110 protein-coding genes, 1 tRNA gene and 2 pseudogenes (1 of these 113 only partly in view) are annotated in these 112,475 nt (G+C 63.3%); 79 read left to right on the plus strand and 34 right to left on the minus strand.

Features of this window, described 5'->3' with window-relative positions; all coding sequences use genetic code 11:
- Positions 1 to 212 precede the first annotated feature (212 nt).
- The 4 genes from ACZ5BO_RS20775 to ACZ5BO_RS20790 all read left to right on the plus strand — a co-directional run bounded on the left by ACZ5BO_RS20775 (position 213) and on the right by ACZ5BO_RS20790 (position 3,824).
- Positions 213 to 1,925, plus strand: a complete 1,713-nt coding sequence (locus ACZ5BO_RS20775; RefSeq protein ID WP_464696353.1) for a Shedu anti-phage system protein SduA domain-containing protein — start codon at positions 213 to 215, stop codon at positions 1,923 to 1,925.
- 67 nt (positions 1,926 to 1,992) lie between these two features.
- Positions 1,993 to 2,739 carry a sulfite exporter TauE/SafE family protein gene (locus ACZ5BO_RS20780; RefSeq protein WP_464696354.1) on the plus strand — a complete coding sequence of 249 codons (747 nt, stop codon included), beginning with the start codon at positions 1,993 to 1,995 and terminating at the stop codon, positions 2,737 to 2,739.
- Between the two features lie 98 nt (positions 2,740 to 2,837).
- The gene (locus ACZ5BO_RS20785; RefSeq protein ID WP_464696355.1) at positions 2,838 to 3,242 is read left to right on the plus strand and encodes a hypothetical protein; all 405 of its coding nucleotides are present in this window, start codon (positions 2,838 to 2,840) and stop codon (positions 3,240 to 3,242) included.
- A gap of 60 nt (positions 3,243 to 3,302) precedes the next feature.
- Positions 3,303 to 3,824, plus strand: a complete 522-nt coding sequence (locus ACZ5BO_RS20790) for a DUF4265 domain-containing protein (RefSeq protein WP_464696357.1) — start codon at positions 3,303 to 3,305, stop codon at positions 3,822 to 3,824.
- Between the two features lie 145 nt (positions 3,825 to 3,969).
- Here the strand turns inward: ACZ5BO_RS20790 and ACZ5BO_RS20795 are convergent, their stop codons facing one another.
- The 4 genes from ACZ5BO_RS20795 to ACZ5BO_RS20810 all read right to left on the minus strand — a co-directional run bounded on the left by ACZ5BO_RS20795 (position 3,970) and on the right by ACZ5BO_RS20810 (position 6,885).
- On the minus strand, positions 3,970 to 4,425 hold the full coding sequence (locus ACZ5BO_RS20795) for a VOC family protein (protein WP_464696358.1): 456 nt from the start codon (positions 4,423 to 4,425) through the stop codon (positions 3,970 to 3,972).
- Positions 4,426 to 5,048: 623 nt separating this feature from the next.
- Positions 5,049 to 6,167 (minus strand): CaiB/BaiF CoA transferase family protein, encoded by a 1,119-nt coding sequence (locus tag ACZ5BO_RS20800; protein ID WP_464696359.1) that lies wholly within the window; start codon positions 6,165 to 6,167, stop codon positions 5,049 to 5,051.
- A gap of 11 nt (positions 6,168 to 6,178) precedes the next feature.
- Entirely contained in the window at positions 6,179 to 6,508 is a 330-nt protein-coding gene (locus ACZ5BO_RS20805; protein WP_464696360.1) for a DUF202 domain-containing protein, read from the minus strand.
- Positions 6,505 to 6,885 carry a YidH family protein gene (locus ACZ5BO_RS20810; protein WP_464696361.1) on the minus strand — a complete coding sequence of 127 codons (381 nt, stop codon included), beginning with the start codon at positions 6,883 to 6,885 and terminating at the stop codon, positions 6,505 to 6,507. The genes ACZ5BO_RS20805 and ACZ5BO_RS20810 overlap by 4 nt, the downstream gene beginning before the upstream one ends.
- A 194-nt stretch (positions 6,886 to 7,079) precedes the next feature.
- Here ACZ5BO_RS20810 and ACZ5BO_RS20815 point away from each other — a divergent pair, with 194 nt between their 5' ends.
- Positions 7,080 to 8,012 (plus strand): LysR family transcriptional regulator, encoded by a 933-nt coding sequence (locus ACZ5BO_RS20815; protein WP_464696362.1) that lies wholly within the window; start codon positions 7,080 to 7,082, stop codon positions 8,010 to 8,012.
- Between the two features lie 5 nt (positions 8,013 to 8,017).
- Here the strand turns inward: ACZ5BO_RS20815 and ACZ5BO_RS20820 are convergent, their stop codons facing one another.
- The 4 genes from ACZ5BO_RS20820 to ACZ5BO_RS20835 all read right to left on the minus strand — a co-directional run bounded on the left by ACZ5BO_RS20820 (position 8,018) and on the right by ACZ5BO_RS20835 (position 13,140).
- The gene (locus ACZ5BO_RS20820; protein WP_464696363.1) at positions 8,018 to 9,319 is read right to left on the minus strand and encodes an MFS transporter; all 1,302 of its coding nucleotides are present in this window, start codon (positions 9,317 to 9,319) and stop codon (positions 8,018 to 8,020) included.
- Between the two features lie 68 nt (positions 9,320 to 9,387).
- Positions 9,388 to 10,551 carry an acyl-CoA dehydrogenase family protein gene (locus ACZ5BO_RS20825; RefSeq protein ID WP_464696364.1) on the minus strand — a complete coding sequence of 388 codons (1,164 nt, stop codon included), beginning with the start codon at positions 10,549 to 10,551 and terminating at the stop codon, positions 9,388 to 9,390.
- Between the two features lie 18 nt (positions 10,552 to 10,569).
- Positions 10,570 to 12,117 (minus strand): class I adenylate-forming enzyme family protein, encoded by a 1,548-nt coding sequence (locus ACZ5BO_RS20830; protein WP_464696365.1) that lies wholly within the window; start codon positions 12,115 to 12,117, stop codon positions 10,570 to 10,572.
- 111 nt (positions 12,118 to 12,228) lie between these two features.
- Complete coding sequence (locus tag ACZ5BO_RS20835) at positions 12,229 to 13,140, minus strand: LysR family transcriptional regulator (RefSeq protein ID WP_464696367.1); 912 nt, start codon at positions 13,138 to 13,140, stop codon at positions 12,229 to 12,231.
- Between the two features lie 151 nt (positions 13,141 to 13,291).
- On the opposite strand from ACZ5BO_RS20835, the gene ACZ5BO_RS20840 reads away from it, so the two are divergent.
- The 5 genes from ACZ5BO_RS20840 to ACZ5BO_RS20860 all read left to right on the plus strand — a co-directional run bounded on the left by ACZ5BO_RS20840 (position 13,292) and on the right by ACZ5BO_RS20860 (position 21,560).
- Complete coding sequence (locus tag ACZ5BO_RS20840) at positions 13,292 to 14,647, plus strand: serine hydrolase domain-containing protein (protein ID WP_464696368.1); 1,356 nt, start codon at positions 13,292 to 13,294, stop codon at positions 14,645 to 14,647.
- A 122-nt stretch (positions 14,648 to 14,769) separates the two neighbouring features.
- Complete coding sequence (locus ACZ5BO_RS20845; protein WP_464696369.1) at positions 14,770 to 16,641, plus strand: DUF1302 domain-containing protein; 1,872 nt, start codon at positions 14,770 to 14,772, stop codon at positions 16,639 to 16,641.
- A gap of 14 nt (positions 16,642 to 16,655) precedes the next feature.
- Positions 16,656 to 18,005, plus strand: coding sequence for a DUF1329 domain-containing protein (locus ACZ5BO_RS20850; RefSeq protein WP_464696370.1), 1,350 nt, complete (start codon positions 16,656 to 16,658; stop codon positions 18,003 to 18,005).
- Between the two features lie 64 nt (positions 18,006 to 18,069).
- On the plus strand, positions 18,070 to 19,176 hold the full coding sequence (locus tag ACZ5BO_RS20855) for a WD40/YVTN/BNR-like repeat-containing protein (RefSeq protein ID WP_464696371.1): 1,107 nt from the start codon (positions 18,070 to 18,072) through the stop codon (positions 19,174 to 19,176).
- Entirely contained in the window at positions 19,173 to 21,560 is a 2,388-nt protein-coding gene (locus ACZ5BO_RS20860; protein WP_464696372.1) for an efflux RND transporter permease subunit, read from the plus strand. The genes ACZ5BO_RS20855 and ACZ5BO_RS20860 overlap by 4 nt, the downstream gene beginning before the upstream one ends.
- On the opposite strand, the gene ACZ5BO_RS20865 is transcribed toward ACZ5BO_RS20860, so the two are convergent.
- Entirely contained in the window at positions 21,547 to 21,837 is a 291-nt protein-coding gene (locus ACZ5BO_RS20865) for a phage integrase central domain-containing protein (protein ID WP_464701331.1), read from the minus strand. The genes ACZ5BO_RS20860 and ACZ5BO_RS20865 overlap by 14 nt on opposite strands.
- A 1,243-nt stretch (positions 21,838 to 23,080) precedes the next feature.
- Between ACZ5BO_RS20865 and ACZ5BO_RS20870 the strand changes: the two genes are divergently transcribed.
- From ACZ5BO_RS20870 to ACZ5BO_RS21145, 56 genes and pseudogenes are all read left to right on the plus strand, one after another.
- A complete protein-coding gene (locus ACZ5BO_RS20870) occupies positions 23,081 to 23,833 on the plus strand; it encodes a hypothetical protein (RefSeq protein WP_023093477.1) in 753 nt (250 codons plus the stop codon).
- Between the two features lie 118 nt (positions 23,834 to 23,951).
- The gene (locus ACZ5BO_RS20875) at positions 23,952 to 24,164 is read left to right on the plus strand and encodes an AlpA family transcriptional regulator (RefSeq protein ID WP_009459729.1); all 213 of its coding nucleotides are present in this window, start codon (positions 23,952 to 23,954) and stop codon (positions 24,162 to 24,164) included.
- A 42-nt stretch (positions 24,165 to 24,206) separates the two neighbouring features.
- Positions 24,207 to 25,082: a ParA family protein gene (locus tag ACZ5BO_RS20880; RefSeq protein ID WP_023093476.1), complete on the plus strand. Its 876-nt coding sequence runs from the start codon at positions 24,207 to 24,209 to the stop codon at positions 25,080 to 25,082.
- Positions 25,066 to 25,314, plus strand: a complete 249-nt coding sequence (locus ACZ5BO_RS20885) for a hypothetical protein (RefSeq protein WP_019726333.1) — start codon at positions 25,066 to 25,068, stop codon at positions 25,312 to 25,314. Before ACZ5BO_RS20880 ends, ACZ5BO_RS20885 begins: the two co-directional genes overlap by 17 nt.
- Positions 25,307 to 26,965, plus strand: coding sequence for a ParB family protein (locus ACZ5BO_RS20890; protein WP_023093475.1), 1,659 nt, complete (start codon positions 25,307 to 25,309; stop codon positions 26,963 to 26,965). The genes ACZ5BO_RS20885 and ACZ5BO_RS20890 overlap by 8 nt, the downstream gene beginning before the upstream one ends.
- A 15-nt stretch (positions 26,966 to 26,980) precedes the next feature.
- Positions 26,981 to 27,541, plus strand: coding sequence for a DUF2857 domain-containing protein (locus ACZ5BO_RS20895; protein WP_023093474.1), 561 nt, complete (start codon positions 26,981 to 26,983; stop codon positions 27,539 to 27,541).
- Between the two features lie 3 nt (positions 27,542 to 27,544).
- Positions 27,545 to 28,777, plus strand: a complete 1,233-nt coding sequence (locus ACZ5BO_RS20900; RefSeq protein ID WP_023093473.1) for an STY4528 family pathogenicity island replication protein — start codon at positions 27,545 to 27,547, stop codon at positions 28,775 to 28,777.
- A 318-nt stretch (positions 28,778 to 29,095) separates the two neighbouring features.
- The gene (locus ACZ5BO_RS20905) at positions 29,096 to 29,875 is read left to right on the plus strand and encodes a PFL_4669 family integrating conjugative element protein (protein ID WP_023093472.1); all 780 of its coding nucleotides are present in this window, start codon (positions 29,096 to 29,098) and stop codon (positions 29,873 to 29,875) included.
- Complete coding sequence (locus tag ACZ5BO_RS20910; RefSeq protein WP_034084952.1) at positions 29,872 to 30,399, plus strand: DUF3158 family protein; 528 nt, start codon at positions 29,872 to 29,874, stop codon at positions 30,397 to 30,399. The genes ACZ5BO_RS20905 and ACZ5BO_RS20910 overlap by 4 nt, the downstream gene beginning before the upstream one ends.
- Positions 30,400 to 30,470: 71 nt before the next feature.
- Positions 30,471 to 30,911 carry a single-stranded DNA-binding protein gene (locus ACZ5BO_RS20915; RefSeq protein ID WP_031684101.1) on the plus strand — a complete coding sequence of 147 codons (441 nt, stop codon included), beginning with the start codon at positions 30,471 to 30,473 and terminating at the stop codon, positions 30,909 to 30,911.
- 279 nt (positions 30,912 to 31,190) lie between these two features.
- On the plus strand, positions 31,191 to 33,203 hold the full coding sequence (locus ACZ5BO_RS20920) for a DNA topoisomerase III (protein WP_023093469.1): 2,013 nt from the start codon (positions 31,191 to 31,193) through the stop codon (positions 33,201 to 33,203).
- A 517-nt stretch (positions 33,204 to 33,720) separates the two neighbouring features.
- Positions 33,721 to 35,328, plus strand: a complete 1,608-nt coding sequence (locus ACZ5BO_RS20925; RefSeq protein WP_023093468.1) for a DNA cytosine methyltransferase — start codon at positions 33,721 to 33,723, stop codon at positions 35,326 to 35,328.
- A 243-nt stretch (positions 35,329 to 35,571) separates the two neighbouring features.
- Complete coding sequence (locus ACZ5BO_RS20930) at positions 35,572 to 36,129, plus strand: hypothetical protein (protein ID WP_034084950.1); 558 nt, start codon at positions 35,572 to 35,574, stop codon at positions 36,127 to 36,129.
- A gap of 329 nt (positions 36,130 to 36,458) precedes the next feature.
- Entirely contained in the window at positions 36,459 to 36,671 is a 213-nt protein-coding gene (locus ACZ5BO_RS20935) for a hypothetical protein (RefSeq protein WP_023093466.1), read from the plus strand.
- 21 nt (positions 36,672 to 36,692) lie between these two features.
- Positions 36,693 to 37,085, plus strand: coding sequence for a hypothetical protein (locus tag ACZ5BO_RS20940; RefSeq protein WP_023093465.1), 393 nt, complete (start codon positions 36,693 to 36,695; stop codon positions 37,083 to 37,085).
- A 174-nt stretch (positions 37,086 to 37,259) separates the two neighbouring features.
- The gene (locus ACZ5BO_RS20945) at positions 37,260 to 37,946 is read left to right on the plus strand and encodes a hypothetical protein (protein WP_023093464.1); all 687 of its coding nucleotides are present in this window, start codon (positions 37,260 to 37,262) and stop codon (positions 37,944 to 37,946) included.
- Between the two features lie 80 nt (positions 37,947 to 38,026).
- Entirely contained in the window at positions 38,027 to 38,764 is a 738-nt protein-coding gene (locus ACZ5BO_RS20950; protein WP_023093463.1) for a DUF5983 family protein, read from the plus strand.
- A 96-nt stretch (positions 38,765 to 38,860) separates the two neighbouring features.
- Positions 38,861 to 39,139 (plus strand): hypothetical protein, encoded by a 279-nt coding sequence (locus tag ACZ5BO_RS20955; RefSeq protein ID WP_023093462.1) that lies wholly within the window; start codon positions 38,861 to 38,863, stop codon positions 39,137 to 39,139.
- 283 nt (positions 39,140 to 39,422) lie between these two features.
- A complete protein-coding gene (locus ACZ5BO_RS20960; RefSeq protein ID WP_023093461.1) occupies positions 39,423 to 40,235 on the plus strand; it encodes a hypothetical protein in 813 nt (270 codons plus the stop codon).
- A gap of 123 nt (positions 40,236 to 40,358) precedes the next feature.
- Positions 40,359 to 40,712: a DUF3085 domain-containing protein gene (locus ACZ5BO_RS20965; RefSeq protein ID WP_023093460.1), complete on the plus strand. Its 354-nt coding sequence runs from the start codon at positions 40,359 to 40,361 to the stop codon at positions 40,710 to 40,712.
- Between the two features lie 366 nt (positions 40,713 to 41,078).
- On the plus strand, positions 41,079 to 41,996 hold the full coding sequence (locus ACZ5BO_RS20970) for a DUF3577 domain-containing protein (protein WP_023093459.1): 918 nt from the start codon (positions 41,079 to 41,081) through the stop codon (positions 41,994 to 41,996).
- A 57-nt stretch (positions 41,997 to 42,053) separates the two neighbouring features.
- On the plus strand, positions 42,054 to 42,746 hold the full coding sequence (locus tag ACZ5BO_RS20975) for a DUF3275 family protein (protein ID WP_023093458.1): 693 nt from the start codon (positions 42,054 to 42,056) through the stop codon (positions 42,744 to 42,746).
- A 94-nt stretch (positions 42,747 to 42,840) separates the two neighbouring features.
- Positions 42,841 to 43,167: a hypothetical protein gene (locus ACZ5BO_RS20980; RefSeq protein ID WP_023093457.1), complete on the plus strand. Its 327-nt coding sequence runs from the start codon at positions 42,841 to 42,843 to the stop codon at positions 43,165 to 43,167.
- A gap of 101 nt (positions 43,168 to 43,268) precedes the next feature.
- Positions 43,269 to 43,676 (plus strand): hypothetical protein, encoded by a 408-nt coding sequence (locus tag ACZ5BO_RS20985; protein WP_023093456.1) that lies wholly within the window; start codon positions 43,269 to 43,271, stop codon positions 43,674 to 43,676.
- A 16-nt stretch (positions 43,677 to 43,692) separates the two neighbouring features.
- The gene (locus ACZ5BO_RS20990; RefSeq protein ID WP_003050326.1) at positions 43,693 to 43,953 is read left to right on the plus strand and encodes a hypothetical protein; all 261 of its coding nucleotides are present in this window, start codon (positions 43,693 to 43,695) and stop codon (positions 43,951 to 43,953) included.
- A gap of 73 nt (positions 43,954 to 44,026) precedes the next feature.
- On the plus strand, positions 44,027 to 44,674 hold the full coding sequence (locus tag ACZ5BO_RS20995; RefSeq protein WP_023093455.1) for a hypothetical protein: 648 nt from the start codon (positions 44,027 to 44,029) through the stop codon (positions 44,672 to 44,674).
- Positions 44,675 to 44,738: 64 nt separating this feature from the next.
- The gene (locus ACZ5BO_RS21000) at positions 44,739 to 45,848 is read left to right on the plus strand and encodes a DUF6094 domain-containing protein (protein WP_023093454.1); all 1,110 of its coding nucleotides are present in this window, start codon (positions 44,739 to 44,741) and stop codon (positions 45,846 to 45,848) included.
- Positions 45,849 to 45,898: 50 nt separating this feature from the next.
- A complete protein-coding gene (locus ACZ5BO_RS21005; protein ID WP_023093453.1) occupies positions 45,899 to 46,219 on the plus strand; it encodes a hypothetical protein in 321 nt (106 codons plus the stop codon).
- Positions 46,220 to 46,309: 90 nt separating this feature from the next.
- On the plus strand, positions 46,310 to 46,615 hold the full coding sequence (locus ACZ5BO_RS21010; RefSeq protein ID WP_023093452.1) for a hypothetical protein: 306 nt from the start codon (positions 46,310 to 46,312) through the stop codon (positions 46,613 to 46,615).
- 135 nt (positions 46,616 to 46,750) lie between these two features.
- Positions 46,751 to 47,785: pseudogene (locus ACZ5BO_RS21015) on the plus strand (DEAD/DEAH box helicase); the annotation flags it as partial.
- 617 nt (positions 47,786 to 48,402) lie between these two features.
- Positions 48,403 to 50,121: a group II intron reverse transcriptase/maturase gene (gene ltrA, locus ACZ5BO_RS21020; protein WP_464696373.1), complete on the plus strand. Its 1,719-nt coding sequence runs from the start codon at positions 48,403 to 48,405 to the stop codon at positions 50,119 to 50,121.
- A gap of 82 nt (positions 50,122 to 50,203) precedes the next feature.
- A pseudogene (locus ACZ5BO_RS21025) lies at positions 50,204 to 51,448 on the plus strand (helicase-related protein); the annotation flags it as partial.
- Positions 51,449 to 51,560: 112 nt separating this feature from the next.
- The gene (locus ACZ5BO_RS21030; protein ID WP_023093446.1) at positions 51,561 to 52,043 is read left to right on the plus strand and encodes a hypothetical protein; all 483 of its coding nucleotides are present in this window, start codon (positions 51,561 to 51,563) and stop codon (positions 52,041 to 52,043) included.
- Positions 52,044 to 52,203: 160 nt separating this feature from the next.
- Positions 52,204 to 52,803 (plus strand): PFGI-1 class ICE element type IV pilus protein PilL2, encoded by a 600-nt coding sequence (gene pilL2 / locus ACZ5BO_RS21035; RefSeq protein ID WP_023093445.1) that lies wholly within the window; start codon positions 52,204 to 52,206, stop codon positions 52,801 to 52,803.
- A complete protein-coding gene (locus ACZ5BO_RS21040; protein WP_023093444.1) occupies positions 52,800 to 53,441 on the plus strand; it encodes a hypothetical protein in 642 nt (213 codons plus the stop codon). The genes pilL2 and ACZ5BO_RS21040 overlap by 4 nt, the downstream gene beginning before the upstream one ends.
- A gap of 14 nt (positions 53,442 to 53,455) precedes the next feature.
- Positions 53,456 to 54,181, plus strand: coding sequence for a TIGR03759 family integrating conjugative element protein (locus ACZ5BO_RS21045; protein WP_023093443.1), 726 nt, complete (start codon positions 53,456 to 53,458; stop codon positions 54,179 to 54,181).
- Positions 54,163 to 54,768, plus strand: a complete 606-nt coding sequence (locus ACZ5BO_RS21050) for a transglycosylase SLT domain-containing protein (RefSeq protein ID WP_023093442.1) — start codon at positions 54,163 to 54,165, stop codon at positions 54,766 to 54,768. The genes ACZ5BO_RS21045 and ACZ5BO_RS21050 overlap by 19 nt, the downstream gene beginning before the upstream one ends.
- Positions 54,765 to 55,304 carry an integrating conjugative element protein gene (locus ACZ5BO_RS21055; RefSeq protein ID WP_023093441.1) on the plus strand — a complete coding sequence of 180 codons (540 nt, stop codon included), beginning with the start codon at positions 54,765 to 54,767 and terminating at the stop codon, positions 55,302 to 55,304. Before ACZ5BO_RS21050 ends, ACZ5BO_RS21055 begins: the two co-directional genes overlap by 4 nt.
- A gap of 4 nt (positions 55,305 to 55,308) precedes the next feature.
- Positions 55,309 to 57,498: a type IV conjugative transfer system coupling protein TraD gene (gene traD / locus ACZ5BO_RS21060; RefSeq protein WP_023093440.1), complete on the plus strand. Its 2,190-nt coding sequence runs from the start codon at positions 55,309 to 55,311 to the stop codon at positions 57,496 to 57,498.
- Complete coding sequence (locus tag ACZ5BO_RS21065; protein WP_023093439.1) at positions 57,495 to 58,244, plus strand: TIGR03747 family integrating conjugative element membrane protein; 750 nt, start codon at positions 57,495 to 57,497, stop codon at positions 58,242 to 58,244. The genes traD and ACZ5BO_RS21065 overlap by 4 nt, the downstream gene beginning before the upstream one ends.
- 98 nt (positions 58,245 to 58,342) lie before the next feature.
- On the plus strand, positions 58,343 to 58,726 hold the full coding sequence (locus ACZ5BO_RS21070; RefSeq protein ID WP_023093438.1) for an integrative conjugative element protein, RAQPRD family: 384 nt from the start codon (positions 58,343 to 58,345) through the stop codon (positions 58,724 to 58,726).
- Entirely contained in the window at positions 58,723 to 58,956 is a 234-nt protein-coding gene (locus ACZ5BO_RS21075; RefSeq protein WP_009459672.1) for a TIGR03758 family integrating conjugative element protein, read from the plus strand. The genes ACZ5BO_RS21070 and ACZ5BO_RS21075 overlap by 4 nt, the downstream gene beginning before the upstream one ends.
- A gap of 16 nt (positions 58,957 to 58,972) precedes the next feature.
- Entirely contained in the window at positions 58,973 to 59,332 is a 360-nt protein-coding gene (locus tag ACZ5BO_RS21080) for a TIGR03745 family integrating conjugative element membrane protein (protein ID WP_023093437.1), read from the plus strand.
- An 11-nt stretch (positions 59,333 to 59,343) separates the two neighbouring features.
- Positions 59,344 to 59,742, plus strand: coding sequence for a TIGR03750 family conjugal transfer protein (locus ACZ5BO_RS21085; protein ID WP_023093436.1), 399 nt, complete (start codon positions 59,344 to 59,346; stop codon positions 59,740 to 59,742).
- Positions 59,739 to 60,428: a PFL_4703 family integrating conjugative element protein gene (locus tag ACZ5BO_RS21090; RefSeq protein WP_023093435.1), complete on the plus strand. Its 690-nt coding sequence runs from the start codon at positions 59,739 to 59,741 to the stop codon at positions 60,426 to 60,428. Before ACZ5BO_RS21085 ends, ACZ5BO_RS21090 begins: the two co-directional genes overlap by 4 nt.
- Positions 60,425 to 61,351: a TIGR03749 family integrating conjugative element protein gene (locus ACZ5BO_RS21095; RefSeq protein ID WP_023093434.1), complete on the plus strand. Its 927-nt coding sequence runs from the start codon at positions 60,425 to 60,427 to the stop codon at positions 61,349 to 61,351. The genes ACZ5BO_RS21090 and ACZ5BO_RS21095 overlap by 4 nt, the downstream gene beginning before the upstream one ends.
- Positions 61,341 to 62,771: a TIGR03752 family integrating conjugative element protein gene (locus ACZ5BO_RS21100; RefSeq protein ID WP_023657222.1), complete on the plus strand. Its 1,431-nt coding sequence runs from the start codon at positions 61,341 to 61,343 to the stop codon at positions 62,769 to 62,771. The genes ACZ5BO_RS21095 and ACZ5BO_RS21100 overlap by 11 nt, the downstream gene beginning before the upstream one ends.
- Positions 62,752 to 63,192: a TIGR03751 family conjugal transfer lipoprotein gene (locus ACZ5BO_RS21105; RefSeq protein WP_009459662.1), complete on the plus strand. Its 441-nt coding sequence runs from the start codon at positions 62,752 to 62,754 to the stop codon at positions 63,190 to 63,192. The genes ACZ5BO_RS21100 and ACZ5BO_RS21105 overlap by 20 nt, the downstream gene beginning before the upstream one ends.
- A complete protein-coding gene (locus ACZ5BO_RS21110; protein WP_023093432.1) occupies positions 63,192 to 66,059 on the plus strand; it encodes a conjugative transfer ATPase in 2,868 nt (955 codons plus the stop codon). The genes ACZ5BO_RS21105 and ACZ5BO_RS21110 overlap by 1 nt, the downstream gene beginning before the upstream one ends.
- A gap of 13 nt (positions 66,060 to 66,072) precedes the next feature.
- Positions 66,073 to 66,837, plus strand: a complete 765-nt coding sequence (locus ACZ5BO_RS21115; protein ID WP_023093431.1) for a DsbA family protein — start codon at positions 66,073 to 66,075, stop codon at positions 66,835 to 66,837.
- 175 nt (positions 66,838 to 67,012) lie between these two features.
- Positions 67,013 to 67,507 carry a JAB domain-containing protein gene (locus ACZ5BO_RS21120; protein ID WP_023093430.1) on the plus strand — a complete coding sequence of 165 codons (495 nt, stop codon included), beginning with the start codon at positions 67,013 to 67,015 and terminating at the stop codon, positions 67,505 to 67,507.
- A 162-nt stretch (positions 67,508 to 67,669) separates the two neighbouring features.
- Entirely contained in the window at positions 67,670 to 68,116 is a 447-nt protein-coding gene (locus ACZ5BO_RS21125; protein WP_023093429.1) for a TIGR03757 family integrating conjugative element protein, read from the plus strand.
- On the plus strand, positions 68,113 to 69,060 hold the full coding sequence (locus ACZ5BO_RS21130) for a TIGR03756 family integrating conjugative element protein (protein ID WP_023093428.1): 948 nt from the start codon (positions 68,113 to 68,115) through the stop codon (positions 69,058 to 69,060). The genes ACZ5BO_RS21125 and ACZ5BO_RS21130 overlap by 4 nt, the downstream gene beginning before the upstream one ends.
- Positions 69,061 to 69,069: 9 nt before the next feature.
- Positions 69,070 to 70,464 carry an integrating conjugative element protein gene (locus tag ACZ5BO_RS21135; RefSeq protein ID WP_023093427.1) on the plus strand — a complete coding sequence of 465 codons (1,395 nt, stop codon included), beginning with the start codon at positions 69,070 to 69,072 and terminating at the stop codon, positions 70,462 to 70,464.
- Positions 70,461 to 70,817 carry a hypothetical protein gene (locus ACZ5BO_RS21140; RefSeq protein WP_023093426.1) on the plus strand — a complete coding sequence of 119 codons (357 nt, stop codon included), beginning with the start codon at positions 70,461 to 70,463 and terminating at the stop codon, positions 70,815 to 70,817. Before ACZ5BO_RS21135 ends, ACZ5BO_RS21140 begins: the two co-directional genes overlap by 4 nt.
- A gap of 15 nt (positions 70,818 to 70,832) precedes the next feature.
- The gene (locus ACZ5BO_RS21145; protein WP_023093425.1) at positions 70,833 to 72,353 is read left to right on the plus strand and encodes a conjugal transfer protein TraG N-terminal domain-containing protein; all 1,521 of its coding nucleotides are present in this window, start codon (positions 70,833 to 70,835) and stop codon (positions 72,351 to 72,353) included.
- Between the two features lie 11 nt (positions 72,354 to 72,364).
- Here the strand turns inward: ACZ5BO_RS21145 and ACZ5BO_RS21150 are convergent, their stop codons facing one another.
- The 3 genes from ACZ5BO_RS21150 to ACZ5BO_RS21160 form a co-directional block, all read right to left on the minus strand.
- Complete coding sequence (locus ACZ5BO_RS21150) at positions 72,365 to 72,730, minus strand: DUF3742 family protein (RefSeq protein ID WP_023093424.1); 366 nt, start codon at positions 72,728 to 72,730, stop codon at positions 72,365 to 72,367.
- 85 nt (positions 72,731 to 72,815) lie between these two features.
- Positions 72,816 to 73,448, minus strand: a complete 633-nt coding sequence (locus ACZ5BO_RS21155) for an RES family NAD+ phosphorylase (RefSeq protein WP_023093423.1) — start codon at positions 73,446 to 73,448, stop codon at positions 72,816 to 72,818.
- Positions 73,449 to 73,460: 12 nt separating this feature from the next.
- The gene (locus ACZ5BO_RS21160) at positions 73,461 to 74,087 is read right to left on the minus strand and encodes a hypothetical protein (protein ID WP_023093422.1); all 627 of its coding nucleotides are present in this window, start codon (positions 74,085 to 74,087) and stop codon (positions 73,461 to 73,463) included.
- A 317-nt stretch (positions 74,088 to 74,404) separates the two neighbouring features.
- On the opposite strand from ACZ5BO_RS21160, the gene mobH reads away from it, so the two are divergent.
- Entirely contained in the window at positions 74,405 to 76,243 is a 1,839-nt protein-coding gene (mobH, locus tag ACZ5BO_RS21165) for a MobH family relaxase (protein WP_023093421.1), read from the plus strand.
- 80 nt (positions 76,244 to 76,323) lie between these two features.
- On the opposite strand, the gene ACZ5BO_RS21170 is transcribed toward mobH, so the two are convergent.
- From ACZ5BO_RS21170 to ACZ5BO_RS21225, 12 genes are all read right to left on the minus strand, one after another.
- The gene (locus tag ACZ5BO_RS21170; RefSeq protein WP_023093420.1) at positions 76,324 to 78,975 is read right to left on the minus strand and encodes an excinuclease ABC subunit UvrA; all 2,652 of its coding nucleotides are present in this window, start codon (positions 78,973 to 78,975) and stop codon (positions 76,324 to 76,326) included.
- A 25-nt stretch (positions 78,976 to 79,000) separates the two neighbouring features.
- Positions 79,001 to 80,866: a Na+/H+ antiporter NhaA gene (gene nhaA, locus ACZ5BO_RS21175; RefSeq protein ID WP_023093419.1), complete on the minus strand. Its 1,866-nt coding sequence runs from the start codon at positions 80,864 to 80,866 to the stop codon at positions 79,001 to 79,003.
- A 60-nt stretch (positions 80,867 to 80,926) separates the two neighbouring features.
- A complete protein-coding gene (locus tag ACZ5BO_RS21180; RefSeq protein ID WP_023093418.1) occupies positions 80,927 to 82,240 on the minus strand; it encodes a replication-associated recombination protein A in 1,314 nt (437 codons plus the stop codon).
- A gap of 51 nt (positions 82,241 to 82,291) precedes the next feature.
- Entirely contained in the window at positions 82,292 to 83,599 is a 1,308-nt protein-coding gene (locus ACZ5BO_RS21185; RefSeq protein ID WP_023093417.1) for an NAD(P)/FAD-dependent oxidoreductase, read from the minus strand.
- An 18-nt stretch (positions 83,600 to 83,617) separates the two neighbouring features.
- Entirely contained in the window at positions 83,618 to 84,448 is an 831-nt protein-coding gene (fghA, locus tag ACZ5BO_RS21190; protein ID WP_023093416.1) for an S-formylglutathione hydrolase, read from the minus strand.
- A gap of 58 nt (positions 84,449 to 84,506) precedes the next feature.
- Complete coding sequence (locus ACZ5BO_RS21195; protein ID WP_023093415.1) at positions 84,507 to 85,841, minus strand: DUF3422 family protein; 1,335 nt, start codon at positions 85,839 to 85,841, stop codon at positions 84,507 to 84,509.
- Positions 85,842 to 86,023: 182 nt separating this feature from the next.
- A complete protein-coding gene (locus ACZ5BO_RS21200; RefSeq protein ID WP_023093414.1) occupies positions 86,024 to 86,422 on the minus strand; it encodes a VOC family protein in 399 nt (132 codons plus the stop codon).
- Between the two features lie 43 nt (positions 86,423 to 86,465).
- Positions 86,466 to 87,575: an S-(hydroxymethyl)glutathione dehydrogenase/class III alcohol dehydrogenase gene (locus tag ACZ5BO_RS21205; protein ID WP_011871467.1), complete on the minus strand. Its 1,110-nt coding sequence runs from the start codon at positions 87,573 to 87,575 to the stop codon at positions 86,466 to 86,468.
- A 59-nt stretch (positions 87,576 to 87,634) separates the two neighbouring features.
- Positions 87,635 to 87,910 carry a formaldehyde-responsive transcriptional repressor FrmR gene (gene frmR / locus ACZ5BO_RS21210; protein WP_023093413.1) on the minus strand — a complete coding sequence of 92 codons (276 nt, stop codon included), beginning with the start codon at positions 87,908 to 87,910 and terminating at the stop codon, positions 87,635 to 87,637.
- Positions 87,911 to 88,192: 282 nt separating this feature from the next.
- Positions 88,193 to 89,083, minus strand: a complete 891-nt coding sequence (locus ACZ5BO_RS21215) for a carbon-nitrogen hydrolase family protein (protein WP_023093412.1) — start codon at positions 89,081 to 89,083, stop codon at positions 88,193 to 88,195.
- Positions 89,080 to 89,688: a GNAT family N-acetyltransferase gene (locus ACZ5BO_RS21220; RefSeq protein ID WP_023093411.1), complete on the minus strand. Its 609-nt coding sequence runs from the start codon at positions 89,686 to 89,688 to the stop codon at positions 89,080 to 89,082. Before ACZ5BO_RS21220 ends, ACZ5BO_RS21215 begins: the two co-directional genes overlap by 4 nt.
- A 1-nt stretch (position 89,689) precedes the next feature.
- Positions 89,690 to 90,097 (minus strand): ketosteroid isomerase-related protein, encoded by a 408-nt coding sequence (locus ACZ5BO_RS21225; RefSeq protein ID WP_017514126.1) that lies wholly within the window; start codon positions 90,095 to 90,097, stop codon positions 89,690 to 89,692.
- A 154-nt stretch (positions 90,098 to 90,251) separates the two neighbouring features.
- Here ACZ5BO_RS21225 and ACZ5BO_RS21230 point away from each other — a divergent pair, with 154 nt between their 5' ends.
- Complete coding sequence (locus tag ACZ5BO_RS21230) at positions 90,252 to 91,157, plus strand: LysR family transcriptional regulator (RefSeq protein WP_023093410.1); 906 nt, start codon at positions 90,252 to 90,254, stop codon at positions 91,155 to 91,157.
- A 150-nt stretch (positions 91,158 to 91,307) separates the two neighbouring features.
- Here ACZ5BO_RS21230 and uvrB read toward each other — a convergent pair whose 3' ends face one another.
- Both uvrB and ACZ5BO_RS21240 read right to left on the minus strand, forming a co-directional pair.
- Complete coding sequence (uvrB, locus tag ACZ5BO_RS21235; RefSeq protein WP_023093409.1) at positions 91,308 to 93,284, minus strand: excinuclease ABC subunit UvrB; 1,977 nt, start codon at positions 93,282 to 93,284, stop codon at positions 91,308 to 91,310.
- A gap of 375 nt (positions 93,285 to 93,659) precedes the next feature.
- A complete protein-coding gene (locus tag ACZ5BO_RS21240; protein ID WP_023628836.1) occupies positions 93,660 to 94,091 on the minus strand; it encodes a DUF488 domain-containing protein in 432 nt (143 codons plus the stop codon).
- Positions 94,092 to 94,576: 485 nt separating this feature from the next.
- Between ACZ5BO_RS21240 and ACZ5BO_RS21245 the strand changes: the two genes are divergently transcribed.
- From ACZ5BO_RS21245 to ACZ5BO_RS21255, 3 genes are all read left to right on the plus strand, one after another.
- On the plus strand, positions 94,577 to 95,518 hold the full coding sequence (locus tag ACZ5BO_RS21245; RefSeq protein ID WP_028698648.1) for a LysR family transcriptional regulator: 942 nt from the start codon (positions 94,577 to 94,579) through the stop codon (positions 95,516 to 95,518).
- Positions 95,519 to 95,984: 466 nt separating this feature from the next.
- Positions 95,985 to 97,199 (plus strand): glutathione-independent formaldehyde dehydrogenase, encoded by a 1,215-nt coding sequence (locus ACZ5BO_RS21250; protein WP_023093406.1) that lies wholly within the window; start codon positions 95,985 to 95,987, stop codon positions 97,197 to 97,199.
- 484 nt (positions 97,200 to 97,683) lie between these two features.
- Complete coding sequence (locus ACZ5BO_RS21255; RefSeq protein ID WP_023093405.1) at positions 97,684 to 98,574, plus strand: LysR family transcriptional regulator; 891 nt, start codon at positions 97,684 to 97,686, stop codon at positions 98,572 to 98,574.
- Positions 98,575 to 98,595: 21 nt separating this feature from the next.
- Here the strand turns inward: ACZ5BO_RS21255 and ACZ5BO_RS21260 are convergent, their stop codons facing one another.
- The gene (locus ACZ5BO_RS21260) at positions 98,596 to 98,889 is read right to left on the minus strand and encodes a helix-turn-helix domain-containing protein (RefSeq protein WP_071536335.1); all 294 of its coding nucleotides are present in this window, start codon (positions 98,887 to 98,889) and stop codon (positions 98,596 to 98,598) included.
- On the opposite strand from ACZ5BO_RS21260, the gene ACZ5BO_RS21265 reads away from it, so the two are divergent.
- Positions 98,847 to 99,662 (plus strand): substrate-binding domain-containing protein, encoded by an 816-nt coding sequence (locus tag ACZ5BO_RS21265; protein WP_023093404.1) that lies wholly within the window; start codon positions 98,847 to 98,849, stop codon positions 99,660 to 99,662. The genes ACZ5BO_RS21260 and ACZ5BO_RS21265 overlap by 43 nt on opposite strands.
- A 118-nt stretch (positions 99,663 to 99,780) precedes the next feature.
- A complete protein-coding gene (locus ACZ5BO_RS21270) occupies positions 99,781 to 100,749 on the plus strand; it encodes a Dyp-type peroxidase (RefSeq protein ID WP_023093403.1) in 969 nt (322 codons plus the stop codon).
- A 37-nt stretch (positions 100,750 to 100,786) separates the two neighbouring features.
- Here ACZ5BO_RS21270 and ACZ5BO_RS21275 read toward each other — a convergent pair whose 3' ends face one another.
- The 5 genes from ACZ5BO_RS21275 to gacA form a co-directional block, all read right to left on the minus strand.
- Complete coding sequence (locus ACZ5BO_RS21275) at positions 100,787 to 102,730, minus strand: tyrosine-type recombinase/integrase (RefSeq protein WP_023093402.1); 1,944 nt, start codon at positions 102,728 to 102,730, stop codon at positions 100,787 to 100,789.
- A gap of 226 nt (positions 102,731 to 102,956) precedes the next feature.
- Positions 102,957 to 103,032 (minus strand) — tRNA-Gly (locus ACZ5BO_RS21280).
- Between the two features lie 65 nt (positions 103,033 to 103,097).
- Positions 103,098 to 103,658 (minus strand): CDP-diacylglycerol--glycerol-3-phosphate 3-phosphatidyltransferase, encoded by a 561-nt coding sequence (pgsA, locus tag ACZ5BO_RS21285; protein WP_025129801.1) that lies wholly within the window; start codon positions 103,656 to 103,658, stop codon positions 103,098 to 103,100.
- A 32-nt stretch (positions 103,659 to 103,690) separates the two neighbouring features.
- On the minus strand, positions 103,691 to 105,514 hold the full coding sequence (gene uvrC / locus ACZ5BO_RS21290; RefSeq protein ID WP_025129800.1) for an excinuclease ABC subunit UvrC: 1,824 nt from the start codon (positions 105,512 to 105,514) through the stop codon (positions 103,691 to 103,693).
- 1 nt (position 105,515) lies between these two features.
- Positions 105,516 to 106,157, minus strand: a complete 642-nt coding sequence (gene gacA, locus ACZ5BO_RS21295) for a response regulator transcription factor GacA (RefSeq protein ID WP_464696374.1) — start codon at positions 106,155 to 106,157, stop codon at positions 105,516 to 105,518.
- Between the two features lie 307 nt (positions 106,158 to 106,464).
- Between gacA and ACZ5BO_RS21300 the strand changes: the two genes are divergently transcribed.
- Positions 106,465 to 106,701, plus strand: a complete 237-nt coding sequence (locus tag ACZ5BO_RS21300; protein WP_025129798.1) for a DNA-binding protein — start codon at positions 106,465 to 106,467, stop codon at positions 106,699 to 106,701.
- Here the strand turns inward: ACZ5BO_RS21300 and ACZ5BO_RS21305 are convergent.
- Positions 106,698 to 107,174: a GNAT family N-acetyltransferase gene (locus tag ACZ5BO_RS21305; RefSeq protein WP_464696375.1), complete on the minus strand. Its 477-nt coding sequence runs from the start codon at positions 107,172 to 107,174 to the stop codon at positions 106,698 to 106,700. The genes ACZ5BO_RS21300 and ACZ5BO_RS21305 overlap by 4 nt on opposite strands.
- The gene (locus tag ACZ5BO_RS21310) at positions 107,171 to 107,929 is read right to left on the minus strand and encodes a carbon-nitrogen hydrolase family protein (RefSeq protein WP_464696376.1); all 759 of its coding nucleotides are present in this window, start codon (positions 107,927 to 107,929) and stop codon (positions 107,171 to 107,173) included. Before ACZ5BO_RS21310 ends, ACZ5BO_RS21305 begins: the two co-directional genes overlap by 4 nt.
- Before the next feature lie 161 nt (positions 107,930 to 108,090).
- On the opposite strand from ACZ5BO_RS21310, the gene ACZ5BO_RS21315 reads away from it, so the two are divergent.
- From ACZ5BO_RS21315 to ACZ5BO_RS21335, 5 genes are all read left to right on the plus strand, one after another.
- Positions 108,091 to 108,225 (plus strand): hypothetical protein, encoded by a 135-nt coding sequence (locus ACZ5BO_RS21315; RefSeq protein ID WP_256244548.1) that lies wholly within the window; start codon positions 108,091 to 108,093, stop codon positions 108,223 to 108,225.
- A 348-nt stretch (positions 108,226 to 108,573) separates the two neighbouring features.
- The gene (locus tag ACZ5BO_RS21320; protein ID WP_025129795.1) at positions 108,574 to 109,665 is read left to right on the plus strand and encodes a 3-deoxy-7-phosphoheptulonate synthase; all 1,092 of its coding nucleotides are present in this window, start codon (positions 108,574 to 108,576) and stop codon (positions 109,663 to 109,665) included.
- Between the two features lie 195 nt (positions 109,666 to 109,860).
- Entirely contained in the window at positions 109,861 to 110,160 is a 300-nt protein-coding gene (locus tag ACZ5BO_RS21325; protein WP_464696377.1) for a peptidylprolyl isomerase, read from the plus strand.
- Positions 110,161 to 110,296: 136 nt separating this feature from the next.
- Positions 110,297 to 112,159, plus strand: a complete 1,863-nt coding sequence (locus ACZ5BO_RS21330) for an extracellular solute-binding protein (protein WP_025129792.1) — start codon at positions 110,297 to 110,299, stop codon at positions 112,157 to 112,159.
- A protein-coding gene (locus ACZ5BO_RS21335; RefSeq protein WP_025129791.1) for a microcin C ABC transporter permease YejB crosses the window boundary here: on the plus strand, positions 112,159 to 112,475 show its 5' end (the start). Its footprint extends 748 nt past the window's final position; only the first 317 of its 1,065 coding nucleotides appear in the window; it begins with the start codon at positions 112,159 to 112,161; its stop codon lies beyond the right edge, outside the window. Before ACZ5BO_RS21330 ends, ACZ5BO_RS21335 begins: the two co-directional genes overlap by 1 nt.

Genomic DNA, 112,475 nt, shown 5'->3' on the forward strand with positions numbered 1-112,475 from the left:
CATTATTTCCGGGATTATTCAAACCCGGCCTGCCCCCCATCGCCTCACCCAAGTCCCTACCCCGCATGCTCTTTTCGAGGTCAGGCGACCCCGATCGACACTGGAAGAATCAATAGCACTTCGCTACTGTCACGACCATTATTCGCCAGTGATGGCCATCGAACCGGCCCGCGCGCGCTCCAGATGACGGCCTCGAATCGGAGTCAAGCCCCATGGAAGTCAGACCTCTTGGCGCAATAGAGCTGGAGTTGCTCAGCCAATTCGAAAAAGTTGTGCACCAGTACCGCCCCCTGATTGCCAAACAGAAACCTGGGAAAGAAAAGCCCGGCACTACGAATAAATATCGCCAGAAAGGCGATCAGGCAAAAACCAACGGCGCAAAAAAAACTGCCCCCAAGAGCAAATCCAACAGCCCAGAGGCGCCGACAGGGCATAACGAAAACCGCCTGCACGCCCTGATCGAGGCCAGCCCATTTCTACTGCCGACCCAAGGCCTGTACCCGGGCGGCGTTTTTCTCGATGCCATCATCAGCAAACTGCCACTTCCAGGTCGGTTGGTCAGTGATTTCGCCTTCATAACCATCAGCCGCAGAAGCATCAAGATCGTTCTGATTGAAATCGAAAGCTCGAAAAAGAAAATATTCAGGAACTCGTTTCCCTTCGGCTTCCACAGCGATGCACGAGACGCCATCGACCAGGTCAAGGAATGGCAGAAAGAACTGAGCGCCAGCTACCAGCGCAGCAGCCTGGTGCAACTGCTCGCGCCACTCTTCGACCTGTACCCCTACACGCTTCATGACCAGGACGGCCGGACCTTAGACAACCTGGACATCCACATTGATTACCTGTTGGTTGTGGGGGATCAACGGATCGATACCCCTCAGCAACAGCAACTGATCGATAAGTTGTACAAGGAACAACACATCCTGCTGATGGGCTATCCGGCCATGCTCGATGAAATAAAAATGGCGCCGGGCGCCGCCAACACTCTGAATCTGAGCAAAAGAACCCCGCACATCATCACCGCTGGCAACCCTGCACCCCTCATTCACAAAACCCGATTGTTCAAGCTGCCTGACGCTGCCGCTCAAGCGCATTACACCGATGAGGACTGGCTCCACATCAGGGCTGCGGGGCTTGAGTCCCATGTGGTTGTGCGCGAACGCTCACTGTCGATCGAGGTTCATCCCGAAGGCCTGCGCAAGATGTTCTATCGCTCGGGCGGAAGCTGCGAACATCCCGGATGCAGCGAGCCGATCATGCTGCTGGGCCGGGTCCACTGCGACCCGCTGAATATCTACACCATGCACTGGAACACTCAAGGCACCCACATAGAGTATTGCTGGGATCTTCTGGGGCTGTTCTGCCCCCAACATGCAGAGGCCATCAGGCATGGCCCCAAGTTCTATTGGGGGATTGCACCCGAGTGCCCCCTGCTGCCGCCTGCCGAGTCAATCGGCAGATACCGACAGGATGTCGACTTGATGTATCGAGCCTATTTCCGCGCCTCGAACACCCGTCTCATCGACGAAATCATCCGTGTCCTGCGTATCCCTGAAAGCCTGTTGGCGCGCCTGGGCGAACGCTTGCGCAAGGAACTGACGTTCCTGGTATCCACCCGACGGCAGATCAGGGGGGCTGCGGAAATAATCACCGACTACTGGGGGCTGAACCCGGAAAGACGCTGCTATCAGTATCGGGCCGAGCATATCAAGCGTTCTCCCCGAGTTGCCTGGTGGCATCGCATCGGCTTGCTGCAACCGGAATACCCGGAGGATGATCAGGCCCCTCTGGTTCCCACTGTGTTTGACCGAGCGTTCATCGAGCACCTGGTAACTGAGTTCGGTCACCTGGCGCCCTGCGCCATAAAAACCGCCTGTACCGGCGAGATTGCTGGTTTTCTCCAAGCGTTAGAGCGTCGTTGATCCACCGGCAACAAGCTGGCGGGCCGCGCTTCAATTGCACGCCCGCACTCGCCAATAAGAGGTGCAAATGAGTTCGATCTATCTGGTGGTCGCCCTGGGCGCCGTGGTTGCAGGTTTCGTACAAGGGCTCTCCGGATTCGCCTTCGGCATGGTGGCGATGTCCTTCTGGGCCTGGGTGCTCGATCCAAAGCTGGCCGCCATCCTGACGGTCTTCGGTGCCTTGCTGGGCCAGGTAGTAGCGGCAATCTCGGTACGTCGGGGCTTTGATCTCAAGCAGTTGCTGCCCTTTGTCCTCGGCGGCCTGCTGGGCATTCCCCTGGGAGTAGCGCTGCTGCCCCAGCTGGACACCCACGCCTTCAAGGCAGCGCTGGGCACCTTGCTGGTGCTCTGGTGCCCGCTGATGCTGATGACCAAGAGGCTACCCGTGATCACCTTCGGCGGCCGGCTGGCCAATGGCGGCGTGGGTTTTATCGGCGGCATCATGGGCGGGATCGGCGGTTTTACCGGCACCCTGCCGACGCTCTGGTGCACCCTCAGGGGATATGACCGTGATACGCAGCGCTCGATCATCCAGAACTTCAACCTCTCGATGCTGCTGGTGACCATGGGCTCCTACCTGGGATCCGGCATGGTGACGCGCGACATGTGGCCGATGTTCGCCATCGTCGCCCCGGCCATGCTGATCCCGACCTTTCTTGGCACCCGGATGTACTTCACCATCAGCGATGCACGCTTTCGCCAGGTGGTCCTCAGCCTGCTGACCGTTTCGGGTGTCGCCCTGCTGGCTTCCTCGGTGCCCCGCCTGCTGAGCTAGCGCCGCCCCTATAATGCGCAGCCAGGTCCACTCGCGCCGAACGCCTGGAAGGCAAAGACACCTGCCAGACCACCTGCCGACAACCCACTGAAATCCATATGACCGATTTGATTGAAGAGCTCGAAAAACTGCGCGGCAGGGACCTGCAACTCTATGCCGCAGCCTGTCTGCGCGACTATTGCGAGATCAAAGCCATTCATCACATTGCCATCGATGAACTGCTTGAGCACTTGATGGCCTACCCCACCGCTAGCCCCATCAGCAGTTGGCAGCAACAGGGAGCACTCCTGGCGCTCAATGGCAGGGGAGATGAGCTTCCACAAACACTGGCGGCGCAGGTGAAAGCCAACGACCTCCAGGAGTTCAGCACTCTTGTCGACAGCGCCGTAGAAGTCGGGATCGTGGATCTCTACGGCGCACACACCGAGTCGCCCTTGCAGTTTCTATTGAAAATGCTGCGCATCTTCGAAAAAAACCGATTCAACCTGCCAGCGCGTCCCTGAACCATAGACACCCAACACCCGCCGCCCTCGACAGCGACGTGATCAGCCAGGAAGTTCTACATGAGCAATGAAGCCACCAGCGCGATCTTTCACAAGATCGTCTTCTCCCTCGAACAGGATGCCGATGGCTACCCACCCTACTCCCATGAATCGCTCTGGGGCATCAAGGAAGGCGACGACACCTACATCATCGATAACACCCCCAACTACCTGTACGGCCTCAGCAAAGGTGACCTGGTGAAAGTGCGGGTGGAAAACCAGGAGCTGATCGGCGCCACCATCATCAAACAAGGAGGCCACAGCACCCTCCGGGTCTTCGCTGGAACCCCCCAAGCCAAAACCGCAATAGCAGGAAAACTGCGGCAGTTGGGCGCCAGTTGCATTCTGACTCAGGGGTTGTCGCTGTTCTCGGTGAACATTCCCCCGGACTGCAGCTTCGAAGCCATAGACACCTACCTCGCGGCCCTGGCCGACGGGGACAACATTGCCTACGAAGACGCCTGCCTGCAGCATGAGGGGATTGACTTCGAGCGACAGTCCGAGTGCGCGTCACTGGCCTCGTTGCGACGGTTGACGCACTAGCCATGGCGCTTGCCGGGGCGGGGCCGAGCTGCCTCATTCGCGGCTCACCCACAGCAGCAGCCCAGTACCGGGCAGCGTGCCTGCCCCTGCCAAGCAGGCAACAGCGTCCTGCATGATTCGGCGCCGCGATGCCTCAGGCTATCCCTCAAGCAAACGCCGCCGCGATAAACGCCTCCAGGGCCTGCTCCTCGAGGATCTCGATGGAGAAGTGCCCGAAGCGCTTGGGCAACCAGATGATCCGCGCCCCGGAGGGAGATTGCAGGCTTTCCCGGGCCAGGGGCTGGCCGTTTTCATCTTCCGGCTGAACTCCGGCGAGTATCAGTTCGTCGTAGGCCTTCTCGATGTCCGGCGTCGAGTAGCAATGACGGTAGATCATCCCCTCCCCTGCAGAGTCCAGCAGCTGCCTGAGGTTTCCCGCCAGCGGCTGCACCAGCATGAAACGCTCTTGGCCGATCAGCGCAATCGCGTAGCGCACGTGCAGGCCGCCTCTTTCCCAGACCTGGGTGGTGGAGATCCTGGCCTGGAGTATCTGCGCATAGTAGGCACAGGCTTGCTCGAGATCGTTGACCAAGACATCCACATGACTGAACTTGAGTTCCATTGCGCGCCTCCCGTTGAATCGATGCCCATGGTAAACAAGGCCCTTGGGCAAGCCGAGAGGGCTCATGGAAAATTGTCCGGCTGATGCTGCTTGCCCCATGAACAAGACGCGGGCTGATGTTGAGATTGTCCAATCCCCGACCGAGGCCAGCAGGACATCTGGGCCAGGCCCTTGGCGTTTTCCGGAGCGCTGTACCGTGCGCTCTCGAATATCGATCAGCATGAGCCGTCGGTAGCAGACCAGGCCGCGATCGCCTGGCCACTTCAGGGCATGCCGTACGGATCCAGGGAATCTGGTTTGCGCCACTGCAACGGCTATTGCCTGGCGCTCAGCCAACGGCCGATCGCTCGGGAACGTCCTGGCTGAGGAGGCCGCGGCCTTGCCAGCGAGCGCACATGAGCCAGCGACCTCGGCACGCCTCGGGCATTGCTGGATGAACGCGGCCAGTCAGGCTCCTGTTCGACAGACGAACAGCCGTCAAGGCAGACCACGGGCGGATCATCAACAACACTCAGTTGGGATCCGTGGAGAGCGGCCTCAATCCCGATACGACGAGACGGAGTGAGCGCTAAGACGTGTCCGACGCAGTGTTGGCAGCTTCCCAAAACAGGACTCCCCGCCTTTCAGCAATCCGCCTTGAAGACCTCGACACCGTACTCTCCCAAGTCAGGAACTGTCGCATCGCTGTCCGGCAGGCCCAGGGAGAACTTCACCGGAAAACGCACGCTGATCGCCCGTTCCTCCGGCAGCGGGCGGATGGTTCCACGAGCCTGGACGTGGGGGTCGTCGAACAGTTCGCTGGCCGTGAGCAGCGGCGAGAACGGCAAGTCGTGGCCAGCGAAAGCCTGGCTCCATTGCTCCAGGGTACGGCTGAGGAACACCTCCCGAAGCAGGGCATTGACCTCCTGCTTGTGCCCGAAGCGGCTCATGCGATGGGCGAAACGCTCATCCCTGAGTCGCGGAAACTCATCACCGAGCACCTCGCAGAGAGTCAGCCAGAACTTGTTTTCCAGGATGCCCATGGCCAGGTAGCGGCCGTCGCGGGTCGGGAAGATGTCGTTCTCCGGCAACACTGTCGGCGAGGCCAGCGGCTGGTCTTCGAACCCTCGGGACAGCCAGGCCATGTGCGCGGTCCAGGACAGGATGGCGTCGTGCACCGACACATCCAGGTGCTGGCCGACACCCTGCTGCCGCGCGCTCATGATCGCCACCGACAACGACAAGGCCGCGTAGGCCGAGGCGGCATAGTCCGAGAGCCGCACCTTGGGCCGGGCGATCTTGTCCTCGACCTGCACCGGGATCGACCAGTAGCCGGCCATGGCCAGGTAATTCAGGTCGTGACCGGCATGGGCGGCATAGGGGCCGCTCTGGCCAAAACCCGAGATCGAACACAGGACCAGCGCCGGGTTGACCTCGGCCAGCTCCTCGTAGCCCAAGCCCAGGCGCTGCATCACCCCGGGCCGGAAACCTTCAACCACCGCGTCGCACTGGCGCACCAGTTCAAGGAACGCGGCTTTGTCGGCCGGGTCCTTGAGGTTCAGGGCGATCGAGCGTTTGCCCCGGTTGAACTGGGCGAATACCGCATTGCCCAGCGCCCGGGAGCTGTCGCCGGTACCGGGCTGCTCGACCTTGATCACCTGCGCGCCCAGCTGCAACAACAGCGAAGTGGCATGGGGCCCGGGGAGCAGCTGGCTAAGGTCGATGATCTTGACGTCCTTGAGGCAGGACCATTGCGGCTTCATGTTGTTGCTCCTTATCGAAGGGACACACCAGGGCAATCCAGCAGTACGGCGAACAGCGCCAGCGCCGCCAGCAGGCTGGCGCCCAGGCTGAGAAACAGGATCGGCAAAGGGTTGCAGGTCGGGCCCTGAGCGGCGATGCCCCGGCAGGCGCGGCGGTAGCAGCGGCCCTGCTCGAGCAGGATCGCCAGTGCCAGGAACACGGCCAGGGCGCTGACGGCTGCGACCAGTGACGGGTGCCGTGGCCAGCAGCGCAGGGCCAGGGCGGCGACCAGCAGCAACAGCACCTGAGTCCGGCGCCAGGCCAGTGCGGTGCGCTCCGGTTGCAACGCCGCGTCGTTCACCCCCGCCCCCAGAGCGCCGCGAGTACGCCGGTGACCAGCAGCGTGCAACCGAGGGACAGCAGCGGCGTAAGCAGCGACACCGGCAGCGCTTCCTCACGCCTGAGGGCCCGTTCCACCCGCAACCAGCGCCAGAACGCCCCCAGGCTGAGCAGCAAGCTCAGGCTCAGCAGGCCGAGCACCAGCTGATGCTTGATCGCGGCGCCGAACACTTCCAGGGTGAAGGCCTCGACGGCGATGCCGCTGGCCAGCAGCGCCAGCGCGGTACGAATCCAGGCAAGAAAGGTGCGCTCATTGGCCAGGGTGAAACGCGGGTCGGGCTCCCGCCCCGGCCCCAGCAGCCAGCGGCTCAGGCCGGACGAGACAGCGTTGGGCTTCATGCAGCGGACTCCTGTTGGGGCGGGGCCATAGCACTGACGCAAGGCCTTGAAAAACAAACTATTAGTATTGCAACGGGGCCAATAAACAGGTCATATGAGGACCGTGGTGCCATCCTAATCAGGCGTTCCGGGCTCCACCAATATCGTCTTTCGATACTCCCCATAACGCTCCGGCATGGCCGCGGAAGCTCCCCATGACACTGAAACAACTGCGCTACCTGATCGCGATTGCCGAGGCCGGAAGTTTCTCGTCGGCGGCCCGCCGGGCCTACATCGCCCAACCGGCGCTGAGCCGGCAGATCAACCTGCTGGAAAACGAACTGGAGATACAGTTGCTCGAACGCCTGCACGACGGGGTGAGTCTCACCGATGCCGGGCGCCGCCTGTACGAGATCGCGCGTTCGGTGGTGCAGACCATCGACTCGGTCAAGGATGAACTGGAGTCCACCAGGGGCAACCCCAAGGGGCGCGTGGCCATCGCCATACCGGTCACTGCCTCGGCGCTGCTGCTGCCACTGATCATTACCCGCGCCAGCGAGAAGTTTCCGGGTATCGAGCTGACCGTGCGCGACGGCCTGAGCCAGGAAGGCGGTGAAGCCATCGAGCTGGGCAAGGTCGATTTCGGCGTGGTGCCCAATGCCGAGGAACTCGAACACGTGCATGCCGAACCGATCTTTACCGAAGATCTGTACTGGCTGAGCCTGCAGGCGGCGGACAGCCCCGACGACACCATCCCCCTGAGCAAGGCGGTCAGCAGCCGCCTGGTGATGGCGCCACGAGCCAGCTCGCACCTGCGTCGGCGCCTGGAGCAGGCGGCCATCGAGGCGGGGCTGGAACTGAATGTGTTCTACGAACAACAGACCGCCCAGGGCCTGAGCAGCCTGGTGCGCGCCGGGCTGGCCGCGACCATCGGCAACTGGCCGGCGGTGGAAGAAAGCCCGCAGCAGATGGCCCGGCGCATCGTCGAACCCAGCGTGCGCCGCACGGTCTCCCTCGCCTACTCGACCCACAAGCCGCTGACGTTTGCCGCCTCGTGCATGCGCGACCTGGTGCGCGCCCTGCTGATCGAAGTGGTGCAGTCAGGGCGCTGGAAAGGCGAGTTGATCGAACGGGCGCAGGATCTCTGATCCCGTCAGCTCTCTAGCACCACAGCCGGTTCCCGCTGCTGGCGGCGCTTGCACGAACGCTGCGGGTTCATGGTCAGCAGGCCCAGCAGGCCGGCGACGATCAAGATTGCGCCGCAGACCATAAAACCGTGGGCATAACCCTGCCCATCGATGCCCTGGGCGTTCTGCACCAGAAAGCCGGTGACCACCGGCGCCGCCAGGCCGGCCAGCGAGCCGCAGGCATTGCCGATTGCCAACATGCTGCCGCGTTGCCCGCTGGGCACCACTTCCGCGAGCATCGCAGGGCCGATCGAGTACATCACCAGGGCCAGGCCGCCGCTGAAGGTCAGGCAGGCGATGCGCTCGGCCAGCGACAATCCCGGCAGCACCAGCGCTGCGGCGAGAATGCCGCTGAGGATCAGGCACAACGAGACGAACACCCCGCGCGCCAGCCGTGATGGCAAGCCCCGACGCAGCAGGCGCTGCGACCACCAGGCCATGACCAGGCTCAGCGGCGTGGTCACCAGCACGAACACCACGAAGATCCGTCCAGCGTTCAGCGAGGCCATGCCCAGGCCTTTCTCCAGGTAGGCCGGGACCCAGGTCAGGGTAAGGGCCAGGGACCAGTTGGCGGCGAAGTGGCCAATGTAGTTGCCGATCACGGTCGGGTCGCTCAGCAGGCGCCGGTACGGCACTCGCTCCTCGGCCACGCCCGTACCCAAGCCGCCAGGGACCACGTTGTCCAGCTGCCCTTCCTGGCCCAGGCGATACCAGGCCGCACACCAGACCAGGCCGATGGCCGCCAGCACCAGGAAATTGCTGCGCCAGCCGTAGTGCAGGCTCATCCAGGGAATCAGCAGACCAGCCACCAGCAGTCCCATGGCGCTGCCGGAATGCAGCAAGGCCACCGGCAGGCTGCGCTTGCTGTCGGGAAACCATTTGTACAAAGCGTGGGTGGCCACCGGCGAGGCCGGCCCTTCGCCGATGCCCAGCAACACCCGGCAGGCGACTATGGTCCACAACGAGGTGGCGAACAGCATCGGCAACTGCACCAGGGCCCAGAACAGGCCCATGCCCAGCAACAGGGTGCGGGTGGGTTTGCGGTTGGCCATGAACCCCCCGACCACCGCGGAAATCGAAAACAGCCAGTGCAAGGCCCCGCCGATCAGGCCGAACTCCGCGGGCGTCAGCGCCAGCTCTTGCATCATGGGCACGGCGACCAGGCCGATGACGACCTTGTCGAGGAAATTCACCAACATCATCACCGCCAGCAACCCGGCAATGGTCCAGGCGGCTTTCGGGCGGTAGTCGGATTCGATGCCGAGCATGGGATACCTCTGATTATTGTTCTTAGGTAGAAGTCGCCCGCCGTTTCGGCGGGCGCAAGCGCGAGGGCTCAGCCGGGCATCAGGATACCCTTGGCGATGGTGTTGCGCTGGATCTCGCTGGTGCCGGTGAGAATCCGCATCATGCGGGTGGCGCGGAACATCCACTCTACCGGGTTGCCGCGGATCAGCCCGGCGCCACCGTGGACCTGCACCGCGCGATCGACGATGCGAAACGCCGCCTCCGAGGCATACAGCTTGCACATCGGCGCCTGGGTACGGATGTCGCCACCGGCATCGTTCAGCGCCGCGGTGGCGTACATCATGCTGCGCGCGGCCAGCAGCTCGGTGGCCATGTCGGCGATCATGTGGTTGACCGCCTGGAACATGGCGATCGGCTTGCCGAACTGGGTGCGGGTACGGGCATGCTCGATCGACAGGTTCAGCGCCAGGCCAGCCATGCCAAGCATGGTCGGGCAGTGCAGCAGGCGGTTGAGAGTGATGCGCCCCATTGCCAGCTTGAAGCCTGCGCCCTCCTCGCCAATCAGGTTCTCCACCGGCACCCGCACTTCCTTGAGCTCGATGTTGCCGTGGCTGCCGGCGCCGGACATCACCTGGTAATCCGCGTCGATCCGCACACCCGGCCCCTTGAGGTCGACGAAGAACGCCGAGATGCCTGCCGCGCCCTTGCCCTGTCCAGTCACCGCCAGCAACACGGCAAAGTCCGCGTAGGGCGCGCCGGAGATATAGCGCTTGGCGCCATTGAGCACATAGTGCTCGCCGTCACGCACCGCGCTGGTCTTGATCGCGCTGGCGTCGGAGCCTGCCTCGGCTTCGGTCAGGGCAAAACACACGGCCTTTTCCGCCCGACACACCGGCTGCAGGAACTTCTCGATTTGCACCGGGCTCGCCACCTTGAACAGATGGCCGATCCGTGGCGGGCCGCTCAGCTCACCCAGCACATGGGGCGCGAGCATCGCACCGGTGAGGATCGCCGCCTCCTTGACCGCGCACAGGTCGACCACGCTCAGGCCCGCGCCGCCGAGGTTCTCCGGAAGCATGACGTTATAGAACCCCAGCTCGCAGGAGCGTTGCCAGATATCGGCAAGAATCGCCTTGGGATGGGCTTCGCCCCACTGCAACCCTTCTTTCTTTTCCAGCGGGATAATCTCGTCACGGATGAAGGCTTGCATGTCGCGGATGATCCGTTGGGCTTTTTCGCTCGGCTCAATCATTTCGGTTCTGCTCCTGCGTCAGATCTTGCGCTGACTGTTTTTCCAGTAACCATCGCGGACCACTCGGCGCACGACCTTACCGTTGGGGTTCTTCGGCAATTCATCGATGAAGTCGACACTGCGCGGCTTCTTGAAGCCCGCCAGGTGTCCGGCGCAGAAGTCGATGACCTGCGCCTCGGACAGGCTGGCGCCCGGCTTGAGCACCAGCACCGCTTTCACCGCTTCGCCCCACTGCTCGTCCGGCACGCCGACCACCGCGGCCTCGAACACCTCGGGCAGGCGGTAGAGCACCTGTTCGACTTCGCTGGGATAAATGTTGAAGCCACCGGAAATGATCATTTCCTTCTTGCGGTCGACGATGAACAGGTAGCCCAGCTCATCCACCGTGGCCAGGTCGCCGGTGAGGTAGTAGCCATCCTTCATCACCTCGGCGGTCAGCTCCGGCGCCTGCCAGTAGCCCTGCATGATGTCAGCGCCCTTGACCACGATCTCGCCGATCTCTCCGGGCTGGATGTCCTCGAACTGTTCGTTGACCACCCGCAGGTCGGTTTCGAAATAGCAGCGCCCGCAGGAAGCCAGCAGACGGGTGTCGCCGTCCTTGACCAAGTGATCCTGTTCCGTCAGCACCGTCACCAGCGAGCAGGTTTCGCCGGCGCCATAACCTTGCGCGAGGATCGGCCCGAACACCTCGATCGCCCGTTCCACCAGGGCCGGGGCCATGGGCGCGGCGCCGTACATCACCAGACGCAGGCTGCCGAGGTCGAACCGTTCGACGCCAGCGAAATTGACCAGGCGATTGACCATCGCCGGCACCAGGAACAACCGTGTCACCCGTTCCTTTTCGATGGTGCGTAGCAGCAGTTCGTCATCGTAGCGTTCGATCAGCAGGTTGCAGGCGCCCACGGCAAGCAGCGGCATGATCTGCATGCCGCTGGCATGGGTGATGGGCCCGACGTGGGCCATGACATCGTCAGGGCCGGCGCCACGCACCGGGCTGGCCAGGCTCTTGCGCACCAGCGCCTTGCGGTTGCCGAAGCTCAGCATCGCCGCCTTGAGTACTCCGGAACTGCCGGAGGTGTAGTGCAGCACCGCCAGTTGGTCGTCGTGGGGGTCGCTGTGCACCTCACGCTCGTCGCCCATGTCGAGGACTTCGCGGTAAGGAATGTCACCGCCCTCGTCGGCCAGCACGATGATCCATTGCAGATGCGGCAGCGCCTTGCGGTTGGCCGCCAGGGCCTGGGCCGCCACGGCGCCGGTAATCACCGCGACGCTGCGCGAGTCGTTGAGCACCCGGACGATTTCTTCCGCGGACAAGCGGGCATTGATCGGCACCTTGACCATGGCGGCCTTGTAGAAGGCCACCTCCGCCTCGACCAGCTCGACGCGGTTCATTGCCAGGATTGCCACGTGGGCGCCCGGCTCCAGCCCGAGCTGCAGCAGCCCCGAGGCCAGACGGTTGCTGCGCGCCTCAAGTTGCGCGTAGGTCAGGCGCTGTCGGCTGTCGACGACCGCCTCATGATCAGGCCAGTACCGCGCACTCCGGCTCAGTATTTTTCCAAGGTTCACTTTCTTATTCTCCGAAGCAGAACGGGGTGCGCCGATCTTACAAGTGGAGAAAAAAAGCTCGCCAATACAACTCTTGCGGGGTCACCCATAACAAAATGGGATGGCCCCGGCCTACAGCCACTCCTGGATGTTGCGCTCGCAGGCTTCGTCCTTGAACAGTTCGATCAGTCGGTTGCAGACCGGTGACAGGTAGCCGCCGGCCCGGGTGACCAGGCCGATACGGCGGCGCAGGTCAAGGCCGTCGAGCTGCAGATTTAAGGGCTCGAGCCCGGCAGCACGGGTCATGCGCCCGCAGCGCGACAGGGTCAGGGTGGGGGTGCCGACGATCAGCTGGAACAGGGCTTCGCTGCTGAAATCGGCTTCGATGCGCAGGGTCGGTGGCGGCATGCCCTGCTTGAGAAAGGCATTGTCCAGAGCCTGGCGGATGCTGATGTGGCCCTCCGGCAGCAACCACTGTTCACCTTGCAGGTCGCTGAGCTGCACCTGTTTTCTGGCCACCAGCGGATGCCCGGCGTCGGCCACCACGGCCAGGCAATCCTCGTACAGCACTTGCGTGTCGAACTCGTCGGTGGCCGCCGACAGTGGCATCACCGCCACATCGATCTCGCCGTCACGCAACAATTCCAGCAACTCGCTGGCCAGGCGCCGGCGCATGCGCAGCCGGGCCGCCGGGCGCTCGCGCAACAGCCGGCGGCAACTGGCGACCACCAGCGCATCGGGCAGCGACGGCGAGTACCCCAGGCGCACACCGCCCTGTTCGCCGCTGCGGATGCTGCGCATCTCCGCCAGGGCATCGTCGTAGTCGCGGCTCAGGCGTCGGGCCCGGGCCAGGAACAGTTCCCCGGCCTGGGTCAGACGCATGCCGGTGGAGGTCCGCTCGAACAGCATGACCCCCAGCTGGGTCTCGACCCGGCGCACCGCCTTGGTCAGCGAAGGCTGGGTAATGCCCAGTTGTTCCGCGGCCTTGCCCACCGTTCCATACTGCTGGACCGCGATGATGTACTCCAGGTCACGTACGTCCATGGCATTCCTCCTGGCTATGTATCTATAGCTATTGATGCATTGCGGACAGGTATATCGCGCTCTCAGACTGAATTCAATGCCGGCCCGCCAAAGGGCCGCAATGCAGGGGATAGGCGCTCCCCTCACGCTGTACCTCCAGGAGATAACAAGAATGAGTTGCAAAAGACCTGAGCACACCCACGTCGCGCCTTTTGGCCAACAGCTGTCCGCGGGCAAGCGGTTGCTACCAGCGCTGCTGCTGAGCGTTATCAGCGGTCATGTGTATGCCGCCACCGACACCAGCGACCCGATCCGCCTGGGCGTCATGCAGGGCTTTCCGCCAGCCCTGGACAAGCGTGTGAGCAAACAGAACGCCTTCGAGATGCCAAACCTGCGCTGGGCCCTGCGCAACGCCCGGGCCATGTCGCCCACCACCGGCATCCGCCGTGCCCCCAGCCCCCTGGCCCTGGAGGCCGGCGAGCCGGCCGCCCTCGATCAGTTGAAATTCAGCGTCGGCGGGCAATCGCTGTCGCTGGCCGACTACCTGCACGACAGCTTCACCGATGGTTTTATCGTGCTGCACCGGGGCAAGCTGGTGTACGAACGCTACCTGGATTCATTCGACCCGCAGCAGCCGCATATCTGGGCCTCGATGACCAAGTCCATCACCGGCCTGCTGGCCGCCGGGCTGATCGCCGAAGGCAAGCTGTCGCCCGGCGCCAAGCTGGCCAGCTATGTACCGGAACTGGCGGGCACGCCATTCGGCGAAGCCACGCTGCAAGAGAACCTGGACATGCAGGTCGCCGCCCAATATCCCTCGCAGGTGCCTCCGGACATCGGCCTGTTCGCCGCCGCCGGCATTCTGCCGCGCCAGGCCGGCATGCCCGACAACATCTACAGCTTCCTGCAGGTGGTCAGCCAGCCGCAGCCGGCCAACACCACACCGCTGTGGTTCTACCAGAACGGCTCGCCGGAAGCGGTGGCCTGGGCCATGCGCCGGGTCACCGGGAAAAGCTGGTCGGAACTGGTGTCGGAGCGCATCTGGTCGCGGTTCGCCGAGGAGGACGCCTACACCCAGGTCGATGCCCTGGGCACCGAGATGGCCAGCGGCGGCATGAGCAGCACCCTGCGCGATGCCGCACGCTTCGCCGAAGCCGTGCGTCGTGCCTGGACCGATCACCGCGACGTCTCGCCGTTTGCCCAGGCCGTGCAACTGGCCTTGCAGCCCAACGACAACCAGGCGTTGATCGCCAACAGCGCCAAGGCCAAGAGCCTGGCCGGCTACGCCTACCGGGACTACTGGTACCAGAAGAACGATGGCGAAGGTTCGATCGAGGCCGGTGGCCGGTTTGGCCAGAAGATCTACATCAACCCCAAGCGCGAACTGGTGATCGTGAAGATGTCTTCCGCCCCCGACCTGGCGCCACGCCCCACCAGCGCCGACGCCAGCGCCGCGCCGCGACCACAGGGCGATAGCAACGCCGCGTTCAACAGCATGCTCGGTGCGCTGCTCCCCGCACTCCTGTAACGCCACACCCGCGGCCGCTCCATGGAGCGGCCGGCCATGCCCCTATCGACCTCAAGGCACCCGGCCGCTGCCGCGCTGCGTGCTGCGGGTCTTCCTATAACAATAATGAAGAGGCAGCCACCATGAGCTCAGCCCGAGCCCACCACAAAATATCCAGTCATGGTCGCCAACTGGCCGGCCTGCTGTTGACGCCCCTGGCCTGTGCGTTGTGCGGTCATGCCAGCGCCGATGAATTCGCCTGGGGCGAGGTCAGCGGCCGCTACAACGGCAGCCTGAGCATCGGCGGCGTATGGAGCGCGGAGAAACCCAGTGCCGACAACATCTACCAGGGCAACGCCAACGCCATCGGTTATGGCAAGCCCGGCGAATTCAACTCCAGTGGCGGCCGCACCGGCGACGACGGCCGGCTGAACTTTCGCAAGCGCAACCTGGTGTCCTCGCCCGTCACCCTGCTCGGCGAGATGGAGCTGAACTGGCGCAACTACGGCGCGTTCATTCGTGGCAAGGCCTGGTACGACTACACCCTGAACAACCGCGCAGTGGACTTCGGCCACTCTTCCAATGGCTACAAGCCCGACAGCAAGCTGGACGACAGCCACTTCGACGAACTGGCCAAGTTCCAGGGCGTGGCCCTGCTCGATGCCTATGTGTTCGGTGACTTCAGCATCGCCGACCACCCGCTGAACGCACGGATCGGCAACCAGGTGATCAACTGGGGCGAAGGCCTGTACTTCCAGAACGGCATCAACGCCATCAACCCGATCGACGTCGCCGCGCTGCGCCGCCCGGGCTCCCAGGTCAAGGAGGCGCTGCTGCCGGTGCCCATGCTCTACGGCAACCTCGGCCTGACCGACAACCTGAACCTGGAAGCCTTCTACCAGTTGCAATGGCGGCGCACCGTACTCGAGGGCTGCGGCACCTACTTCTCGACCAACGACTTCATGCCCGAAGGCTGCTTCGGTGTGCCGCGCGCCAGTGCCAACGACCCCGTGGCCTTCGCCGAAGACCGCTTCATCCAGCGTGCCAAGGACAACGAACCGTCCAACGCCGGCCAGTTCGGCCTGGCCCTGCGCTACTTCGCCGACAGCATCGACACCGAGTTCGGGGCCTATGTCATGAACCTCCACTCGCGCACACCCTACTCCAGCCTGATCACCGACCTGCGTCCGGGCCCCGGCGCCGGCTGGATCGCCGGGCAACAGGCGACCAACGGCCGCTACTTCGCCGACTTCCCGGAAGACATCCGTATCTTCGGCCTGAGCTTCTCCACCAACCTGTGGGGCGCCTCGGTGTTCGGCGAGTACAGCTACCGTCCCAACCAGCCGGTGCAACTGTCCACCGGCGACCTGATCCCGGCCTTTGCCGGCAACCCGACGCAGATCGCCCAAGTGATCGGCCAGGACATCACCCTCGGCCAGGACGCGATCAATGCCGCGCCCGGTTCGGTCTACAACGGCTACGACCGGCGCAAGATTTCCCAGCTGTCGCTGGGCGCGCTCAAGTCCATCCCCCAGGTACTGGGGGCCGACAGCCTGAACCTGATCGGCGAGGTGGGCATGAAGTACATGCACGACCTGCCCGGCCTCGACGAACGACGCTATGCCAAGGCCGACACCTTCGGCTCCGACCTGGCCAGCGGCAATCCCGCGGGCTGTGCCCTCGGGGTGACGGAGGCCAGGTACCGCAAGCTCGGCTGCTCCAGCGACGGCTATACCAGCAGATTCTCCTGGGGCTATCGCCTGCGCGCGCAGTTGAACTACCCGGGCCTGTTGGCCGGGGTCAACGTCTCGCCCTTCATCGCCTTCGGCCAGGACGTCAAGGGCTGGTCCTATGACGGCACCTTCTCCGAGGACCGCCTGCTGGGCTCGGTCGGTACCCGCTTGGACTACCTGCAGAAATATTCCGCCGAGCTGTCCTGGTCCGGCAGCGGCAACACGCCGTTCGCCGCCACCGACAAGGACTTCGTTTCCCTCAGCCTGCGCATGGGCTTCTGAACGTGAGGACAATCATGAACACCACCCTGCTTCGCGCTGCCGCCCTGGGCAGCCTCCTCAGCCTGGCCAGCACCGTGGCCCTGGCCCAACTGGACAACGCCAGCGTCAACCGCCTGGGCCAGGACCTGACCCCCAGCGGCGCCGAGAAAGCCGGCAACGCCGACGGCAGCATCCCGGCCTGGACCGGCGGCCTGACCCAGGCCCCGGCCGGCTTCACCCCCGGCAAGGGTTATGTCGACCCCTTCGCCAGCGAGCAACCGCTGTACACCGTCAGCGCCGCCAACCTCAAGCAGTACGCGGCGCACCTCAGCCCGGGCTACCAGGCACTGCTGGCCAAGTACCCGGATTTCAGCATGCGGGTCTACCCCAGCCACCGCACCGCGGCCCTGCCGCAGAGCGAGTACGCACAAATCCGCAAGGAAGCGCCCGGCATCAGCCTGGCCGAGGGCGGCAGTGGCCTGGTCGGCTATGAAAAGAGCAGCGTGCCCTTCCCGATTCCCAAGACCGGGGTCGAAGCCCTGTTCAACCACTTCGTGCGCTACCGCACCGGCGGCTACCAGTACTACCCCACGGAAATGGTGGTGCAGAGCAACGGCAGCTTCACCCCGATCCGTCGCGAGGTGAAAGCGGTGATGGCCTCGGCCATGGGCAACCCGGAACCCAACCGCCTGTACTACTACCTGGGCAAGGTGACCTCGCCGGAAAGCGTGGCCGGTGGCCAGACCCTGATCCACGAACCCATCGACCAGACCCGCGAAGCGCGCCTGGCCTGGACCTACAACCCCGGGCAACGGCGCGTGCTGCGTGCGCCGGAGGCGGCCTACGACTCGCCGCTGGGCACTTCGGATGGCTTGCGCACCTATGACACCATCGACATCTACAACGGCGCCACCGACAAGTACGAATGGAAACTCAAGGGCAAGCAGGAACTGCTGGTGCCCTACAACACCTACCAGTTGGCCAACCGCGCCCTCAAGTACCAGGACATCATCCAGCCCAACCACCTCAACCAGGACCTGCTGCGCTACGAGATGCACCGCGTATGGGTAGTGGAAGCGACCTTGAAGCCGGGCGCGCGGCATATCTATGCCAAGCGCGTGTTCTACATCGACGAGGACAGCTGGGGCATCCTCGGCGCCGATCTCTATGACGGTCGCGGCGAACTGTGGCGGGTCCAGGAAGCCCATGCCCTGCAACGCTACGACGTGCTGTCGGCGATCCATGTCAGCGAAGTCGTCTATGACCTGCAGGCCCGGCGCTACGCGGTCTACGGCCTGGAAAACGAAGAGCGCAGCGCGCAGTTTGGCCTCACCGCCAAGCTCACCGATTTCAGCCCCTCGGCCCTGCGCCGCTCGGGCCGCTGAGCCCCCCCCCGGCTTGCCAGGATGGCGGTAACGCCATCCTTCCCCGCTTTTTGAGATACCCACGATGAATACCGCTGATTTTGCCGCTGGCCTGGCCCTGAGCCTGACCGCCCTGCTGCTCCCCACCGGCCTCTGCGCCACACCGCTGGCCGATCGCCTCGAACGTCCTTCCGAGGCGTCGGCCACCGCCCCAAGCGCGCCACTGAGCGATGTGCAGGCCGTGGGCGATCGACTGGTCATGGTCGGCGCCGACGGCCACATACTGCTGCGCCAGGCCGATGGCCAGGTCGTTCAGGCCAAGGTGCCGGTGGACCTGCTGCTGACGGCCGTGCACTTCGTCGACGAGCGCCACGGCTGGGCCACCGGCCACGACGGCGTGGTGCTGTACAGCGACGACGGTGGCAGCTCCTGGCGCAAGCAGTTGGACGGCACAGGGATCAATACGCTGATGCTCGAATGGGCCCGCAACGAAATCGCGCGCCTGGAGGCCGACCCGAAAGCCGACGAGCAGGTGCTGGAGAATGCACGCTTCGCCCTCGATGACATCAACGCCGGTGCCGAGGCCGGGCCGACACGGCCGTTGCTGGATCTGTGGTTTCGCGACAGCCGCGAAGGCTGGGTGGTCGGCGCCTACGGCACCGTGCTGCATACCACCGATGGCGGCAGCACCTGGGCCTACGTCCCTGGCCTGGACAACCCCGATCGCCTGCACCTGAACAGCGTGCTGGGCCTGGCCAACGGCGACCTGCTGATCGCCGGCGAAGGCGGCCGCCTCTATCGACAGGCCGCCGGCCAGTGGCAGCCAGCGCAGGTGCTGACCCCGGCCTCGCTGTACAAGCTGCTGCAACTGCGCGACGGCCAGGTGCTGGCCATGGGCTTTGGCGGCGTGCTGTTCGACAGCCAGGACCAGGGCCGGCACTGGCAGGCCGTGAACCTGCCTGGCCGTGGCCACCTGTATGGCGCCGAGCAGTTGCCCGACGACAGCCTGCTGCTCACCGGCCAGGCTGGCCTGCTGTATAGCCGCGACCTGCATCATTTCCGCGTCCTGCAACCGCGCAACAAGGCCGTGTGGCTGGGGGCAGCGGGCTTGCCCGACGGCGCCCTGGCCCTGGTGGGCAATCGTGGGTTGCGGGTGCTGCAGCACGACGAGCTCCAGGAGTACCTGCAATGAACGCCCTGGCCCGACAGCGCCCGCCGCTGAACACCCCCGAATCGTCCTTGATGAACGCCCTGGAGCGGGCTCTGTTCCATAACCGGGTAACCGTGCTGCTCCTGTTCCTGCTGGTTTCCCTGCTGCTGGGCTACAAGGCCCTGGCGCTGCGCCCGGACGCCAGCTTCACGCGGATGATTCCCACCAGCCACCCGTACATCCAGAACTACCTGCGCTTCGAGGAAGTACTGCGCCCGCAAAGCAACGTGCTGCGCATCATCGTGGAAAACCCCAGGGGCGAGATCTTCACCCCGGCGTTCCTCGACACCCTGCGCGAAGTCAATGACCGGGTCTTCTACATACCCGGGGTCGATCGCGGCAAGCTCAAGTCGTTGTGGACGCCCAACGCGGTGTGGTCCGAGGTCACCACCGAGGGCGTGCGCAGCGGCCGGGTGATTCCCGATGGCTACGACGGCAGCCCCCAGGCCCTGGCCCAGGTCCGACAGAACATCCTGCGCGCCAACATGCTCGGCAGCCTGGTGGCCAATGACTTGCGTTCCACCATCATCCGCGTGCCGCTGCTGGATACCGACCCGCAAACCGGCGCCCCCCTCGACTACGGCGCCCTGAGCCAGGCCCTGGACCAGCAAGTGCGCGAACACTTCTCCAGCCAGGGTGTGAGCATCCGGGTGATCGGTTTCGCGCAGATCATCGGCGACCTGCTGGCGGCGGCGAGCAACATTGCACTGTTCTTCGCCTGCACCGTGGTGCTGATCAGCCTGTTGCTCTACCTCTATTGCCGCTGCTGGCGCAGCACCGCAGTGACCGTGGCCACCTGCCTGCTCACGGTACTGGGCCAACTGGGCATCCTCAGCCTGCTGGGTTACGGCCTAGACCCCTACTCGATCCTGGTGCCCTTCCTGATCTTCGCCATCGGCATCAGCCACGCGGTGCAGAACATCAACCTGATGGTCAGCGAAACCGCCCAGGGCCATGGCCCGGAGCAAGCCTCGCGGCGCACCTTCCGCGCCCTGTTCATTCCCGGGACCACGGCGCTGCTGGCCGACGCCGTGGGGTTCATCACCCTGCTGGTGATCGATATCGGGGTGATCAAGCAACTGGCGATCACCGCCAGCATTGGCGTGTTCGTCGCCATCTTCACCAAGATGTTCCTGCTGCCGGTGCTGATGTCCTATGTCGGCGTCAGCCCCCGCGCCACGGCCCGCCAGCAGGCCCGGGCCAACGCTGCCTGGCCGGTGTTCCGGCGCCTGGCCGCGGTGGTCGAGCCGCGCATTGCCGTGCCTTTGGTACTGGGCAGCCTGCTGCTCCTGGCCGTCGGCTACCAGGCGCGCCAGGACCTGAAGATCGGCGACCTCGACGGCGGCGCCCCGGAGTTTCGCGCCGATGCCCGCTACAACCAGGACAACGCCTACCTGCTGGCCCACTACACCACCAGCACCGACGTCTATGTGGTGATGTTCAAGACCCCGGCGGAGCAATGCGCTCGGTTCGCCGCCGCCGACCTGGCCAACCGTTTCACGCAACGGATGCGCGGCGTCGAAGGCGTGGAATCGGTGCAATCGCTGTACGACACCCTGCGCTTCAATATCCTGGCGCGTAACGAAGGCAACCCGAAATGGGCGGAGCTGTCCCGTGATCCGTTCGTGATGAACAACGCCCGCTCCGGCGTGCCCACCGACCAGGTCGACAGCGATTGCAGCCTGGTGCCGATCAACCTCTACCTGCGCGATCACAAGGCCCAGACCCTGACCCGGGTCAGCCAGGCCGTCTTACAGTTCAACCAGGAGTACGCCAACGAGCGCTTCGAGATCCTCCAGGCCGCCGGCAACGCCGGCATCGAAGCCGCCACCAACAGCGTGATCCAGCATTCCGAGAAGCTGATGCTGGTGTTGGTGTTCGTGATCATCTCGCTGGTGGTGCTGTGGGAATTCAAGTCGCTGAAGGTCACTCTCGCCCTGATGGCCCCGCTGTATCTCTCGACCGTGTTGTGCGAGGCGGTGATGGCGAAGATGGGCCTGGGGGTGAAAATCGCCACCTTGCCGGTGATCGCCCTGGGGGTCGGGATCGGCGTCGACTACGGCATCTACCTGTACAGCCGCATGGAGCACTTCCTGCACCAGGGCCTGGACCTACGCCGCTCGTACTTCGAAGCGCTGAAAACCACCGGCACCTCCGTGTCCTTCACCGGCATCACCCTGGCCCTGGGCGTGAGCACCTGGGCGTTCTCGTCGCTGAAGTTCCAGGCTGACATGGGCCTGCTGCTGGTGCTGCTGTTCATCTGGAACATGGTCGGCGCATTGGTGCTGATGCCGGCTCTTGTTTCGTTGCTGAAAGTGAGGCAAGCCCATACCTCCTCGTACAGGAAAAGCATTATGCAAAGCTAAAGGTGAACGGCACGGGCCCATTGGCATCACCGACCTTTAATTCAGCATCGCTGCCCGTGTGAATATCGAGATCTGACCCCGGATTGTGTTCCAGCCCCTCGACCTTCACCAGCGCATAGCGGAACGGTTGGTCGAACCAGGCACGACACTTTTCGGCTGTCGTTGACGCCCTGCGCTGCTCGACCCTACTCAGTAGATCCAGCAGATCGTGGCGATCAATATCGTAGACCGAGCGCCCACCAAGGAATGGCAGGCGGTCTTTATTGGAGGTTTCAATACGAGCGAGAGCGTGCTCTGACGACCGTTCTTAAGGCTCAGCCTGCGGAACTCGACCCACTGATTGAACACAGCTTCGAATGCATGCATTGCCACACCGTAAACAGCACGGCGTTGCTGCTTACGGTGCTCATAGGGATTGATGCCTTGGGCAACCAAGACACGCGGGTACGCGCTTCTTTGAGGCTAATTCGCGGGTAATACCCAAGGACAGTGGCGAATAGACATTTCCGAGAGTGCCATCGCGAGTTCCTGAACAGAGTCAGGGCCAGATGCTCATCTCGCTACGCAAACTGCTCCAGCCACAAACCGATTCCGTACGCGCCGGAATCCTGGACTTGAACCTAGCGGATACGTGCTGAACTTCAGTGGTTCTCGCCGCAACGAAAAAAGGACCCGAAGGTCCTTTTTTTGATCGCTGCAGACCTCAATGGAAGTCTGCAGCGCTATGTTTGGAGCGGGAAACGAGACGTGTACTAGGACAGTAAGTCGTTGTTTCCCAAACACTTTCTTCGTTGGGCTGGCCAGCGAAGACCTCAATTGTAGCCTTGTTTTTCGTCCTCGGCAACAAATTCGTCCAAAGAGTTCCACGGACGTCCATAGAGCTGCACTCAGCACACCACACCCACGATCGGTACATCGTCGTAGGCGACTGCCTCGAACTCATCACCCACGCCCGGTTGTCTGCCCGCATCCATCATCGCGAAGACAACCCAGGTAGATGGTTCTGGTGATGGCACAAGTCGGATGCCACCTGGAAGCGCCAGCACCACAACTCACAGGCGACCTTCTGTCCAAGCTCCTTTGGAAGAACGCTCACGCTGGCCACCGCGTTCCCACACACGATTCTTTATCGATATATCAGGATGACGGGGCAAGCATGACAGGTGCGGGTTTGCTGCGTCCGGCTGGACATTGGGCGACGATTGCGGCCCCCTCGCGCTTCCTAAGACCGCTGGCATATCAGGTCATACCTAGACGGTTTTGCAGAAACCGTAACTTCTCACGACCCTGATAGCGTGAGCGTCGCTGTCGAGCCTACGTCCCGATGCTCGACCTTCTAATCGATGATTTTTGCACATCGAACACACGACGACTACCAGTTGCGCGAACTGGTGAGAAGTATTCAAACCACATGACGAAGCGGCCTTCGGGACCCACTTCCTACACAAGCGACAGGCCGACCATGAGGTCGGCGACAAAGGAGTCGGTCATGTAGTTCTTCTCCTGGAAGGAGACGGAGCATGCACGAGAACAAGAATGATGCACCAACATCAAAGGTGTTCTATCGCCCGATCGAAGCGTCCATCCGCTGGGCCGGGCTGCTGCGATACGAGCAGGTGATCCTGGCTTCGATTTCGTCGCCAAGGCGCCTGCCGCAGTCGTTGGACTGTCCACGTTGTGACGAGCTGCGGCTTTGCACCGAACGCATCTTCGACGGCATCCTCAATGGAGAACTGCCCTTCGGACGGAACGGCATCACGACGCGCGATTCCGCGCTGATCGACTCCCCTGATCTGACGGTGCGCCACGTCGATCTGAAGAGCTGGATGCGCCAGCACTATCCCGAGCAACGACCGTGCTTCCTCTTCTCCCGGAGCGAGCGCATCGCCCATCCCTTCATCTCGGTGGAAACTGGGCAGGCGATGCTAGTCGAGCGCCTGGCCCTGAAGTCCACCTTGGACCAGTACAAACGCCAACTGCATGAGTTGCAGGAAAAGCACGGGGCGCTTCTCAAGCAGATGGCGCCCTCTACTGGCGCACAGTGCCTGATCAGTGATCGCGCCGAAGCCACCTACCTGAACATTATCGGCAGCATGCTGGACCTGATGCTCGGCCAGTCGCCTTCGGGCGTGCCGTACTCCAGCTTCAAGACGCAGGAGGCGGTGGTCAGTGCATTGGTCGCCCATCACAGCGGCGCAATGGGGATCGCGGAGCGGACGCTAAACGGCAAGTTCGCCACGGCCAGACGCCGGCTGCGTAGCGCAACAGTCTGAGGTTTTCCATCTTGTATGTGCAATCGCGGAGATTGCATTTGCAATGTCTTTTCCCATCCATGTCTATTGAATGGAGGTCACGCCAACAAACGCCACTGAGCGTTCAGGAGTGACCGCCATGTCGCAAACACCTGCACTGCCCGCAAGCGAGCGCCGCATCCTGCGGCTTGATGAAGTCGAAACCAAGTCGGGTTTCAAACGCGCCCACATCTACAACCTGATGCGCAAAGGCCTGTTCCCGAAGGCGCTGCGCCTGGGCGTGCGCGCGGTCGGTTGGGACTCCATCGAGATCGATCAGTGGATCGCCGAGCGCGTCAACAACCGGGCCTGACCCGTTCTCCAGCGGACTTCCCATCCTCACACGGAGAACGCCATGCAGGTCGTATCCATCATTTCAACCAAAGGTGGCGTCGGCAAGACCACCACGGCCGCGAACCTCGGCGGGCTTGCCGCGGACGCGGGGCTGCGTGTACTGCTGCTCGACCTCGACGTGCAGCCCACCTTGTCCTCGTACTACGAGCTAGGCCACCGCGCACCTGGTGGCATCTACGAGTTGCTGGCCTTCAACGAGCGCGACCTCGGGCTGCTTGTGTCCCGCACGATCATCGAGGGCCTGGACTTGGTGCTCTCCAACGACCACCGAGGCGAGCTGAACACTTTGCTGCTGCACGCGCCGGATGGGCGCCTACGGTTGCGCCATCTCTTGCCGGTCCTGGCGCCTCTCTATGACCTGGTGCTGATCGACACCCAAGGTGCGCGCTCGGTGCTGCTGGAGATGGCGGTGCTCGCCTCCAACCTCGCGCTGTCGCCCGTGACCCCGGAAATTCTCGCGGCGCGCGAGCTGCGGCGCGGCACCATGCAGTTGCTCGAAGACATTGCGCCCTACCGGCACCTGGGCATCGAGCCTCCACCTCTGCATCTGCTCATCAATCGTGTCCACCCTGTGTCAGCCAATGCACGGCTGATCCAGCAGGCCCTGCGCGATCTTTTCCAGGACCACGCCGGCATCCGCGTGCTGGCTACCGACGTGCCGGCCATCGAGGCGTATCCGCGTGCAGCTACGCGCGGATTGCCAGTGCATCGGGTCGAATACCGCCAGCCGCCGGGCAGAGTCGCCCCCGCCGCGCTCGACACCATGCGCGGCCTCGCAGACGAACTATTTCCGCAATGGCGGCACCGATTTGCCATGGTGTCCGGCCGTCCGCCACACCCTCTTGATGCCGGGAGGTCCCATGGCGAACGCACATGAGCTTGCCCGTGGCCACAAGCGGCTTCGCGCCCTGATCGAGTTCGCGGTTGGCGAAGGTTGGCACGTCAAACGCACGCCTGGCGGCCACCTCAAGTTCACCAAGCCTGGCTGCGCCGCGATCTACACCAGCTCGACGGCCAGCGACCACCGGGCGACCCTGAATGCCCGTGCGCAAATCCGCCGCGCCGAGCGCGAGGCCCGATACCAAGCGCAGGGAGGCGGCCATGGCTGAGATCACCTCCCAGCAGATGGCCGGCAAGCTGCTCGCGGCCGGGTTCGAGCGTAGCGGCCCGTCAGCCTCGACCTTGAGCGACCCGATCGCCGACACACCCATGGTCGTGACCCTAGATCAGTTGCGCCCCTACGACCACGATCCCAGGAAAAAACGCAACCCGGCCTACGAGGAAATCAAGGCGTCCATCCGCGAGCGCGGTCTGGACGCGGCGCCGGCCATCACTCGCCGACCAGGTGAGGACCACTACATCATTCGCAACGGCGGAAATACGCGGCTGGCGATCCTGCGCGAACTATGGTCAGAGACCAAGGACGAGCGGTTTTTCCGTGTATCGTGCCTGTTCCGGCCGTGGCCCAGCCGCGGCGAAGTCGTCATGCTGACCGGCCACCTGGCCGAGAACGAATTGCGCGGGGGCCTCACGTTCATCGAGCGCGCCCTCGGCGTCGAGAAGGCGCGCGAGTTCTACGAGCAAGAAAGCGGCACTGCCTTGAGCCAGTCCGAGCTGGCCCGCCGCCTCGCCGCCGATGGCTTCCCGGTACAACAGTCGCACATCAGCCGCATGAACGACGCGGTGCAGTATCTCCTGCCCGCGATCCCGACCGTGCTCTATGGCGGTCTCGGTCGCCATCAGGTCGAACGCCTGTCGGTCATGCGCAAAGCCTGCATGCTCGCGTGGGAGCGCTACGCCAAGGGCCACCCACTGGTTCAGGACTTCGACGAATTTTTCCAGGACGTGCTGTCGCAATTCGACGTCCAGGCCGACGAGTTCTCCGCGCAGCGTGTACAGGACGAGCTGATCGGCCAGATGGCCGAGATGCTTGGTGTCGATTACGACGTGCTCGCCCTGGACATGACCGAATCCGAGAGCCGGCAGCGCGCCTTGGTCAGCGACCCAACGCCGCCCTCGACGCCGCCTGCGTTGCCGGAGCCGGGAACCATCGCGCGCCCACCTGCCAACACTGCGCCACCCATCGCAGGGGCTGCATCCGCAGCGCCGCCTGCAGGCCGACCTGCGGCAACGCCCTCGACGCGCGAGAGCGACACGGATGCCAGTCAGGCAAGTCCGGCCAACCCTGCGGTGGGTGGCGATCTGCTTCGGGAGCACATCGTCTCGCCGGCACCGACGACCGAACGGCTCCAGTCCATTCAGCGTATGGTCGCCGACCAGTTGGGTGATGCGCTGCCGCCAGACTTCTCGGTGAGCGTCTTGCAGTCCATCCCTGTGCAGGCTGGCGGGCTCTATCCGATCTCCGATGTCTGGTACATCGATCCCGGCCTGGACACAGCCGAGCGCCTGCGCATCCACATCGCACAGTTCGCCCGCGAAATCGCGGGCGAGGCAGACCTGGACGAGTGCATTGATGACCGTGCAGAGGGTATCGGTTTCGTCTGCCGGGCCCGCACCCAAAGCTCGGCGCCGCTGGGCCGTGCCGTCCTCGCGCTGTTAGCGTGCCTGGCCGGTCAGCGGCCCGCCGACGTCGGCCTGCACGACGGGCAAATCGTCATCGAACTGCCGGCGCTGCTGCACGGCCAGGGTGATGCGGCCCAGCGATTGAGCGATACCTCGCTGGTCAAGCTGTTCCGGCTGCTGCGGTTGGCCCGGCACCTGCTCGACCTTGAAGCCGGCGCTGCAGGCGTTGGAATTTGAGCGAGGGAGGCCAGCATGTCCGCACCACACCCACTCAACCAGGCCGTCATCGCCCAGGCCCTCTATGACTTGCGTAATGGGCAACTGCGCCGGTGCAAACTGATGGGGTTTGGCGAGGAAGAACTGGACGCCCTCAAGCATCCCGCGCTGATCAGCGTGCTCGCCAACGCTAACGTCTCCTGGTGCTCGGTGACGGTCAACCGCGAAGTGCTCCGGCGACTGCTCAAGCAGGCGCAGGACGTGGAGAAGGAAATCGCCACGGTCGATCGCATGCTCAGGCTGGGCGCGAGCACCGAGATGGTCAGTCGGTTCTATGGCCTGACCCATCAGGAGGTGGCGCTTCGCCGCGAAATCCTCGGCCTGCCGAAGCGCAAGGGCCGCCACCCCGTGCTGGATGAGAAACAGGACACGGAGCTGTGGCGGCAATGGAAGGCCGTGACCGGCAGCAGAAATGTCGATCTCGAAGACGAAACCTCCATCCTCGACGCCACCATGGACTTGGCCGAAGGCATGTCGCTGCCTCTGTCGGTGGTCTGGGCCTCGATCAAGAGCTGGGTCGATCAGGGATTGGGTTGAGCCATGGCCGTGGACAACACCACACCACGCCGTGGCCCCGTCGCACTCGCGGACCTGTTCGACGCCGCCTTGAAAGACCTCGTGCCCAAGCCCAGCCCCAGTGCGCCAGCACCCATGCCTGCGCCGACGCCCGCCACGTCCGGCGATGCCTTCCTCTTCAGCGGCAACCGGCATGAGACCGTGCCGCGGCGGCTGTTCCTCGACCGTCGCCTGACGCCGCTGGAGCGCAACGCCTGGCAGGTGTTCCGGCTGATGCTCAACGACGATGGCGTGACCGCCTTCCCGACTTATGAGCAGCTTCGCCCCTGGCTGGCGTCGATGCCCTGCGCCGGGCAGGCCTCGCATGAAACCGTGGCCCGAGCGTTGACACTGTTGCGCCTCACCAGATGGTTGAGCCTGGTGCGGCGACGGCGTGACCCCAAGACCGGCCGCATCCTCGGCAACCTCTATGTTCTGCACGACGAACCACTGACGCCCTTCGAGGCCATGCAGCTCGACGCCGACTACCTGGCACTGGTCAGCCAGTCCCTTGGCCATTCGGCCAAGGCCGTCCAGATGGTCGGCCTGAACACCCTCAAGGAGATCGCGGAAGATCCGCTGCTCTCTGGGCGCACACTGCCGTCGCGGCTGCAAGTCCTGGCAGAACGCCTCGCCAGCCAAGGCATCACGGCCGCCGAGAGTTATCCACAGGAGGATGCCGCCCACGAATCCGAAGAAGGAGCATCGAGCCTTCTTCGGAATGCGGATGACCCATCTTCGGAATCCGAAGCAGGGGCGAAACCCGCGCCAGACGCCTCTCTTCGGAATCCGAAGCAGGCCCGTACAGTACGTAGTAGTCGTATTAATGAAGTACGTACTACCGCGCAGGCGCGCGCGCTGGGCGATTTGCAATGGCCCAAGCGCTTCACGGAACTGAAGGCAGAGCAGCAGACAGGTGCCAGGGTGGCATTGCAGCAGGTCGATGCCGCGCTGAGACAGGCCGTGCTGGACGAATGGGCCACACGATGCAGCAATCATGGCATCCGCAATCCTGCGGGGTATCTGTTCGGCATCATCCAGCGCGCCATCCATGGCGAGTTCAATGCCTGGGCCAAGAAAGACGCGCCATCGGCATCCGTCCCGCCAAACGAGCGGCCACCACCAGCACCGCCACCTCAGCCGCAGGGTAAGCCAGTGCCACCGGAAGTCGCCAAGCAGCACATCGAGCGGCTACGCAATCTGCTCGCCAGCAATTGAGTCGGCATGCAAGGTGGTGAAAGTAGATGTCCATGGCCGCCAGTAGAGCTATCCCCTGGGGATAGTTCCGCTGCTGGGCACAACACCAGGCTGTCGCAGGCCTGGGATCGACCCTCTGCCGCAGCATCGGTGTTGTCCCCCCTGATCCCGGCGTGCAGCGTTCGTTGGCGCTCCATGGAGCTATCCCCAGGGGATAGCTCATGCCGCATGCAACCGCCACGCCCTAAACCGGGGCCGGCCGGGATTCGGATTCTTGACTGACTGCCTTCCGCTTCCTGCCGAAGCTGGCCGCTCCTTTTCCAACAACGAGCGGACACCATGGCAACCAATGAACCTCTGCAACTGAATCTCGGCTCCCTGCGCAGTGCGATGTCGCTGACCCTGCACACCCACCACGCTTCCCGCATCTGGCACGGCCGCGCCGCCACCGAGGGGCGACCGGGCATCGTCGGCCTGAACGGCTACATCGCTCAGATGAACAAGATGCGGCGGGGCTCGGAGCAGGACGACCCGTACAGCGACTTCTGGATGCTGCGCATCGAGGAAAAGCTCGACCACACCAAGGCCACGCTGCAATCGCTGCGCGAGCAGGTGGACCAGGCGCTGGCGAGCGTGCCGCCAGCGCTTAGCCTGGGCGAAAACCTCAACGTGCAGCCGGTCAAGCTGCCGCTCTTCGTCAACGCGCAGCTCGGCTTTGCCGCGGTCTATCTTCTGGCCGACTACGACGACATCGCCCGCAAGCTGATCCTCGCCCATCACACCGCGCTCATTGACCGCAGCACCTTGGAACGCTGGCTCAACGAGGGCGCACATTCACTGCGCAGCCTGTTCTCGCTGGCCCAGCAGTACCGCTATTCGGGCTGCACACGCGATGATTTCGCGTCGAAGAATGCCGCAGCGCGGGCCGCGCTGGAGAAGTACGGCGAACTGCCGCAGGACGTGCTGGAAGGCACTCGCCGCTCGAAGTTTGCGCCGCCCATCGTGCGCCGTGGCCTGCAGCAGCGCAGCGACGGTCCTGCCGAAGCACCTCCGCCCGGAGATGAAGCCACCACCGCAGAGCCGCCCGAAACCGCAGCCGACGAGGACGAGCCGGCATGAGCGATCCGAACCAACCGACCCGCTACTTCCGAGGCCTGCAACAGGGTGCCTTCATGCGGCTGGAACACGCAGCCTCTCTAAAAGGCCTTTTAAAGCCTTTTAAGGGTAAAGGGGACTTCGAGGCCTGGGCCAGCCAGTGCTTCGCCATGCGCGACGAGTTGATTGCCCTGGCACAGCGACAGGTGCTGGAGCAGGCATGCGGGCACCCCTTCCACCTGCTGTCCATCGAACTGGCCCAACAGACCACCGGCGCAGGAACCGTCTTCTTGCGCTGGCGCAGGCACGACAGGTCGGCCATGGGCGTGGCGCTGTGGCGGGAGCTGATCGCCAGCACCAGCACGCCCGTCAACCTGCTGGCCGACCTGCACGCGATCGAGCTGCAGCGCATCACGTTGAACATGCAGATCAGCCTGCTGCACACCTTGGGCAGGCAGGCGCAGGAATGCGCCAGCAAGGCGGCCCAGGCGGACGACGCCTACCTGCGCCGACTCACGCCCATTCCCGCCGCAATGCGCGATCGATGATTGCGCCGGGCATCCAGCACGCTCCCGACGCCGACGAGGCACGGGTATTCAACCACCACGGAGATCACACCATGAGCACGCATTTTTCCGGCGAAGGCAACATCGGCTCGCCACCGGAGTACCGCGAATTCCCCAACGGCAACGACGAACCCAGCCGCCTGCTGCGCCTGAACGTCTATTTCGATAACCCCGTACCCAAGAAGGATGGCACCTTTGAGGATCGGGGCGGCTTCTGGGCGCCGGTGGAAATCTGGCACCGCGACGCCGAGCACTGGAAGGACCTGTACCAGAAAGGCATGCGCGTGCTGGTCGTCGGCCGCATGGAGCGCGAACCCTGGACGGACAACGAGGATCAGCCGCGCGAGACCTGGCAGATCAATGCGCGCAGCGTCGGCATCCTGCCGTTCCGCATCGAATCCGTGACCCTCAGCCCAAAGCTGCAGGAGGCAGAGCCCAAGCCCCAGGCCGCGCAGGAACCGGCTGCGCCGAAAGAATCCAAACGCAGGAAGTGAACCAGCTTGGAGGGCGGTGGCACGTCTTCGCCGCCCTCCATGCGCTGGTGGAGCTATCCCCAGGGGATAGCTCCACCAGCGTCCACTGAATTCCACGCGCTCCCGCAAATCGCGGCTCCCGATCCGCACACCTGCGGCCACGCGCGCCTCCCGTACAAGCGATTCCATCCCGTGAAAGCGGTCGCCGCCGCATGCGGCTTGTTTGCTGCTGCCCCAGGCGGCGCTCGGCATCCTCGATTCCAGCAACTCCATGAACAACGGGAATCGGGATGGACGGACATGCGGCTGTTCTTGTGCGAGAAGCCCTCCCAGGGCAAAGACATTGGCCGGATTCTCGGTGCCACGCAGCGCGGTGAAGGCTGCCTCAACGGTTCCGGCGTCACCGTCACCTGGTGCATCGGCCATCTCGTCGAAGCGGCAGCCCCCGAGGTCTATGACACGGCGCTCAAGCGCTGGTCGCTGGAGCAGTTGCCCATCATTCCTCAGCACTGGCGGGTCGAGGTCAAACCGAAAACCGCCACGCAGTTCAAGGTCGTCAAGGCGCTTCTGGCGAAGGCGACCCAGCTTGTCATCGCCACTGATGCCGACCGCGAAGGCGAGTTGATCGCCCGCGAGATCATCGATCTGTGCGGCTACCGCGGTCCCATCGAGCGGCTGTGGCTGTCGGCGCTCAACGATGCGTCCATCCGCGCCGCGCTCGGCAAGCTCCGGCCGTCGGCCGAGACCCTGCCGATGTACTACTCGGCACTGGCGCGCTCTCGGGCGGACTGGCTCGTCGGCATGAACCTCAGCCGCTTGTTCACGGTGCTGGGACGACAGGCCGGCTATGACGGCGTGCTGTCGGTCGGCCGCGTCCAGACCCCCACGCTCAAACTGGTCGTGGACCGCGACCGCGAGATCGCCGCCTTCGTGTCCGTGCCGTACTGGGCCATCGACGTGTCCCTGTCCGCTGGTGGCCAGACTTTCACCACGCAATGGGTTCCCCCGAAAGCATGCACCGACGACGCCGGCCGCTGCCTGCAGCAGCCCATCGCGCAGCACGCCGCGCAGCAGATCCGCGTCGCGGACAGCGCCCAGGTGGTGTCGGTCGAAACTGAGCGCGTGCGGGAAGGCCCGCCGCTGCCGTTCGACCTGGGGACCTTGCAGGAGGTGTGTTCCAAGCAGCTTGGGCTGGATGTGCAGGAGACCTTGGACATTGCTCAGGCCCTGTACGAGACGCACAAGGCCACGACGTACCCGCGCTCCGATTCGGGATACCTGCCCGAAAGCATGTTCGCCGAGGTGCCAACGGTTCTCGACAGCCTGGTCAAGACCGATCCGTCGCTGCGACCGATCATGGACCAGCTCGACCGCACTCAACGCTCACGCGCCTGGAACGACGCAAAGGTATCCGCGCACCACGGCATCATCCCGACGCTCGAACCGGCGAACCTCTCGACCATGAGTGAGAAGGAACTGGCAGTGTATCGGCTGATCCGGGCGCACTACCTGGCGCAATTCCTTCCTCACCACGAGTTCGACCGCACCGTGGCGAACCTCTCCTGCGGCCAGCAGACGCTGGCGGCCACCGGCAAGCAGGTCGTCGTCAAGGGTTGGCGCCTGGTGCTGGCCGAACCGCAAATTGAGGAGGATGGCGCCCCTGCGGCGCGCAGCCAGGTACTGCCCGCGCTGCGCGAGGGGCTGGCATGTCAGGTGGCCGACGTCGATCTGAAGGCGCTCAAGACGCTGCCCCCTCGGTCTTATACGCAAGGCGAGTTGGTCAAGTCCATGAAGGGCGTCGCCAAACTGGTCTCGGACCCGCGCCTGAAACAGAAGCTCAAGGATACGGTCGGCATCGGAACCGAAGCGACGCGGGCCAACATCATCAGTGGCCTGCTGACGCGGGGCTACCTCGTGAAGAAGGGCCGCGCCATCCGTGCCTCGGATGCGGCCTTCACCCTGATCGACGCGGTACCCACAGCGATTGCCGACCCAGGGACAACCGCCGTCTGGGAACAGGCGCTGGACATGATCGAAGCTGGGCAGCTCACGCTGGACGTATTCATCAGCAAGCAGGCTGCATGGATCTCACAGTTGATCGCGCAGTACGGCAACACGTCCCTGTCCATCAAGGTTCCCCAAGGGCCGGCTTGCCCGCAGTGCGGCGCGCCCACGCGCCAGCGCACCGGCAAGAGCGGCCCGTTCTGGTCGTGCAGCCGCTACCCCGACTGCAAAGGCACTCTGCCGGTCGAATCCGGCACGTCCAAGCGTAGTGCCTCGCGTCCGCGCAGTGGCGGCCGCAAAGGCTCCTGACCGACCCCGTTCCCCGTGAGCCGTGCCCGCCATCGGCGGCGCGGCCTGTGTCCCGCATGCCCTGCGGGACGCCCAGCGCGCAACGCCTTCTTGTCCGTGTGCGCGTCCCGCTTGGTCATCCCCGGCCGCGGGACCTGAAGGTAGCTTCTCCGCGAACCGCCTCCCGCGTTCTGCTGATCTGCATTTCTCCCGCCTCTGCGAAGGGTCCCCCGATGGCTTGCCAGGCTGCGCGAGCCACCCGGAGACCCTTCGTGGTCAGCGGTATTCGGTGCCGGTGCCCGCCGGCGCAAAAACGGGCTCCCTTTGTGCGCGGATGTGCGCCAGACGATGCCGGCGCGAACCACGACATGCGCCGGGTGTGATTGCTGATGAGCAGACGGTTCTAGCGACGACCGGGCCTGCACCAGCCCACGGGTGGTTCTTTCCTCCCGAGCCGAAGGCCGCAAGGCCTTCGGCGCCTTTCTCCTGCCTATCAACGTCCCGGCCCGCCCCGGGCCACACGAACAGGAGACCCGACATGAACCCGCAACCTTGCACCCTTCGCGGTGCGCCCCAGGCCGCGCCACTGCTGTATGGCAGCGTGTGCAGCGGCATCGAGGCCGCGAGCCTCGCCTGGCAACCCCTCGGCCTTGAAGCCGCGTGGTTCGCCGAGATCGACCCGTTCCCGAGCGCCGTGCTCGCTCACCGTTACCCCCACGTGCCCAACCTGGGCGACATGACCGCGATCGCCCGTCAGGTGCGCGCCGGCACCGTGCCGGCGCCCGACATCCTGGTCGGCGGCACGCCATGCCAGTCGTTCAGCGTTGCCGGCGCCCGCCAGGGACTGGATGACCCGCGCGGCGCCTTGACCCTTGCCTATGTGGAGCTTGCAAATGCCATCGACCAAACCCGCCACCAAGACCGCCGCCCGCCGGCAACGCTCGTCTGGGAAAACGTCCCCGGCGTCCTCAACGACCGCAGCAATGCCTTCGGACATTTCCTGGGCGCACTGGCCGGCGAAGGCCGTGCGCTCCAGCCGCCAGGGGAAAAATGGGCGCACGCTGGTTGTGTGTCTGGACCCCGCCGCCGCATCGCCTGGCGCGTGCTCGACGCTCAATATTTCGGTGTCGCCCAACGCCGCAAGCGCGTGTTTCTTGTGGCAAGTGGTGGAGATGGTCTCGATCCCACCGAAGTACTTTTTGAGCGCGCAGGCCTGCTCGGGGATTCTTCTGCGGGCCGCGCGCCGTGGCAAGAAGCTGCCCGCGCTACTGAACCGGGTGCTGCAGCAGCAGGCGGATACGCAGGATTCGCCGGGCTGACGCAGCCCTACGGCAAGGTCACCACGATGTTCGGATTCAGCGGCGGCACCGGCCCCGTCGATGTTGCGGCATGCCTGATGGCCGCGGGTCCCAAGCACGACATCCGCACCGAGACGTTCATGGTGCAGTCCGTCGCCGGCAGCATCGCCCATACCCTCGACACCGCCAACAACGGCAAGGGCAGCAGCGAGGACGGCACCGGCAAGGGCGTGCCGATCATCGCCTTCACCGCCCAGGGCAGCGGCGCGGATGCCACGATCGACCTGACGCCAACGCTGCGTGCCGGCGGGCATCGCAACAGTCATGCAAACGCCGGCGTCGTACCCGCCATCGCCTTCGCGCAGAACAACCGCGGCGAAGTGCGCTTCGAGTCAGGCCATGGACAGGTAGCTTGCACCGTCCTGTCCAACGGCAAGCCGGGCTACGGCGTGCCCATGGTGACCTGCGTTGCCCTCCGGGGACGGCCGCAGGGTCTTGCCGCCGAGCTGGGCGGCAGCGTAGCGGCCGCGCTGCGTACCAGCGGCGGCGGTGCTGACAAGCCCCATGTGCTGGCCCCCGACTTCGAGGCCCATTTCCGCTACGACTGGAACGACCCCGGCCCCGGCGACTGGTCGCAATGGCGGGTGCGGCGGCTGATGCCGATGGAGTGCGAGCGGCTGCAGGGCATGCCCGACGACTACACGCTGATCCCGTATCGCGGGAAGCCTGCCGCTGACGCTCCGCGCTACAAGGCGATCGGCAACTCCATGGCCGTCCCATGCATGGCTTGGCTGGGCAACCGGCTGGTGCAGTGCCTGCACAAGACGGGCTCGACCGCTTCGGATTGATCGACGACGCAGCCTGCGCGCCGCGCCATTCTCGTCCCTGCATTGCCGATGTATCGGCAGCAGCCCGCAGCCAGGGTGTCAAGGCTGCCGTGGGTTCCGCCCACGCCACCCGCCAGTTCGCTTCGGCATCTCACCGGCGAACGCTGCCCACCGGGGCATCGATGCCTCCTTTCTCTAACCCACGGGATGGTCGCCACGTCCCGTCAGGGGCATGTCGCCACCCGGTCGATTTCAGGACTTTCCATGGACACCATCACCAAGCAAGACCGCATCATGCTGAAGAACCTCAAGGTCGCCGACTTCGCCAGCGAGGAAACGCTGTGCTTCACCGCGACCGTCGTGTTCGACGGCACTCCCATCGCCGAGGCCCGCAACGACGGGCATGGCGGCTCGACATTCCTCCGCGCGCTCAATAACAAGACGACGCTGCTGGCTCAGGCCGAAGCCTTCGCCAAGGAACTGCCGCCTGCGCCGCTCGATCTCGGCCAGGAGGGTGAAGACCCCCATTACATCGACATGACGCTCGACTTCCTGGTCGATGAGCTGGCCGATGCCATGCACGCGGAACGCAAGGTGCGAGCCGCTTTCAACCGCGACATCGGCAACAAGGTGCTGTTCATCAAGGACGGCAAACTGCTGTTCATCAAGGGCATCAAGCTCAAGGCCATCGCCGACCGCAAGGCGTACTTCGCTTCGCTGCGCGCCCGGCAGGCCCAGCCCATCGTCATCCTCGCCGAGCTTCCGCCCGAGCAGGCATTCGACCTGTGGAAGCAGCATGTCCTGGGCGACAAGCCCGATTGACCCAGCGCCACCGCACCCTCCTGACAGCCCCGCACTCGATGCGGGGCTTTTCTTTTCTGCGCCCATCAATCGGGGCTGGGTCGGATGCCGTTTTCCCACTGACGCCGAGCGGCCCTCGCACGAAGCTGCCCGCATGTTCGCTGATTCGTCAGCACATGCCAGCAGCCAGGGTTCCAGGCTGCCGCGGGTCCCTCCCGCGTTGCCCACCAGTCCGCATCGCATCAAGTCTGCGGACGCGCGTCCTCGTGACGTCGATGCCTTTTATCAACCGCGTGCGGGAGCTGCCATCCCGTGAGGGACAAGGCCCCGCTTTTCAAAGGAGTCCGTCCATGTCCCAGCAAGCCTCTTTCGGCCAACTGGCCTCGACCTACTGCGGCAAGTTCCTGCCGCTCGAAGTCCTGCAAAGCGCCGCCGGTCACTACATCGGCACGCGCGATACCGAAGGTCCCGTTTCGCGGGAATCCCGCGAGTACTTCCGCAGCTACGCCGCGGCTCAACGTGCGCTCGAAAGAGGCGGCTGGACCCAGCTCGCCACGCCCTGATCCAACTGGAGGAATCACGTCATGAACCAGCTTCTGCCACAGGAAGTCGTCGATCAGATCATGCGGGAAGAGCAGCATTTCGCTGCCGCGCCCCAAGCCTTCTTCGAGGCCTGGAAGCGTGGTGTCGAGATCGCCGGCCCGCAATGGTTCGGCGACGGCACCCGCGAAGGCCTGAACCAGGCCAACACCAAGTGGGATTTGCGTCCCGACATGCTGCGGCTCAACGATGCCCTCGGCGTCCTGAGCAGCGGCGAACGCATGTTCCTGTCCGCCATGGTCAGCTTCTACAACGCGCGCGAGGGCGGTGCCATGCTCAAGCGCTGCCACTTCGACGGGCTGTCGGACTTCGACGGTCTCGACCTGGAACGCCGCAAGGTCATCGCCGACCTGCTGGTGAACTACAGCGGCTGGTGAGCCGGTCTCCGGCACGCCACTGTCCTCTCGATCCCACGTGAGGGACATGCGCCCATGAGGCCATGTCCCTCAATTTTTCTTACCCATCGCCCGGCGCCAACGGCCTTGGGCTATTCCCGCGGATGCCATCGTCCGCATGGGCTGGCTCCGCTCACTTCCCCGAAAGGAGCCACCATGGCAAACAACTACTACGAAGGCACGGGCGTTCTCGTGCTCGACCGCGTTACTCCCGTCATCAAGGCGCTGTTCGGCGCCTTTGCGCTGGATGAAAACCATCCCGGCAATGGGCAGGCTTACATCGCCCAGATCGCCGAGACCAATGACCCGCGCTGGACGGATGTGCTGGATGGCCTGGAAGACCTGGCCACACAACTCGGCATCCCCATGCCCGACGACGAAGAACTGTCGATTCCACCTCTGCTTGAACGGCTGGCCGCGCACTTCGGTGCTGACCAGGACTGGGAGCTGGAGAACCTCATCGAGCACCACCAGTTCGAGGACAGCGCCGACCTGGAAGCCTTGTTTCTGATCGCCTCCTGCCTCGATGACGGTCATCACCTGACCGCCATCCAGTTCGAGGGTTGCTGGCATTGCAGCAAACCGAGGCTGTTCGAGTTCGGCGGCAACGGCTGCTACCTGAGCCGCGAGGCCCAGGTCTTCAGAACGTCCTCGCAGGCACTCCAACTCGGCGACCAACTGCGCAAGACCATCGTGGCCACCGACATCGAAGAGGCCTCGGCGTTGATCGCGCTGGAGGCCGCCAACCTGCTTGCCGGCATCACCGACGAGCATTTCCGCCTGAATGTGCGCCATCGCATCGCCGAACGGCTGGCCCAGACGCCAACGATCAGCGCCGACTGACGCATTTTCCACTTTCAACCCACCGGGTCCAATTCCCGGTGGCGGGGATTGGCTCCATTATTCAAATCTGGAGAGTTGCCATGTCCCTGAAACCCAATCCATTTCTCCGCGGCTACTGGAATCTGAAAATCGTCCGCACGCTGTGCATCAGCTACGAGGACGGAAGCCCGCATGTTTGGCGAATCGTCCACGCGAGCCAAAAGCACTTTTCCGACGAGGAACTGATTTCATCCTCGTGCATCATCACCAGCGATTTCGCCGTGGTCAAAAATGGTCCCCAACCCGTGAATGCCGAGGTACTGGCCGAATGCGATGCCGGAGAAGGTGTCAGCGGTGAAGGCGTAATCGGCGCCGTGGTCTATGCCATCCATGGCGACGACTTCGACGGCCGCCCCATCCACGTCGGCGATACCTATTCGGCTGAAGCGGCACGGGAAGTCGTGCAGCGCCTGAGTTTCGAGACCGGCTACTACAGCCGGTGCTGGGAAATCAGCAGTGCACACATAAGCGAGGAAACCGGCCAATACCTCGCCAACCTGGCAGACCTCGCCACGCCGGAGGCATTCCTGTTCATCGCGTTCCGGGTTCCTTACAGCCCGGCGATCGGCATCAAGCTGATCTCCACCCCCTGGACGGACAAGAACCTGGAGCGCGTCGAGGGGATCAGTGCGGAGCAGCTTCGCCAGGAGCACCGAAGCAAGGGCATGCCGGATGACCTGGCGAACGTCATTGAACTGGCCGGCCAGGCCGATGTGCGCATCCTGATTCTCGACGCCGACGCACCCGTGCTGTTGGGCCTGCCGTTGGCCGAGTCCTAGCAGCCACGCGACACAACATCCTTCCTCTTTGTTCTCCCCATACCAGCCCGTCTCCCTCCCGGAGCCGGGCTGGTTCATTTTCATAGGAGCAACCTCATGTTCCCCAACCTCATCCCTAGCACGTCCGACTTCGAGTACCAGCTCGGTTCCTGCGTCAATGCCATGGGCCAGGACGACGCCATCGGCCAGATCCTGGTATTCGAGCGCATGAGCGGCACGCTGCACATGCGCCATGTCGCCAGCGTCGAACTGGTGGACACCGACATTGACGACTACGAAATGGTCGTCTTCGACGGTGGCAACACCAGCGGCGATACATGGAAACATGTCTTCTTCCCACGTCAGCGAGAACACTACTTCGTGTACGAAGCCTGACCCAACCAAGCCCCTTTCGAGGGGCTTTTTCTTGTCCGAAGCGCTGGAAAGCGGGTGCGACGCTGTGCGATTTCTTGCGGGCAGGCCGCCCATTTCAGAGCCATCCTTGCTCCATGTTCGTCGGCGTTGCCGACACATGCCCTGGCAGCCGAGGCCTTCAAGGCTGCAAGTGCGGGACACCGTGCTGGTCGATTCTTCCTACGGACGTACCGCGTCCATCCACCCACAAGGGACCTCTCCCTTGTGGGCGGGGAATCCCTTGTTCTTTCTCAAGGAGATTCCCATGGATCGCTCTCTCATCAAGACCCTGATGCCTTCGCTTGTCGCAGGCCATGTGCCCCGCAACGTGCGGTCGTTCAAGTACCGCGTGTTCGATGATCAGCCGCAATCCTCGACGCTGGGCTTCGCCATCGATCCCCAACCCTTCGACGGCAAGGTGGTCGCGGCGAATGACGATGCCATCGTCGTCAAGCTCAAGCCCAGCGAGTTCGCGGTGCTCGACCCCAACCTGGTGACCACCGTCCCGAGCGAGGGCGCCAAGGTTCATGTCCAACCCTACGCCCGGCGACGTTTCGACGGCCTGCGCGCGGACACCCCGGAAGTCGTTACCGAGAAGACTTCGGATGGCACGCCTTACACCATCACGAGGCATATCCTCGGCAAAGCGCCCGCCAAGCTGCCCATTCCCGAGCCGCAGTGCATGGAACTGGGCCAACTCATCGAGCAGTTGGAGGAGATGCCCGCGCCCGACGGGTTCCGGTGCATCACCCACATGCTGGTCGATGCAGGTGCCCGCGACTTCGTCTGGGTCGATCCCAAGCCCTCCAAGATCATCGAGACCCCGCCGGCGATCAGCTTCACGGTTTCAACCACCAAGTTCGAGGGTCAGGTGACGATCCTCTACGACCGTGGCGGCGACACCTACGTGGTGGAGCTGCATCGCGACGGTGAATTGATCGATCGGCACGACGAGGTGTATTTCGACATGCTCGGTGACGTGCTGGAGCGGCTCATCGACGACGGGCGCTGGCGCCTGATCGACGTCAGCGTGATCGACGCCAAAGCTCCTCGGCGACGTCAGGCGGTTCCAGCCTGACATGCCAGACAGGAAGCCCAGCGGCACGACTGACCAGTCCATAGCCTACCGGCGACTGCCCCACAAGCCTTCCATCCGTTTGGGTGGAGGGCTTTTTCTTAATCCATACAGGAGATTTCAACCATGTCACTGCGATTCAGAGGCTCCGACCTGCGCCCCGTGCTTGCCGAGGCCATCGCCAACCAATGCCGCGTCGCCCTGGCCAAGGACCAGGGCGTGTACTTCCTCGCCGAGCGCGGAGAGCGCCGCCCCGATGGCCGCGTGAAGCTGCTGGCCTATGCCGTCGGCTGCAACCCGGATATCGACCCGTTCGATGACTGGTGGGAACTGGCACGCGCCGAACTTGGAGGCGACGACTTCGGCGAGTTCTTCGACCCGAAAGACAGCGTTTTCACTCGCATTCTGCAAAGCTCAGATGATCTGGAGCTGTCCGCCACCGCTACGCATCTGTCACTGGCGGCGGTGGAATCGGCGTAGTCAAAAATGTCCGCATACCCTTTGAAGCCCCCATTTTGGGGGCTTCTTTTTGGGCGGAACTGGGCAGCCTGGAAAAAATGGGAAGCGCCCGGATGCCGATTGATTGCTGTCGCACGCGCGAGGCCCGGCGATGCTGCCCCCATGCCTGCTGACGTCGTCAGCGACATGCCAGGCAACCATCGGTCTTCGAGGTTGCGGCGCAGTTTCGACTGCGTGACCGAGCCAGCTCGCACCGCATCCATTCGCGAGCGGCCACCAGTCTCTGGTGGCGGATGCTTTCGCCTTATCAACCCACCGCGGGGTTACGCACCTCTCCCCGCATGCGTGGGCTGGTGTGTCTCCGCTTCATCCCTATGGAGATTCACCATGAACACCACTTCAAACGAGAAATCGTATTTCGACCTCCACACTTCGGGCATCGGCTACATCCAGCGTGTCCGTGAAGTGCCCGTCAGGGGCGGCCGCCGAGCGCAGCCTTTCCTGGCATGCACCATCGCCGCGCTGGTCGGCCCTGCCAGGGACCCCAGCTACCGCTACTTCGACGTCAAAGTCTCGGGTGCCGAGGCCAAGAAGCTCGTCCAGCGCTACATCGGCGTTGACGATCCCAAGCAGCGCCCACTGGTGCGCTTCCGTACTGGCGATCTGCGCGCCGATCCCTTCATCCGCGACAAGGGTGAACGCAAGGGCGAAGTAGGCGGGTCTCTCAAGGCCCGGCTGCTCAAGACCGAACTGATTGACCGGGCCGAACTGGCCTCGATCAAGCAGCACGAGCTGATCACCCGCGGCATCGGCTACCTCAGCCGCCCGAAGGACGTCACTCCCAAAGACGGTGATCCCTTCCTGTCGTGCTGCATCGCAGCGCTGACCGGCCCTGTCGATGAACCGGAGTATCGGTATTTCGACACGATCGTCGCCACCCCTGAAGCCGAGCACCTGGTTCGCCGGTGCGTGCAGGCCATCGAAGCGGATCGCAAAGTGCTGGTCGCCTTCCGTCTGAACGACATGAAGATCGATCCGTACATCCGCACCAAGGGCGAGCACGCCGGGGAACCGGCCGCGAGTCTGGAATCGACGCTGGTCCACATCGGTCTGATCAAGATCGATGGCACCCAGGTCTATCCCACGAGCCAGGCGCAAGCCGAGGCACCGCAGGCCCAGGACGCATCCGCGCCCGAAGCCGAGGACGCTGCCGACACCGCTGCCGAGCAGCCTGCCGAGTCCGCCGAGCGCGAGCCCGCAGGTGAAGTCGAGGAGCAGGAGCCGGCATTGGCTGCTTCGTTCTGATCCGGCATGGCCCCTCACGGGGCCTTGCCTTTTTCCTATTTCTCAAGGAGAAGCATCATGGCAGTCACATCGGCACCCGAGAAATCGGCCACGCCCATTATCGTCCCGGGCCAGCTCGCGCTGCGCACCATTCACGGCCGCAACGGAAAGTTCAACGTTGGCAAGCTCGAATGCCAACTCGGCAAGTTCACGATAAAAGATGCCGAACTGGAGCAGTACCCCGAGGGCAAGTACCAAGGGGAATTCGTCCTCCGCTACATCTTCCTCAAAGGCTATCCGATCAGCGACGGCAGCATGCGTTTCGAGATGCGCGCCAACCTGGACGGCATGACACTTTTCGGCATCGACAAGCTGAGCAAGGCCGAAGCACATAGCTTCGCCCCACAGGAAGTCGATCCGCTCGATGAAGAGCAAGGGCCGCCGCCTGCGGCAACGCCGGTCAAGGCCTCCAAGGCATCCAGGTCCGCCAAATCTGCACCCGTGCAGGCCTCCGCGGACCCGCTGATCGATACGACGCCCTTCGGCGTGGACGCGCCGCCGCCTGCTACGGCTGCTGCCCCCGGCAGCACCGAGGATGGCGACGCCGCACTGTTCGGCCTGTTGTGGCCGCTGGGCGAGTCCGTGAAGCTGGATTCGACCATCGACCGCCGCGCCCTGCGCGCGCAGATCGCCCGCCTGGACGAACTGGGCTACGCGCTGGACTTCAAGACGCAGGAGTGGAGCCGCCGGGCCGAACTGCAACCTGCGTAACCATGGGCGCCGCATCCGCGGTGTCCTTCATCCACCCGCCGGGGTTCCTTCCCCATGCGGGGGAGGCCTCGGCTCCTTTTTGGAGGTCTCCATCATGTCCACCATCGCTTGCGATTCCCCTCGCTCCGCTCTGGATGAACCCGCTTGGCGGGCTCTCTGCGAGACGGAAGCCGCACAAGCCACCAAGGGGTGCGGACTGTCTCACGACTACTACGTCGAACGCTTCAGTTCCGCGATCGACGAGCAAGTTGCTCGATTGCCCGAAGACCAACGCGCACAAGCGCTGCAGATCGCACAGGAATGGGACTACGCGACACCGGCCGAAAGGCAGGAAGCCCAGGACTGGAACGCTGAACACGGCTATTGCTCGCACGGAATCGAACTGGGTTATTGCCCGGCCGGTTGCGATTCGGACTACTGAGGTCCGGCACACGTCATCGCCGCTTGATCGGCTTTTCACCACCCGTCGGGGTTCTCCCCCTGCGGGAGGCCTCCGACTCTACTTTTTCCAGGAGGCCTCTCATGGGCTGGTATTTCTCTCCCCAATCGCGGTCTGAGCTGATCGCGGAATTGATCGCACCGCAGCAGACCGAGCGCGTCAGCGCGAAGGTCATCGCTCACGCACTGCGCGGCAACGTGCTGTGGTCCGTGGTCGAAATGACCGCCAAGGTCGAGGGTGTGCATCGTGATCTCGCGCCGGGCCAGTCCCTGCGCTACATCCGCTGCGATCTGCTGGAACGCAGCGGCAACCAGTGGGGCTACAAGCCGCTGGAAGAGTCCATGCACCCGTACTACTACTCGTGCCCGCTGTCCTATCTGGACCTCGCACCGGAGCAGTCCGCCGACTGGCGTGCAGGCGTTCGCGCCTACCACGCACGGCGACGCACACCCACGGCTGTCACGGCTCCCGCCGCGACGCTGATGGCCTGAGCCAGGAGGAACCAACATGGACCCGATCCTGGCTGCGCTCTCACCCTCGCTGCTGGCACTCGTTGAAGGAAGTTTGTCCAACGACGAAGTGTCCTCCGACGAGGAGATGCTGGAGTACTTCATCAGCAACGGCCTCACCGAGGAACAGGCACGGCAGGCACTGACCTACCGCGACCAGTACCTCAACAACATCTACCTGGACGGCTTCACGCCGATCACGGCGGTGGACGAGGCGCTTCACTTCAACCCGCACACCCGGCAGTTCGAGCCGGACTGAGCGATTTTCTTCCCACTGGGGCAGTACTTGCCCCAGGGGGCGGTGCTGTTCCCGTTCATCCGAGGACACCACCATGCCCGCAAACACTTCTTCCACGCTGTACCGCATCGACGAATGCCCGGACGTGATGGCCGACGCCTGTGTCGGCGATGACCAGGGCAACCTGATCTTCCTGTCCATCTGGGCGCGCGACACCGCCGTCCAGCAGTTCCTTGCTCGCCTGACCCTCGGGCGCGACGAGCAGGGACTGGACCAGTTCCACATCATCACCGATCAGGGCGGCAGCGTCCCGGTGTTCGTCGGCAACGTCGATCGCCTGGAAAAGCGCATGACCCGCGCTTACCGGCGAACGCTGTTCGGTTCGCTGTCCAACGTGTGGCTGTTCGACCGGCGCTGCGTCAAGCCCGACAAGGCCAACGCCAGCGCATTGGCATTGCTGCCACGCGACAGTGCCCACCGGCTTGACCGCCTGTGGATGCTGGTGCGGGACACCTGCCCGTTGCCGCTGCTCGACCACTGGCGCGAGACCGTGCTGGAACTGCTGCAAAGCCGCGAGATGCTGGCCCGCCTTCCGTTCGCCCTCGGGCCGCTGGAAGGCCATCGGCTCGCCATCGACGTGCCGGCGCTGACCTTGGCGCTGGGTTCCCTGATCCGCAGTGACGTGCTCACCGCCTATCCATACCCGGCCAAGATCTGGACGCCGGAAGTGGTAGCGGCCTGACCCACCCACGGAGGCACGCCTTGGCGTGCTTCCGTGTTTCATCCCCGCCAACCAGGAGACTTCCATGGCCCTCATGTTCCCGCGGCTCGCCCGCAATTTCGCCAAGAACGGGTACTACCCGACCGACGAACCCACGCTCGAAAGAGCCCTCAACGCACTGATGCCCAGCGACGGGCCGATGTGCATCCTCGATCCCTGCGCCGGCGAAGGCGTGGCGATCGCCGAAGCCGCCCATGCCCTCGGGCGCGAGCAGGCCAAGGCGTTCGCCGTCGAGTTCGACGCGGAGCGGGCACGCCATGCCCGAGGTCTGGTCGATCACTGCCTGCACGCGGACCTGATGGACACGATGGTCTCCAAACAGTCCTTCGGGTTGCTCTGGCTCAACCCGCCGTATGGCGACCTGTCCAAGGACGTCAACGGCAACATCGGATACCAGGGCCAGGGCCGTGCCCGCCTCGAAAAGCTGTTCTATCAGCGTTCGCTGTCGCTGTTGCAGTACGGCGGCGTGCTGGTCTTCATCGTTCCCGGCTACGTGCTCGACGCGGAGCTGGTCGGCTGGCTGACACGTCACTACACCGATCTGCGGATCTACCGAGCGGTGGAGACGCAGTTCAAGCAAGTGGTGATCTTCGGCCGAAGGGTGCGCCAGCGCGAGCAGGCCCCCGATGGCGTCAAGGCCGTGCGCAGCCTGCTGCTGCAGGTTGGGCTTGGCGAAGTCGAAGCCGAGGAACTTCCGAGCGAGTGGCCGTTCTTGCCATACATCATCCCCGCCAGTCCGGCCGAGCCGGAGCATTTCTTCCGCGTGACGATGGAGCCCGAACAGTTCGCCGACGAGGTTGGCAGGCTGCAAGGCCTCTGGCCGTCGCTGGACACGCACTTGGGGGCCGCGCAGCAGTCGCTGCGTCCACCGGCGCGAGCCTTGTCCCACTGGCATCTCGCCCTGGCCTTGGCCGCGGGCGCGATCTCCGGCGTTGTGCGCTCCCAGACGGGGCGCGTGCTCGTCGTCAAAGGTGACACCCACAAGGACAAGACGCTCCAGCGGGAATTCACCGAACGCGAAGACGGCTCCATCGCCGAGACCCGCATCCTCACCGACAAGTTTGTGCCCGTCATCCGCGCGTGGGACATGACGCCTGGCTCCGCGACACGGGGCGAGGTGTTAACCATCCGCTGATCCACCGGACGCGCTGCCGTCCTGCTGTACCACATCGAAGGAGAAACACCATGTTCCCCAATCCGTTCAAGCGGCCAGCGCCGCACAAGCAACCGTTGTTCGCACCGAGTACGTTGAAGTTGAGCGAGAAGGTGCATTGGCTGGCCCGAAGAGGCCTGATCGACCCCTTAGCCTATGTCCAGCGCCATGTGCGCGGGGACTGGGGCGAGATCGATGAGGCCACACGCCAAGCCAACGACGTGGCGATCCAACAGGACAACCTGATGATCTCGCAGTTCAGGATCACGCCGGACCTGGCGCTAATCGTCAAGACCAGCGAGGACCACGAGACCACGGTGATCCAGCTTCCCGAAGAGCGGGACCTGATCTGACGTCCCCACATCGTCATCCTCATTTTCCTGACGGAGCCACTTCACTCCGGCAGGGGTGTCGTGGCTCAATGACTCATCAAGGAGGAGCCCATGGCATCACATCGCATCGAAACCTACTGTCAGAGCCTGGCGTTCCCCATCGGGGCGCTTATCTTCAGCAAAGGCATTGACCGCCTGGTCCGCTCGGGTCGCCTCGACCCGATCCCGTACTTCAGGCGCCACACCCGTGGCGACTGGGGCGACGTCAACGTCCAGCAATGGCAGGCCAACAGCACCGCGCTTCAATCAGGCGCATCGCTGGCATCGCACTACGTGATCCATCCGGGGCTGGCCATTCGCATCGTTACCGACGCGGAGCGCCACGCCACCGTCATCGTTCTGCCGTCCGAGGACTGAGCACGGTTCAGCCGCTGGCCACCCAGGCCAGCACCTTCAACCACCGTCGGCCACGCGTCGATTTACTTCCCACCACGGGGCATGCCACTGCCCCGCTGGGGGTGGTGCATGCCCCTTTTTCTTTGGAGCATCACCATGTCCCTCGATCTCGAAACCAATGCCGCTGAAGCCGCGCCCGTACAGGGCGAACTGCTCGACGCGGAATCCTCCCCTCTGACCCTGAGCCTTCAGGATTTCGTCGGCGAGTTCGGCGACGAACTGCTCGACGCCCTCAACAGCGCCAACCCGCCGGTCTATACCGGCCAACCGCAAGCACATCGCCAGCTCATCGTCGCCAGCCTCAAGCGCAAGCTATTCCAGGCCCAGGCCGAAGTCGTCCACGCCGCCGCGGAGCTGCTGATTGACCGTGGCGAGCGCGCCGCGATCGTCAATGGCGAGATGGGCTGCGGCAAGACGACCGTCGGCATCGCCACGGCCGCTGTGCTCAACGCCGAAGGCTACCGCCGGACCTTGGTTCTCTCGCCCCCGCACCTTGTTTACAAGTGGCGGCGCGAGATCCAGGAGACAGTAGCGGGCGCGAAGGTCTGGGTGCTCAACGGCCCCGATACCTTGGTCAAGCTCATCAAGCTGCGCGAGCAGTTGGGTGTGCAGCCGACCGGCCAGGAGTTCTTTGTCCTGGGGCGCGTCAGGATGCGAATGGGGTTCCACTGGAAGCCTGTCTTCACCCAGCGGCGCACCCGCCACGGCGACGTGGCGGCCTGCCCGGACTGCGGCACGGTCATCACCGACCTCGACGGCGAGCCGGTCAACCCGGTCGCGCTTGAAGCCGAGGAGTACCGCAGGAAGTGCAGCCATTGCGCAGCGCCCCTGTGGACGCTGATCCGCCCACGCAGCCTGTCCGGCAACGACCAGTCCTCGGCCGTGCTGAAAGCCTTGAAGCGCATCCCGACCATCGGGGCAGTCACCGCGCAGAAGCTGATGCAGAAGTTCGGAGACGGCTTCCTGGCCTCGATGCTCGGCGACAACATCCATGAGTTCATCAATCTCATGGACGGCAACGGCGAGCTGGTGTTTTCCGACCGTCAGGCCACCCGCATGGAACGTGCGATGGCCAACATGGAGTTCGGCTTTGGCGAAGGCGGCTACCAGCCGTCCGAGTTCATCAAACGCGTGCGACGTGAAGTCGCCTGAGTAATTGTTCCAACGGGGGCAACCCCGACGAGGAACCTGATGTTCCGTCATCAGTAGCCTACCGGCACATGCAGGACTGGTAACGGTCTTGTGTGAAGCTGCCGGGACAATGTAGCTGGGCCTTCGGGCCGCGCCGCTGCCGTGAGGCAAGGCGTTACCTGCGAGCATCAATGCGGGTACGGCGCTAGGCTGGGTGGTATGACCAACGCAAGTGAACTGCTGTTAAACACCGTTATGAATGACAAGCCAAAGATGCTGACAGGCTTGAACCAAAAGGTATGCGGTCGGTTGCTCTTTATCCGTTTTGGGGGCACACGGACATCATGACCGCCGGTGGAAAGGCAGGGTCTAACCCATCTCGTTACTCAAGCGAAACACGGTAAGCCCGTATCGCTGCCCTTCGGGGCAGGCAGACCGTAAGGAATGCTGTTGGTGGTGCGGGTAAAGGAATGTGGAGAAAGCGAATGCCGTCCTGTAATGGGACGGATAGGGGTTGAGCCGTAAGGCGACATCATCCCACGCGAAAGCGGGCAGACTTCCACTTGGTCTTTCTCTACGAGAAAACTTGTCCAACCTTCTACAAGAGGGAATTGCAGATGACTACGCAAGAAATTGCTTGCGCGGGTGCGCCCTCACACGAATCGGTCACATGGCACAGCATCGACTGGGCTGCGTGTCACCGTGAAGTGCGAAGGCTCCAGGCGCGTATCGTAAAGGCGACTCGGGAAGGAAAACACGGCAAGGTGAAAGCCCTGCAGTGGATTCTGACCCACTCGTTCAGCGGCAAAGCATTGGCCGTCAGACGAGTCACCGAGAACCAAGGTAAGAAGACGCCGGGCGTGGATGGCATCACATGGTCCACCCCGGAAGCCAAGTCTCAAGCCATGTTGTCAATCAAGCGGCGCGGGTATCGTCCCCAACCGCTGAAGCGTGTCTATATTCCTAAAGCCAATGGGAAGATGCGGCCGCTGGGTATCCCGACCATGAGAGACAGGGCGATGCAGGCGCTATACCTGCTGGCTCTTGAACCCGTGGCCGAGACCACAGCGGACGGACGCTCGTTTGGGTTCCGACCGGAGAGGTCCACGGCGGACGCCATCGAACAGTGCTTCACGGCACTGTCCAAGAAGGTGGCACCGCAGTGGGTTCTCGAAGGCGACATCAAGGGCTGCTTCGACAACATCAGCCATGACTGGCTCATGGGTCATGTACCGACGGATCGCGAGATTCTGAGGAAGTGGCTCAAGGCCGGATACATGGAAGATCGGCAACTTTTTCCAACAGAAGCTGGTACCCCGCAAGGGGGCATCATCTCGCCAACTCTGGCGAATCTCGTCCTCGACGGGCTGGAAGCCAAACTGGATGCTGCGTTCGGAAGAAAGCGGTACGCCAACGGTGTACAGACCCGTTTGATGGTCAACTATGTGCGGTATGCGGACGACTTCATCGTGACAGGACGCTCGAAAGAGCTACTGGAACAGGAGGTCATGCCGATCATCGAGGACTTCATGCGGGAACGGGGGCTCACGCTCTCACCCGAGAAGACCAAGATCACGCACATCGACGAGGGCTTCGATTTCCTCGGGCAAAACGTGCGCAAGTACAACGGCAAGCTGTTGATCAAGCCGTCGAAAGCGAACGTGGCGACCTTTTTGGAGAAAGTGCGCTCGGCGGTCAAAGGCAATAAGGCGCTGGATCAGCCTCGGCTGATTCGGATGCTCAACCCAATGATCCAAGGCTGGGCGAATTATCACCAGCACGTCGTGTCCAAAGCGACGTTCGCGCGTGTCGATCATGAGATTTGGCGTGTGTTGTGGCAGTGGGCCGTTCGTCGGCATCCGCAGAAAAGCAGCGTCTGGATCAAGCAGCGCTACTTCCACTCCGTAGGCACCCGTAACTGGGTGTTTGCGGCGGCGACGGGTGAAAGGTTCCCTGATGGGAACCCCATCCTGTCGTCACTGCGGAAGGCAACGGATACGCCCATTCGGCGACACCGGCCAATCAAGTTGGAAGCCAATCCATTCGACCCGACGTGGGAGACGTACTTTGAGGAGCGTGTAAGCCTCAAGATGCAGAACTCACTGCGGGGCAGGAAGAAGCTCATCAACCTCTGGTTGGCACAGGATCGTCGTTGTCCGATCTGCCAAGAGTTGATCACGCAGGAGACGGGGTGGCATGTCCACCACATCATTCGGCGGGTCGATGGCGGAAAGGATGGGAACACCAATCTCATCATGGTGCATCCAAACTGTCATAACCAGAGTCACGTCAATGGTCTCAAGGTGGTGAAGCCGGTCCGCGAAAGCGGGCTTTGAAAGGCTTGAGCCGTATGAGGGGAAACTCTCACGTACGGTTCTTAGGGGGGGATGGGCCAGCAATGGCCTGTCCCTACCCGACTACCTGCCGCAAGGCACGTTCGACCTGCTCATCGCCGACGAGGCGCACGAGTACAAGAACGGCGGCAGTGCCCAAGGCCAGGCCATGGGTGTGCTGGCAGCGAAGGCTCGCAAGACCTTGCTGCTGACTGGCACGCTGATGGGCGGCTACGGGGACGACCTGTTCTACCTGCTGTTCCGAGCCCTTCCGGGGCGGATGATCGAAGACGGCTACCGCCCGACCACGAGCGGCAGCATGACCTCGGCCGCGATGGCGTTCATGCGCGATCACGGGGTCTTGAAGGACATCTACTCCGAGAGCACCGGCACGGCGCACAAGACGGCCAAGGGCACCAAGGTATCGGTGCGCACGGTCAAGGCCCCGGGCTTCGGCCCCAAGGGCGTCTTGCGCTGCATCCTGCCGTTCACGATCTTCCTCAAGCTCAAGGACATCGGCGGCAACGTCCTGCCGCCGTATGACGAGGAGTTCCGAGAAGTCGCGATGGACACGGCGCAAGCCGCGGCCTACCGCGATCTGGCGGGTCGGCTGACCGCGGAGCTGAAACAGGCTCTTGCACGACGCGATACGACTTTGCTGGGTGTGGTGCTCAACGTGCTGCTGGCCTGGCCAGATTGCTGCTTCCGGTCGGAAACCGTGGTGCATCCGCGCACGCGCAACACCTTGGCGTTCGTCCCGGCTCAGTTCAACGAGTTCGAGTTGACGCCGAAAGAGCGCGAGCTGATCGACATCTGCAAAGAGGAGAAGGCGCAGGGGCGCAAGGTCCTGGCCTACACGGTCTATACCGGCACACGCGACACGACCAGCCGGTTGAAGGTGCTGCTAGAGCAAGAAGGTTTTCGGGTGGCGGTGCTGCGCGCAAGCGTGGATGCCAGCCGTCGCGAGGACTGGATCGCCGAGCAACTGGACCGTGGCATCGATGTGCTCATCACCAACCCCGAGCTGGTTAAAACGGGACTGGACCTGTTGGAGTTTCCGACGATCGTGTTCATGCAGTCGGGCTACAACGTGTACTCGCTGCAGCAGGCGGCACGCCGCTCCTGGCGCATCGGGCAGAAGCTGTCCGTGCGCGTGATCTACCTCGGCTACGCCGGTTCCTCGCAGATGACCTGCCTAGAGCTGATGGCCAAGAAGATCATGGTCTCGCAGTCCACCTCGGGCGACGTGCCCGAATCGGGGCTGGATGTGCTCAACCAGGACGGTGATTCCGTCGAGGTCGCACTGGCCCGGCAATTGGTCGCCGCCTGACCCCCACGCCATCGCCGGCCTAGTGCCGCCGGCTTTCTGTTGTTCCTACCTCGTAGCCATGCCCGTGTTCTTCGCGGGCATGGCTACGCATTTTCATTTCAAGGAGATTTCCATGAACACCAACACCCCTTCGATCGAACCCGCAGACGGCGGCGAGATCGAGATGCAAGTCGCTGTTGCCTGCGTCGATGTTTCCGGCACCCCCGACATGCCGGTCTTCAAGGTCAGAACCACCCAGGAGGAATACGATCAGGGTGCCCACTACTACAAAGCCAAGGATCTGGCCGAAGAAGCCCGGTACGAAGGGCCGTTCGTCTGCTTCGACGCTGCCGAATATGGCCCCATCCTGTCGGCCGCCCGCGAACTGGGCCTTGCCCCGCAGGTCGTCGTGGTCGATATGACCGACGGCCAGATCCACTCCATCCGCTGCGACACCGGCGAGATCAAGGTCGTCTGCTACGACACCAGCGACACCGACGAGTACTCGGCGGCGGTGGCGGACCGGCCGCTCGGCGAGAACGGCCAGCTCGTGCGCTGCTGGGCGCATGCCCAACTGGCACAGGTCGATCCCGGCTTGAAGCTGGCTCGGGATTGATTCGGCAGAGTCCGATCTGCGCTTTCACTGGCCCCTTCGGGGGCCTTTTTCTTTGGAGTGAGGCTGTCGGGAAATCGGGCGCTGCCTGGTTCGCATTGTTTGCTGCTGCTCGTGACCCGAGCGGCGATGGTGAGGGCTCGATGTTTCAGGACGACGCGCCATGTGCCCCTCTCCACCGTGGTTTCACCATCCCGAACGCCGCCTGCTGGCGGGATTTCTCGGCCTGCTTTGGTTGGTACTGGCTGGCGGCTGCGCGACAACGACTGCACCGCACGCACCCGATGCCTTCGAGGAAGTCTCGACCGCGCCCGAACCCGAAGCACCCGAGTACATCCCCGTTGTGCGCTACGGGCGCTACACGTTGGTCGAGCTGGCCCCCACGGCGGCGCAGCGCGACCTGCTGTTGCAGACCATCGATGTTTCGATGCCGGCGGATGCCCGCGTCACGGTCGGCGATGGGCTGCGGCATGTGCTCAAACGCAGCGGCTACAGCCTGTGTCAAACAGCACATGCCGTGATCGAGTTGTATGCACTGCCGCTGCCGGCGGCGCACCTGCATCTCGGTCCCATGACTTTGCGCGACGCGCTGCTCACCCTGGCTGGTCCGGCCTGGGAACTGCACGCGGATGACCGCGCACGACAGATTTGCTTCGAGCGGCCCGGCGACAGCGTGGCCATCGAACCAATGCCCGAACCGGCCGCCGCCGATGCGGTGCAGACCTTCCCACTGATGCCCTCCATTCCAGGCGGCCAGCCATGAACACTCCCCAATCTTCGCGGCGCCCGGCTGTCGCCGTGGTGATGCAAAGCCTGCTCTGGCTCTGGCTGCTCGGTCTCAGCGTCATCGTGGCCCTCGGCTACCAGGCGATGAGCGACCAGGCCGACGAGAAACGGCTCGACTCCCGTTTGCAACGCCTCGAAGCGCAGACGGTGGCCCTGGCTGAGACCATCGGAACCATCCAGCAGCGTCCGCCTGTCGCAACGGCGGCGGACCTCAAAGAAACCCGCCAAATCCTGGAAGCACGCGCTTCCCAGGTTGAGAAAACATTGAGCAGCTACGCAGCCGCCGACGACCTTCAGGCGCTGCGCGCGGAGATCGAGCAGATCAAGACGCGCCAGACCGCCGCGCGTGCAGCAACACCCACCCAGCCGCGCACATCGAGCAAGCCCGCCGCCAAGCCTGAACCGCCGCCACTGCCGTTCCGCATCGTCGGCGCCGAACTGCGCGCCGGCCAGCTCAGCGTGTCCGTCGTGCCGAGCAGTGGAAACTCTACGCCCGACCAGCTACAGGTGCTGCTGCCCGGTGATGCGGTCGGTCCATGGCGCTTGCAGGCAATCGATGGCAGCGCCGCGGTGTTCCAAGCCGGCGACCAGACCCGTCGCGTGGCGATTCCCTGATCGGAGCACACGACATGAAGCCGTCGATCATCCTTTCCGCACTCCTGCTGGCTTCAGTCCAGTGGCCCGCGTGGGCGCAGCAGCCAGCCACAGCTCCCGCCCGCAATGCGCAGAGCCAGGAGCGCCCGCTGGCCGCCCGCGTCCTGGACGACCGAGTAGCAAGCAACTGGGGCCTCCAACCCCAGGAATGGGCGCGCTACCGCGAGCTGATGGATGGGCCGCTGGGCATCTACTCGCCCAACCTGGACCCGCTGTCTGCCCTAGGCATCGAGGCACGCACCGACGAAGAACGGCGGCGCTATGCAGAGCTGCAGGTGCAAGTCGAGGCACGCCGCGTCGAGAAGCTGCTCGCCTACCAACGTGCCTACGACGAAGCCTGGCAGCGCCTGAACCCCGGCATGCAGCGCGTGAACCTGCCCGACGACGGGCCGGGCACCGGCACCGCGCGCGGCAGCGGTCGCATGGCGGTGTTCGTCAAGGACGGCTGCGCGGTCTGTGGGCAGCTCGTGCAGCGGCTGCAATCCTCGGGTGCCGAGTTCGACCTGTATATGGTGGGCAGCCGCCAGGACGACGCACGCATCCGCGACTGGGCCAAGCGCGCGCAGATCGACCCGGCACGCGTGCGCAGCGGCAGCATTACCCTCAACCACGACGGTGGCCGCTGGCTGTCGCTGGGCCTGCCCGGTGACTTGCCCGCGACTGTGCGCGAGGTGAACGGCCAATGGCAGCGCCAGCCGTAGCGGCCACCTCCGTCTCGCAGCTCTTGCGCGCACTGGTGCTCGCTACCGGCCTGTGCGCCTGCGCCGCCCATGCCCAGGAGATTCCGCCACCCGCCTACCAGCTCGCCGCCCAGCGGGCGGGCATCCCCTCGACCGTGCTCTACGCCGTGGCCTTGCAGGAGAGCGGAGTTCGACGCAACGGGCGCATCGTCCCGTGGCCGTGGTCCCTCAATGTCGCCGGCCAGTCGCGCCGCTTTGCCACGCGCGCCGATGCCTGCTCGGGCTTGCAACAGGCAATGCGCGCCACGCCTCACACGCGCATCGATGCAGGCCTGGGCCAGATCAACCTCGGCTACCACAAGCACCGCTTCACCAGCGCGTGTGACCTGCTGGACCCGTATCGCAACCTCGCCATCGCCGCTGAAATCCTGAACGAGCAGCACACGTCCGGCGAAGACTGGCTGCTCGCGATCGGCCGCTACCACCGTCCTGCGGGCGGCGAACCCGCCGCCCGCTACCGGCGCAGCGTGTCGCGCCATCTCGCGCGTGTGCAGGGCGCACGTCCAAACGCGGCGGTGCTCGCCGCGCGCCAGGAGACTTCCCCATGACGAAATCCCATCTGGCCCTGCGGGGCCTGCTTGTGCTGCTGGCAGGACTGCCGCTGGCATCGCGTGCCGGCGATCCGCTGATCGTGGTCGAAGATCGCGGTGGCACGTCGGCGCTGCCGTACTACGAGGCCCTCAACCTCCAGCCGCGCGCCGATGTCCCGGCCCGTCCCCCCATTCCGACGCCACAGGTTCCCGCCACACCCGCGGACGAGACAGCGATGCTGCCGGTGCGCAGCGCCAAGCTCACGCCCGGCACCGTCGCGCGGCGCGTGATCGAAGCGCCCGGCCTGCGGCCGTTCGTGGTCATCGGCGACGACGACGCCTCCCGGGCCTGGTTGCAGCGCCGCAGCGTTGCTTTGCGCGAACGCGGCGCGGTCGGCTTGGTGGTCAATGTCGAGACCGCGCAGGGCCTGGCACGGCTGCGTGCCCTGGTGCCGGGCGTGCCGCTTGCGCCCGTAGCCGGAGACGACCTGGCCGATCGCCTGGGCCTGCGGCACTACCCGGCGCTGATCACGGCCACCGGCATCGAGCAATGAAGCCATGTCGGGGAAACAGCCGGTCGAGGTTCTGCTACGCCCAGCGGTGGAGCTATACACCGTCGCAGCGTGTGCAGGCGCCGCGTTTCTGTCCCTGGTGGCCCCATGGTCGCTCGCGCTGAGCCCGGCCATGGGCGTCGGCAGCGCCTTGGCGTTCGGCGCCTATGGCGCGATCCGCTACCGCGATGCCCGCGTGATCCTGCGCTACCGGCGCAACATCCGCCGCCTGTCGCGCTACGTGATGACGAGCAAGGACGTGCCCGTCAGCCAGCAGCGGCTTTTCATCGGGCGCGGGTTCCTGTGGGAACAAAAACACACCCATAGGCTGATGCAGACGTACCGGCCGGAGTTCCGCCGATACGTCGAGCCGACGCCTGCCTACCGGCTGGCACGGCGACTGGAGGAGCGGCTGGAGTTCGCGCCGTTCCCGCTATCCCGGCTGTCCGCGCTCACGGGCTGGGATGTGCCTTTCAACCCGGTGCGTCCGCTGCCGCCTGTGGGCGGCCTGCCACGCCTGCACGGCATCGAACCGGACGAGGTGGACGTCAGCCTACCGCTCGGCGAGCGTGTCGGGCACTCGCTGGTGCTGGGCACCACGCGCGTGGGCAAGACGCGACTGGCCGAGTTGTTCGTGACCCAGGACATCCGCCGCAAGAGCGCTGCCGGCGAACACGAAGTCGTGATCGTCATCGACCCCAAAGGGGATGCGGACCTCTTGAAGCGCATGTATGTCGAGGCCAAGCGCGCGGGCCGTGAAGGCGAGTTTTACATCTTCCACTTGGGCTGGCCGGAGATTAGCGCCCGCTACAACGCGGTGGGCCGATTCGGTCGCATCTCGGAAGTCGCCACCCGTATCGCAGGGCAACTCTCCGGTGAAGGCAATAGCGCGGCCTTCAGGGAGTTCGCGTGGCGCTTCGTCAACATCATTGCCCGTGCCCTAGTGGAACTGGGACAGCGCCCGGACTACATGCTGATCCAGCGGCACGTCATCAACATCGACGCGCTGTTTATCGAGTACGCCCAGCACTACTTCGCCAAGACCGAGCCCAAGGCCTGGGAGGTGATCGTCCAGATCGAGGCCAAGCTCAACGAGAAGAACATTCCGCGCAACATGATCGGGCGCGAGAAGCGCGTGGTTGCGCTGGAGCAGTATCTCTCCCAGGCGCGCAACTACGACCCGGTGCTCGACGGACTGCGCTCGGCAGTTCGGTACGACAAGACCTACTTCGACAAGATCGTCGCGTCATTGCTGCCGTTGTTGGAAAAGCTCACGAGCGGCAAGATCGCGCAGCTCCTGGCACCGAACTATTCCGACCTGGCCGACCCGCGCCCGATCTTCGATTGGATGCAAGTCATCAGGAAGCGCGCCATCGTCTATGTGGGACTGGACGCGCTGTCCGACGCCGAGGTTGCCGCAGCGGTCGGGAACTCCATGTTCTCCGACCTGGTTTCGGTGGCGGGCCATATCTACAAGCACGGGATCGACGATGGCCTGCCGGACGCCTCTGCTGGCGCGCGCGTGCCGATCAACGTCCATGCGGACGAATTCAATGAACTCATGGGTGACGAATTCGTGCCGCTTATCAACAAAGGCGGCGGCGCCGGGCTGCAAGTCACCGCGTACACGCAGACCCTCTCGGACATCGAGGCCCGCATCGGCAACCGCGCGAAAGCTGGCCAGGTGATCGGCAACTTCAACAACCTGTTCATGCTGCGCGTGCGCGAGACGGCCACCGCCGAACTGCTGACGCGGCAGTTGCCGAAGGTCGAGGTCTATACCACTACCATCGTCTCAGGGGCAACCGACAGTTCGGACATCCGCGGCGCGACGGATTTCACGTCGAACACCCAGGACCGCATCAGCATGTCCAGCGTGCCGATGATCGAGCCATCGCACGTAGTCGGCCTGCCCAAAGGCCAGTGCTTCGCGCTGCTGCAGGGCGGCCAGCTTTGGAAGGTTCGCATGCCGCTGCCGATACCAGACCCGGATGAAGTGATGCCGGCGGACCTGCAACAACTGGCGGGGTACATGCGCCAGAGCTACAGCGAGGCTACGCAGTGGTGGGAGTTCACCAGTTCCCCGACCTTGCAGAATGCGGCCTTGCCCGATGACCTGCTGGATGATGCGGCTCCAGCCGAGTCTGCTGCGGTGGCCACCGCCACCGACCACAATGCCGACGAGGCCGCGCCATGAAGGACGCCGCATCGACCGCGCAGCGGGAGCAGAACCAGCGCCAGGGCCTGATCGTCGGCACCGTCACCTTGCCGTTTCGCTTGCTTGGAGTGCTGATCGGCTCGCTGCTGTTCTCGATCGTGGTGGAGTGCGTCGGCATGCACCTGTTCTGGAAGGACCAGGGCTGGCGCCATTCCCAGCAGATGTTGCAGTACGAGCTTGGACACCTGTCCAGCCACTTCACGCGCAGCGTGGTCGTGCAGGAGCCGGGGCGCACAGCGCACGAGTTGGTGGATACAGGCTACGAATGGGTGTTTGTTCGCTCCGGGCTGCTGGCGCGCATGAGCCAGACCGCCGAGCGCGTCCGCGCACCCAGCCACGAGCAGGCGCGCAACTTCCGCTACTACATCAGCCAAGTCTATGTCTGGGCCGAGAGCTACCTGATCGCCGCGGCCTTCACGACGCTGACCTTCCTAGTGCGCCTGCTGGTCCTGGTGCTCACGCTGCCGCTGATCTTCACGGCCGCTTTCGTCGGTCTGATTGATGGTCTGGTACGACGCGACGTGCGCAGGTTCGGCGCGGGCCGCGAATCCGGGTTCATCTACCACCGCGCGAAAGCCAGCCTTATGCCCCTGGCCGTGCTGCCGTGGATCACGTACCTGGCACTGCCGATCTCGGTGCATCCATTGCTGATCCTGTTGCCGAGCGCCGCCTTGCTGGGACTGGCCGTGAGCCTGACTGCGGGCAGCTTCAAGAAGTACCTCTAGCCGATCAATCCGGTCATCCGCAGGTTCCTATTGTTTGCGGCCTGAAACAGCCCTGATCTCCACGATCTAGCCATTGCTGATCACACAGGAATGGCGCGATGTTGGCTCCGATCTGGCTGCGCGCCGCGCATCGCGGCGTGCCCACTTTTCTCGTGACGGTCCTTGTGTTGGGCCAGTCCTCGATGGCGTTGGCCGAGTCCCCAGCGCAGCGTCAGGAGCTGGTCGCAGCGCTGCGCCAACTCGACGCGCTGGAGCACACGGTCACCGACAGCGCCGCGCATGCCCCCATCCAGCCGGGCGAGCGCTACCACTTCGACTACCCGAGGCTGCTGGCTGACCTGGCGCGCGTGCGCGCCGGCATCCAGGCCCATCTCACACCGTCGCGCGCCCAGCCGCGCGACCCGTCCGAATTGACCGGCGACTACCGCACGGAGCGGGTCGTCCCGCCATCACCGCCGACGACCGCGGAGGGCAAGCCATGAACGGCGCCCAGGTCTCGGCATTTCAAGCCAACAGCGGCATCGCACCTTCAGCGATGGCGACCGTCCTGGTCGGCGTCGTGTTCGCGGTCCTGCTCGTCTGGGGCGTTTGGGCCATGCGAACGGCCTACGTGGGGTGGTCCGAGAGCCGCCTCAACCAACGCCAGTTCCTCGGCGTCTGCATCCGATTCGTCGCGATGTACCTCGTCCTGACTTTCTTCCTCCTCTCCTGACCTGAAAGGCATGACCATGCACAACCGCATCCTCACTTCCCGTCTTGCCCAGCGCGCCGCCGTGGCCTTGGGCGCCGCTGCGCTGCCCGCGCTGTCGTTCGCGCAGGGTCTGCCGCAGTTGGAGAACCCGACCCGCGGCACGGGCAACGGCATCATGGAAACGATCCGTAACTACGGCTACGACATCATCATGCTCGTGGCCCTCCTGGTCGTGGCGTCGATGTTCATCGGCGTCTGCTACCACGCCTACGGGACCTACGCGGAAATCCACACCGGCCGCAAGACGTGGGGCCAGTTCGGCCTCACGGTCGCCATCGGCGCCGTCCTGCTCGTGATCGGCATCTGGCTGCTCACCGAAGCCACCGGCATCCTGTAAGCGAGGCTGGTATGTCCGAGCAGCAGCACGTCCGTGCGGATGGGACCGTGACGTTCCTTCCGCACCGGCTCAACCGCCATCCCGTTGTCGTGCGCGGCCTCACCGCCGACGAGCTGTGGATCTGCTGCGGCTTGTCCGGCGGCGCCGGCCTGCTGGTCGGCGCGCCGCTGTCGTGGGTGTTCCGCACGATCGCGCTAGCTCCCACGTTCGTCGTCCTGGGCGTGGCCTTGGGCGTGTTTATCGGCGGCGGCATTCTCCGCCGCCTCAAGCGCGGGCGTCCCGACACCTGGCTGTATCGGCAACTGCAATGGCGCATTGCGACACGTCATCCACTGATGGCGGGTTGGGTGGGCGGCCATGTGCTGATCTCACGTTCCGGCTTCTGGACCACCCGAAGGAGCGCGCGATGAGCCGCTTCAAGAACGAGATCACCCACCTGCAGGCGCACATCAAGACGCTTCGCCTGGGGACTGGTGCCCTGATCATCGTCGCCCTGGTCATGGGTGGCGGCTGGTGGAGCGCTCCGCGCGATCTGACCATCCACGTTCCGCCTGACCTGCGCTCCGGCAGTACCAGGAAGTGGTGGGAAGTGCCGCCCGAATCGGTCTATGCGTTCACGTTCTACGTGTTCCAGACGCTCAACCGCTGGCCGACGAATGGCGAAGAGGACTACGCGCGCAACCTCCACACGCTCTCGCCGTACCTCACCCCGTCCTGCCAGGCCTTCCTGCGCGCGGACTACGACTACCGCCGCAGCACGGGCGAGCTGCGCCAGCGCGTGCGCGGTATCTACGAAATCCCCGGCCGCGGCTACGGCGACGACCCCACGGCCCGCGTGCGCGTGGTTTCCGACCGCGACTGGGTAGTGACGCTGGACATCACCGCCGACGAGTACTACGGCGCCGAGCAAGTCAAGCGCGCTCTGGTGCGCTATCCCGTGAAGGTCACGCGGGTGGACGTCGATCCTGCCCGCAACCCGTTCGGCCTGGCGCTCGACTGCTATGAGGGCGCGCCCCAGCGCATCAGCACGCCGGAGCCGACGCGCCCGGCGTCTGGCGGCCTGTCTCCGCAAGCGCCTCAAGGAGAAATCCCATGAAGCATCCTGTACTCACGTTGCTGGGGCTGTTGGCAGTGGCCGCGGCTCCCGCTGTCCAGGCGGTGGAGATCCTGCGCTGGGAACGCATGCCGCTGGCGTTGCCGCTGAAGGTCGGCCAGGAGCGCGTCGTGTTTATCGACCGCAACGTCCGCGTGGGCGTGCCCGCGGGCGTCGGCGAGCGCCTGCGGGTGCAGAGCGCGGGCGGTGCGGTGTACCTGCGCGCCAGCGAGCCGATCGAACCCACGCGGCTGCAATTGCAGGACGCCGACACGGGCGCGCTGATCCTGCTGGACATTGCGGCGGAGCCAGCCAAGGACGGGGAAGCCGAGCTGGAACCAGTGCGCATCGTCGAGGGCAACAGCACCCCGGCGCGCTATGGCGATCAGCCCGGCGATGACAACGAAGCTCCGGCGCGCGCCCAGGACCAGGCCGGCGCGCGAGCGGCGCGACGCGAGACCCCGGTGCCGGTTGTCCTGACGCGCTTCGCCGCACAGAACCTCTACGCGCCGCTACGCACCGTGGAGCCGCTGCCGAGCGTCATGCGGGTGAACCTGCGCCGTGACCTCGACCTCGGCACGCTGATGCCGACGCTGCCCGTGCGCGCGGTCGCGCTCGCGTCGTGGCGTCTGGAAGACCAGTGGGTGACCGCCGTGCGCCTGACCAACAGCAGCAGCGGCTGGATCACCCTGGACCCGCGCGTGCTGCAAGGCGATTTCCTCACCGCCACCTTCCAACACGAGGCGCTTGGTCCCCGCGGGACGCCCGAGGACACGACCGTCCTGTACCTGGTGACGCGCGGGCGTGGCCTGGCGCAATCGCTGCTACCAGCGGTCAACCGCTTCGACCCGGCCGTGCATCTCCCACAACCGGAAGCCAGTTCCCAGGATGGCACCGACCGCAAGGAGGTCCGCCATGCGCAGTAATGGACTCCTGAAGTGGCTGATGATCCCGGTTGCCGTGCTGGTGCTGTTCGTCGCCATCCGGCTGTTCTCGGGTGGCAGCACTTCGGCACCACCGACCGCGGATGCCGGCGCCAAGCTCACTCCAGCGGAAATGAAGGCGCTGGGCATCGAGGGCGATACCCCGCGCGACACCGTGGCGACGCTCGTTGCTCAAGTGAAGCAGTTGCGCACCGAGCTTCAGACCGCGCTCTCGGACAACAAATCCCAGCGCGAAGAAAACCAGCGACTGCGCCAGCGCGAGAACTCCATTGACCAGCGCATCAATTCGGCCCTCGACTCCGAGCGCACTAACCTACGTCGCGACCAAGAGCAGGCAGCCAGCGCGCGCCAGCAGACCGAAGGGCTGCTTGCCGACCTGCAACGGCGCCTGGACAGTATCGGGGGACGTGGCGGCGGCCATGCCGACCTGCCGGTGGGTCTGGGGCTGCGTGACGGCGACGAGGCCGGCATGGAAGGCGGCGTGCGCTGGGTCGAACCCGACGATGCGAGGAAAGTCGAGGGGCGCAACAGCAGTCGTGGCACGGGTAGCGGCATGAGCTTCCCGACGAGCTTCGGCCCCGCACAGAGCACGTTGGAAACCACGGCGGAAACCGTGGCGAACGCAGGCGCACGCGCCGCAGGCGTGAAGAGCGCCAAGGCGGTCTATACCGTACCGACCAATTCGACGCTGATGGGGTCGGTGGCGATGACGGCGCTGATCGGCCGCGTGCCGATCGACGGAACCGTCAACGATCCGTACCCCTTCAAGGTGTTGGTCGGATCGGACAACCTGACCGCCAATGGCATCGACATTCCCGACGTGGCCGGTGCCGTGTTCAGCGGCACCGCATCGGGCGACTGGACGCTCTCGTGCGTGCGCGGCCAGGTACGCAGCATCACCTTCGTCTTCCACGACGGCACGATCCGCACCATCCCCGAAGACCGCGACGGCAACCAGCAGAACAACCAGCAGCAGAACTCTCAAAGTGGAGGCCTGGGCTGGATCAGCGACCCATACGGCATTCCCTGCGTCAGCGGGGAGCGTCGCAGCAACGCCCAGCAGTACCTTGGCTCGCAAGCCCTGATTACCGCCGCCGGTGCCGGCGTCGCCTCGCTGATCGACAGCGACAGCGGCCAGATGTCCTACGTCGGCGCCGACGGCTCCATCGGCAGCGTCGGCATCTCGGGCAATGAAGCCGTGGGCCGCATCCTGGCCGGTGGCGTGCGCGACATGGCCGACTGGGTGAACAAGCTATACGGCCAGGCCTTCGCCGCCGTCTATGTCCAGCCCGGCGCGAAGGTCGCCGTCCACCTCGAAAAGCCGCTTGCCATCGACTTCGATCCCGAAGGCCGCAAGGTCGATCACCGCGCAGGAGAAAGCCATGCTCTCGAACTTGAATAAGGGCCTGGCGCTGGCCCTCGCCGTCGCGGTGCTCGGCGGCTGTGCCACCAGCAAGGAAAAGCTGCTCCCGCACGGCGATAGCACGATGATGGACATCTGGCAGCAGAACGCCGGCGACGGCAGCGGTGGCGCCGGCCAGGTGGCGCGCAGGCAATTGCTCGATGCACGCCAGAGCCTGCGCCGGCCGCTGACCGAGGCCGACGTGGAGGCCGCACCCGCCGAACAGATGCGCTACACGCGCACGGCGCGAAACGAGGTCTATCGCCAGTTCCACCGCCTGCCGAACCCCGACCTTGTCATGTATGTGTACCCGCACCTGGCGGGTACCGACCCCGTGCCGGTTCCGGGCTACACGACAGTCTTCCCCCTGTACCAGCGCGTGCAGTACGCCATGCCGGGCGAGCGCGTGGAGGACTACTGATGCGCTGGAAACTCCCTTGGCCGAAGCTGGCTGCATCCGATGGTGGCAATGACGAGCAGCCGGACGGCTGGCAGCGCCACGTCGAGGCGTTGCGCCAGGCCGGCATCGCCGAACCCGGAGCGACGATCCAGGGCCGCAAGCCGGCGACCGTGGCGGACGAGCAGGCGCTGTACGACGTCGCGCAGTCGTTCGCGGAGCTGCTGCCGTGGGTGGAGTTCCTGCCGCCGTCGAAGTCCATGCTGCTGGAGGACGGGCAATCGGTCGCAGCCTTCTACGAGCTGGTCCCGCTGGGCACCGAAGGTCGGGAGCCTGGCTGGCTCGCGCATGCCCGCGACGCGCTCGAAAACGCGCTCCAGGATTCGTTCGATGAGCTGGACGAGAACCCCTGGGTGCTCCAGCTCTACGCCCAGGACGAACCCAGCTTCGACCAGTACATGCAGACCCTGCGCAACTACGTGCAGCCGCGCGCTCGCGGCACGGCCTTCACCGAGTTCTATCTTCGCTTCTTCGGCCACCACCTGCGCGCGGTGGCCAAGCCCGGCGGCCTGTTCGAGGACACGGTGGTCACGCGGTTGCGCTGGCGCGGCCAGACGCGGCGCGTGCGCATGGTGGTCTATCGCCGGGCCACCGGTCAGGCGAACCGCCGTGGCCAGACACCCGAGCAAATGCTGAACATCGTCTGCGATCGCCTTTGCGGCGGCCTGGCGAACGCCGGCATCCAAGCCCGGCGCATGGTCGCGGCCGATGTTCACGACTGGTTGCTGCGGTGGTTCAACCCACGCCCCACGATGCTCGGGCCAAGCGCTGAGGATCGAGAGCGCTTCTATGCGCTGGCCCGCTATCCCGACGAGGTGGAGGAAGGCGAGATCGAGCTGGCGAGTGGTCGGGATTTCAGCCAACGGCTGTTCTTCGGTCAGCCTCGCTCCGATGCCGGGCACGGCACCTGGTACTTCGACGGCATGCCGCACCGTGTGCTGGTCACCGACCGACTACGCATGCCGCCCGGTACGGGACACCTGACTGGCGAAACCCGCAAGGGGGATGCGATCAACACGCTTTTCGATCAGATGCCCGAAGACACCACGATGTGTCTGACCATGGTGGCGACGCCCCAGGACATCCTCGAATCGCACCTGAATCACCTGGCTAAGAAGGCTGTCGGCGAAACACTGGCATCGGAGCAGACGCTCAAGGATGTGCAGGAGGCGCGCTCGCTCATCGGCAGCGCGCACAAGCTCTACCGCGGCACGCTGGCCTTCTATCTGCGCGGACGCGACGAAGCCGAGCTTGACAGGCGCGGCCTGGACCTCGCCAACGTGATGCTCAACGCGGGGTTGCAGCCCGTGCGCGAGGACGATGAAGTCGCGCCGCTCAACAGCTACCTGCGCTGGCTACCGTGCTGCTACAACCCTGCGCAGGATCGGCGGAACTGGTTCACCCAACTGATGTTCGCCCAGCATGTGGCGAATCTCTCGCCGGCGTGGGGTCGCAGCCAGGGTACGGGCCATCCGGGCAACACGTTCTTCAACCGCGGTGGCGGGCCGATCACGTTTGATCCGCTGAACCGCTTGGACAGGCAGATGAACGCCCATCTGTTCCTATTCGGCCCCACCGGCTCGGGCAAGAGCGCAACGCTCAACAACCTCTTGAATCAGGTCACGGCCATCTACCGGCCGCGGCTGTTCATCGTGGAAGCCGGCAACAGCTTCGGTTTGTTCAGCGACTTCGCCAAGCGCCTGGGTCTGACCGTAAACCGAGTCAAGCTGGCTCCTGGCTCAGGCATCAGCCTGGCGCCGTTCGCCGACGCTCGCCGGCTGATCGAAACGCCCAGCAACGTGCAGACGCTTGATGCCGATGCACTGGATGAAGAATTGCCAGCCGATTCCTCGGTCATGGAGGAGGACGAGCAGCGCGACGTGCTGGGTGAACTGGAGATCACGGCACGGCTGATGATCACAGGCGGCGAGGACAAGGAAGAAGCTCGGATGACGCGGGCCGATCGCTCGCTGATCCGCCAGTGCATCCTCGATGCCGCCGAGCACTGCGTGGCCGAGAAACGCACGGTGCTCACGCGCGACGTGCGCAACGCGCTGCGCACGCGCGGCCAGGACCCGACGCTGCCCGAGATGCGGCGCGTGCGGCTGCTGGAGATGGCGGACGCGATGGACATGTTCTGCCAAGGCACGGACGGCGAGATGTTCGATCGCGATGGCACGCCGTGGCCCGAGGCCGACATCACGCTGGTGGATCTCGCGACCTATGCTCGGGAGGGCTACAACGCGCAGCTCTCCATCGCCTACATCAGCCTGATCAGCACGGTGAACAACATCGCCGAGCGCGACCAGTACCTGGGCCGTCCGATCATCAATGTGACCGACGAAGGCCACATCATCACGAAGAACCCGCTACTCGCGCCCTACGTCGTAAAAATTACAAAAATGTGGCGCAAGCTAGGGGCCTGGTTCTGGCTGGCTACACAAAATATCGACGATCTGCCGCGTGCCGCGGAGCCCATGCTCAACATGATTGAGTGGTGGATCTGCCTGTCGATGCCGCCCGATGAGGTCGAGAAGATCGCACGCTTCCGCGAACTCTCACCCGCGCAGAAAGCGCTGATGCTTTCTGCGCGCAAGGAGGCGGGGAAATTCACCGAGGGCGTCATCCTCTCCAAGAGCATGGAAGTGCTGTTCCGCGCCGTGCCGCCCAGCCTGTACTTGGCGTTGGCGCAGACCGAACCCGAAGAGAAGGCCGAGCGCTACCAGCTCATGCAGCACTACGGCTGCACCGAACTGGAAGCGGCCTTCAAGGTGGCCGAGAAGATCGACCAGGCGCGCGGCATCGAGTCGCCGGCCCTGGAACTGTCGTAAGACGGAGAACGCCATGGAACAGAAACGTCCTTCCATTCCGATGCAGGTCCAGGCGTTCCGCCGCCGCAACGGGCGGCCCCGCTGGCCCTGGGCATTGGCTGCTGTGCTGGTCGCGCTGCTGCTGATCTGGCTTGTGTCGAGGTCGCCCGGCGAATCCCCGCCGCAGCCGCCCACGCCGGTCAGCATGGCACCGGTGGCCGGGCCGCCCTGGCTAATGGGCAACCCCAAAGGCCGTTTCACGCTGACGCTCTATGCTGACCTGGAGTGCCCGTTCTGCCGGGAGTATTTCCCGCAGCTCAAGCGGTGGGTGGGCACCAACGCCGACGTGGCGCTGCAATGGCACCACCAGCCGCTGGCCGCGCACGAGCCGGCTGCGTCGGCCGAGGCACGTCTGGCCGAATGCGCAGCCGAATCTGGCGGGCATGCCGCGTTCTGGCAGGCGGTCGAATGGGTCTATGCCCACACGCGCAGCGACGGCCAGGGCTTGCCGGATGGCTTGCGCTACCCCGAATCGACGCCAGCCATCGAGCAGTGCATGTCAAGCGAAAGACCCAGTGCGGCTATCCGCGCCCAGGCTGCGGAAGCCACCAAGAGCGGCGTAACCGCCACTCCATCACTGCGCCTGCTCGATCGCCAGACGGGCCAGGCCATCCTGCTGCAGGGACCGATCGAGGGCGACGCCTTGTTGTCTGCCATGGACATGCTGGCGGCTGATGGTCCGACCGGCACACCCCCATCCGAAATGCCTGCCGACGTCGTCGGCGACATGCCCAGGTAGCCCCGGTCTTCATGGCTACGGCGCAGTCCGCTGCGCTGACCGCAACCCGTTCGCCTCGCATCCTGGTCGCGAACGATCACCGCTGCCGCGGTGATGGATGCACCTTGTTCGTTCCCCAGGAGGGCTTGCCCTCCCAGGGCGCGCGCCCTCCGATCTCACCGTCTGGAGGTTCGCCATGTCTTTCGTCGTCAACGACTCCTGCCTGGAGTCGCTTTCCGCCACCGCTGCCCAACACGAGGACTGGATCATCCAGCAAGCCATCGTGCTGCTGGAGAGGCGGGTTTTCAAAGCTGGACCGTGCCTCAGCCGACCGGCCGCTGTGCGGGACTACCTGCGCCTGAAACTGGTCGCTGAGCCCAACGAGATATTCGCCGCTGTGTTCCTGAACAGCATGAACCAGGTGCTGGCCTACGAGCCGCTGTTCAAGGGCACGATCAACGCGACTTCGGTCTATCCACGTGTCGTCGTACAGCGTGTGCTGGAGCTGAATGCCGCCGCGGTGGTCTTCGCCCACCAGCACCCCTCGGGCATCTCCGAACCGTCGAGCGCGGATCGCATGCTGACCCAGCAACTGCAGGCCGCGCTGGCGCTCATCGATGTGCGGGTACTGGACCACATCATCGTCGGCCAGGGTTCCCCGTTCTCCTTTGCGGAGTCCGGCCTGCTGTAACGGTCGCATTGCTTCATTGATCCTCGCGGAGGCTTCGGCCTCCGTTTTTTTATTGGCGCGGGACAAGCAGGTATGCGGGCAGCCCGCGATGCGCATTGTTTGTTGGGGTGGCATGAGGTTCGCGTTTGACTATGGCCCTGATCAACTTTCGGGGCACGCGACATGCCGGCATCCTTTTCCACGTTCGCGTCGGGCTGGCGAACCCTTGGCCTGGTTGTGGCGCTGCCGGCGTCCCTGGCCGTGTTCAGCCCCGTCATCTTCGCGGCCGACGTATTGGTCGTCACCGACAGCCACCACCCGGTCAAGACCATGGGCGGCGAGCGGCTGATCGAGCTGGACGAAGCCCGCCGGATTGAAGCGGAGCTTTCTGCTGAACTGCCCGCCGCCCCCGAACAGGCGGCGGCCACCGTCAAGCGTCGGCTGAACCAAGGCGGCGCCGACCTACAGCGCCGCATCGCTTCCGCATACCAAGGCGTCACCGACGCATGGAGCCTGGGCATCACCAGCATCCCGGCTGTCGTGGTGGATCAGCGCTACGTGGTCTATGGCGAGCCGGATGTGGCGCGCGCCGTCGCGCGCATTGAGCAGCGTCGGAGGGCCCAGCCATGAAGCGGCCATTCGACCTTATGCGCCGCATGCGGGCTGGCGTGGCTTCCTTGCTGCTGCTCAGCGCCACGGGTAGCTACGCCTTGAACACCACCGCCATCGTTGCCTCGGTGGCCTCGCCCGATTGCTTGGAGTACCGGGTGGTGGGTATCTGCTACTGGCTCTACTGCACCTGGGGAGGCTGCACGGTGCGCACCTCTGTCAAGGTGCGCCACTACATTCCCGATGCGGTCGTCTCCAGCTACAGCAACACGGGCGAGAACCCGTGGGTCGAAGTCCGGGCGATGAGTACGGCCAACCCGTCCGCCCAAGCGGGCGGCGATGGAACGACGAACGAGGATCACGAAAACAATCTCGCGAAATTCAAGAACGCCGACGTGATCGGCCATCCCGGCGTCGAGGTGTTCAACCAGTTTGTTTCGTCCTCGGGCTACTTCTGCGAGGGCGCGGGAACGGCATTCATGCCGTATCTGCTCAGCACCTTGGACACGCTTGCCTGGCGCTACAACGTGCCCGAGATGGCCTACCCGGAGGCATTGATTCCCGGCATGCGCGAGGTCGGCGCACGCACCACGATGAACCTTTGGGGCAACGTGTATCCCCGCGGCGGCTTCCTACACCAGACCGACGACCACAAATCGGGAGCCGTGGTGGCCCAGCGTGCGGGCGATGTCGTCACGCGCCGCGGGCAGTTGCACGTGTACCAGCCGCTGCTTGCCAATGCCCGCGATGGCTACTGGCCCGCCGGCGCGCTGATGGAGGGTGATGCCTCGACTGGCAAGTGGCAGGAACTCACGCCCGTCCTGTCCTCGTCCTGCACGGTTTTCCCACGCACCGGCTTCCTGACCCAGGCCCAGCAAGGCGACTACGCCTGGGCGCTGTGGCGGCCGTATGCCTGCTGCGAACGCCGTGGACAGGTGTTCCTTGGCAGCGTTGATTTCCTTTGAGGTGTCGCGATGAAGCGTTCCGAATCTATGCAGTTCTCCCCACCGGCTCGTGGCAAGAGGATCTGTTTGGCGCTTACCGGCGCGTTGGTTCTGGCAAGCGGCGTGGCCTGGGGCCAACTGGGCTACCAGACCAGCGGCAACGTCATCGGCGATGACGTCATGTATTCCATCGGCGGCGGCAGCGCCGTTTCGATGGGTCGCGCAGCCGGCATGCGCTCGCTCGGCGTGGGTGTCGGCTGGAACAGCAATCTGATCTGCGGCGACATGAGCATCCAGACCACGTTGAAGAATCAACTCAACGGTGTCACCAATGGCTTTCAGCAGATCATGTCCTCGGTGATCCAGAGTGCTACGAGTGCTGTGGCGTCCCTGCCGGCGTTGATCATCCAGCGGGCAGATCCAGGCCTCTACAACCTGCTCACCAACGGCGTTCTGCAAGCGCGGCTGGATTTCGACCGCTCGAAGCTGACGTGCCGCGCCATGGCCGAAAAGATGGCCGAAACGGCGGGCGGCCAACTCGGCTGGAGCCAGATGGCCGAAGGCATGGCGTTGCGTGATGCAGTGTCGAGCACGGATGCCGTCTCGGCCATCGAGCAGGCCGAGACGCGCCGTGGCAACGATGGCGTGCCCTGGGTCGGGGGAAGCAATGCCGGCGGCTCCGGTCAGCCCGCGATCAAGGTGGTCGGTGACGTCACCCGCGCGGGCTACAACCTGGTCAATGGCCGCGGGGTGACCGACACGTCGGCAATCGCTCCGGCCAGTTGCACGAGCCTGTCGTGCCAAACCTGGACCACGCCGCAGGCGGCCATCGAGTGGGCAACACGGGTGCTCGGCGAGAAGGAGCAGCGCACCTGCGACGCCTGCACCAAGACGGAGACGGTGCCCGGCGTCGGGCTGACGCCCCTGATCCAGGAGGAGTACGACGCCAAGCTGCAGGCGCTCCAAGACCTGGTATCCAAGGCGAAGAACACGACGCCCGAAAACCTGCGGGAGGCCGGCAGTGCGTCGCTGCCCATCACGCGCGGCGTGGTCGAGGCACTGCGCGACGAGCCGGATCAGCACCTCCTGTCGCAGCGCCTGGCGTCCGAGGTTGCGCTGGCGTCGGTGCTGGAGAAGGCGCTACTGCTGCAACGCACTCTGCTGACCGGCAAGAAGGAACCCAACGTGGCGGCCAACCAGCTCGCCGTGGAGGCGGTGAACCACGAGAGCGACACGCTCGATCGCGAGATTCGCAACCTCAAGACCGAGCTGGAGCTGCGCCGGGAGCTGGCGAACAACTCGCCCATGGCGATCATCCAGCGCCACGGCACGCGCGCGGCGGGCTCGCGTGGCATCTACGAAGGCGATCCAGTGCCTGACCGCCTCGATCAGTTGCAGAAGGGCAATCCGGGAGGCCGGCCATGAGCCTGATGCGTGCGACCTGGCTGCGCCCGCGCTGGCTGTTCAGCCGGCGCGCAGCGAAGGCGCTGCTGTGGACGGTGGTACTCGCGGCCGTCGCCGTGAGCGCCAACATCGTTGGCATCTACCTCGTCGGAAGCGTCGCGGGCTGGGAGCGTTGGCTGGCGGCAGCAGCGGGCTACTTCCTGGTCTGGCGGCTGTGCCTGTATGGCGCGACGGCCTACGGCTGGGTCTGGATGCGTCGCCGGCTGCTTGCGCGTGAGGACGACGCGCAAGCGCGGCGCCGCCTGGTGCGCAGCGAGATCGCCGGCGTCGTTGCCATCGTGGCGCTTGAAGCCAGCCTGTTGATGCAGGGTTGAGGGGAGGGCCGAGCCATGACGCTTTTCACGACCGACTACCTGGAGTACTACCTGACCCTGGTGTCCTGGATCGTCAACAACGGCATCTGGGCGGTACTGGTATCCAGCGGGGTATTCGCACTGCCCTTCGTGACGATCATCGTGCAGGAATGGCTCAAGGCCCGTGCGGAGGGTGCCGACGAAGGCAACAAGGGCGTGCTCTCGGCCGCACGCATCGAGAACCGGGTGTTCGTCGCCATCGTAGTGGTGATGTTCGCCGGCATCCCCTTCATCGACGTGGATCTCAACACCATTCAGTACGACAGCTCGCGCTCGGCCCAGTGCCAGGTCAACGTGCCGCAGCCCACGGATACCGGCTGGTCCCAGTCCTTCAGCACCATCAACAACCAGAGTGCCAAGGTGCCGGTCTGGTGGGCCTTCATGCACGCGCTCTCGCGCGCCGTCACCAGCGCCTCGGTGGCGGCAATTCCGTGCGGGACAGACCTACGACAGATGCGCATGGAGATCGACGCTACCCGCATCAACGACCCAGTTCTGGCTCAGGAAGTGGCCGATTTCACACACGACTGCTACGGACCTGCACGCGCTAAATTGTTCATGGCGCGGCCGGAGCTGGACGAAGCTCAAATGAACGACGTGACCTGGATCGGTTCGAGGTTTTTCACGGATACCGGCGGCTACTACGACAGCTACCGTTCCAGCACGGCGCGCGAGTCATGGCCCTATGACGACACCCGCGACGCAGGGCTTGCGCAGGTGGCCAGTGGCGGCGGTTACCCGACCTGCAGGCAGTGGTGGGCCGATGGCAGCAACGGCCTGCGGGCACGGCTGCTGAGCCAGGTGGACCCCAGCCTGTTGAATCGCTTGGCGGGCTGGGCCGGGTTCCTGAGCCGTACCGAGGTGGACGATTCGGTGGTCCGTACCATCGCGTCACCGCGACAGCAGAAGCTCAACCAGGGTTCGGTCTATACCGACTACGGCGGCCAGATCGACAAGACCCTGCCGAACATCGTGACGCGGGCCACGGGGGATGTAGGAATGGCGGTCGGGGCACTTGCCGCATTTCCCGCCATGGACGTGGTGCGCCAGGCGCTGCCCATGGTGCTTGCCTTGCTCAAGATGGCACTGGTCATCTGCATCCCGCTCGTACTGGTCGTCGGAACCTATGACCTGAAGACGGTCGTCACCGTCAGCGTCGTGCAGTTCGCGCTGTTCTTCACCGATTTCTGGTTCCAACTCGCACGCTGGATCGACAGCACCATCCTCGATGCGCTCTATGGGTGGGGCTTCGGCTGGAACCGGCCACACACTAACTTCGATCCACTGGTGGGGCTGAATAATGCCTTTGGCGACCTGCTCCTGATGTTCGTCATGGGCACGATGTTCCTGGTCTTGCCGGGCTTTTGGCTTGCGAGCCTTACCTGGGTTGGGATTCGGGCCGGGCACGTCATCCAGGGGCTTTCAGATGGCAGCAAGAGCGCCGGCCAAGCAGGCGGTAAGGGCGCTGGGGCCCTTACCGGAGGTAAGCTGAAGTAGCGCGGTGCCGATCAGTCGTCGGTGTACAACTCGTGCGACGTATCGTTGTACAGATTGGGATCGTAGCCGGGTGTCTTGCGCAGTTCGGTGAGGTCGGTGAACGGCCACTCGTCTTCTTCCGAGGTATTGGCAGCCGCCGCCCATCCCGCCACCACGACTCCCAGCAACACGAGTGCGAACCAGAAGGCGGCGTAGAGCAGCGCGCCCAGCACAGCCAGCTTGACCGCCCACAGCAGCACTGTGACACCAACCGAAGGCACCCCTGTGGCCACCAACCAATTCGATACCCGCCGTTCGCCACGCGCATAGGCACGCCATCCACGGCCAAAGGCGCGGCCGATACGTTCTGCGGTGCTGGTGCGGGTTGTGGTGTTCATGGTCGTCTCCTGCTACTGAGGAATGCCTATTCCAGTGTGCTCCACTTCATTCCGTTTCGGGCTTCCAATGTGTCTTCTCGCTGCTTCAGGACGCTTCGTCATCCGGTTCTATCGGGCCGGGGTCGGGTTCCACGCCGATGCGGTAGGTGGCAACGAAACGCGGCCAGTCCACATGGTCAACCAGATCGATGTCCTCGATGACGCTGACCTTCGTTTCCGCACGCTCGAACAGGGCGATGCTCTTGGCGGGATAGTTGTTGCGCGACGGATAGAGTACCCCGTCAAACAGAGGTTGGCCGTCGTCGCCGACCATCGCATGCACATGAGCGGACACCTGCTGCGTGTGCGTGTAGCCACGGCTGGCCAACTGCTCCAGGTTCAGGCCAAAGTAGCCCGCCATGACGCCTGGTGCCGTGAGATCGGCCAGAAGCACGTCGGCCATCACCCCTACGGCGCGCACCATCCTGCCCTGGACTTCTTTCAATGCGATCGAGCGCTTCGCGTCATCAAGCCACTGATGCTTGTGAAACACCGACTCCATCAGCGCCGTGGGCAGGTCGCGCCCCAGGTAGAGCACGCCGTAGGTTCGGGCAGGGTCGTCGTAGCGATTGGTGCTGCTGCGACCATAGTACAGCGGGCTGCCCCGATAGACGACGCGGCTCACATGCTGGAGCAGTTCACCGGCATCGATCAGGAACGAAGGCAGCTCGTGGCTCATGGCAGTCTCGCTTCAATGCACCTGAACGCCCAGCACGTTGAACACGGCCTCGGCCACGTCGTCGATCGTGCCATGCGTCACCGCATCCACCGGCGAGCGACCGCCCAAGCCTTCGAGCGGTTCGGACAGTGCGCGGTAGATCGTCCAGTGATCGATACCCTCGACCTCCTGAAGCACGGTTTGGGTCAACTGCTGTTTCACCGGGTCGAGCTGCCAGTCGGGCAGCTTCTGACCGCGTGGCCCCACGTTCAGCGCCAGCAGCCGACGCGCGAGGATGTCCTTGTAGATCTGCTGGCGCGACTTGTCCGCCAGCTTGGCGAACTCCGCGGGCGGCAGGTTGTGCGGCTGGTTGAAGGTTTCCAGCAGCACGGCACGGCCTCGCTGGACGTCGGTTTCATTCGGTGCCCAGCGCGTGTCGGCGCGCAGCGCGGCCGCCTTGCGTGCAAGGGCCTGCCCAACGGTCTCCCCCTGCAAGTTGGCGGGCAGTGTCACCGCTTCCACGCGCTCGTGGACGAACGCCTGCAACTCGGCCGCGAAAGCCGTGGCATCCCGGATTTCGACGGTATCCGCGAAGCGGCGTACATCTTCCACCGTGACGCGCGGCAGACGGTCGGCAATGAATTCAATGGCAGTGGGCATGGTCATCTCCCGAGTAGGTTTGAGACAGGCTTCACTCTAGTCGCCTTTGTCGCGTTTGTCAACTTTGACGCCTAGAGAGCAACGTACCCGGCGGAAGCAGCGCCTTCGCAGCATAGACCGAGGCCAGCGCCTGGTCGCCGTCCAATGCATTCGAGCGGGTTCCACATTGACGGTGGAGCCGCGGTCCAGGCCCCGCTATACCGAAACGGTTAAAGGCCAAAGGGTCGAAATGGCAAGGGAATGGGGTGCAAGGGGAAAGGCCCTACCTCGAAAAGGCCAAAAGGCCTCCCGGTCGGCCCGTCATTAGGACACCTCACATGCTCTCCCTGTTCCAGCGAAAACGGCCCCCGGTCGCTGCCGCACCGACGCCACCACCCGTCACCGACCTCCCGAAAGGGCTGCTGCGTCCTGAGTCGGCCGCATCGCTGCTGGCCACCCCACGCCGGCAGAAGCTGCTGGAGCACATCTGGCAGCGCACGTCGCTCTCACACCGGCAATTCGCCACCCTGTACCGCACGCCCCTGGAACGCTACGCCGAACTGGTCCAAGCCTTTCCGGCCTCCGAGGCGCATCACCATGCCTATCCGGGCGGCATGCTCGACCACGGCCTGGAGATCGTGGCCTACAGCCTGAAACTGCGGCAGTCCCATCTGCTGCCCATCGGTGCCAGTCCCGAAGACCAGGCGGCGCAGTCCGAAGCCTGGACCGCCGCCGTCGCCTATGCTGCGCTGCTCCACGATATTGGCAAGATCGCCGTCGATCTACACGTCGAACTGGCCGACGGCAGTACTTGGCATCCGTGGCATGGCCCGCTGCACCAGGCGTACCGATTTCGCTACCGTGACGACCGCGAATACCGCCTGCACAGCGCTGCAACAGGCTTGCTCTATCGCCAACTGCTCGACCGCCACGTCCTGGACTGGCTCAGCGACTATCCGGCTCTCTGGGCACCGCTGCTCTATGTGCTGGCCGGTCAGTACGAACATGCCGGTGTACTAGGGGAACTCGTCGTGCAAGCAGACCGGGCGTCGGTGGCCCAGGAGCTGGGCGGCGATCCGGCGCGCGCCATGGCCGCGCCCAAGCACGCACTGCAACGCAAGCTGCTGGACGGGTTGCGCTACCTGCTCAAGGAACAGTTGAAGCTGAACCAGCCGGAAGCCTCCGATGGCTGGCTCACCGAGGATGGTTTGTGGCTGGTGAGCAAGACGGTCTCGGACAAACTGCGCGCACACCTCCTGTCTCAGGGGATCGATGGCATTCCTGCGAACAACACCGCCGTGTTCAACGTACTGCAGGACCACGGCATGCTCCAGCCCACCTCGGACGGCAAAGCGGTCTGGCGCGCGACCGTCACCAGCACGACCGGCTGGTCCCATTCGTTCACCCTGTTGCGTCTCGCTCCCGCGCTGATCTGGGAGTCTGGCGAGCGACCAGCACCTTTCGCAGGCACGGTAGAGATCGACGCGACGCCCGCGGAAAACGACGCCAGCATGTCGGCTCCCGCGCCAACCGTCTCGGTGAACCCAGCGCAGGGAGGTCAAGAGCCTCCAATTTGGGAGGACGACAGCACCACCATCGTTTCACCGCCCGCGGCCCAGCCCGTGCCCGACGTCATGGAGGACTTGCTCGCGATGGTGGGCTTGGGTGAGTCGGCCGGCGTTGGTCAGGATGCCGAAGAGTTCCTCCACCCTCCCGCGCCAGCAACAGCCGCGACGTCCATTCCATCACCTGTACCCGCGCCTACGCCTGGGTCATCGGCAACGAAGCCATCCGCGGAACAGTTCATGGTTTGGCTGAAGCAGGGAATCACCTCACGACGGCTCATCATCAATGACGCGAAGGCGCTCGTGCATACGGTGAATGACACGGCCTACCTGGTCAGCCCGGGTGTGTTCCAACGCTATGCGCAGGAGCATCCCGAAGTGGCCGCGCTCGCCAAGCAGGAGAATCAACAGGATTGGCAGTGGGTGCAGAAGCGCTTCGAGAAGCTGCAGCTACATCGCAAGCACCCCAATGGCCTGAACATTTGGACCTGTGAGGTCACGGGCCCGAGGAAGTCCCGCCGACTGCATGGCTACCTCCTTGAAGATGGGTCCTTGGCATTCCCCGAAATACCGCCCAACAATCCCTATCTTGCTCTGACTCAGGAAGGATGACGCGATTCGGGCATTGATCGCCACCGTCGTTTGGCGACGATCAATACCCCGCGAAAGCTGGCAACATTTGGCGAACTGAGCTACTCGGCCCGCGCCAACTCCTGCGCAAGGAACGGAGCGGTTCGGCTGCCAGACGTTCGGGCCACCTGCTGAGGGGAGCCCGCCACCACGATGCTGCCGCCGGCAGCGCCTGCACCAGGCCCCACGTCGATCACCCAATCGGCCTGAGCCACCGCGCGCATATCGTGCTCGATCATCACCACGGTGTTGCCGGCATCGACCAGGCGCTGCAACTGCACCAGCAGCCGGTCGGCATCCGATGCATGCAGCCCGGTGGTTGGCTCGTCGAGCACGTACAGGCTTCGGCCGCGCTGGCTGCGCTGAAGCTCGGTCGCCAGCTTGATGCGCTGCGCCTCGCCACCGGAAAGTTCCGTGGCCGGTTGCCCCAGGCGCAGATAGCCCAATCCGATATCGCGCAGCAATTGCAGGGGCCGGGCCACGGCGTCTTCACCCGCAAAGAATTCGCTGGCTTCGTCCACGGTCATCTGCAGCACCTCGGCGATGTTGCGCCCGTTCCATCGCACCTTCAGCGTGGCCTCGTTGTAGCGTGCGCCATGGCACGTCGGACACGGGGCGTACACGCTGGGCATGAACAGCAACTCCACACTGACGAAGCCCTCGCCCTCGCAGGTCTCGCAACGCCCCTTAGCCACGTTGAACGAGAAGCGCCCGGCGTCATAGCGGCGGCGTCGCGCATCGGGCGTGGCGGCGAACAGCTTGCGCACGTGGTCGAACAGGCCGGTGTAGGTGGCCAGGTTGGACCGGGGCGTGCGCCCGATCGGCTTCTGGTCCACCTGCACCAGGCGCTGTATGGCGTCCACGTCGCCCGCCAGATGACCGCCAGTCGCTTCGATCACTGCCGGCCCTTCGCTGGTGGCGCTTTCGGCCGCGTCGTCCTCGGGCTCGTGGCCCAAGTGCAGTAGCACCAGCTCCGGCAGCGCCTGCGCGACGAGGCTGGACTTGCCCGAGCCGGAGATGCCGGTGACGGCCGTCAGCACGCCCAGCGGAATGCGTGCGTCCACGCCATGCAGGTTGTGACGATGAATGCCCTGAAGCTCCAGCCAGCCGGTCGCTTCGCGTGCCCGGCTTCCCGGCGCGGCGATTTCGTCGAACAGATAGCGGGCGGTGCGCGATTCGGCAATCTTGCGCAGGCCGTCCGGCTCGCCGCTGTAGAGCACGCGGCCGCCACGCTCCCCGGCATCCGGCCCCACATCCACCAGCCATTGCGCGCGGCGCATCAGGTCCAGGTCGTGCTCGACCACGAACACCGAGTTGCCGGCGTCACGCAGCCGGTCGAGCGCGTCGTACAGCGCCTGGCTGTCGGAGGGGTGCAACCCCGCCGAGGGCTCGTCGAGCACGTACACAACACCGAACAGCAGGGAACTCAATTGCGTGGCCAGCCGCAGGCGCTGCAACTCGCCGGCCGAAAGCGTCGGCGTGGCCCGGTCCAGCGTCAGGTAACCCAGGCCCAGCCCACGCAGTTGACGCAGGCGCGCCATCACACCGCCGGCCAGGCGCTGCGCGGCGAGGCGCTTTTCTTCCGACAGCGCGGAGGTGCGGCGCACGTCGGGCGATACCGCATGGACGGCACGGCCGGAGGCCGCGCGTTCGGCACGGTCGCGTCGGGTCGCTTCCTTGTCCGTAGCCTCCCCCGCTGCATGGGCGCGGAAATCGCCCTGGGCAATGGGTTCGAGCAAGGCAGCCAACTGGTCCAGCGGCATCTGCATGAACGCGCCGATGTCCACGCCGGCGAAAGTGACCGACAGCGCCTCGGGCTTGAGCCGCTTGCCGTGGCAGGTGGGGCACGGCTTGCCCTCCATGAACCGGGACACGCGCTTTCTCATCAGTGCGCTTTGGGTATTGGCAAAGGTGTGCAGCACATACCGCCGGGCGCCGGTGAAGGTGCCCATGTAGCTCGGCTCCATCTTGCGCTTGAGCGCGACGCGAGTTTCGGCGGGCGTGAAGCCGGCGTACACCGGCACTGTCGGTGTTTCCTCGGTGAACAGAATCCAGTCGCGATCCTTCTTCGGCAGGTCCTTCCACGGTCGGTCAACGTCGTAGCCCATGCTGACCAGGATGTCGCGCAGGTTCTGGCCTTGCCAGGCGGGGGGCCAGGAGGCGATCGCCCGCTCGCGGATGCTCAGGGAGGGATCGGGCACCATGATGGCCTCGGTCACCTCGTACACATGGCCCAGGCCGTGGCAGGTCGGGCACGCTCCCTGCGGCGTGTTGGGCGAAAAATCCTCGGCGTACAGCATCGGCTGGTTGGCTGGGTAGGCGCCGGCGCGCGAATACATCATCCGCACCAGGCTGGACAGGGTGGTCACACTGCCCACGGAGGAACGCGCGTTGCTGGAGCCCCGCTGCTGTTGCAACGCCACCGCCGGCGGCAGGCCGTCGATCGCATCGACGTCCGGCACGCCGGCCTGGTCGATCAGGCGCCGCGCATAGGGGGCCACCGACTCGAAGTAGCGCCGCTGCGCCTCGGCGTAGATGGTGCCGAAGGCCAGCGAGGACTTGCCGGAGCCGGAAACGCCGGAGAACACCACCAGCGCGTTACGCGGGATGGAAACGTCCACCTCTTTGAGGTTGTTCTCGCGCGCGCCGCGCACTTCCACCATGCCGCTGGCCGCAGCCGTACAAGAGGATTCACCGAAAGAATTGTTTGGCATGTTTTTATCCTGTAGTTCGTCCCGCTCAGGACGGGACTTCCTGAGTTCGGGGGCCGCGGCGACTGGCTTCGAGCGCCGCGGTGACAGTGCGGGCGTCGTAGCTGCCGCGCAGACGACGACCCTCGACGAAGAACGTCGGCGTGGCGTGCGCACCGCTGGCGACCGCACTGGCGAGGTCGCGCTCGACACGCTCGATCACCGCGGTGCTGTCGAGATCCGCGATGAACCGTTCGACGTCGAGCCCAAGCTCGGCGGCGTAGCCGATCAGATGCTCGCGCTCCAGCGCATGCTGACGGGTGAACACGAAGTCCAGCCACGGCCAGAACATCCCCTGGTTCGCCGCTGCCTCGGACGCCCGCGCGGCAATCGGCCCGTGCGGGTGGTGCGGCAGATGGCGCACCACATACCGCAGGTCGTCCCCGAAGTGGGCGCGCAGATCGTCCCACGAACCGGTGGCGTGCGCACAGTACGCGCACTCGAAGTCCACGTACTCGACGAGTGTGAGCTGGGCGTCCTCCGGCCCGCGGATGTGATCGATCTCCGGATCGACCGGTGGCTCAAGCACCATCGGCAGGTCAGCGGTCTTCTCACCCCACCGCTGGGCGGCGACCTTGAAGATCAGCCACCCGAGCAACGTGGCGAACACCATCGACACGAGCACGCCGACCGTCGCCTGGCGGCCCAGGTCGGAGGTCGTGCCGAACGCGAGCCCGATGATCAGCAGCGACACGGTGAACCCGATCCCGGACAGTGCCGCACCACCGAACACGCTCCCCACCCCGACGCCCTCGGGCAGCCGGCCCAGGCCGAGACGGACGGCGACGAGAGTGATGAGCCCGATGCCCAGGAGCTTGCCGAGCACGAGCCCTGCGATGACGCCCCACGTGACTGGCGAGCCGAAGGCCTCGGCGAGCAGCCCGCCACGCACGTCCACTCCGGCGTTCGCCAAGGCGAACACCGGCACGATCAGCAGCGCCGTCGGCAGCCGCAGGAACTCGTGCAATCGCTCGTTCACCGAGATACCCCGGGACAGCCCGCAGTCCACCGCGCGGGCCGATGCGGCACTCGGAGACTGCCAGAAGTCGCGGAACAGTTGTTTTGCCGCGACGACCTTGTGACGTTGCGTCGCGTAGGCGGGGATCAGCAGCCCCGCGGCCATCCCGGCGAGAGAGGCATGGATGCCGGAGTACACGGTTGCGAGCCACAGCACGATCACGATCAGCACATACGGCATTGCCCGCCACTGGCGGGTGCGCCCTAGCCACCACAACGCAACGAGACTGGCGAGGGCGATCAACAACGGGACGATCCGAATCTCCTCGCTATAGACGATGCCGATGATGGACACGGCGAGGAAGTCATCGACCACGGTCAGGGTGAGCAGGAACACGCGCAACTGACCGGATAGCCGCGGGCCGACGATCGCCAGGGTGCCCAGCATGAATGCCGTATCGGTGCCGACCACCGCCCCCCACCCGTGCAGGCCCTCACTTCCGGCCAGCCCCACGATCAGGACATACACCAGCGCGGGAAGCACGACACCTGCGACACCCGCGATCAGAGCGAGACGGGCACGGCTGCGGTCCCTGAGCGATCCGTGGGCAAACTCCTGACGCACCTCCAGGCCGATCAGGAAGAAGAAGACCACCATCAGGCCGTCGTTGACCCAGTGATGCAGATCCATGTGCAGGCCCAGCGGCCCGAAGTCAAACCCGACGTCCAGGTGCCACAACGCGAAATAGGCATCGGATAGCGGCGAGTTCGCCCACGCCAGCGCCACGACCGTGACGATCACCAGCAGCACCGCAGCACCAGACTCCGTGCGCAGATAGCGGGCAACGCGTCCCCGGCTGATATTCGCCGAGGATGCACCGAAAGAAGTGGCTGACATGTTCTTATCCTGTTCCTGTAGTTCGTGAAGTCGCGATGAGCCGGTTTCGGAGGCGACCGGTCAGGCGTCCGCCTCTGGCAGCGTCCCATCATCCAGCGAGCGCAGCCAAGTAAGCCTTTCTCCCAGCCTGCGCTCAACACCTCTGTCCGTTGGCTGATACCAGCCCGGCCGCGCCACGCCCTCGGGAAAGTAGCTTTGCCCAGCGGCATAGCCGTTGGGCTCGTCATGGGCGTAGCGGTAGCCTTCGTGATACCCCATCTGCTGCATCAGCTTCGTCGGCGCATTGCGAAGATGGAGAGGCACAGGCAGGGAGCCGCTGTTCTTGACGAAGGCCTTCGCCTTGTTCCAGGCGGCATAGGCAGCGTTCGACTTGGGGGCGGCAGCAAGGTAGGTCGCTGCGTGGGCAATCGGTATTTCGCCTTCGGGGGAACCCAGCCTCTCATAAGCCAGCGCGGCATTGAGCGCCAGTTGCAGCGCCTGCGGGTCGGCATTGCCGATGTCTTCGCTGGCCACTACCACCATGCGGCGGGTCACCTGGCTGACGTCGCCGCTACCGTCGAGGATGCGGGCCAGCCAATACAGGGCCGCATCAGGGTCGGAGCCCCGTAGCGACTTGTGGAAGGCTGAGAGCTGCCAGTAGAACTCGTCGCCGCCCTTGTCGAACCTGCGCAGCGATGGACTGGTGGACAGCCTGGCGAACTCGCCATCGACCACGGTCTTGCCAGCGCCCGACGCAGCATTCGTCACCTGCTCAAGCAGATTGAGGAAGCGCCTGCCATCGCCATCGGCAAAGCCCTTGAGCAGATCCAGCGCGTCCGCGTCCAACGTGACGCCCTGGAGATGCGGCAGTGCGCGTTCGTAGAGCTGGTTCAGTTCGTCGCCGGACAGCGGTTCGAGGGTATAGACCTGCGCGCGCGAGAGCAGAGCGGAATTGACCGCCAGCCCCGGATGCTCGGTCGTCCCCCCCACCAGGGTCAGGAGCCCCGACTCGACATGGGGCAGTAGGGCATCCTGCTGCGCCTTGTTGAAGCGGTGGATCTCATCGACGAAAAGCACCGTCGATCGACCATGGTTGTCCAGTTCTGCCTGGGCCTCGTCGATGGCTTGCCGGATGTCCTTCACCCCGGCAAGCACGGCCGAGATGGCGATGAATCGGCTGTCGGTCGCACTGGCGGCCAGGCGCCCCAAGGTGGTCTTGCCCACGCCTGGCGGCCCCCAGAGGATGAACGAGTGCAACTTGCCCGCCTCGAACGCGAGACGAAGCGGCTTGCCGGGGCCGAGCAAGTGCCGTTGCCCGACGAATTCATCCAGCGTCTTGGGCCGCAGGAGTTCGGCCAAGGGAGGCTTGGGCTTTGTCGTGAATAGATCGGTCAAGTTCCTCTCCCTGGCATTTCTAATAGTTGACGTTCCGATAAGGTGGGCACCTCAATCCAGAGAGCCGGATTTATCCAACGCCGTGGGCTCTTTGTCGCTAATCGCATGCATGATGATGCGAGAGCCGCGGTAGCCGATGCTATGGTTCCATACCCAGCTCAACGCGACGCTGAGACGATTTCGCGTACCGATCAGAAAGTAGATATGCGCGAGCTTCCAGATCCACCACGCAAAGGCTCCACGCAGCTTAACCCGCCCCATGTCAATTACGGCCAGGCTGCGGCCGATGGTGGCCAGGTTCCCCTGATGCCGGTATTTGAAAGGCCCGTCAGCGAGCTTGCCTTTCAAACGCCGTCCAATGAGGTTGGCGACGTACTTGCCTTGCTGTTTGGCGGCGGGGGCGATGCCCGGTACGGACTTCCCATCGGCCATGGTGCACGAGGCGGTATCGCCGATGGCGAAGACCTCCGGGCGGCCGGCCACCGTCAGGTCGGGACCAACGACCACTCGACCCGCACGATCAGACGCAGCACCCAGCCAGCGGGCCGCGGGAGACGCCTGGACCCCGGCGGCCCAGACGATGGTCTTGGCCGAAAGGGGCTTGCCGCCATACACCACGCCGTCGGCCGAGCATTCGGTGACCGGCGTACCCAGCACGACCTCGACCCCGAGCTTTTCGAGTGCTTGGCGCGTATAGGCCGACAGATCCTCTGGAAAGACGGACAACAGACGCGGGCCCGCCTCGATCAGTACAACCCGCGACGTGCTCGGGTCAATCGAGCGGAAGTCACGCGCCAGCGTGTCTCGCGCCAGCTCGGCGATGGTTCCGGCCAATTCAACCCCGGTGGGACCACCACCGATGATGACGAACGTCTGCAGCGCGGCACGCTGCTGAGGATCGCTCGTGCGCTCGGCCTCCTCGAAGGCCGCGAGAATTCGGCCTCGAATGGTCGTGGCATCTTCCAGCGTCTTCAACCCCGGCGCGAAAGCCCCCCATTCGTCGTGTCCGAAATAGGCATGGGTAGCACCTGTCGCGAGTACGAGCGTGTCGTAGGTTTGGCGCGAGCCATTGTTGAGAATGACCTGACGCGCGTCCTGGTCGATACCTTCCACTTCCGCCATCAAGGTGTTCACTTCCGGGCGATTGCGGAAGAGATAGCGAATAGGCCAGGCGATCTCGGATGTCGAAAGTGACGCCCCTGCAACCTGGTAAAGCAAGGGTTGGAACAGGTGATGATTGCGCCGATCGATGATCGTCACATCGACCTCGGCACCAGCAAGCTGGTTGGCAACCTCGATCCCGCCGAAGCCCGCTCCGATAATGACGACGTGATGTCGATTTTTGGAGGTCTTTGTCATGACCTGATCTCCTCTCTCTCAGCGTTTCAGCGCCGATGCGTGGTGTGCCATATGCTCGCCAATGAAACTGGCAATGAAGTAGTAGCTGTGGTCGTAGCCCGGGCGCAGATTCAACGTGAGCGGGTGTCCCGTCTCGTCGCAGGCTTTGCGCAGCAGATCGGGCTGAAGCTGACTCTCCAGGAACTCGTCGCCCAAGCCCTGATCCACCAGCAGCGGCAGACGCTCCTGCACGGTGCGAATCAGCTCCACGGTGTCGTACTGCTTCCACGCCTCCCGGTCGCTACCCAGATACGCCTCGAAGGCCTTGTGTCCCCAGGGAACCTGGGTGGGAGCGACGATGGGCGAGAAGGCCGAGACGCTGCGATAACGGCCCGGGTTTCGCAGGGCGATGACCAAAGCACCGTGTCCCCCCATGGAGTGGCCGCTGATGCTCCGCTCCGCTGTCACGGGAAAGTGGGCCTCGATCAGCGCCGGTAGTTCCTGCACGACGTAGTCATACATCCGATGATTCGCAGCCCAGGGTTCCTGTGTGGCGTTGACGTAGAAACCCGCCCCCTGTCCGAGGTCATAGGCGGGATCGTCGGCAACGCTTTCGCCGCGAGCGCTGCTATCGGGCGCGACGACGGCAATGCCATGTTCGGCTGCGTAGCGCTGGACGGCGGACTTGGTGATGAAGTTCTGCTCGGTGCAGGTGAGGCCTGAAAGCCAGTACAGCACCGGCACCTTGCCGTGCTGTGCCTGCGGAGGCAGATAGACGCCGACTTTCATCGTGCAACCGAGCGTCGTGGATTCATGCTGATAAACGTCCTGCCAACCATCAAAGCTGGCGTGATGTTCGATGCGTTCCATGGTGTTCTCCTATGTTCAAAGGAACGGCGCAGCTCTCGCGCGCCAGGACGGCAGCTCGTCAGGAAGATTTCTCTTCCGCTGCCGTGTCGCCGTGGGCGTGTCTGATCCTGCGCACGATCCACCAGATCGTCAGCATCACCGCAGGCACCAGAACCGCCATCACCGGCGCCACGCTGTCGTGAACCATCGGAATGCCCTTGAGCAAGTAGCCGAGAAGACTCACGACGTAATAAGAAATTGCCGCGACCGAGAGGCCTTCGACGGTTTGCTGAAGGCGCAATTGCATCTTGGCCCGGTTGTTCATCGAAGCCAGCAGATCGCGGTTCTGGCGTTCAAGCTCGACGTCGATCCAGGAACGCAGCAACGCGATGGCCCGGGTCAGCTTGTCGGAGAGCTTGGTCTGGCGCTCCTTTACGGATTGGCATGTCCGCATGGCGGGAGCGATGCGACGCTGCAGGAAATCCGCCCAGGTGCAGTACCCGGATACGGCCTCTTCCGCAAGCGCTGCCAGCCTTTCCTCGACGATCTCGTAGTAGGCACGGCTGGCGCCGAAGCGATAGAGATTCGCCGCAACGCCAGCTTCCAGCTCGGCAGCCAGGCCGGTCAATTCGGACAGCAGCACGTCGCTGTCGCGCCGTTCCACCAAGCTCGTACACATCTCGTCGGTGATCGCCGCAAGGCGCGACTCCATGCGTCGCAGTTCCGACGTCATCGATCGTGTCAACGGCAGGGACAGCAACGCCAAGGTGCGGTAAGTCTCGATCTCCAGCAGACGTTGAGCCAGCGCACCCGCCCGCGCCGGGGTCAAATCGCGGGCCAGGACGAGGATCTGCGTCAGGCCATCCGCATCCTGTCGGAAATCGGTCAGGATGGCGGCAGAGCCGTTCTCCACCAGCGAGTAGCACAGGCTGGCAGGATCGAAGCGATCGACCTCCTTCTCCGTTTCCGGCGTCCACGGAAGAAGTCTCAAACGGATGCCGGATACGACCGGGCCGGGAGGAACAAATCCATGCTTGAACGGATTTTCGCCGCACGGCTCTCCCGTCTCGGAATCTAGGGAAGCGCACCAGAGATACGTCGAGAACTCGGTGTGCTTTTCGCAGTGCAGGTCTCCTTCATCCCATGTCACACCGTGGAGCGGCGTAGCATGGTCGGGCTCGGCAACGCCGAAGCGATGAGACAACTCGCTCATCGCCATCTGATCCCTGGCCTGGTCGCCTTCGGTCATGAAAGCGAGCTGCAATATGCCGCGAGGGGCCTGAATCAAGAGATGCGGGCGCGCATGCACTTCCCCCACGGCGGCAGCACGATCGGTGTAGGCCGGCATGCCGTACACGGTGGCGGTCGGGGCAGGTTGTACGGTCGTCGTATTGATGTTGGCCGGCTCTTTCATAACGACCTCATTTCTTCTTGGTTGAAAAACACGCTTCAAAGCAAATGCCCGCAGCCATGCGTTTCGCACATGGCTGCGGGCCGATCTTCATGAGTAGGCACCGCTCTACACGGTCCGTCTAATAGGCTCGCCGTGTAGAGGCTTGTGCTGACCCTTTCAGAACGCCCTCAGCTTCCTAGCTTTCAGACGAAGGTGTACGAGCAGACCTTGTTGCCCGCCGGATCACGCAGGTAGGCCGCATAGGCACCCGGCAGGTGACCACGTGCGCCAGGCTGGCCCTCGTCGGTGCCGCCTGCGGCAAGGCCGGCGGCGTGGAAGGCATCCACTTCGGCGGGAGTGGCGGCAGCAAAGCCGATCGTCACGCCGTTGCTGGAAGGCGCTTCACCATTGCCCGGACGGGCGATGATGAAAGCCGGCTTTTCGCGACCGAAAAGCACCCATCCGTTGCCGAAAGGACCGAGGTTCTTGATGCCGAGAGCACCCAGAGCGGCGTCATAGAACGCGGCCGACTTCTGGACGTCGGCGGCGCCGATGAAGACGTGCGAGAAGATGCCGTCGCCGGAAATGACAGGATTGGACATGGTTAATTTCCTTGGTGGTTGGTTTTGAATGGAGAGTGGGCGATCAGTAGTGGATCACCGTGCGAATCGACTTGCCTTCATGCATCAGGTCGAAGGCGTGGTTGATCTCGTCGAGACCCATGGTGTGGGTGACGAACGGGGCGAGATCGATCTCGCCTTTCATTGCGTCTTCCACCATGCCCGGAAGTTGGGTACGCCCCTTGACCCCGCCGAAAGCAGAGCCCTTCCAGGTCCGGCCGGTGACCAACTGGAACGGACGGGTCGAGATTTCCTTGCCGGCACCGGCGACGCCGATGACGATCGACTGGCCCCAGCCACGGTGGGCAGCTTCCAGAGCCGAACGCATGACGTTGACGTTGCCGATGCACTCGAAGGTGTGATCGACACCCCAGCCGGTCATCTCGATCAGAACCTCGTGAATCGGCTTGTCGAAGTCCTTCGGGTTGAGGCATTCGGTCGCGCCGAAGGTACGAGCCAGCTCGAACTTCGCCGGATTGGTATCGATGGCGATGATGCGGCCCGCTTTGGCCTGGCGCGCACCCTGAATCGCAGCGAGACCGATGCCGCCGAGGCCGAAGATGGCCACCGAGTCGCCGGGCTGTACCTTGGCCGTGTTGTGCACGGCGCCGATGCCGGTGGTCACACCGCAGCCCAGCAGGCAGACGTGCTCGGGATTGGCGTCCGGGTTGATCTTGGCCAGCGAGACTTCGGCGACGACCGTGTATTCGCTGAAGGTCGAGCAACCCATGTAGTGGTAAAGCGGCTGACCGTTGTACGAGAAGCGAGTCGTACCATCGGGCATCAGCCCCTTACCCTGGGTTGCGCGAACCGCGACACACAGGTTGGTCTTGCCGGACTTGCAGAACAGGCACTCGCCGCACTCGGCGGTGTAGAGCGGAATGACGTGATCGCCAGGCTTCACGCTGGTCACACCTTCACCCACCTCCACGACGATACCCGCACCTTCATGACCCAGCACGACCGGGAAGAGACCTTCCGGATCGTCGCCCGACAGGGTGAAGGCGTCGGTATGGCAAACGCCGGTGTTCGTGATCTTGATGAGCACCTCGCCCTTGCGCGGCGGCTCGACGTCGATCTCGACGATTTCCAGCGGCTTTCCTGGCCCGAAGGCAACTGCTGCACGTGATTTCATGATGTCGCTTCCTTTACTAGCTAACTAAATTTGCCCTCACCGAGGGCACCCTGGTGCCTCTACCGCAGATAGGAGCGGACGATAGAGATGGTCTCGTCAATGGACTTGTTCTGCGAATCGCTCCTGATGTCACTACGGGGAAACTCTTCCCGCAGATAGCTCTCCAGAACGGTCGCCATCAATCCGTTGACTGCCCCACGAACGGCCGCAAGCTGCTGAAGAATTGCAGGGCATTCCGCACCTGCATCGAGCGCTTGCTCAAGAGTCGCGACCTGACCTTTGATGCGCCGGATGCGCGTCAGGGCTTGCTTCTTTTCTTCCGGGCTATGTGGCATCGAACACCTCTCAACTTGGGTACACCGCCGCATTATACAATACTCCCCCATAGTATATGCGGCCGAACTTCGCCACAAATTCTGTGCTCTTCGAGCACTCTTACAGGCTAGTACAGGTTTGTTCCCAAGAAGCGCAAAATATTCAAATCAATGAATATTTCTTGCATGTACCGACAGCATCGGGGCAAGTTCAAAACTGGTCAAACTGGAAAAATCTATGCGCAGATAGACATGATCTATCTAAGCCGACTCATCGAGCTGAAGCTATCAAGATGAGACCGGCTAGGCGACCTGACGACCCGAGTACCGAGCCTTCCGCAGTGCAGGCAACATCTGGCCGTCCCAGTCGCGATCGACGGCAACCTGGGCCTGTTCCTGGTTTCGTTCGAGCGCATCGACGTCAAGATCTGCGATTGCCCATGCCTGCGTGCCGCACGTCGTCGCGAGAATGCCGTCCTCAGGGAATCCGCGATCCATGGGTGCATAGATCGTGGCCTCGCCAGTATTCGTGTCCAGCGCCGGACTCCAGTCAGCAGCTCCGGTCGTCACGGCCTGCGCGATGAACATTCGGTTCTCCAGTGCCCGCGCCATGCAGCCCACACGGACCCGGGTTGCACCTGCTTGGGTGTCGGTACAGCTCGGAACCAGCAGCAGGCGCACTCCCGCCTCTCGCTGGGCTCGCACGGGCAATGGAAACTCACTGTCATAGCAAACAGCGATGCCGGCACGCACGCCTTTCAAATCGAACACCTTGAGTTCGTCGCCACCCTCGATGACGCCGGCGTCTTTCTCGAACCCCGTCAACTGCAATTTGTCTTGGTAGTCGCGTGTGCCGTCAGGCGCAAACCACCAAGCCCGGTTGCGGTAGCGGTCCAATCCAACCTGGGTCAAAAACGTACCGGCCTGAATGGTCATGCACAACTCGCGCGACAGGTCGGCATACAGTGCCAGCCACGCAGGCTGCAAGGCCTGCAGCGCGGCCAGAGAGGCGTTGAAATCATGGCGGATGCCAGGCTCGAACGTTGCAGCCAGTTCGAGGGATAGATACTCGGGCAACACGGCCAGTTCCGCCCCGCCACGGCGCGCCTCCTCCAGAGCCAGCCGCTGCCGCGCAGCAAATGCCTCGAAGTCCGCGGGCTGACCCACTGAGTATTTCGCAACTGCTACTTTCATTTCGCGTTCTCCAGGGAGTGCAGCCACATCGTGAGCGTCTGCTCGGTTTCGCTCGGCTCACCCACCTGCTTCCAGGGCAGCGTAACCTTCATGTCCGACTGCCGCACGTAGCCGCGACGGGTCCAGAAGGGGTCATTACTGCGGTAGTTGGAAGGACGCCGGAGATCGTCGTCTGCACGATCCACCGACGCGAACGATGCCCACTGCATGCCGCCCAACGAACGGGCATGCGCTTCGCGCTCGTCAAAGAAGCGATGGCCCAGGCCAAGGCCCCGGAAGGCCGGGAGCAGGACTGATTCGCCACAGTAAAACACTGCCTCCACCGGGATTCCTCGATCGGCGAACGGCACATGGAAGGCCGGCTCCGCATCGCCGAGCGGCAACCCCGTGGACGCACCCACGACCACATCATCAGCGAGCGCGAGTACCAGCAGGCTGTCTGCCGAACGGGCGTACATGGCGAGGTAGTGCTTCTCGTATTCGGTGTCGCCCTCGTATAGGTAAGGAAAGCTGCGGAAGACGCTCGCCCGCAGGCCTGCCACGGCATCGAACCATTCGGCAATGTCCGCGCCACGACGAACCAGCACCTGCACGTCGCTGGTCATTTCAGGCGTCCCCTCCAACCTGTGCGATCCAGTCGCCGAGGTTGTAGTAGTTGGTGACACGAGCGATCTTGCCATCGCGGATCTCGAAGAACGCGCCGCCCGGCAGCACGTAGCGCTGGCCCTGGGCTTCCGGCAGCCCGTCGTCCGTCACCTTGTATTCGCCATGCACCACGTACTCCGCGCCTGCACGCAGGCCGTCGGCGCTGACCATCACCACGATCCCGCGCAGTTGCTCGCCATAGCAGCGGTCCATGCGCTGCAGGAAGGCGCGGAAGGCTTCGCGACCGACCTCACGAGCGCCCTGGTTCAAGTCGTGCGCGACGTCATCGGTCAACATTGACAGCATGGCCTCGCGGTCGCCGCGGTTGAAGGCGTCGTAGTAGGCAGTGATGAGAGTCGCAGCGTTCATTCGCGTTCCTTGTTGGGTTGTTCGGAGCGGAGCATTCCGGGGTGTTGTCAGTCTGGGCAACCGCGCTCCCCTTGTATATGGAATTGTTGCGATTTTATAATTCCACAATCTGGAACAATTAACGAGCAGCGAAACCGGCCATGAGGCGTGCGTCATGAACAAGGAAATGGAACTACTGCGCATCTTTCGGGTGGCGGCCGAAAGCAGCAGTTTTCGCGATGCGGCCGTCCGGCTGGGGACTTCTCCGCAAGGTGTAACCCGTGCCATCCAGCAACTGGAGCAACACTACGGCGAGGTGTTGTTTCATCGAAGCACGCGCCAGGTGCGCATCACCGCCTTCGGCGAAGGGCTGCTAGACCAAGTGCGCCCCGCATTGGAGCGGTTCGAGGATCTGTGGCGACCGCCTGGCTCCGACCAGCAGGCCTCTCTGTCCGGTACGGTTCGCATCACCGCACCGCACAGCTTGGGCGCCAGAGCGGTGCTACCGGCACTGGAGCGCGTGGCCGCGCGTCATCCAGGCATCACGCTGGATGTGCGCCTGTCCGATCGCATCAGCAATACGGTTGACGAAGGGATTGACGTCGGGATCAGGGTCGGATTCATGCGCGATAGCCGCTTCGTCGCACGCAAGGCCGCCGACATGAGACTCCCCATCGTTGCCGCTCCGCGCCTGATCAAGAAAGTGGGCGTACCTGCAAACATCGATGCGCTAAGCAGCCTGCCAGTTACCGTGGCCTTGGATATCAATACCGGCCGTCCCTGGCCTTGGCACTTCAAGGCGGGACGCCAGTGGACACCTACCGCACCCACTCTCGTCGCCGACAATGCCGACATGGAAATGGGAGCGGCGCTGGCCGGGATCGCGTTCGCGCAACTGGCGGACTACATGGCCGCCCCCTACATTGCCAGCGGGAAGCTCGTGCGAGTGCTGGAGAACGAAGAACCTCCGGCATGGGGGTTGTACGTCTATCGGCCTCAGCGTGGCCCCATTCCGGGAAGGGTTCGAGCGGTATTTGATGAAATGCTGGTCGCCGTTGGATCGTTGCCAGCTTTGCGCTGACACGTCGCAAGACGCTGTAGGGCAAACACCTTGGAAAGCGGGGCACTGAGCCTCGGCGGCTCACCCCTCCGGTTGAATGATGAGCCGACCGTCTGCCCGCTTGCCCCAGGTGCAGATCGGTCGGCCATGCAACCCAATGCCGGCGAACGATTAGATGTAAATGAATTGCCGGTACAACCCATCCAACTGACGACGAATGTCTTCGACGCGCTGCTCGTCACCGGTATCGGTAAATTCGAGTAGCTGCTGTTCCTTGGCAGTGATCTGATCGCAAAGGTCGGACAAGTTCTCGCAGAAAGCCTCGGAATGAACGGTGGGCTCCTCCGTATTCGTCTCTTCCCCTGCTAGTTTTCGCACAGACGAGGCTGGAGAAATCCCATTTTCCTCGTTAAAGGCAATTTGAAGCTGCCTGCGCCTATTGGTCTCATCGATCGCCTGCTTCATCGCCGGCGTCACCGCGTCGGCGTACAAGATCGCCTTGCCGTTTTCATTCCGAGCGACTCGACCGATCATCTGAATGAGCGCATGGGCCGAACGCAAGAACCCTGCACGGTCTGCATCGAGAATGGCAACCAATGATGCCTCTGGAATATCCAGCCCTTCGCGCAAAAGACTAATCCCAATCAAAACATCGAACTCTCCTGCGCGCAGGCCATTGATGATCTCAACACGATCCTCCGCTTTTATGTCCGAATGCATGTAGCGCGCTCGAATCCCGTTGTCCGTCAAGAAATCCGTTAGCTCTTCTGCACTGACCTTCGTCAGCGTAGTCACAAGCACTCGATTCTTTCTCTTCACGCACTTCGATATTTCGGCAAGCAGGTCATCTATGTATCCATCCGCTTTCCGCACTTCAACCTTGGGGTCAAGCAGTCCCGTTGGCCTGATAACCTGTTCGACAACCCTGCCTTTCGACACCCTCAGCTCGTAGTCGCCCGGAGTAGCGGAAACAAAGATGGTCTGAGGCTTGACCTTCTCGAACTCGTCAAAGTTCAATGGCCGGTTGTTCTTCGATGAAGGCAAACGGAACCCGTAATCGATCAGCGTGTCCTTGCGCGCCTGATCCCCCCGGTACATTGCGGATATCTGTGGCACCATGACATGAGATTCATCGACGAACAGCAGCCCGTCTTTCGGCAAATAATCCAGCAACGTGATCGGAGGAGAAGCTGCGTCTCGGTCGCTGAAGTAGCAGGAATAATTCTCCATCCCCGAGCAATAGCCGACCTCGCGCATCATTTCCACGTCATGCGTGATCCGCTCGTACAGCCTGTTTGCCTCGACCAAGCGATTATTCCTGTTCAGCTCGGCAACCCGCTCTTCCATATCAGCGAGTATCTTTTTGGACGCGGAATCTATTTTGTTCGTGGGCGGTGCGAAAAGCGTTTTTGGCGAAACCAAATAATGGTCTATCTCTCCCAACGTCTTGCCGGTAACAGGGTCCATCCATTGGACAGACGCAACAGTGTCATCCAACAGTTCCACCCGAACCGCCCTGTACTCGGAATCAGCGGGGAAAATGTCAATCACATCACCTTGGACGCGGAACGTTGCACGCTTGAGAGTGCGCTCCGTGCGATCATATTGCAGCAAAGCCAAGCGACGAATTAGCTCTCTCTGGTTTAGTTTGACCCCAGGGGACAGAGCGATCTGTAGCGCTCGGTATGCATCTGGATCACCCAGGCCGTAGATTGAAGACACCGAAGCGACGACGATCACGTCACGACGCTCAATCAAGGATTTGGTCGTGGACAGGCGCAGGCGCTCAAGGTGGTCATTGATGGCCGAGTCCTTTGGAATGAAACGATCGGTGCCCGGCATATAGATTTCGGGCTGAAAATAATCGTAGTAGGAAACGAAGTACTCGACCGCGTTCTCAGGAAAGAAGTGCTTCATTTCACCATAAAGCTGCGCGGTCAACGTCTTGTTAGGAGCCAAGATCAACGTAGGCCGCTTCAGACGATGAATCACATTGGCCATGGTGAAGGTCTTACCTGAGCCGGTGATACCTTTCAGCGTCTGGTGCGTCGCACCGTCTTCTATGTCCGACAGCAGGCGCGCTATCGCCTCTGGCTGGTCCCCCGCCGGCGTATAGTTGGAGTGCAGAATAAACATACCGGTTGACATTAGATATCTCCTAATTGAGCTACTTCAATTTGTCCTGATGTATCGGCTATTTCAGAAGACCTATAGCAGTACCAAACTGGGGTGTAAATGACGGCGATCCTGCCGCGCCCCACCTGGGCGCAGGCGTCGCCAACATGATAGCCCAACACATGGGCGGGCTTCCCAGTGCATATCCGCCGATCGCCACGACGTCAGCCAACGGCCCGTCTGCCAATGCACCTAGAGCCACTCGCCTCGTTGAGCGCCGACATCGAGCCGTGGCGGGCGAGGTTGCTCTGTACGCCCAATGTGTGGCGCCGGCTCCCGCCGATACGCGCCTTTGTCTCTCTTAGCCCTCCAGACGAGGCGTTGGAAACGTGGAGCTACGTCGCCCCTCTAAAGATGCACGATCTCAACATTCGGCCATTTGCCTGCAAGGTACTCGGCCACTAGCCTCCGATGGCAGTGATGGGGCTTGTCTTCGCTGCAAAGCAGGCAACTGTTATCAATCTTTTCTTTATCGATTGACTCAATCCTTCGGGACGACATTAAATCCAGAAATTTCCTGGCGTAGATATCCCAATCTCCCCCTTTTATTTTATATTCCTCGAACATGTCTTTGGTTGGAGCAAGTGCTGGTAGATGTTCATATTCCATCCCACACAACGCCTCGGAAAAATATCGAAGATCCTCGCGTTTAGCGAAGCCGGCCAATTGCGAAACATTATTCAGGCGAACATCGACAAGGCGCTTGGCACCAGAAGCACTTAACTTGGTGAAGAAGGACCGCGCGGAGGTCTTAGTGAATCCAATCGTGAATATTTTCATCTGCCTTATTCCCCTCGTTCCTTCATCCATAAATGGCTGTTATTGAGCTACCGCCAGGCATGCCCGTCAATCGCAGCTAAGGAAACGCTGGGGGCATGGTGTACTAGCTGCGCCACAACGGCCATGGCAGGCTCCATTTTCTCGCCGCTTCAACGGCCACGACCCGAACAGTTCAAGAGCTTAGCACCGCCTTTTGCGGTTGCGTGCCTCACCACTCACGCTTACTCCCTTCCAGAACGCGCCAACTGCTAAGCTACATGAGGACGACTCGCCCCACAGCGCAAAGCACCTGTGTTCGCGCTATTGGCTGTCCCGTGCGTTGTGGTGCTGACCGTCGATGACGAGTCGAACCTACAGTATGGGCACTGCGCGCGGCAGCCTTTCATGCGTGCCAGCTACGTGCCCAAGGTTGGACGCGGATCGAAGCGTGCGCAGGGTTTTTCGTGAAAGTATAAAATCTAATCAACTTTATCAGAAGAAAATCTATGATCGTAAGAAACTTTGAATACTTGCTTGCTTTGCACCGTGAAGGCCATTTTGGCAACGCGGCCAAAAGCTGCAATGTTTCTCAGCCGACACTCTCCGCGGGCATTAAGCAATTGGAGGAAGACATGGGTGTCGAGATCGTGCGTCATGGGCGACGCTATGACGGCCTCACTTCTGAAGGGATGCGCGTACTGTCTTGGGCTCAGCAGATGTATGACGACTGCAAAGGGCTGGAGCGAGAACTCTCCGCATTACGGCGAGGTATAGAGGGGCAATTCCGGCTAGGGATACTCCCAGGAACTGCCGGTGTAGCGCCCACATTAAGCATCGCCCTTGCTGAAAAAACACCCTTACTTCAACAATCAGTTCTGGTTTCCGGCGCTTCTTCCCTGCTACAGGCGATTCGAGAAAACAATTTGGATATCGCACTCATGCATTTGGAGGATATCCCAGGGGAAGACTTCGATACTCACCTTCTGTACCGTGAACGCATTTTCCTTTTTCACGCCGCGAGAACACAGCAACCCCGAAGCACAACGTGGGACCATGTTCTCAATAGACAACTCTGCGTGCTGAACTCGGCAGTACCTGAACCCATTCAAGATAGGCTGATGCAATGTACCGCGCAGACTATTCGCACTGATTCAATTGACGTGCTATCGGCACACGTGGCGACAGGAAAATATTCGGCAGTTCTTCCGCAATCTCTCGCCGGCCAACTCGCGCACATTCCAAATCTCCACGCAATCGCAATCAATGGACCAATGTCGCACTCAAATGTCGGATTCGTTGCCGGGAAAAATGCGTTCGAGGCACCGTCATCGCGTGCATTGCTCGAAATGGTGCACACCCCCGAACTCGCCGCCACTCTTCAATCCGTTATATCGATCCATCGTCGGTTCCAGCCCAAAGCAGACTCATCTCAAAGCCCCCTGAAATAGCGAGTCTTGAAGAGCAACTCTGTATTGCTTCAACCAGGCGAAGATTGCAGGCATGCCGTGTGCGCCGCTAACAGGCGCCACGTGCTGAGCAACCCATCGAAGGCCACCAGGTCCAGGGGCAACTCGGGGGACAGGAGTACCTGCTGCATGCGGCCTCCTCATGTCTCGCTGGGTCGAGCTGACTGTTCCTAGATCAAGCTAGGAGGCGCGATGTAGCCATGATCGTTGCCCTCTCCCGGCTAGGAGACGAGCACGGCTCGACGATCCCGCGTAGATAGATCGTGCCTATCTGCACATAGATTATTCCAGTTTGACCACTTCTGAGCTTGATCCGATGCTGTCAAGACCGCAGAAGGAGACGCGGCCAACGGCTAGGCAGTACCACGATCGTTCTTCTTGACAGCGGTAAGTCTCGTTTCCCACTTCGATTTAGAAGATGGAAACATTAACGCACAGAGGTGACGAAATGACTCCGACCGGTAACCGAATCGTGACTTTCGAGAAGCCCTTGGAAATGAAGGTCAACACCTTCAAATTTCCAGAGCTGATAACCCCTCAAGGGAAAAGCGCACCCCATGGCGCTATCCTCAAAATAGTTACCACAAATATCTGTGGCAGCGACCTTCACATTTATCGCGGTTCGTTTGCTGTTCCCAAGGGAATGACCATGGGCCATGAAATGACCGGCGAAGTGATCGAAGTGGGATCAGACGTCGAAGTCGTGAAGAAGGGCGACATCGTTTCCGTTCCCTTCAATGTGGGGTGTGGGCGTTGCTACAACTGCAAGCATATGCGCTCCGATGTATGCGAGAACACCAACCCCGAAATCGACTGCGGAGCCTACGGGTTCAACCTCGGTGGCTGGACGGGGGGGCAAGGTGATTATCTCTTCGTACCGTATGCGGATTTCAATCTCCTTCGCTTCCCTGACAAGGATGCCGCCATGGAAAAAATCCGCGACCTGACCCTTCTCTCTGACGTATTACCCACAGCTTTCCATGGGTTCGCTGGCCCGGACTGGCCAGCCGCACCGGCCTACGTCGTCGGCGAAAACATCCTGATCTTCGGTGCCGGGCCGGTCGGCAGAGCGGGTGCCGCCTGCGCCAGACTTCTGGGTGCAGGCGCCATCATCGTTGCCGATTACATTCAAGAGCGGCTGGACCTTCTCAAGCCACACGGCGTGGAAACCATCAACCTTTCCGACGGCGTGCCGATCGAGGAGCATCTCGAACGCATTACCGGGCACAGGGAGGTGGATCGCGTCATCGACTATGTTGGTGTGGACTGCCGCGGGTTTGGCGCGGAGGCTGACAAGATCGTGGAGAGCGCTGTTACCAACGCAATGCTCAAATATGTCCGCTTCGGCGGAATGACCAGTACGGTCGGTGTGTACTGCGCAAACCCGATCTCGAAAGACCCGAAAGCCAAGAAAGGCCATATGGATCTGGAATGGTCCAACGCCTGGATCAAGTCGCCGCGAATGTCGGCTGGTCAATCTCCGACGGCCAACTACAACCACGCGTTAATGCGGGCGATACTGAACGATCGCATGCCTTACCTTTCGCCGATGATGAACACTAAATTCATCAAGCTCGAAGACGCGCCCGCCGCGTACAAAGAGTTCGACGCGGGTTCTGCATACAAGTACGTCATCGACCCGCATGGTTCAGTGCGGCATTAAGCATCCGGCGCGGGCTAAGCATCAGGATGTCTCACACTTTCTGGTGAGAGGCATTCTGGTCCCGCCAGTCTCCGGGCAGCAACTTGAGCCGGCGAATATTTTCGCCGGCATTTGCCGTCTGCCCCAAGGTACTTGCCTTGGCTCGGACCAGGAGCAGAGCCTCAGCAATCCGCAGGTGATGATCAACCGCAAGCGTGTTCAAGCGCTTGGTTCGCAATCGGCCAAGGGTCAGACGGGGACGATGCACGGCATCCATTGACGTGCGTGGCTGGAGATAGCCTTCGTCTGATCCTTATCACCCCACGGACTTGATCAGGCTCGCCTGGTGTTGTGCCTGCCTCGGGCCATCGCACGGTCAACCCAGCCCTGGCTCATTCAGCCAGAAGTTTCCAATGATGTGGCCGAACTCGCCGCCGCCAGAATGGCAGTCACTTCTATAGGGAGATAGCACAGTGTTGGATAAGTCGGAACGGGAGGGTGGCCTATGGAGCTGCGCCATCTTCGCTGCTTCGTAGTTCTTGCTGAGGAGCTACATTTCACGCGGGCGGCTGAGCGCCTGCATATCGAACAACCACCGCTATCACGAGCCATCAAGGAACTTGAGGACGAGTTGGGCGTAGTGCTCTTCGACCGAAACCGACGAGGAACAGTTCTAACGGCGGCGGGCGCGGTCTTCTTGCAAGATGTTCGCCGTCTATTCACAGTGCTGGAACAGGCTCGTGAAAATGCCAAGGCTGTGGCATCGGGCTTGCGCGGTAGCCTGCGCATCGCTGTATCAGATGGGGCTATCGATCCACGGCTGTCGGCATTTCTGGCTCGTTGCCGCGCCGAGGAGCCGGAGATCGAAATACGCTTGTCAGAAGTGCCTCTGGCAGAGCAAGTGCGTGGCTTGCGTTCGGGCGACTTCATGATCGGGTTCGCGCACACGGCCGATGTCGGCGACGGTATCGCTGCCGAACCAATCTGGCATGACCCGCTGGTGATTGCGGTGCCAGCTCGTCACTCATTGCTCACCTACAAGGAGGTGCCACTTCAAGAACTTCAAGGCCATCCACTTGTCCTGTGCGACCCGCAGGTATGCGAGGGCTATTGCCGCGAACTCAAGCGGCTGCTCAACACGTTGGAGCACAAGCTGAATGTTGTCGAGGAAGTGTCCTCGCTAGACATGATGCTCACGTTGGTCGGCGCCGGCTACGGCATCGGCTTTATGACGGCGACCAAGATTCCCATCTCCCAACGGCCGGATGTGGTGATCCGCCCCTTGGCGATGGATTCCGCCGTGATCACCACCTACCTGCTTCGGCCCGACGGCGGCAATTTATCGGCTTCGGTGGAGCGTTTTATCGTTCGCCTTCGCGACTCTTCGGACGGTTGACGGAGCTGGCAGGCTAGACACTCAGGGATCAGTGTCGGCACGCAGATTGCGTTCGGTCGCCGTCATCAGGTCAGCCGCGCTTATTCCAAGTGCCGTAGAAATTTTCAGTATGAGCGGAAGCGTGGGCACGTGCTCACCACGCTCGATCTTACCCATGTGAGAACGCGAAATGCTTGCCCGAGATGCGAACTCGTCTTGCGCGACTCCTTGAGCGACGCGCGCAGCGCGCACGGCCTTTCCGAAGGCTGACGCCGACTCGGATTCATACGTCGATGTGCCAGAAGGACGGCCTGGCTGAATTGTTGATTTCTGCATTAGCAGAAGCGTCAAACAATCTGCCACAATTAACCACGTTAAAGATAACGACGTTAAACTTCACTCTTTCCTGCAACGCTGGTTTGCCTTTCTGGACAGATCGCTTATTGGGGGCCCTCATGCATGACGCCACCAGCCAGTTTTCCCATTTCAGGCTTGCTATCGCGCCCGGAGTGCCATCCTCTTGCCTCACAACGCTTCTTGCCCTACAGCGCGCGGAGGAACCAGAAGTCACCATCACGTTCTTTGAGACCTCAGCCGATGATCTGTTGACGGGCCTTGAGGAAGGCCGCTACGACGCTGGAATGTCGCTTCGGAACGCTGGTGCTCCGGCCGTGAAAAGCCAACCGCTCTGGGTGGAGAACGTGGCTGTTGCAGTGCCGCTGGGGTCCCCCTTAGTTGCCCAGGCGAAGATCACGCTTGCCGAGCTTCTGGACTATCCGGTGTTTCGCTGGCCGGCGGAGACTTGCCTACTGCTGGATCAGCGACTGTCCTTTCTTCCGTTGAGCCAGCAGAGCATTCAGCATGTGACTTCGTTCGAGATGATGGCGCTTTGGGTGACCGCTGGCTACGGAGTGGGGCTCTCCGCGCAATCGCGCATTGAGCGTGCCCATGCGTGGGGGATCACTATGCGACCGCTTTCAGACGGCCCCTACGAGATCGTGACATACCTGCAGCGGCCCCACGGACGAGCCAATGTTGTTTCTGAGCGGTTCGAGCACAGGGCAATGCTGGTTGCCAGGGACAGCGCGGCTTGCTCGAACAACCCATAGCCCGCTCTCGCCGAGGCTGCGTGCGGGTAGTTACAGCGGCACGCGCCTGTTAGCGCGCCAGTGATAGCACTTTCATCTCTGGCAATATGATGAATGAACATGGTCTTTGGAGGCACGAATGGTTGGAAGTGGTTGGGACCGAGTACCAATTGACTCGCAAAGCATCGATGCGCCGCTGTCGCGCGCGGCGGTGTTTCTCACGTTGACGGTCGCCGAGGGCCACGAGGCCCTTCAGGTGGTCGCCGGCGTCTTGGACGGGCTGGACGACCTGATCAAAACGGTGGGCTTCCGCGATCTCAACGGCCGGCTGTCGTGTATCACTGCACTGGGATCGGCGCTATGGGACCGTTTCCAGACCGGGAAGCGCCCGAAGGAACTACGGCCCTTCCTGCCCATCGAGGGTGCTAAGCACACCGCGCCTGCCACGCCCGGCGACCTGTTCTTTCACATCCGTGCCGAACGTGAGGACCTCTGTTTTGAATTCGAGCGCCTGCTGCTGGACCAACTGGGCAGCAGCGTGACGGTGGCCGACGAGGTGGTCGGTTTTCGCTACTTCGACTCCCGCGACCTGCTTGGCTTTGTCGATGGCACGGCCAACCCGACCGGGCACGACATCGGCGCCTCGACGCTGGTCGGCAGTGAAGATCAGGCGTTCGCCGGCGGCAGCTACTTGGTGGTGCAGAAGTATCTGCACCAAATGCAGCCGTGGGCTCGGCTCGCCAAGGACGAGCAAGAGCGGATCATCGGCCGGGAGATCGTCAGCAATGTCGAATTGCCCGACGCGACGAGCGGCCAGAAATCGCACAAGACCCTCGCCACGATCGTGGACGACGACGGCACCGAGCACGACATCCTGCGCGACAACATGCCCTTCGGCCGCCCCGGCCAGGGCGAATATGGCACCTACTTCATCGGCTACTCCAGGCATCTGTGGGTGACGCAGAAGATGCTGGAGCGCATGTTCCTCGGCGATCCGCCAGGCATGCACGACCGCCTGCTCGATTTCTCGACGGCGCACACCGGCGCCGTGTTCTTCGCTCCCGCACCGCGCACGCTGAGCGAACTCGTGGAGGCGGTGCAAGCGTAATGCAGGGGCCACAAGGCCCCTGCAAGGTTTGAGAGCCCTATGCTCCGTCTAGAACTACTGCGCTATCCACCAGCCGACGAACGCTTTGCCGCACATCCTCGGGGATGGGGTACGGGGCAATGGCCTCGGGCATATCCGCATGGTGCTGGTAGTCGCCCATGATGACCCGGATGATTGCCGGCACGTTGGTCGGCGTGACCGCATCAATGGCCGCGCGATCCCCCAGGTCAGGGTGCGGCTGGGTCAGCATGCGGTACAGATCCCACGAATCCGCGTGCGGGCACTGGTTCATGAGCACCTGGGCCAGCTTGTGCTTGAGCGGCACCAGTTGCCAATCGGGAACACGCTGCCCCCGATTGCCCAAACTGATGGACAGCAACTTGCCCGCTTTCAGTTCGCGGTTGATCTGGTCCTTGGACTTTCCGGCCAGCTTGCCGAACAGCGGGACCGGCAAGCTGCTTGGAGACTCGTAGATGGTCAGCATTTCCTCGCGCTCGCGCTGGATCGCGGACACTTCCGGCTCTGGGGCATGCGTCGGAGGCGGCGGCACCTGAGACAGCCGCTGGAACGTGATCCCGCCGCCATTCGAGGTCACGACAATGGGTGTTGCTACAACGGGCGAGACGCTGGTGAGAGTGGGCTCGGCCACCGTGGGGGCCGTCTCCACCGCTTCCTCCGCTTCCGCCATCGCCGGCACTCCGTCGATACGGATGGTCAGGTGCGCGCTCGCGGCTTCCACTTCGCCCTGTTCGAGCAGGTCGAGCCGATCGGCCCAGTCCTGCATCATCCGACGGCGCGGCTCAACGTACTTGGCGTGGTTGTAGGACGAACTCACCTTGTTGGGGTCGGAATGGGAAAGCTGCGCGTCCACCCAAATCTTCGGGTAGCCAATCTCGTTGAGCGCCGTCGAGATGGTGCCGCGGATGCCGTGGCCGGTCAGGCGCCCCTCATAGCCCATGAGCTGCACGGCCTTGTTGAGAGTGTTCTCGCTGATGCGCTTCTTGAGTTCGCTGCGGTGTGACAGCAGGTACCTCTGCGCCGGCCGCATCACCCCCAGAAGATAGCGCACGATCTCGATGGCCTGCAGGGATAGCGGCACGATATAGGGGGGCACATCCTGCGGCCGCTTCCCTGCCTTGCGCATTTCATCCTGGAGCTGCTTGACGATCTGCGGTGGGATGATCCACAAGCCGCGGTCGAGGTCGAACTGTTCGGGTTCGGCCAACCGCAGTTCGCCGGTGCGCACCCCGGTCAGGAACAGCAGCCGGACGCCAAGCTGGGTCTGCCAGCCACGGGGGTTGTAGAGCCGGAGCTTCTGGAGGAACTCGGGCATCTCGGGCAGGTGCAAGTAGGGATTGTGGGCTACCGGGGGCTTGGGTTCGGCTACCACGTCCAGGTCTGCGGCCGGGTTGACCTCCAGCCCCTCGGCGATGACCAGGGCATAACGGAACATCTGGTTGAACCAGGTGCGGACCTTTTCCGCAGTAGTGAACGCCTTGCGCTTCTCGATCGCCGCCAGGACGCCCAGAAGCTGAGGGCGGCGAATGTCATAGATCGACATCTTCCCCAGAGTGGGCAGCACGTCTTTGTTAAAGATGCGTAGGATCTGGGAAAGCGTGCTCTGACGGCCTTCCTTGAGTTCCTTACGGCGATGCTCGACCCAAGCATCGAAGACGGTCTTGAAGGTGTATTCGCCTGCCAGCTTGGCCGCGTGCCGTTTCTGGTCGCGCTCGACCTGGGGATCGATCCCCCTGGCAAGCAGGGCCTGGGCCTTGTCTCGCTCGGTCCGGGCTTCACGCAGGCTGAGGGCAGGATAGCCGCCTAGGCACAGGCGCTTTTGCTTGCCCAGCCAGTAGTAGCGGAATTGCCATGACTTGCCGCCTGCGGCTGAGACCATCAGGCCCAGGCAGTCGTTGTCGGAGAGGGTGTAGCGTTTTCCGGTGGTCTTCGCCTGCCGGACGGTCAGATCAGAGAGCGCCATTTCGAGACTCCTAAGTAATGACTTAGGCCCTATGCTCGTCATGGTTCCCGCTCAGCCCCAGCAACTATCCGGTAGCCGACCCACCCGTATTCTTGTGCCTTATTTGGTCACTCAAAAACGGTAGCTGTGGGTGGATTTCCGTGGCACTCGCTGGAATGAAAAAAGGAGCCGAAGCTCCTTTTTTCAATGACCTACAGACCCCAGTAGAAGTCTGTAGATCAAAATTTGGAGCGGGAAACGAGACTCGAACTCGCGACCCCGACCTTGGCAAGGTCGTGCTCTACCAACTGAGCTATTCCCGCAACGTCTTGGTGTTGCGCATTCTATAGAAATCAGAATGCGCGTCAAGCCTTTGATTCAAAAAAACTTATTTTTTCTCGTTGTCGGTTTTCAGGTGAGGCCAGGCCGCACGCAGATACTGCAGCATCGACCACAAGGTCAGGCCGGCTGCCGCCAACAGCAAGGCGTAACCCACCAGCACCCAGAAGCTGAAATCCGACGGGTTGGCCAGCAGGATCACCAGCGCCAGCATCTGCGCCGCGGTTTTCCATTTGCCCATGTTCGATACCGCCACCTGGGCACGGGCGCCGAGCTCGGCCATCCACTCGCGCAAGGCCGAGATGACGATTTCACGGCCGATGATCACCGCGGCCGGCAAGGTCAGCCACAGGTTGTGGTGTTCTTGCACCAGCAGCACCAGGGCCACGGCCACCATCAGCTTGTCGGCCACCGGGTCGAGGAAGGCACCAAAGGGCGTGCTCTGCTCCAGGCGTCGCGCCAGGTAGCCGTCCAGCCAATCGGTGGCGGCCGCGAAGGCAAACACTGAACTGGCCGCCATGTAGCTCCAGCTATAGGGCAAATAGAACAGCAATATGAAAATCGGGATGAGCAGAACGCGTAGAACGGTGATCAGATTAGGGATATTCATCGGCACAACTGGCTACGAGGTGATTGGGCATTCTACTCGCTGTGCAGGCTTGCATAAATCAACTCAGCGAGCTTTTTACTGATTCCCGGTGCTTTGGCTATTTCGTCGATGCTGGCACGGGACAGTTCCTGCAATCCACCAAAATGTTTAAGGAGGTCACGCCGACGCTTGGGCCCCACGCCCGCAACCCCTTCCAGGGTCGAGGTGCGCCGGGTCTTGCCGCGTCGGGCACGGTGACCGGTGATCGCGAAGCGGTGAGCCTCATCGCGGATTTGCTGGATCAGGTGCAGCGCTGGCGAATCGCCCTTCAGGGTGAATTCATGGGCTGCATCGTTCAGGTACAGGGTTTCGAAACCGGCCTTGCGGGTCGCCCCCTTGGCCACGCCGAGCAGGATCAGGTCCGGCACCGCCAGCTCGTTGAGCACATCCCGGGCCATGGACAACTGCCCCTTGCCGCCGTCCACCAGGAGAATGTCCGGCAGCTTGCCCTCGCCGTCCTTGAGCTTGCTGAAGCGCCGGGTCAGGGCCTGGTGCATGGCGGCATAGTCATCTCCGGCAGTCACGCCCTCGATGTTGTAGCGGCGGTAATCGGACTTCAACGGCCCTTCCGGACCAAACACCACGCAGGACGCCACGGTGGCCTCGCCGCTGGAATGGCTGATGTCGTAGCACTCCAGGCGCTGCGGCGGCTCATCCAGGTTCAGCACTTCGGCCAGGGCGTCGAACCGCGCGGCCACATGCTGCCGGTTGGCCAGGCGCGCGCCCAGGGCCTGCTCGGCATTGGTTACCGCCAACTGCTGCCAGCGGGCACGGGTACCGCGCACCCGATGGCTGATGGTCAGTTCACGGCCACGCAACTCTTCGATGGCGGCGATCAGGGTCGGAAAATCCTCGTGCACCACATTGACGATCAACTCCGCTGGCAAGTCGCGCTCGGGGCTGCTGAGGAAATACTGACTGAGGAAGGCCGACATGACCTCTGCCACCTCCTCCTCGATGCCGACCTGGGGAAAGAAGTTCTTGCTGCCCAGCACCCGCCCACCGCGCACGCTGATCAGGTGCACGCAGGCGCCTCCCGGGTTGACGAACGCCGCCACCACATCCACATCGCCGGTACCGCCTTCCATGCTCTGCTGGTCCTGGACCCGCCGCAGCAGGGAGATCTGGTCCCGCAGTTCGGCGGCCTTCTCAAAATCCAGGGTGCCGGCAGCCGCTTCCATGGCCGTGGACAGCTCATCGCTCAGGGCATTGCTGCGGCCTTCGAGGAACATCACCGAGTGACGCACGTCTTCGGCGTAGACCTCGGGCTCCACCAGGCCGACACAGGGCGCCTTGCAACGCTTGATCTGATACTGCAGGCAGGGCCGGGTGCGGTTCTTGTAATAACTGTCCTCGCATTGGCGGACCATGAAGGTCTTCTGCAGCAGGCTCAGGCTTTCACGAATGGCCCCGGCGCTGGGGTAAGGGCCGAAGTACTTGCCCTTCTGCTTCTTGGCCCCACGATGGATGCTGAAGCGCGGGAAGTCGCCGTCTGACAGAAACACATAGGGATAGGACTTATCGTCGCGCAACAGGATGTTGTACGGCGGCCGCCATTCCTTGATCAGCGTCTGCTCCAGCAGCAGCGCCTCGGTTTCGTTGGCGGTGATGGTGGTTTCGATCTGCGCGATGCGCGCCACCAGGGCAGCCGTCTTGGGCGCCTGCCCGGTCTTGCGGAAATAGCTCGACAGGCGGTTCTTCAGATTCTTGGCTTTGCCGACGTAGAGCAGGCGCGCATCGCTGTCGAACATGCGATACACACCGGGACGGCCACTGCAGGTAGAAAGAAAGGCGCTGGGATCAAACAGGTCGGTCATTTCAGAGGCTGGCATCAACCATGCCATGGCGAACCGCCAACAGCGTCAACTCGACATCGCTGCTGATCGAGAGCTTCTCGAAGATACGGTAGCGGTAGGTGTTCACGGTTTTCGGCGACAGGCACAGTTTGTCGGAGATGATCTGCACCTTCTGGCAACCGACGATCATCAGGGCAATCTGGATCTCCCGTTCGGACAAGGCGTCGAACGGAGAATCACTGGACGGCTGGAATGATTTGAACACCAGTTGCTGAGCGATCTGCGGGCTGATGTAGCGTTGGCCGGCAAATACCAGGCGAATCGCCTGAACCATTTCATTGAGGCCGGCACCCTTGGTCAGGTAGCCCGCCGCTCCGGCCTGCAGCAACCGGGTCGGAAACGGATCTTCCTCGCAGACGGTCACCGCGACGACTTTGATATCCGGATGACTGCGCAGCAGTTTGCGCGTGGCTTCAAGGCCGCCGATGCCAGGCATCTTGACGTCCATCAGCACCACATCCGGCTTCAGCTCCCGAGCCTTGATCAGGGACTCTTCCCCGGACTCCGCCTGCCCGACTACTTGCAGGCCATCGATGTCAGCCAACATTCGTGTAATGCCCTTACGAACGAGATCATGGTCATCGACTACTAGCACCCTAATCAAGCAGACACCTCGCGATTTGGTCTTTATAGATTGCCGGACACCTTAGCAAAAAAGCGCCGTACAAACCTAATCACAAGCGCTATATAAAAAACATCTGCATGCAATAAGGGTCCAATCGCCCCTCGCACAAGAATGGCTGACGTTCGCGCGCTGTCCAGCGGACCTTTCTTCCCTGCCCCGAACCCGGGTGTTTTCCCTGCATTCGGCCACGAACCTGATCCACCCATTTGGATGTATGATCCTGTTCGATACCCCCCTAGGGGTGTTACATCCTGCAGCCTTGAACAAATCTGAACGGTTTCGAACTATGCCCGGTATCCGCACCGCCGCACAAGCCAAGGCCTGGCTGGAATATCAAGGTAAATCGGTTCAACAGTTCGCACGCGAACACGGGGTTGATCCAGCCACTACCTATCAGGTGCTGGCTGGCCGCAAGAAAGGCAAGCGCGGCGAAGCCCACAAGGTCGCGGTGCTGCTGGGAATGAAGGACGGCGTGATCGCCGAGGAAGGCCAAGCCCTGGATCCAGCGCAGCAGGATGCCTAGGACAGGACCGGGCCGGGATCGCAGGCTTCGTCGACACGCAAGGCAGATGCGCGCTCCATGCGCCAGAAACAGTCGTCCTCCCCCACCACCTGCAATCCCATCCGTTCATACAGGCGTTGCGCCGGATTACCCTTGAACACCGTCAGGCGCAACAATCCTCGCCGTTCCTGGGCCGCCATTTGCAGCACCCGGCCCAGCGTCCAGGCCCCCGCTCCCTTTCCCCGCCAGGCTTCCAGCACATGCAGCTCGCGGATATACAGGGCCCGCTGATCCCGGCTCAGGCTGACAAAGCCCAGCACCTCGCCCCCCAGGCCAATCAGCAGATTTTCCCGGCCGGCCCAGGCCACGTCGAAGGCTTCGTCAAGCCACAGCAGGTCATTGCGAATGTAATACCCCAGCATGGTGGAACGGGTCAGGTCCCGGGCGAATGCCAAGTCGCGATCGAGCGCCGGACGCAGTTCGAAAGCGCTCATCGATTCGCGCTCGCCATTCCATCGACCCGCCATTGGCCAGCGCTGCGCCGGGCGATCAGCAGCGCCTCCCCCGTGCCCTCCACCGCCCCCAGCAACTCGCCGCAAACGCCCCAGATGGCACTGCGCCCGGCACAGGCCCAGCCACCGCTGGGGCCACCATGGTTGGCCATCAGCACCAAAATGCCGTGCTCACGGGCATAAGCCTGTAACAGCGCACTGTCCTGGGCATAGCCTCCCTCGCTGACCAGCACCCCGGCTGCGTAGATTTCAGCCCCCGCTGTCACCGCGGCCTGTACGTGGCTGGCATGGCAAAAATCCGCGCACACCGCCAGGGCCACGATTGCCTCGCCGAACACCACGGGCTCACCGCCGCGGCCTGCGACAAAAGCGCGCTCCTCTCCCGCATGCAGATGCTGCTTGCTGTAGAGCGCCAGGGAACCGTCAGCCCCCAGCACCAGCGCTCCGATCAACACCGGCCCCTGAGGCTGGAGGCGAACCGGCATCCCCACCACCGCTGTCAGCCCCAGTTCCCGAGCCAGGTCACGCAACGGCTGCAGCGTCGGCGAATCCGGCGCCAGGGCCAACTCGGCCGCCAGTTGCGGTTCGTAGCCGGTCAACGACAGCTCGGGAAACACCAGCAATTGCACGCCCTTCGCCGCCGCTTCACGCATCATTTGCTGATGACGGGCCATATTGGCCGGCAAGTCGCCGGCAACGGACACCGACTGGGCGACAGCGAGGGTCAAATCGGACATGCGCATTCCTTGATAAGGGCAATCTGGCGGGAAGTGCGAGTGTGGCATAAATCCCCTGCAGGCTTAATCCATAGCCTCCCACGCCAAACCGCCATAGAAATTACTGATTGAATCCCGGCCCCGGCCTCTAGTAAGCTCGCCCCACTTCACGGAGAAACCCCATGTTGTCCCAGACCCTTTCCCTGCATCGCCACACCGCCAGCGCCCTGCGCTCGGTTGCGGCTGCCTGGGTCAACGGCGACAAGGCTCCGGTGAGCTTTTATTTTGGGTATTGGTTTAGCCACTGGCGCGCCTGATACCCAACCGGCGCCCAACTTCACGGGTCGCCTACCAGAGAAATCTCAACCCCCGGTCGGCCTCCCGACCGGGGGTTTTGTTTTTTCAGGCTTGACGTTTTTCACCACGACTTTCAGCAACACACCGAACTTATTTGAGGATTGCCCCATGAACTACTCCACCTATTACCGTTACGACATGTTTAGCGCCTGGCGATTTAGCAGCCTCCGTTCGGGACAGCCTGCCGCCTCCGATCGGTCACCTACCGGTGGCAATTGCACACTTATGGCCAGTACGGCCAATTGTCGAACACCCCAGTAGGGCCGCGTGCGGGGAAACCACCCGCCGCCCGCCCAGGAAGACCGCACATGAACTCGTCCGTATCCGCTCTGCCCCTGTCCGCCCACGTCAGCGCCAATGAAACCCTGACCCGGCGCCTGCCCAGCTCCCTGGAGCTCAAGCAGCAATTGCCGCTATCCCTGGCCCTGAGCCAGCAAGTCGCCACCCACCGCCAGGCGGTACGCGCCATTCTCGAAGGCCGCGACCAGCGCCTGCTGGTAGTGGTCGGTCCCTGCTCCATCCATGACCCGCAATCGGCCCTGGAATACGCCGCCAACCTGGCCCACCTGGCCGAAGAGGTGAGCGACCAGATGCTCCTGGTGATGCGCGCCTACGTCGAAAAGCCCCGCACCACCGTGGGTTGGAAAGGCCTGGCCTACGACCCGGACCTGGACGGCAGCGACGACATGGCCGGCGGCCTGACCCTGTCCCGGGAACTGATGCGCCACATGCTGCGCCTGGGCCTGCCGATTGCCACCGAACTGCTGCAGCCCATGGCCGCCGGTTACTTCGACGACCTGCTGAGCTGGGTCGCGATTGGTGCGCGCACCACCGAATCGCAGATCCACCGCGAGATGGCCAGTGGCCTGGAAATGCCCGTGGGCTTCAAGAACGGTACCGACGGCGGCGTCGCCATCGCCTGTGACGCCATGCGCTCGGCGGCTCATCCGCACCGCCACTTCGGCGTCGACAGCCAGGGCCACCCGGCAATCATCCAGACCCCGGGCAACCCCGACACCCACCTAGTACTGCGCGGTGGCCATCGCGGGCCGAACTACGACCGCCAGAGCGTGGCCCAGGTGCGCCAGGAGCTGCAGAAACTGAAGATCCCGGCGCGGATCATGGTCGATTGCAGCCACGCCAACAGCGGCAAAGACCCGTTGCGCCAGCCGGCGGTATTTAACGAGGTGCTGGAACAGCGCCTGCAGGGCAATACATCACTGATGGGCGTGATGCTGGAAAGCCACCTGTTCGAAGGCTGCCAGCCCCTGAGCGACAACCTGCGCTACGGCGTCTCGGTGACCGACGGCTGCCTGGGCTGGAACGCCACCGAGCAACTGTTGCGCAATGCCGCCCAGCAACTGCAGCGCGCGCACAAGGCCGCAGCCGTCCCCGCCTGAGCACTAGCGCCCCCGTAGGAGCTGGCTTGCCAGCGAAGGCGTCCTCAAGAGCACCGTCTCCTCCAAGGACCTCTTCGCCGGCAAGCCGGCTCCTACGGGACTAGCCCCCCATCCCCGCGCAACCGCCCGGCGGCAATGGCTTGAAGGAACTTTGAGAAGAAAACGGCTACATATTCCGGTAGGCTCTCAACTTTCTTGAAAGGAGCAACATCCATGGCCAAAGCCTCTGCCCGTCACATCCTGGTTGCCAGCGAAGCCAAGTGCAACGAACTCAAAGCCGAGATCGAAGCCGGCGCCGACTTCGCCGAAGTGGCGAAAAAGAACTCCACCTGCCCGTCCAGCCGTGACGGCGGCAACCTGGGCTCCTTCGGCCCGGGCCAGATGGTCAAGGAGTTCGATACCGTGGTGTTCAGCGCGCCGATCAATGTCGTGCAAGGTCCAGTGAAGACCCAGTTCGGTTATCACCTGCTGGAAGTCACCAGCCGTCAGGACTGATTCGCTCGCGATTTGCCCTGCCAACGGCCCGCCCTCTGGTGGGCCGTTGTGCTTGTGATACAGCATGCAACTGGCCAGCAACGCGCCGCTAGCGTACAAATCGTGGTCATCGATCACCCGGCTCCTAAGGCTGACAATGCGACTGCTTTCTTCCTCTGTGTTTCTCATCGCCCTGTTGCTGGGCGCCGCAAGTACCCAGGCCGCACCGCAGCACGCCATGACCGTCTACGGCGAACCGGCCAAGTACCCCCAGGGCTTCAGCCACTTCGACTACGTCAACCCCCAGGCCCCGAAAGGCGGGACCCTGCGCCGCTCGGCGATCGAGATCGGCCGCTTCGACCACGTCCTGCCCTACATCGACAAAGGCATCGGCGTGTCCCAGCTCGACGGCCTGGTCTATTCGCCCCTGGCCCAGCGTTCCCTGGACGAGCCCTACACCGTCTACGGCCTGGTGGCCGAGAAAATGGAACGCGCCGACGATGGCCTGTGGCTGCGCTTCTACCTCAACCCCAAGGCGCGCTTCGCCGATAACACACCGATCACAGCCGAAGACGTGCGCTACAGCTACGACCTGCTGATGACCCGTGGCAGCATGCGCTACCGCACCCAGTTCGACGACGTCAAAGGCGTCACCGTGGAGTCGCCGCGAGTGGTGCGCTTCGACTTCAAGAGCAACGAGAACCGCACCCTGCCGCTGGATATCGCGACCCTGCCGGTGTTCCCCGAACACTGGTGGAAGAGTCGCGACTTTGCTGGCGGCGGCGGTTATGAAGCCCCCCTGGGCAGCGGCCCCTACCGGGTGAGCAAGGTCGACTCGGGCAACAGCATCACCTTCGCCCGCAATCCCGACTGGTGGGGCAAGGACCTGCCGGTGAGTCGCGGCCTGTACAACTTCGATCATTTCAGCGTCGAGTACTTCGGCGACATCGACGTCGCCCGCCAGGTGCTGCGCGGCGGCGCCTACGACTACAACCGCGAGTTCTCCGCCACCGGCTACTCCATCGGCTACGACAGCCCGGCCCTCAAGGATGGCCGCCTGCAAAAGGCCCACCTGGCCCAGGCCGCGCCGCAACCGGCCCAGGGTTATGTGTTCAACCTTGACCGACCGATGTTCCAGGACCGGCGGGTACGCCAGGCCCTGGCCATGCTCTGGGATTTCGAATGGAGCAACCGGCAGATGATGCGCGACCTGTACATCCGCCAGCAGAGCTTTTTCTCCAACACCCCACTGGCCGCCCGCAGCCTGCCGGACGCCGAAGAACTGAAGATCCTCGAACCCCTGCGCGGGCAGATCCCCGACGAAGTCTTCACCCAGGTCTTCGAAGCCCCGAAAACCGATGGCAGCGGCAACATTCGCGACAAACAGCTGCAAGCCCTGGCACTGCTGGAGCAGGCGGGCTGGAAACCCGAAGGCGACAAGCTGGTGAATGCCGAGGGCGAGCCCCTGAGCTTCACCTTCCTGATCACCCAGAGTTCCATCGAACGCCTGCTGCTGCCCTACAAGCGCAACCTGGCGCAGATCGGCATCAACCTGAACATCCGTCGCATCGACTCCTCGCAGTACGTCAACCGGCTGATGGCTCGGGACTACGACATGATCGTCACCGGCTACCCGGTGACCACCTCGCCAGGCCTGGAACTGTACAACTATTTCGGCTCGGCCTCGGCCAACGACCCCGGTTCCAACAACTACATGGTGCTCAAGAACCCGGCGGTGGACACCCTGGTCAACGGCCTGGTGAAGGCCACCAGCCAGCCGGAAATGCTGCGCTACGCCCACGCTCTGGACCGGGTCCTGCAGTGGAACTACTACTGGATTGCCAACTACTACCCGCCGGGCACCTCCACCGTATGGTGGAACCGCTTCGGCATTCCCAAGGTGCCGGCGAGCAACGACGAAGCCATCGAGAGCTGGTGGGAAGTCAGCGGCACCGCACTGACCGATGAACAAATGGCCGCCGAGCTGATCCGCCGTGGCAAACCCGGAGGACGCCACTGATGCTGGGCTACATTGTGCGGCGCCTGCTGCTGATCATCCCGACCCTGCTGATCATTCTTCTGGTGAACTTCGTCATCGTCCAGGCCGCCCCCGGCGGCCCGGTGGAACAGGCCATCGCCCGCCTGCAAGGCATCGGCGGTGGCGGCGCCGTCGGCGGTTCCGCCGACGCCATGAGCGCCAGCGGCTCCCGGGCCAGCCGCGGCCTGGATCCCAAGCTGATCGAGGACATCGAGAAGCAATACGGCTTCGACAAGCCGGCCCCCGAGCGCCTCTGGCTGATGCTCAAGAACTACGCCCAACTGGACTTCGGCAAGAG

This window comes from Pseudomonas sp. FFPRI_1, assembly GCF_055384485.1.

Coding starts and splice junctions, on each gene's coding strand:
- ACZ5BO_RS20775 (WP_464696353.1), top strand. CDS start 213: ATGGAAGTCAGACCTCTTGGCGCAATAGAGCTGGAGTTGCTCAGCCAA.
- ACZ5BO_RS20780 (WP_464696354.1), top strand. CDS start 1,993: ATGAGTTCGATCTATCTGGTGGTCGCCCTGGGCGCCGTGGTTGCAGGT.
- ACZ5BO_RS20785 (WP_464696355.1), top strand. CDS start 2,838: ATGACCGATTTGATTGAAGAGCTCGAAAAACTGCGCGGCAGGGACCTG.
- ACZ5BO_RS20790 (WP_464696357.1), top strand. CDS start 3,303: ATGAGCAATGAAGCCACCAGCGCGATCTTTCACAAGATCGTCTTCTCC.
- ACZ5BO_RS20795 (WP_464696358.1), bottom strand. CDS start 4,425: ATGGAACTCAAGTTCAGTCATGTGGATGTCTTGGTCAACGATCTCGAG.
- ACZ5BO_RS20800 (WP_464696359.1), bottom strand. CDS start 6,167: ATGAAGCCGCAATGGTCCTGCCTCAAGGACGTCAAGATCATCGACCTT.
- ACZ5BO_RS20810 (WP_464696361.1), bottom strand. CDS start 6,885: ATGAAGCCCAACGCTGTCTCGTCCGGCCTGAGCCGCTGGCTGCTGGGG.
- ACZ5BO_RS20815 (WP_464696362.1), top strand. CDS start 7,080: ATGACACTGAAACAACTGCGCTACCTGATCGCGATTGCCGAGGCCGGA.
- ACZ5BO_RS20820 (WP_464696363.1), bottom strand. CDS start 9,319: ATGCTCGGCATCGAATCCGACTACCGCCCGAAAGCCGCCTGGACCATT.
- ACZ5BO_RS20825 (WP_464696364.1), bottom strand. CDS start 10,551: ATGATTGAGCCGAGCGAAAAAGCCCAACGGATCATCCGCGACATGCAA.
- ACZ5BO_RS20835 (WP_464696367.1), bottom strand. CDS start 13,140: ATGGACGTACGTGACCTGGAGTACATCATCGCGGTCCAGCAGTATGGA.
- ACZ5BO_RS20840 (WP_464696368.1), top strand. CDS start 13,292: ATGAGTTGCAAAAGACCTGAGCACACCCACGTCGCGCCTTTTGGCCAA.
- ACZ5BO_RS20845 (WP_464696369.1), top strand. CDS start 14,770: ATGAGCTCAGCCCGAGCCCACCACAAAATATCCAGTCATGGTCGCCAA.
- ACZ5BO_RS20850 (WP_464696370.1), top strand. CDS start 16,656: ATGAACACCACCCTGCTTCGCGCTGCCGCCCTGGGCAGCCTCCTCAGC.
- ACZ5BO_RS20855 (WP_464696371.1), top strand. CDS start 18,070: ATGAATACCGCTGATTTTGCCGCTGGCCTGGCCCTGAGCCTGACCGCC.
- ACZ5BO_RS20860 (WP_464696372.1), top strand. CDS start 19,173: ATGAACGCCCTGGCCCGACAGCGCCCGCCGCTGAACACCCCCGAATCG.
- ACZ5BO_RS20870 (WP_023093477.1), top strand. CDS start 23,081: ATGCACGAGAACAAGAATGATGCACCAACATCAAAGGTGTTCTATCGC.
- ACZ5BO_RS20875 (WP_009459729.1), top strand. CDS start 23,952: ATGTCGCAAACACCTGCACTGCCCGCAAGCGAGCGCCGCATCCTGCGG.
- ACZ5BO_RS20880 (WP_023093476.1), top strand. CDS start 24,207: ATGCAGGTCGTATCCATCATTTCAACCAAAGGTGGCGTCGGCAAGACC.
- ACZ5BO_RS20885 (WP_019726333.1), top strand. CDS start 25,066: ATGGCGAACGCACATGAGCTTGCCCGTGGCCACAAGCGGCTTCGCGCC.
- ACZ5BO_RS20890 (WP_023093475.1), top strand. CDS start 25,307: ATGGCTGAGATCACCTCCCAGCAGATGGCCGGCAAGCTGCTCGCGGCC.
- ACZ5BO_RS20895 (WP_023093474.1), top strand. CDS start 26,981: ATGTCCGCACCACACCCACTCAACCAGGCCGTCATCGCCCAGGCCCTC.
- ACZ5BO_RS20900 (WP_023093473.1), top strand. CDS start 27,545: ATGGCCGTGGACAACACCACACCACGCCGTGGCCCCGTCGCACTCGCG.
- ACZ5BO_RS20905 (WP_023093472.1), top strand. CDS start 29,096: ATGGCAACCAATGAACCTCTGCAACTGAATCTCGGCTCCCTGCGCAGT.
- ACZ5BO_RS20910 (WP_034084952.1), top strand. CDS start 29,872: ATGAGCGATCCGAACCAACCGACCCGCTACTTCCGAGGCCTGCAACAG.
- ACZ5BO_RS20915 (WP_031684101.1), top strand. CDS start 30,471: ATGAGCACGCATTTTTCCGGCGAAGGCAACATCGGCTCGCCACCGGAG.
- ACZ5BO_RS20920 (WP_023093469.1), top strand. CDS start 31,191: ATGCGGCTGTTCTTGTGCGAGAAGCCCTCCCAGGGCAAAGACATTGGC.
- ACZ5BO_RS20925 (WP_023093468.1), top strand. CDS start 33,721: ATGAACCCGCAACCTTGCACCCTTCGCGGTGCGCCCCAGGCCGCGCCA.
- ACZ5BO_RS20930 (WP_034084950.1), top strand. CDS start 35,572: ATGGACACCATCACCAAGCAAGACCGCATCATGCTGAAGAACCTCAAG.
- ACZ5BO_RS20935 (WP_023093466.1), top strand. CDS start 36,459: ATGTCCCAGCAAGCCTCTTTCGGCCAACTGGCCTCGACCTACTGCGGC.
- ACZ5BO_RS20940 (WP_023093465.1), top strand. CDS start 36,693: ATGAACCAGCTTCTGCCACAGGAAGTCGTCGATCAGATCATGCGGGAA.
- ACZ5BO_RS20945 (WP_023093464.1), top strand. CDS start 37,260: ATGGCAAACAACTACTACGAAGGCACGGGCGTTCTCGTGCTCGACCGC.
- ACZ5BO_RS20950 (WP_023093463.1), top strand. CDS start 38,027: ATGTCCCTGAAACCCAATCCATTTCTCCGCGGCTACTGGAATCTGAAA.
- ACZ5BO_RS20955 (WP_023093462.1), top strand. CDS start 38,861: ATGTTCCCCAACCTCATCCCTAGCACGTCCGACTTCGAGTACCAGCTC.
- ACZ5BO_RS20960 (WP_023093461.1), top strand. CDS start 39,423: ATGGATCGCTCTCTCATCAAGACCCTGATGCCTTCGCTTGTCGCAGGC.
- ACZ5BO_RS20965 (WP_023093460.1), top strand. CDS start 40,359: ATGTCACTGCGATTCAGAGGCTCCGACCTGCGCCCCGTGCTTGCCGAG.
- ACZ5BO_RS20970 (WP_023093459.1), top strand. CDS start 41,079: ATGAACACCACTTCAAACGAGAAATCGTATTTCGACCTCCACACTTCG.
- ACZ5BO_RS20975 (WP_023093458.1), top strand. CDS start 42,054: ATGGCAGTCACATCGGCACCCGAGAAATCGGCCACGCCCATTATCGTC.
- ACZ5BO_RS20980 (WP_023093457.1), top strand. CDS start 42,841: ATGTCCACCATCGCTTGCGATTCCCCTCGCTCCGCTCTGGATGAACCC.
- ACZ5BO_RS20985 (WP_023093456.1), top strand. CDS start 43,269: ATGGGCTGGTATTTCTCTCCCCAATCGCGGTCTGAGCTGATCGCGGAA.
- ACZ5BO_RS20990 (WP_003050326.1), top strand. CDS start 43,693: ATGGACCCGATCCTGGCTGCGCTCTCACCCTCGCTGCTGGCACTCGTT.
- ACZ5BO_RS20995 (WP_023093455.1), top strand. CDS start 44,027: ATGCCCGCAAACACTTCTTCCACGCTGTACCGCATCGACGAATGCCCG.
- ACZ5BO_RS21000 (WP_023093454.1), top strand. CDS start 44,739: ATGGCCCTCATGTTCCCGCGGCTCGCCCGCAATTTCGCCAAGAACGGG.
- ACZ5BO_RS21005 (WP_023093453.1), top strand. CDS start 45,899: ATGTTCCCCAATCCGTTCAAGCGGCCAGCGCCGCACAAGCAACCGTTG.
- ACZ5BO_RS21010 (WP_023093452.1), top strand. CDS start 46,310: ATGGCATCACATCGCATCGAAACCTACTGTCAGAGCCTGGCGTTCCCC.
- ltrA (WP_464696373.1), top strand. CDS start 48,403: ATGACTACGCAAGAAATTGCTTGCGCGGGTGCGCCCTCACACGAATCG.
- ACZ5BO_RS21030 (WP_023093446.1), top strand. CDS start 51,561: ATGAACACCAACACCCCTTCGATCGAACCCGCAGACGGCGGCGAGATC.
- pilL2 (WP_023093445.1), top strand. CDS start 52,204: ATGTGCCCCTCTCCACCGTGGTTTCACCATCCCGAACGCCGCCTGCTG.
- ACZ5BO_RS21040 (WP_023093444.1), top strand. CDS start 52,800: ATGAACACTCCCCAATCTTCGCGGCGCCCGGCTGTCGCCGTGGTGATG.
- ACZ5BO_RS21045 (WP_023093443.1), top strand. CDS start 53,456: ATGAAGCCGTCGATCATCCTTTCCGCACTCCTGCTGGCTTCAGTCCAG.
- ACZ5BO_RS21050 (WP_023093442.1), top strand. CDS start 54,163: ATGGCAGCGCCAGCCGTAGCGGCCACCTCCGTCTCGCAGCTCTTGCGC.
- ACZ5BO_RS21055 (WP_023093441.1), top strand. CDS start 54,765: ATGACGAAATCCCATCTGGCCCTGCGGGGCCTGCTTGTGCTGCTGGCA.
- traD (WP_023093440.1), top strand. CDS start 55,309: ATGTCGGGGAAACAGCCGGTCGAGGTTCTGCTACGCCCAGCGGTGGAG.
- ACZ5BO_RS21065 (WP_023093439.1), top strand. CDS start 57,495: ATGAAGGACGCCGCATCGACCGCGCAGCGGGAGCAGAACCAGCGCCAG.
- ACZ5BO_RS21070 (WP_023093438.1), top strand. CDS start 58,343: ATGTTGGCTCCGATCTGGCTGCGCGCCGCGCATCGCGGCGTGCCCACT.
- ACZ5BO_RS21075 (WP_009459672.1), top strand. CDS start 58,723: ATGAACGGCGCCCAGGTCTCGGCATTTCAAGCCAACAGCGGCATCGCA.
- ACZ5BO_RS21080 (WP_023093437.1), top strand. CDS start 58,973: ATGCACAACCGCATCCTCACTTCCCGTCTTGCCCAGCGCGCCGCCGTG.
- ACZ5BO_RS21085 (WP_023093436.1), top strand. CDS start 59,344: ATGTCCGAGCAGCAGCACGTCCGTGCGGATGGGACCGTGACGTTCCTT.
- ACZ5BO_RS21090 (WP_023093435.1), top strand. CDS start 59,739: ATGAGCCGCTTCAAGAACGAGATCACCCACCTGCAGGCGCACATCAAG.
- ACZ5BO_RS21095 (WP_023093434.1), top strand. CDS start 60,425: ATGAAGCATCCTGTACTCACGTTGCTGGGGCTGTTGGCAGTGGCCGCG.
- ACZ5BO_RS21100 (WP_023657222.1), top strand. CDS start 61,341: ATGCGCAGTAATGGACTCCTGAAGTGGCTGATGATCCCGGTTGCCGTG.
- ACZ5BO_RS21105 (WP_009459662.1), top strand. CDS start 62,752: ATGCTCTCGAACTTGAATAAGGGCCTGGCGCTGGCCCTCGCCGTCGCG.
- ACZ5BO_RS21110 (WP_023093432.1), top strand. CDS start 63,192: ATGCGCTGGAAACTCCCTTGGCCGAAGCTGGCTGCATCCGATGGTGGC.
- ACZ5BO_RS21115 (WP_023093431.1), top strand. CDS start 66,073: ATGGAACAGAAACGTCCTTCCATTCCGATGCAGGTCCAGGCGTTCCGC.
- ACZ5BO_RS21120 (WP_023093430.1), top strand. CDS start 67,013: ATGTCTTTCGTCGTCAACGACTCCTGCCTGGAGTCGCTTTCCGCCACC.
- ACZ5BO_RS21125 (WP_023093429.1), top strand. CDS start 67,670: ATGCCGGCATCCTTTTCCACGTTCGCGTCGGGCTGGCGAACCCTTGGC.
- ACZ5BO_RS21130 (WP_023093428.1), top strand. CDS start 68,113: ATGAAGCGGCCATTCGACCTTATGCGCCGCATGCGGGCTGGCGTGGCT.
- ACZ5BO_RS21135 (WP_023093427.1), top strand. CDS start 69,070: ATGAAGCGTTCCGAATCTATGCAGTTCTCCCCACCGGCTCGTGGCAAG.
- ACZ5BO_RS21140 (WP_023093426.1), top strand. CDS start 70,461: ATGAGCCTGATGCGTGCGACCTGGCTGCGCCCGCGCTGGCTGTTCAGC.
- ACZ5BO_RS21145 (WP_023093425.1), top strand. CDS start 70,833: ATGACGCTTTTCACGACCGACTACCTGGAGTACTACCTGACCCTGGTG.
- ACZ5BO_RS21150 (WP_023093424.1), bottom strand. CDS start 72,730: ATGAACACCACAACCCGCACCAGCACCGCAGAACGTATCGGCCGCGCC.
- ACZ5BO_RS21155 (WP_023093423.1), bottom strand. CDS start 73,448: ATGAGCCACGAGCTGCCTTCGTTCCTGATCGATGCCGGTGAACTGCTC.
- ACZ5BO_RS21160 (WP_023093422.1), bottom strand. CDS start 74,087: ATGCCCACTGCCATTGAATTCATTGCCGACCGTCTGCCGCGCGTCACG.
- mobH (WP_023093421.1), top strand. CDS start 74,405: ATGCTCTCCCTGTTCCAGCGAAAACGGCCCCCGGTCGCTGCCGCACCG.
- ACZ5BO_RS21170 (WP_023093420.1), bottom strand. CDS start 78,975: ATGCCAAACAATTCTTTCGGTGAATCCTCTTGTACGGCTGCGGCCAGC.
- nhaA (WP_023093419.1), bottom strand. CDS start 80,866: ATGTCAGCCACTTCTTTCGGTGCATCCTCGGCGAATATCAGCCGGGGA.
- ACZ5BO_RS21185 (WP_023093417.1), bottom strand. CDS start 83,599: ATGACAAAGACCTCCAAAAATCGACATCACGTCGTCATTATCGGAGCG.
- fghA (WP_023093416.1), bottom strand. CDS start 84,448: ATGGAACGCATCGAACATCACGCCAGCTTTGATGGTTGGCAGGACGTT.
- ACZ5BO_RS21195 (WP_023093415.1), bottom strand. CDS start 85,841: ATGAAAGAGCCGGCCAACATCAATACGACGACCGTACAACCTGCCCCG.
- ACZ5BO_RS21200 (WP_023093414.1), bottom strand. CDS start 86,422: ATGTCCAATCCTGTCATTTCCGGCGACGGCATCTTCTCGCACGTCTTC.
- ACZ5BO_RS21205 (WP_011871467.1), bottom strand. CDS start 87,575: ATGAAATCACGTGCAGCAGTTGCCTTCGGGCCAGGAAAGCCGCTGGAA.
- frmR (WP_023093413.1), bottom strand. CDS start 87,910: ATGCCACATAGCCCGGAAGAAAAGAAGCAAGCCCTGACGCGCATCCGG.
- ACZ5BO_RS21215 (WP_023093412.1), bottom strand. CDS start 89,083: ATGAAAGTAGCAGTTGCGAAATACTCAGTGGGTCAGCCCGCGGACTTC.
- ACZ5BO_RS21220 (WP_023093411.1), bottom strand. CDS start 89,688: ATGACCAGCGACGTGCAGGTGCTGGTTCGTCGTGGCGCGGACATTGCC.
- ACZ5BO_RS21225 (WP_017514126.1), bottom strand. CDS start 90,097: ATGAACGCTGCGACTCTCATCACTGCCTACTACGACGCCTTCAACCGC.
- ACZ5BO_RS21230 (WP_023093410.1), top strand. CDS start 90,252: ATGAACAAGGAAATGGAACTACTGCGCATCTTTCGGGTGGCGGCCGAA.
- uvrB (WP_023093409.1), bottom strand. CDS start 93,284: ATGTCAACCGGTATGTTTATTCTGCACTCCAACTATACGCCGGCGGGG.
- ACZ5BO_RS21240 (WP_023628836.1), bottom strand. CDS start 94,091: ATGAAAATATTCACGATTGGATTCACTAAGACCTCCGCGCGGTCCTTC.
- ACZ5BO_RS21245 (WP_028698648.1), top strand. CDS start 94,577: ATGATCGTAAGAAACTTTGAATACTTGCTTGCTTTGCACCGTGAAGGC.
- ACZ5BO_RS21250 (WP_023093406.1), top strand. CDS start 95,985: ATGACTCCGACCGGTAACCGAATCGTGACTTTCGAGAAGCCCTTGGAA.
- ACZ5BO_RS21255 (WP_023093405.1), top strand. CDS start 97,684: ATGGAGCTGCGCCATCTTCGCTGCTTCGTAGTTCTTGCTGAGGAGCTA.
- ACZ5BO_RS21265 (WP_023093404.1), top strand. CDS start 98,847: ATGTGCCAGAAGGACGGCCTGGCTGAATTGTTGATTTCTGCATTAGCA.
- ACZ5BO_RS21260 (WP_071536335.1), bottom strand. CDS start 98,889: ATGCAGAAATCAACAATTCAGCCAGGCCGTCCTTCTGGCACATCGACG.
- ACZ5BO_RS21270 (WP_023093403.1), top strand. CDS start 99,781: ATGGTTGGAAGTGGTTGGGACCGAGTACCAATTGACTCGCAAAGCATC.
- ACZ5BO_RS21275 (WP_023093402.1), bottom strand. CDS start 102,730: ATGGCGCTCTCTGATCTGACCGTCCGGCAGGCGAAGACCACCGGAAAA.
- pgsA (WP_025129801.1), bottom strand. CDS start 103,658: ATGAATATCCCTAATCTGATCACCGTTCTACGCGTTCTGCTCATCCCG.
- uvrC (WP_025129800.1), bottom strand. CDS start 105,514: ATGACCGACCTGTTTGATCCCAGCGCCTTTCTTTCTACCTGCAGTGGC.
- ACZ5BO_RS21300 (WP_025129798.1), top strand. CDS start 106,465: ATGCCCGGTATCCGCACCGCCGCACAAGCCAAGGCCTGGCTGGAATAT.
- ACZ5BO_RS21305 (WP_464696375.1), bottom strand. CDS start 107,174: ATGAGCGCTTTCGAACTGCGTCCGGCGCTCGATCGCGACTTGGCATTC.
- ACZ5BO_RS21310 (WP_464696376.1), bottom strand. CDS start 107,929: ATGTCCGATTTGACCCTCGCTGTCGCCCAGTCGGTGTCCGTTGCCGGC.
- ACZ5BO_RS21315 (WP_256244548.1), top strand. CDS start 108,091: ATGTTGTCCCAGACCCTTTCCCTGCATCGCCACACCGCCAGCGCCCTG.
- ACZ5BO_RS21320 (WP_025129795.1), top strand. CDS start 108,574: ATGAACTCGTCCGTATCCGCTCTGCCCCTGTCCGCCCACGTCAGCGCC.
- ACZ5BO_RS21330 (WP_025129792.1), top strand. CDS start 110,297: ATGCGACTGCTTTCTTCCTCTGTGTTTCTCATCGCCCTGTTGCTGGGC.